This is a genomic window from Dactylosporangium sp. CA-233914 (genome assembly GCF_050942935.1).
Lineage (GTDB): Bacteria > Actinomycetota > Actinomycetes > Mycobacteriales > Micromonosporaceae > Dactylosporangium.
In genome coordinates this window covers 12,829,530-12,941,835 of record NZ_CP192030.1, presented here as the reverse complement: position 1 = coordinate 12,941,835, position 112,306 = coordinate 12,829,530, and the positions used below count along the sequence as shown (strand labels likewise).

Here is a 112,306-nt window from a genome sequence, read left to right as displayed (position 1 = left end):
CAGCGGCGGCATGCTCGCCGCCAACGTGCTCGTGCTGGTCGGCCTCAAGAGCGTCATCGACCACATGAGCAACTCGGACTTCTCGTTCCTGCTCGTGTCCACCCCCAACGCGAAGAGCGGGCCCGGATACCTCCTGGCCTACTCGGCCGTCCTGGTGCTCGCCGCGGCCCTGCTCCTGTCGCTGCGCAGCACCCCGTCAGGGACGGCGCTGCTCGGCTCCCGCCGCCGCGCCGACGAGCCGGACGGGGCTGAGCCGCTCGAGCTCACCGTGACCTCCGTACCGCCGGCGTTTCGGTAAACGTTCGGTCGAGTTTCACTCGCAGCCTGTCACCGGTGCGGATCCGGAGGTACGTTTGCTGCCCCGCTCACGGCGGAAGGAGCAGCCAGAATGCGCGGTCCAGCCCTCCCGAAACTGATCGCCACCGACCTCGACGGCACCCTCGTGCACAGCGACGAGAGCGTGAGCACGTACACGCATGAGGTCCTCGAGCGCGTCCGTGCGGCCGGCATCCACGTGGTCGGCGCGACCGGCCGCGGCCCGCGCCTCACCGAGCTCGTGCGCCGCGACATCCCCGCCGCCGACTTCCTGGTCATGGGCGGCGGCAGCCGCGTGGTCGACATGCGCGACCCCGAGCACCCGCTGGTCCTGCGCGACGAGCGTCTCGACGGCACCGTCCTCGCCGAGGTGCTGACCCGCCTGGAGCGGGAGCTCGGCACCCTGTCGGTGCTCATCGAGGCGGGCGACCACCACGACGCCCCGCTGTGGGGCGACGCCGATCCCAACTGGCGCTACGACGCCGTCGAGGCCCGCGTGCGCGCCGAGTGCCTGACCGGCCCGGTGATCAAGGGCTTCGCCCGCCACCCCCGGTGCGACGTCGACGACCTGCTCGCCACCGCCCAGCGCCTGATCCCGGCCGACATGGCCACGGTCACCCAGGCCGGCCTCGGATACATCGAGATCTGCCCGCCCGGCGTCGACAAGGCCACCGGCCTCATGGTCGTCGCCACGGCCCTGGGCATCGACCCCGGGGACATCCTCGTCTTCGGCGACATGCCCAACGACATCCCGATGTTCCGCTGGGCCGGATTCGCCCGCGTCGCCGTCGCCAACGCCCACCCCCAGCTGCGCGCGCTGGCGGACGAGACGACGCTCACCAACGACGAGGACGGCGTGGCGGCCTATCTGGACGCTATGTTGAGGCTGTGAAACTGGTCGCGACGGATCTGGACGGCACCCTGGTCCGCGGCGACCGCACCGTGAGCCCGCGCACGATCGACGTCTTCCAGCGCCTGCACTCGCGGGGCGTGGTCATCGTGCTCGTCACGGGTCGCCCGATTCGCTGGATCTCCCCCGTGTACGACCAGCTGAACGTCGCCGCCCTGGCGATCTGCGCCAACGGGGCCACGACGTACGACCCGGCCACCGACACCATCGTCCACAGCGCCCCGCTTTCGGCCGACGTCCTGGCCGAGGTGTGCGCCCGCCTGCGCGCCGAGGTCCCGGGCGTGGTCTTCGCGGTCGAGCGCGACGGCGGCCGCCAGATGCGCCACGAGCCCGACTTCCCCGTCGGCCCGTGGGAGGCCGACCATCATTCCGTGGCCCCGGCGCCCCTGACCGAGATCCTGACCCGCCCGGCCGCCAAGCTCCTGGTCCGCGCCGGCGTGCAGCCGCCCGACGAGTTCACCGCCCGCGTCGGCGCCTGCCTGTCCGGGCTGGCCGAGGCGACCAACTCGTCATCCAGCGGCATGGTGGAGGTCTCAGCCGCGGGCGTGACGAAGGCGTCAGCCCTGGCCCGCGTGGCCCGCACCCACGCGATCGACACCGCGGACGTGATCGCCTTCGGCGACATGCCGAACGATCTGCCAATGCTGACCTGGGCGGGCCGCGGCGTGGCGATGTCGAACGGCCACCCGGCGGTTCGCGCGGCCGCCCACGACGTGACAAAGGCCCCGAACGAGGAGGATGGCGTGGCCGAGTATCTGGAGCGCCTCTTCGGCTTCTGACCCTCGTGCCTGGCTCTGCGCGGGCGGCGGCCGGTGCTGGTCGAGTCTGCGCTGGAGGGCGGCTCGTCAGGCTGTGCGCAGCGGGCTCGGCCGGCGCGCCTTTGATCGGTGCCGGTCGAGCCCGCGTCAGGGTTACAGGTATTGGCCGGTGCCCGAAGGAGAGTGGGCCGGCTGGGTGCCGGGGCCGCCGGGGCCGCCGGGGCCGCCGGGGCCACCGGTCAGGGCCGGGCGGCCGCGCATCTGCTCCAGCTGCACCCGGGCCGCCATCTGCTGGGCGACCAGGGCGGCCTGGATGCCGTGGAAGAGGCCCTCCAGCCAACCGACCAGCTGAGCCTGGGCGATGCGCAGCTCGGCCTCGCTCGGCGTGGCGTCGTCCTCGAAGGGCAGGGACAGGCGCTCCAGCTCCTCGCGCAGCTCCGTGGCGAGGCCGTCCTCCAGCTCGGTGATCGAGCGGCGGTGGATCTCCTTGAGGCGGTGCCGGCCGGCCTCGTCGAGCGGGGCGGCACGGACCTCCTCGAGGAGCTGCTTGATCATGCTGCCGATGCGCATGACCTTGGCCGGCTGCTCGATCAGCTTGCTCGGGTCCTCCGTGTTCTCGTCGTCACCGGTGGACATCGTGCCCAGCGGCCGCCCGTCCGGGCCGACGACCAGCACGGTGCGAGACTCGTCCTGCGCCTCTTCTGCCATGCCCCCTAGTCTGGCGCACCCCTCTCGCGAGCGACCACCAAGGGGGGCCGGACCACCGGGCCGTGACCATCAAAGGGCGCGACCGGCCTCTGTTGCCACCCTTCGTGACGCGATAACGTCTGCCGGTGACGAGCGATCCCCGGGACGTGCTGAGCCGTCCGGCCCCGGCACCGGACTTCACGCTGCGCTACGGAGAGCATCCGGATCATGTCGCGGATGTCCGGCTCCCGGCCGTACCGAATGCTCCCCTCGTCCTGTTTCTGCACGGCGGTTTCTGGCGCCACGAGTGGGATCGGGCGCACGCCGGGCCGCTCGCCGCGGACCTCGCCGCCCGGGGCTACGCCGTCGCGACGATCGAGTTCCGGCGGACCGGGCAGCCCGGCGGGGGATGGCCGGGCACGTTCTCGGACGTGGCCGCCGCGGCGGTGGCCGTACCGGATCAGCTGGCCAAGGAGATCGCGCACCGCGGGCTGCTGCCGGTGTCGGTCGACCGGCCGATCCTGGCCGGTCACTCGGCCGGCGGGCACCTCGCACTCTGGTATGCCTCGGTCGCCCCGGACGCCGTCGGCGGCGTGGTGGCGCTGGCGCCGGTGGCCGACCTGACCAGGGCGTACGAGCTGGATCTCGACGACGGTGCCGTGGCCGACCTGCTCGGCGGCGACCCCGACAGCGCCCCGGACGCCTACCGGTCGGCGGACCCGCTGCGAAACCTGCCATCGACGGTACGGACCGTGATCGTGCACGGCGCCGACGACACCATCGTGCCCGTGGCGCTGTCCCGCGACTACTGCCGCGTCGCGCGCCGGGCCGGCGACGACGCCACCCTGGTCGAGCTGGCCGGTGTCGAGCACTTCGGAGTCATCGATCCGCTGTCGGCGGCCTGGCCGGCGGTCCTGGCGGCGTTCGGCACACTGACCAGGGGCGAGGCCGTGGAAGGCGGCTGACCGGCCGCCGATTGACTGTCCGGCGCGATGACGGTAGGAAGCAGCGTGGGTTGTAGGCTCGTGGCTCGCGAGGAGCGCGGGCAGTCGACGCCCGCGCAGCGCGGGGCCCCGGGGAGGAAACGCACGTGTCCCACCTGAACCGCCGTCAGGCGCTCCGGCTGTTCGCGGCCGCGGGTGCGGCGGGCCTGGCCGCGCCGATCCTGTCCGCGTGCAGCAGCTCCGGCGACGCCTCGACCGCCAGCGTCGACGTGCCGAGCGGGCCGCCCATCAAGCTCGGCATGATCGTGCCGCAAGCGGGCCTCTACAAGGACCTGGGCACCGAGCTCGACAACGGCTTCAGTCTCTACCTGCGGCTGCACGACAACAAGCTCGGCGGCCGCCAGGTCAACCTGGTCAAGGCCGACGAGGGCGAGTCCGGCGACAGCGGCAAGGCCGCCGCCGAGAAGCTCGTCAAGGAGGAGAAGGTCCTCGCGGTCACCGGCGTGGTCAACCCGCAGGCGATCCTCGCGATGAAGGACACCTTCGAGACCGCGCAGATCCCGCTCATCGGCTCGAACGCCTCGCCGCCGACGCTGCAGGGCGCGAAGTACATCTGGCGCACGTCCTTCGTGTCCGACGAGCCCGGCCGCGCGATCGCGCGCTGGGCGGCGGACAACGCCGACGGTCAGCTCGTCGTGGTCGGGCAGACCGGCCCGGGCGGCGAGACCGACGACATCACCAACTTCGTGGACGCGTACAAGAGCGCCGGCGGCAACGTGTCCGGCCAGCCGCGCACGGTCGCGTTCGGCACCAAGGACTTCGGCTCGCTGCTGAACCAGATCAAGGGCACCTCTGGCGTCACCGCCATGTATGCCATGTTCAGCGGGGTGTCGGCGATCGAGTTCGTCAAGCAGTACAAGAACGCGCGCTTTCCCGGGAATTTCAAGCTCTTCGCCCCCGGCAGCCTCACCGAGGGCTATGTGCTCAAGCAGGAGGGCGACGCGGCCCGGGACATCTACACGGCGCTGAACTACTCGCCCGACCTGGACAACGCGGCCAACCGGCGCTTCGTGGCCGACTACCAGAAGGTCTTCGGCACCGTCCCGTCGACCTACGCGATGGCCTCCTACGATGCCGCCGCCGTGCTCGACAAGGCGGTCACGGACGCGACGAAGAGCCTCGACTCGTTCAACCTCAACGCGGCGATCGGCCGCCTCGGCCAGATCGACAGCCCGCGCGGCGGGTGGCAGTTCGGGCAGAACCGTTCGCCGCTGCAGCGGTGGTATCTGCGGCAGGTCCGCAACGACGGCGCCGTGGTGTCCAACGTGCTGACCGCGGAGCTGCTAACCCGCGGCTAGCCCCCGCCGTTTCAGCGTCGCCACCGCCGAGCCCGCCAGTGTGAGCAGGCACTCCGGCAGCTTGCCATCGACCAGCGCCACGGTGAACAGGGCCGTGCCGCTGGGCGCGTCCTCGTTGACGTACGCGCTCACGAACCGCGCCACCCAGCGCTTGTCGTAGTTAGCATCGTCGATGTCCGGGAAGTCCAGCCGCCATGGCCCGCGGGCCAGGTTGTCGCCCACCATCTCGCCGGCCAGGCGCCACGCGACGTCGTACGCGGCGCTCATGCCGCGCCGGTCCACCACCGAGTCGAAGGTGTGCACCACGGCGTCCTCGTCGCCCGCGAGCGCCGATTCCAGGACCTGGGTGGCGTCCTGATACGTCTCGTCTCCCGGGTCATCCACGCCGCAACGGTATGTCGCGGGGTCAAGGCCCGCCGCATTCTTCCGGTCCTGCATCTTGTACCGCTTGTGCCGCGCCGGCCACGCCAGGTGACCGTAGTCGTGCTAGTTCCGGCGCAGGGCGCAGGTCAGCCGGGCGGTGCAGATCCGCTCGCCGTCCTCGCCGCTGATGACGATCTCGTACGTCGCGATCAGGCCCCCGAGCCGCAGCGGCGTCGCCACACCCGTGACGGTCCCGGTGCGCGCGGCCTTGTGGTGGGTCGCGTTGATGTCGATACCGACCGCGATGCCGTTGTAGAGCCGGGCGGCGTGCAGGGCCGACCCGATCGAGCCGAGCGTCTCGGCGAGAACGACCGAGGCGCCACCGTGCAGCAGACCGTACGGCTGGGTGTTGCCCTCCACCGGCATCGTCCCGACGACCCGCTCGGGGGAGGCCTCCAGGATTTCGATGCCCATGCGTTCGCCCAGCGTCCCCTGCATCGAGAGGCCACCCGGCAGCCCTTCACTGACAGTGATTTCGGGCCCGGTCTCCTGATCAGCCATGCCGGGAAGCGTACTCGCGCCCCCACTGTGTTGATGAGAACGTCCGCGCTAAGGTGCGCACGGCACCTTTGGGGAGGAGAAGGCCCATGCGCACACGGTCGGCCCGAGCCATCGTGGGAGCGATCACGGTGATTGGGGTGCTGCTCGCCGCGGCCGGCTGCGCCTCCACCGCGAAGAGTGACGAGCAGACCGCTCCGGCGGCCGACATCCGGCTGTACGGCACCGACGGCAACATGGCCAACTCGTTCGGCGACGCCCTCAAGGACTCGCCGGCCGTCCTCAACGGTATGAAAGGTACGACCCCGCTCACGCCCCTCAGCGAGGACTTCAAGCGGCGCGTCAAGAGCATCGATTCGACGCTGACCGACTTCAACTACGCCGGCGAGTCCTACGACGCCGTCGTCATCGCTGCCCTGGCCGCCGAGACCGCCAAGACCGTCGATCCGGCCGCGATCGCCAAGCAGATGATCGGGGTCACTACGGGTGACAACGTCTGCGACACCGTGGCCGCGTGCCTGACCGCCGCGAAGTCGGGCAAGGACTTCAAGTACCGTGGCGTCTCCCTGCGCAGCAGCGGCTTCACGTCCGTCGGCGAGCCGTCCGCGGCGATGTACGGCGTGCTCAACTTCGGCTCCGGCAACACGATCGACGACGCCAAGACCGAGTTCGTCGGCGCCGGCGACGACAAGGCCGAGGACAAGACCGCGCCGCCGGCCCCCGGCCAGCCCGCCAAGGGCCAGCAGCCGAAGCCCGCGCTGAAGTACGGCCTGCTGCTGCCGAAGACCGGCGCGCTCGCGTTCCAGGGCGCGCCGATGTTCGCCGCCGCCAAGCTCGCCATCAAGGAGATCAACGAGGCCGGTGGCGTGCTCGGCCAGCCGGTGCAGGCCGTCGAGGGCGACGACGGCACCAACCCGGACGTGGCCAAGGCCCAGGCCGCGCAGTTCATCTCCCAGGGCGTCGCCGTGATCATCGGAGCCGGCGCCTCGGGCGTGAGCAAGGCGGTCATCCCGCAGATCGCGCTGGCCGGCCGGGTGATGATCTCGCCGTCGGCGACCTCCGACGAGCTGAGCAAAGCCGACGACAAGGGCTTCTTCTTCCGTACCTCCCCGCCGGACAATCTGCAGGCCAAGGCGGTTGCCGACATCATCATGCGCGACGGGCACTCCAAGGTCGCGATCGTCGCCCGCGGCGACAGCTACGGCAACGGCCTCGCCGAGGGGGTCAAGGCGGACCTGATCGCGGCCGGCATCAAGCAGGACAACATTCTGGTCAAGACCTACGACGCCAAGGACAAGTACGACAAGTCCGAGGGCCCGGGCCTGTTCAACCCGATCGCGACGAGCATCAAGAACTTCGGCGCGACCGGCATCCTGGTCGTCGGCTTCGACGAGTCCGCGATGGCGATCAAGGCCCTGGTCAGCTCCGGAGTCAAAGCCTGAGTCAACTTTTGTGCCTCGCGGCGGGCTCGCGTGACGCGGGCCCAGGGCCTACGGTGAACCCGATTGCCCCCGAGTCAGGTGAGAGGACCACCGGATGAGCGACAACGAGACCGTCGAGACCCGCGGCGAAGAGCGCGTGGAGCTTCTCGTCGGCGACACGAACAACGACGGCAAGGCCGACCTCTGGGCGGTCGACACCGACGGGGACGGCAAGGCGGACCTGTTCCAGTTCGACACCAACGGCGACGGCCAGGTCGACATCACCATGAGCGACCTGGACCAGGATGGCACCCCCGAGACGGTCGTCGACGGCGACGGCGGCCTGCCCCCGGCCTGAGCCTCCTCCTTCTGTGAAGCAGCGCGGATGAGCGTTATCCGCGCTGCTTCGCCACGTAGTCGCGCCACTGCTGCTCGAGCTGGTCCCGCCCGACGCCGAGCACCTCCCGAGCGACCGACTCGACCTCCGAGAGCCGCTGAAAGGCCTCGTAGAAGGCGACAAGCTTGGCCTGCCCGTACGTCTCGGCGATCATCCGGCACGCGAGCCACCCGCTCACGTAGTTGCGCGGCTCGTCGTAGAACTCCTTGTCGGTCGGGAACTTGTCGATCTTGATGTCCCCGAGCGCCTGCCGAATCCCCGCCGCGTTGAACTTCCCGTCCTTGTAGGCGACGTACTCCGCGAAGCCCTCGACGACCCACCGCGGCGTGTACGGCCCGGTGACCGGCCCCATCGCCGCGTGCGTGAACTCGTGCGTGAGGTCATGCTGGAGCTCGGCCTTGGGCGCCGAGAGCTCGCTCGGGTTGAACACGACCCGCGTGGTCGCGTACGCCGGCCGAGCCGACCACTCCGCGACACCGCTGTAGTACGGCACCGCGATCGCCGCCACCTGCGCGACCCGATCCTGCGACTCCGCGAAGTACGTGTCGAAGATCTTCCGATCCGTCACCGCGGTCAGCAGCACCTTGCCGTCCCACCCGTTCGGCCGTACCGCCGCCACTTGCTGCAGCCCCGTCTCGGCCAGCTGCAGCAGCGTCCGGCCCGCGTCCCCACCGGCGTCGGCGGAGAGCACGGCCACGACCCGGTCATTGCGCACGACGGTGATCGCCCCCGCCGCGTCCCAAGGCTGCCCAGCCTCCCCGGTCGGCAGGTCCTTTCCGACCCCGTCCCCGGCGATGACCCACCTGCCCTGCGAGTAGCCGAACACCGCGAGCCACGGCGTCGCGACAGGCTTGCTGTCGACCCCGTCGATCCGATGCCGCACGGTGACCGCCACAACCTTCACGGCCGCGTGATACTGATCGAACAGCTGCGAGGGAAGAAACGCGGCCATCTTGGGCGCCGACTGCGCGGTCCGCTCGAAGCTGAGCTCGGCGAACGGCATCTTGGTAAGGTTCTCGAACTGCTGCCGCTGCCGCTGGACGAACCCCGAGTCCCGCTGATCGACGTCGGCCATCCACCCACCGAGGTCCTTGCGCTTGACGGCCTCGGCATGCCGGGCAAGCACGGCGTCGATCGCCTTCCCCCCGACCTCGGGCCGGACGTCGACCCAGGAGACAGCACTGGGCGCGTTGTCGTGCCCCCGCAGCACGTACGCCGCGGCCGCCCCGCCCCCGAGAGCCAGCAACATGCTGACCACGAGCAGCGTCGTGAGAACGGGCCAGAGATAACTGCGCCGCGGCTGAGGCGGCAGCTGCGGATACCCAACACCGCCAGGCGAAGGCGGCGCCCCGAGATAAGCCGACCCAAAATGCGCCCCCGCCGCAACCTGCGACGAGCCGTTCCCAGGCGCCGCCCCGAGGTGTGGTGGAACGAAGCGCGGCGGGATGCTCCCAGGCCCCGCCGCAAGGTGTGGATGGACGGTGTGTGGAGGAGCATTCCCGAACGGTGGCGCAGCGCGTAGCGGGGCAGCGTGCGGCGGCGCGCTTCCGGTCAGCGGCACAAGGTGTGGAGGGGCGCCCCCGGACGGAGGCGGGGGGACGTGTGGTGGCGTGATGTGCGGTGGGGCACTGTGCGCTAACGCGCTCCCGAGCGTCGGCGCAAGGTATGGCGGGGCAGCGTGCGGTGGGGCATTCCCGGGCGCCGGCGCAAGGTGTGGCAACGCGTTCCCGGTCGGCGGCGCGGTGTGCGGCGCCGTGTTCCCAGCCGGCGGTGCAAGGTGTGGTGGGGCGCCTTGTGGCGGCGGGGTGTGCGACAGCGGGTTCCCGGTCGGCGGCGTAGCGAGCAGCGGCGTGTTTGCAGCCAGTGGTGCAGGGTGTGGTGGGGTGCCTTGTGGTGGTGGGGTGTGTGGCAGCGGCGCGGTGCGCGGCGGCGTGTTTTCGGCCAGTGGTGCAGGGTGTGGTGGGGCGCCTTGTGGTGGTGGGGTGTGTGGCAGCGGGTTCCCGGTCGGCGGCACAGTGTGCGACGGTGCGCTCTGCGCGGGCGTGATTGGAGGAGAAGCGCTCGGGAACGGCGGAGCGTAAGTCGGCTCGCTCCGAACCGGTGCGGCCTGGGGTGGAGGAACCTGAGCCGATTCGATGCCAGGCGCGGCCGGCGTAGCCTGCGGCAGCGCTGTCCCGGGTGGCGCGGCCTGGAGCGGCTCGTTGTGTGCGGGCGCGGCCTGCGGCGGTGCGACCTGGAGCTGTTCGCCGTGCGCGGGCGCGACCCGGGGTGGCGCGGCCTGGAGCTGGTGGTTGTGCGGTGGTGCGGCCTCGATCGGCTCGTTGTGCGCGGGTGCGGCCTGCGGTGGCGCGGCCTGGAGCTGTTCGCCGTGCGCGGGCGCGACCCGGGGTGGCGCGGCCTGGAACTGCTGGTTGTGCGGTGGCGCGGCCTCGATCGGCTCGCTTTGCGCCGGCGTGACCCGTGGCCGATCGGCTTGGGCGGGCTCGTTTCGCGGCGGGGCGGCGCGAAGCTGTGCGGTGTCGGTTTGGGGGGTCCGCAGGGGTGCGGCGGTTTCCGTAGGGGCAGGTGTGGTGGGCGGCTCGGTGTCGTGGAGTTGCTCCCCCGCGGTGCGCTGCTGCGGGATGCGGGGGGCGCCCTGAACCGTAGGCGCTCCTGATTGTTCTGGTTGCTCCGGTCGTTCCAGGGCGTGCTCGGCCGCCTGTTGGTCTGGGAGCTGGACTGATGGGGGCGGAGCGGCGGTCGGTTCGGGGATCGTCACAGTGCCTGCCGACGTTGGGGGAGAGGGATCACATCCTCCGCCAGCCTGTGCGAGCTTGTCGACCCCGATGGCGGGGAGCCGATGGCCGACGGGCGGCTTGGCGTATGTCACTCGAACGGGTGATACGGGCCTGGAAAACGGCGATTAGGGCCACATGGGATTGCATTGTGCATGTGCATATTCGAGGATGCTCCGTGTTCGTTTCCGAGCGGCGCAGCGCCCGAACCCCCGATTGTGTGCTGACAGGGGTCCGCGCGGTCGGGTGAACGGGCGGGCGTCCAGGCCGTGCTGAGTGGACTCTGGGCGCCCGCCCCGGCTCTGCCGTGGGTGAGTGTCGCCCGCGGCGGCTGGATCGCAACGTGTTGCACTTGTCCTGGAGCGTGTGAAAGGTGGTTCGTCCGGTGGCTGGTACCTCGTATTTTCGGTCGATCAACACGGATGTCCGGTTGCCCCAGCGGGTGCCGGGGGTAGCCCTGAGTGAGACTCGGGGTCGGTTCGCCGGCCTATGGAATCGGGTGGCCGCTGCCGGGAACGCGGGGTGGCCCGGCGGCCGGCGCGACTGGATGGGACTGGATCGCGACCGGACGCGCAACGAAGGCCGCGGATGGTTCGACGCCGTCGTCAACCCGGCCGTCGGCGTTGCCAGGGTGCCGGGCTCGGAGTGCGGTTGGCGGCCGAGCTACGTTCTGGCCCAGCGCCGTCGGTCGTGACAACCTTCATGCCCGCACCCTACGACCACCCCCCGACACCTTTCCCGGGCGACTACCCGACGTCAAGATCAAGTGGCGCAGGGTAGCCGCGCCGCAGGGAGGTCGACTGCTTCCACGGCTCGTGCACCGCTTTGCCCGGAATGTTCGATAATTCCGGCACATAGCGGCGCACGTAGTCGCCCGTCGGGTCGAAGCGTTCCGCCTGGCGCAGGGGGTTGAAGCGGCGGTACGGCTTCGTGTCGTTGCCGGTGCCGGCGACCCACTGCCAGTTGCCGTAGTTGTTCGCCACGTCGCCGTCGAGCAGCAGGTCGAAGAAGTGGTCGCCGCCGGCGCGCCAGTCGACGTGGAGGTGCTTGGTGAGATACGACGCCGTGATGAGCCGGGCCCGGTTGTGCATCCAGCCCTCGGTCAGCAGTTGGCGCATCCCGGCGTCCACGATCGGCACCCCGGTGCGGCCCTCCTGCCAGGCCTGCAGCGCGTCCTGCTCGTCGCGCCACGAGTCCTCGGCGCCGGAACGATACGCCTCGCGCCGTAGCTTGGGAAACGCGAACAGGACCTGGTGGTAGAAGTCGCGCCAGCACAACTGGCGCAGGAACGGCTCGGCGCCGTCCCGGCCGTCGACGCGGGCCGCGACCTCGCGCGGTGACAGGCAGCCGAAGTGCAGGTGCGGGCTCAGCCGCGAGGTCCGGTCGGCGGCGAGATCGTCGTGGCTCTCGCCGTACGACCCCAATTGAGAGATCCACGCCGACAGCCGCCGGCGGCCCGCGGCCTCGCCGCCCCCACCGCTTGTGCCCGATTTAAGCCAAGATTTCGGCATATTTCCGGGCAACGAGATCGCGCGCGGAGCGCCCAGCACATCCCGCCACGACGCCGACCGCCACGCACGGTAGTAGGGAGTGAACACCTTGTAGTGCGAGCCGCCCCCACCGGGCCGCACCTCGGACGGCGGCACGATCGTCACGCCCGGGAACGTCTCGAACGCCAGGCGCTCGGCGGCACACGCCTCGGACAGGCGGCGCTCCCGCGAGCGCGCGTATCCGCTGACGTCGGCGGCCACCGCGATCCCGTCGGCGCCAACGGCCTTGGCCACCCGGACCGCCTCGCGCACCGGATCACCCCGCAGCTCGGCCATGTCGCCCCCGCGCCGGCGCAGCGAGTCGCGCAGGTCGTCCAGGCACTCGCCGAGGAAGCGGCGCCGGTTCTCCCCGGCCGGAAGCGAGGGGTCGTGCACGAAGAGCGGCACCACGTGCTCCGCGGCCCGGACGGAGAGGGCGAGGGCCGGGTTGTCGTGCACGCGCAGGTCACGCGTGAAGAGCACCACCGCCGTTCTCATGCGACGGTACCCCGCAGATCCAGCAGCCCCGCCCCCTCCCGTGGCTGCGGAATGTCCACGGCGGACAGGTTCGGGGCGGCGGGCTGCGCCAGGATGCACGACAGCGCCACCGCGAGCCGCCGCCACTTCGGCACCGTCGCGCGCCGCGAGAACACGTCGTGGTCCTGTGCCTCGACCTCGTCGAGGATTCCGCCGTAAAGCCGGAAGGCCGCGTTCATGCACGCCTGCGAGGCGGGCGCCAGCATCGGGATCCCCGGCGCGGCGAGGGCGTAGTGGCGCCGGGCCACGCTCGTGTAGTACCGAATGAGGCTCTTGATCTTCTCCGAACTTCGCCCTCTGGCGAGCGCCCGTTCGAGATCGGCGCGGGCCACCCCGAACCGGGCGAGGTCGCGCTGCGGCAGATAGATTCGCCCCCGCTGCAGGTCCTCGGCGACGTCGCGGATGAAGTTGGTGAGCTGGAAGGCCAGGCCCAGCTGGCGGGCCGGCTCGCGCGCGGCGGCGCGGTCGGTGGACTCGAGGATCGGCAGCATCATGGTGCCGATGACCGCGGCCGACCCCTCCATGTACTCCAGCAGGTCGTCATAGGTCTCGTACTGCGTGACGGTGAGGTCCATCGCCATGCTGCCGAGGAACTTGCGGAAGTCCTCGAGATCGATGTCGAACACCTGGATCGTGTGCAGCACGGCCGGCAGCAGCGGGTCGTCGGTGTGCCCGCCGCGCAGCCCCCGCAGGAACTCGGCCGACCAGGCGGCGAGCTCGGCGGCCCGCTCCTGCGGCGAGCGCCCCTCGGTGCGGTCGACGATCTCGTCGGCGTAGCGGGTGAACCCGTAGAGCGCGTGGACGTGGCGCCGTTTCCAGGCCGGCAGCAGCCGGGTGGCGAGGTAGTAGGTGCGCCCGTGGAGCCGGTGCAGCGCGCGGCACCGCTCATACGCGGCGGCAAGGGACGCACCCATCTGACCTCCAGGCCTGCGGCAGATCGACGCAGCAATCGACGCAACCGCGAGCCTACGCTACCCTTGCCCTCGCAGCCACTCATCAAACGGATCGGGGGTGTCGCGATGCGCGCCGTCACGGGCCGGACGGATCGGGTCGTGGTCGTGGGTGCCGGGCTGGGCGGGCTCGCCGCGGCGATCCGGCTCGCGGCCGCCGGGCGTGCCGTCACCCTCCTCGAGCGCGAGGACGAGCCGGGCGGGCGGGCCGGCCGGCTCGTCCTCGACGGCTACGAGTTCGACACCGGCCCGACCGTGCTCACCATGCCGGAGCTGCTCGCCGACCTGCTCGGCACGGTCGGCGAGGACCTGGCCGCGTGGCTGCCGATGACGCGGCTCGACCCGGCGTACCGCGCCCACTTCCCCGATGGGTCCACATTGGACGTCATCGCCGACACCGCCCGGATGGCCGGCGAGGTGGCGCGCGTGTGCGGTTCGCGGGAGGCGGACGGGTATCTGCGCTTCGTCGACCACGCCCGCGAGCTGTGGGCGCTGGAGCGCGACGACTTCATCGACCGTAACCTCGACCGCCCGCGCGACCTCGTCACGGCCAACCTGTGGCGGCTGGTCCGCCGCGGCGGCTTCGGCCGGCTGCAGTCCAAAGTGGACTCGTACTTCAAGGATCCGCGCACCCGCCGCATCTTCTCGTTCCAGGCGATGTATGCGGGCGTCGCGCCGCACCAGGCCCTCGCGCTCTACGCGGTCATCGCCTACCTCGACTCCGTCGCCGGTGTCTACTTCCCGCAGGGCGGCATCCACGCGGTGTCGCGGGCCCTGGCCGGCGTGGCCGAGAAGCACGGCGTCGAGATCGTCTACGGCGCCGAGGTCAGCCGGGTCGAGGTGACCGGCGGCCGCGCGACCGCGGTGTCCACTTCGGACGGACGCCGTTTCCCCGCCGATGTGGTCGTGCTCAACCCCGACCTTCCGATCGCGTACCGTGACCTGCTACCCCCCACCCGCTGGCGCAGCCCGCTGCTCGGCCCGCTGCGCTACTCGCCGTCATGCGTTGTGCTGCACGTGGGCTCGCGGCAGGCGTACGCCGCGATCGCGCACCACAACATCCACTTCGGACGGTCGTGGCGCGAGACCTTCGACGAGGTCATCAACCGGGGTCGACTGATGAGTGACCCGTCCCTGCTGGTCACCAACCCGACCCGGACCGACCCGTCGCTCGCCCCCGAGGGCCGCCAGACCTACTACGTGCTCGCCCCGACGCCCAACCTGACCACGAAGCTGCTCGACTGGCGGGGCGGCCTCGCCGGCACCTATCGCCACGAGCTCATCGAGACGCTGCAGCAGCGGGGGTACGTCGGGTTCGGCGACAGCATCGAGGTGTCGCAGTTCGTCACGCCGGCCGACTGGGCCGACCAGGGCCTGGCCGCCGGCACCCCGTTCGCCGCCGCGCACACCCTGCGCCAGACCGGCCCCTTCCGGCCCGGCAACCTCCATCCCACACTGTCCAATGTGGTCTTCGTCGGCTCGGGCACCCAGCCCGGCGTCGGCGTGCCGATGGTTCTCATCTCAGGTCGCCTGGCGGCGTCCCGCATCACCGGGGAGTAGAAAGTTGTCTCGGGAACAAGAACTGGTCGAGCTCGTCGGCAGGGACGGCCGCGCCGCCGGCACCGCCACCGTCGAGGCCGCGCACCGGGCGCCGGGCCGGCTGCACCGCGCCTTCTCGGTTCTGCTGGTCGGCCCGGACGGCCGGCTCCTGCTGCAGCAGCGGGCCGCGGTGAAGACGCGCTTCGCGCTGCGCTGGGCCAACTCCTGCTGCGGGCACCCCGCGCCCGGCGAGCCCGTCGTCGCCGCGGGCGAGCGGCGGTTGCGCGAGGAGCTGGGGGTCTCGGTGCCGCTCAAGGAGGTCGGCGTGTACCTCTACCAGGCCGGCGACCCCGACTCCGGCCGGGTCGAGCACGAGTACGACCACGTGCTGACCGGCGACTACGACGGCCCCGTCCACGCGGACCCGAGCGAGGTCGCCGAGACCGACTGGGTCACTCCCGAGCAGCTCGCCGACCGCCTCGCCCGCTTCCCCGGCCGCTACGCCCCCTGGCTCGGCGGCGTGCTCGACGCCTGGCGCTCCGGCAAGGGATGAGCCACCGGTCATGAGCGCCGCCGCCGCGTACTCCGCCGGGGCCGTCGCCCGGCGGCTCGGGGTCGCCGTGACGACCCTGCGTACGTGGCACCAGCGCTACGGGATCGGCCCGTCGCTGCACAAGCCGGGGCATCATCGGCGATACACCGACCACGACGTCGAGCGCCTCGAGCTCATGCAGCGCCTCATCGTCGAGGGCGTGACACCCGGCGAGGCGGCCCGCTGGGCACGGCGCGGCGGTTTTGCCGAAGGGGCCGCGCTCACCGTTCCGGATGTCGTGGCGGTGCGGGGACTCAATCGCGCCGCGCTGCGCCTGGACGCCCCCGCCGTGCGCCAGTGCGTCGCGGAGGTGGTCCACGAGCGGGGGGTGGTGGCGGCCTGGGACAGTGTGCTGCGGCCCGTCCTGGCCGGGATCGGGGAGCGGCACGCCGCGACGGGCGCCCTCGTCGAGGTCGAGCACCTGGTCTCGGGCTGCATCTCGGCCGTCCTCGGCGCGGTGCCGCGCCCGCCGGCCGGCGTACCGGTGCGGATTCTGCTCTGCTGTGCCGACGACGAGCAGCACAGCCTGCCGATCGAGGCCCTGTCGGCGGCGCTCGCCGCCGAGGGGGTGCCGGCCCGCTCGCTCGGCGCCCGGGTGCCCCCGGCGGCGCTGCTGGCCGCCGTGCGCCGCACCGGCCCGGCCGCCCTGCTCGTCTGGTCGCAGATGGCCGAGACCGGTGCGCCCGTGCAGCTCGAGGCGATTGTCGCCGAGCGCGGCCGCCCGGTCGTCGTCGCCGCGGGCGGCCCGGGCTGGCATCGTCCGTCCGTACCATCGGGGATCGTCTTTCCGGATACTCTCAGTGATGCGGTAGTCGCCCTGACGTCGGTACTTACCTAGTTATCTGCGTAAAAGTCCCTTGCCTATGTACTCCCGGGTTCGTGCCATGGGCTGAACCCGGGACTACGGTTCTGGGTCTCGAATCAGTAACGTGAGCCTCCGTTGAACCTTGATCCGCCCTCAAAGACCCCTCGGAGCCCCCCTCATGACACGCGTACGACTCGCCGCGGCAGGAGCAGTGATCGGCGTGGTTCTCCTGGCCCTCGCCGGCTGCGCCTCCAGCGCCGCGTCCGGTGCCTCCTGGCACGCGTCCGGCTCCGGGTCGGCCCCGGCCGTCGGGCAGAGCGCCGGCGATCCGCTCACCCACCCGATCGCGGGCCCCGGCTCGACCGACACCGCGAAGCCCCCGGCCTCCGCCTCAGCCTCCCCCTCGGCCCCGCCATCCCCGTCGGAGTCCGCCTCGGCCTCCCCGTCGACGCCGGCGTCCAGCGCTCCGCCGAGCGACAACATCATCCGCACCACGGGCTCGTCCGGGGTCGCCCTGACCTTCGACGACGGCCCGGGCCCGGACACGCCGACGATCCTGAAGATGCTGCGTGAACAGGGCATCAAGGCCACGTTCTGTGTCATCGGCGTCAATGTTCAGGAGTACCCGCAATACGTGCAGGCCATCGTCAACGACGGCCACACCCTGTGCAACCACACCTGGAAGCACGACGAGAGCCTGGGCAAGAAGTCGGCAGACACGATCCGCGCCGACCTGCAGAAGACCAACGACGAGATCCACAAGGCCGTGCCGGACGCGCAGATCAAGTACTTCCGCCACCCGGGCGGCAACTTCACACCGGCCGCCGTGCAGATCGCCTCCGAGCTGGGCATGAAGTCCCTGGGCTGGACCGTCGACCCGTCCGACTGGAACCTCAAGAAGTGGTCCGGCCAGCAGATGACCAACCACATCTGCTCGAACGTGAGGAACAACACGAAGCCGGGCTCGATCGTCCTGTCCCACGACGGCGGCGGCGACCGCAGCGCCACGATGGCCGCGTACAAGACCCTCCTGCCGGAGCTGAAGAGCAAGTTCACGCTGATCGCAATGCCGGTCTGAGCAGGCCTGACCCCTCCGCCACGCCACTGACGGATACTCATTTGGAGAACGCGCGAGGGGTCACGTATGCTCTGAAAGCCTCCGGCGGGGCCGGATGGGAGCAACAACGCGAGACTCGCAGAGTGTGCGATGATTGCGGGGCCGCCCTCATCGTCTAGCGGCCCAGGACGCCGCCCTTTCAAGGCGGTAGCACGGGTTCGAATCCCGTTGGGGGCACGAGGTAACTGAATAGCAAGGTCCTGTGGAGCAGTTGGAGTGCTCGCCGCCCTGTCAAGGCGGAGGTCGCGGGTTCAAGTCCCGTCAGGACCGCTTGATCCACCAGTTGGTGGGTTGCTCTGGGCAGGTAGCTCAGTCGGTACGAGCGTCCGCCTGAAAAGCGGAAGGTCGGCGGTTCGACCCCGCCCCTGCCCACAAAGCTCTTCGCCGGGCTTTACAGACCCCGACCAGCGGAAACGCCGGTCGGGGTCTTTGTACGTCCGGCTCAGATTCGGTCAGTCAAGATCGTTATGTGGCAACGCTGGTGGCAACGGCCCTACTTGAGGCGCTCATCCAGCTTGCGGAGTGCCTCCCGCTTCTCATCCAAGGAAGCGTGCGCGTAGATCGTCATCGTGACGCCGATGTCCGCGTGCCCGACGATGTCCCGCACGATGTGCGGCGGCACGCCGAGGTCGAGCAGCATCGTCACGCAACTGTGCCGGAGGTCGTGGAAGCGGGTCCCCTCGGCGCCGATGGCGGACCGCAGCGGGTACCAGCTCCGGCGGAGGTTGTCCGGCTCGATTGGCGTGCCGGCCGTTGTGGTGAACACGTGGTCCGTGTCCGTCCAGTCGGTCCCCGCGTTCTCCGCCTCCAGCTTCTGACGCTCCTTGTGGGCCGTGATCGCCTCGACGCAGAGGCCGATCAGCGGGACCGTGCGGCGGGACGTCCGGGTCTTCGGCGTCACAGCCCGCAGCTCGCCGCCGACGCGTTGGAGCGTGCGCCGGACGGTGACGGCCTGGGCGTCGAGGTCGACGTCGCTCCACTGGAGGCCGAGCAGCTCGCCGCGTCGCAGCCCGAGGTAGAGCGCCAGGACGTACAGCGCGTGTAGCCGGTCGTCGTGCGCGGCCTTGAGCAGCATCCGGCCCTGCTCCACGGTGAGCCCGCGGTTCACCTCGTAGTGGGGAGCGGCGATCTGAACCAGCTTGGCAACGTTGCGCTGGAGCAGCTCCTCACGGACGGCCGCTTGCAAGGCGTTGCGCAGGACCGCGTGTACCTGCTGGACCAGCCGCGCCGACGGAACGGACCGGCAGCACTCCCCCACGGCGCAGCACTTCCGGTCGCCCTCGGGCCGCCGGGTGTCGGTGCCGTGCAGGCAGCACAGGCACCCGTTCTCGAACCGCTTGATGAACGCGCGGACGTCGACCGCCGAGAGCCTGTTCAGGCGCTTCTTGCCGAGCGCCGGGATGAGGTGCACCCGGACGACCACCTCGTAGCCCTGGGCGGTCTTGGGCTTCCGGCTGGGGGTCACGACGTGCTCGATCCAGTAGCTCAGGAAGCGCTCGACGGTCCACCCGGTCGCCTCGGCGGGAACGCCCTGGTGCGAGCGCGCCTGGATGGCGACCAGCTTCTCGTTGACCTCCGCCTCGGACTTGCCGTACAGCCGCTGCCGCTTGAAGGTCCCATCCGCTTGCAGGACGTAGGCGGCGCCGACCCACCGGCCGTCTTTCTGCTGGTAGACGGAGCCCTGCCCGTTGGCGCGGCGGCTGCGCGGGCGGCGCTTGTTGGGTGTCGTCACTGAGTGCTCTCCTCGATCAGCAGGGCGATCACTTCATCGATGGCCTCACGGGGCACCCGGCGACTCGCACCGATCTTCACGGTGCGCAGGCGGCGGGAGCGGATGAGGTCGTACACAGCGGCGCGGCCGATGTTGAGCAGTCGGGCCGCGTCCTCGACGCGCAGAAGTCGGACTTGATCTGAGCCGACGGCGATGCTCAAGCGGCACCGCCACGGCGCCGACGCCCCGGGGTATCCGTACCATCCGTACCAAGCTCGTTTTTGCTGCTCAGGGCCGGTACGGATTGGTTGGCCGGTACGCTTTGATCCGTACCAGGGACGCGTTGCGGTACGGATCGATCCGTACCAGGGAGGGCATCCGTACCAGGGCTGACCTGGGAAAACGACGTTGGTACGTTTGGTACGGGTGCCTCCTGCGTGGGTGCCGGGCAGTACCGCTGCCACGCGTCAGTGAATGCGTCGCGGATGTACCCCTTGGCCTGCCCGACGGGGAAGCGGATGGTGCCGGAACTGATGCCGAACTCCCGCAGCATGTCGCCGAGGCGCTTGCCGGTCAGTCCGGCCGGGCCGAACCCCTGCCATGGCCCCTCGGGGTCGTCGTTGAGGGCGGCGAGCAGGTCGGCGGTCGTGGCGGCGGGCGGGTCGCCGAGGGTGGTGAACGCGGCGCGGATGTCGGTCAGGAGCCGGATGCGGTTGGACACCTGCCCGGTGTCCTCGGCCTCGGCGGTGAGGACGGTCGCGGCGGCCCGGCCGCGTGCCGGCCACTCGCCACCGGCGAGGTCGGCGACCGCGATGAGCGGCTCCCACGTGTCGGCGGCGCGGTCCTCCAGAGGCATCGCAGGCTCTGCGCGCTCCAGCTCGGCGAGGTGGCTGCGCAGCCAGTGCGTCAGCTCGATGGCGACCTTGCGCAGCACCGGCCCGTCCCGGCGGTGCCGGTACGGCGCGACCGTCTCGCCCGCCATGCGGCGGCGCATCCGCACGACCACGGCGCGGTCCTCGATGGTGTCGGGCATGGCGCCGATCCCGGCGAGCGCGGCCATGGCGAACGTGGGGATCTTCTCCAGCCGGTGGAGGTTGTTGTCCCAGCGGATCGCGGGCCGGTTGCGCTGGTGTCCGGCGTTGAGCAGCCCTCGGAGATCCTCGTTGGCCTCGGCGTTCTTCCCGCCGAAGATGGTGTCCGCCTCGTCGACGAGCAGTGTCGGCGGCTCGTCGGTGCCGATGGCCCGGTACACGGCAGCCGGTGACGCGTTCACGGTGATGAGCGGGTTGCAGCTCGTGCCCTCGACCACGTCGAGGAGCCGGGACTTGCCGCAGCGCTTCTCCGGCGCGCGTATGACCAGCCGGGGCGCGTGTGCCCATGCCTGCTGGACGTGGGTTGCGGCGATCCACAGGACCACGGCGTCAACAGCCTCGGGTGAGGGCAGCACGACGTAGCGGGTGATGGTGGCGTGCAGGCGGTCGAGGATCGCGGCGCCGTCGGGTGCTTCGGTTGTGGGGTTCATGCTGCGATCCCTTTCGTGGCAACGTGTTCGTCGCGGAACCCGCCCGCGATGGCGGCGCGTGTCTCGCGTTCGGTCTGCCCTGCGGCGTATCCGGCGTCGGTGAGGGCGGCCAGGGCGTCGGCCTCGGTGAGCGCTCCGGCGGCGACCATCCGGGCGACGCCCCGGGCGGCGCCGTAGAGGGTGGTGCGGCGTTTGCCCTTCGGCGCCTTGGCGACCGCGTCGAGGTGCGACCGGAGCAGCGCTTCGGGCGATGAGATGCCCCCGCCGCTGCGCATCTGCGCGGGGCTGGTCGGGGCGGCGGTCGGGGGCGCATCGTTCTGCCGGCACGCCTCGATCAGCGCGGGGGGCATCTCAACCAGGGACCGGCCACCGGTCCATCGGTACGGACGGCCGGTGCGCGGGTGGATCGATGGCGGCGCCACGACGTACCCACCGTCGCCGCGTACGTCCACGCCGTCGGCAACGCGTCCCTGACTGCACAGGACGGCCGTTCCGGGGTGGCGGTAGTACAGGTGCCATCCGTCGCTTCCTGTGGTGACACAGGCCGTTTCAGGCATGCGCGCGGGATCGACGTGGCCGCCGTGTGCGGGGTCGATGTCGATGACGACCGTGCCGGACGGCGCCCCGGTGCGGATGGCGAGCATGCCGCCCGGGTTGGCGGTGACCATTGCGGTGACGCGGTCGGTGTCGGTGGTCGCGGCGTAGAAGCCGTGGCAGGTGAGGCAGTCGCAGGCGGCCGGGTCGTGGTCGCTGCCCGCGTCCCGGCAGGGGTCGCAGTTGGCGAGAGGGCGCTTGGTGCGGCCGAGCAGGAAGACCGGCCAGCCGTGCTGCGCGTAGCGGATCGCGTTGCGCAGCAACGCTTGTGAGGCAGGGCGAAGCTCCACATCTGCTCCTTCAGGGATCGAAGGGGAAGTCGGTTCGGGGAGCCCGGCGAGCGCGGCCGGGGTGTGTTCCGGACAGCGCTCGCCGGGCAGGTACAGGCGGACGGCGTCGGCGACGCCGCAGCGCTGGTCGGCGGCGACCCAGAACCCGCACCGGCCGGTCGCGGTCGTCACGCGGCCCGCCGGACGGGGCGGACGCTGGCGCGGGTGGCGCGGGCGATGACGGTGTCTAGGTCGCGGGCGAGGCTGAGCAGCTGCGCGCGGGCGACCGGTTCGGCGGCGGCGAGAGCCACGGTGAGGGTGACCTCGGCGTGTTCCCGGCCGTCGGCGGCGCGTACGCGGGTGAGCAGCGCGCGGCCGAGGCCGGGAACGTCGACGGCGAGGGGGTCGGCGCGGTGTTCGCCGAGGTTGCAGCGGTGCCCTCGGGCGCACCAGTCGGGGTGCCTGCGTTTCATCGGTTGGTGTCCTTGCTGCGTACGGTGCGGAGGTAGTTGATGGCGCGGCGGCCGGGGCGCAGTTGGCGGCCGGTGCCGTCGCAGCGGCGGCAGATGCCGAACGCGCGGCCGATCAGGGCGCGGCGTTTGCCGGTGCCGGAGCAGCGGCGGCAGGCGACGAACGGCCAGAGCCAGCACGCGGCGAGGTAACCGAGCGTCACGACGGTCAGGGCGAGGAGCAGCAGGCCGGTTGCGGCGGCGTTGTCGGTAGCGGTAGCGGCGAGCGTGGGCATGAAGATGCCTCCAGGGCCGGTTTTGGGTGCAAGGGGTCGCTGGCGCTACCCGCTACCTCGGTGGGTAGCGGCTGGCCAGGTTGGTAGCGGGGTGGGTAGCGGCGGCGCTACCGGGTAGCAGCGCCGCCGCTACCGGTCAGGCCGACTTGCGGCGGTCGATCGCACCGTCTACATCGGACACGCGGGCACCCTTGAGGACTTCACCGCGGACCTTGACGTTCACGCTCGGTACACGGTCGCGGAGCTGTGCGGAGATCGCGTCGGGGGTGATGTCGGCGTAGTGCTCCGGCAGGGCGTCGGCGAGGCGGGCGGCGATGGTGGCCCAGTGCAGGCCCTTCTCTCCGGCGAGGAACACCGACCGGACGTCGGCGAGGGTGTCGCGCAGGTCGCGGGTGATGGTCTCGCCGATCGCCGCGCCAGACAGGGTGCCGGCGGCCTGCCGGTGCTTCCGCGCGGCGGTGAGGATCACCTCGGCGTCGGCGTGGTCGGCGAGGTACGTCCGCACCGTGGGGGTGTCGTCGCTGGCGCCGTACAGGTAGCCGACGCCGCGATAGTCCATGCCGTTGGGCAGGGCGGACGCGTCGTAGCCTTCGCTGTACGCCTCACCGCCGAGGATCGCCTCAGAGACGAGCCGGTTGCCGCACTTGAGCGCGAACCGCACGGCGTGGTTGTCGCGGTACCGGTTGAACAGGCGACCGACGTCACCGGCACCGATCCCCGACGGCTTCTGGCTGGAGGACAGCAGGATCACCCCGGCGGACGGGCCGACGGCCATGATGTAGGACAGGAGCGCGGCGATCTCCTTGTTCTGCTCCTGGCTGTCCAGCTCGTAGTAGACCTGGAACTCCTCCATCACCAGCAGCCACACCGCGAGCTGCGGGTACTTCCGCGACAACTCCCGCGTGATCTTCCCTTCCGGGCACTCCGCGGTGGACAGCGTGGACAGGAAGTCGTTGACCTCCAGGATGTGCGCCTTGACCTCCCGCAGCACTTCTAGGAGGTGCTCGACGGGGTCGGTGTCGCGGTTGTTCGGTACGGGTCCGAACACCATCCGGTGCGCGATCAGGCGGAACTTGTCCCAGTCCGGCGACATCTTGCCGTCCACGACGATGACCCGCACGTACGGGTCCAGCGCCGCGTAGAGCGCCAGGAGACGGGTGGCGAACGTCTTGCCCTTACGGGGCTGCGCACCCACCAGGAGGCTGTTCCACATCATCTGCACGGTGACCTTCCGGCCACGCTCGTCCAGGCCGAACGGTGCCGGGGTCCAGATGTCGCGGGGCTTGCCGTCCAGCAGCGGCGTTTTGCCGGCGGGGATGGCGAGGGGGTCGCGGTCGGCGACGAACAGCAGGTGCCGACGGTGCGAGGTGGCGTCCTTGGTGAGGAACACCTGGTTGACGGAGACGTCGAGGCCGGACGCGATGGCGCCTTTGGCGTTGAGGACGTCCTCCCACGTCTTGCCGTACGGCAGGTCGATGACCACCTGCGACCCGGTGCCGGTCGCGTCGCGGGACATCGTGGACCCGAACTTGACCTGCTGGTCTGTCTTCTCCGGGTGGCCGAGCCGCGCGGCGTAGTAGGCGCGCAGGATGATGTCCGGGTTGACCCTGCGGTAGCGGCCCTCGACCACGGCGGGGGTGAGGATCGGCCGGTCGGCGGGGCGGCCGAGGCGGGCGAGGCCGGGGACGATGACGGCCAGGGCGAGGCCGACGCCCCACCAGGGGGTGAGGGTGTAGGCGATCGGGCCGCCGATGGCGAGCGCGCCGAGCTCGGCGAGCAGGACGACGCCGCGCCACGCGCGGGTGGCTTTGACCTCGCGGTGCAGCTTGTACCAGGTGGCCGGGTCGTTGGCGTCGGCGGCGGCCTGCCGGAGTCCGTACTGCTCCGACAGCCACCACCAGCGCAACTGGCGGCCGACCAGCCGGAACACCCCGACGCTGGCCCAGAACACGGCCTGTGTGGCGTACCACGGGGAGCGGAGGGCGTGGTATCCGGCGCGGTGGCCGACGTCCTCGGCGATGTCGCGGAGGGTGGCCTTGATGTTCTGCCAGCCGTTCCAGCGGGCGGGGACGATCGGCCGGCGGCCCTTGCGGTCGGCCGGGGGCGGGTCGACCAGGGCGCCGCCGGGGGTCGGCTCGTCGTCAAGGGCGACGTCGAAGTGCCCGTCGGCGGCGGCCTTGGCGCGCTTGGTGCGGGCGGCGCCGAGGTCGACCACGTCGGCGACGTCGGCCACCTCGGACTCGTACTTGGACCAGTCGAACCCGTTCGGGTGGTCGCGGTCCGGGTCGTTGCTCGTCATGCTGGAGGTCTCCTGACTCCTTGTGGAGGGATGGGGACCGGTGCGCGGCCGGGGTTCCTAGGCCGCTGGGCCGCGCACCGGGCGGGTTAGCTGTTGAGGGCTGCGAGGAACGCCAGGACGCCCCGGGCAACGGTCGTGACCGCGTGGGCGGAACCGGCGGGGTTGGTGATGACGAAGTACGCGGCCAACAGGCCCAGGCCGAGGCTCAGCGCCTTGTTCTTCAGCGATCCGGGCATGGTGTCTCTCCTGTGGATGCGTCGGGATGGGTGGCTAGAACGGGGATCGGGGCAGCGGGTCGCCGTTGACCAGCGCCGCAAGGCTGTGGGTGAGGTGTTCGGCGATGTACTGCCGGTCGGCGCAGTCGTTGTCGAGGTGGTTGTCACCCCATGTGGCCAGCTCGGACAGCACGCGGAGCAGCGCTTGCAGCTCGGTTTCGGCGTCCATGTCGGCGCCTCAGGCGGCGATGAGCAGCGCGGACACGAACAGCCAGCCGATGTGCCAGGACTGGTCGAGGGCGTACAGCCCGCCGCCGCGCTCCAGCCACGCCGGGGACTTCTTGAGCGCGTCGGCCATGCGGCGCAGCGGCGCGCGCCGGTCGGCGATGTGGTGGCTGACGGCCGAGACGGTGAGCCCGGCGGCGGTCCACCCGAGGTGCAGCGCGGCGCCGGTGACGGCGAGCATCGCGACCAGGGCGACGACGGCGGTCGCGGTGTAGGTGGCGATGTGCGCGGCGCAGGCGAGATGCCCCCGCCACCCGGCGTCGGCCTTGTGGTCGGCCTGGTGTTGCGTCTGGATCCAGTGGTCGGCGACCTGGTGAGCGGCGTACAGGGCGACGAAGACAGCGGCGAGTGTGCCGGCATCGGTCGGGTTGGTCATGAGGCGGGTCTCCTGACTCCTTGTGGAGGGACGGGGACCGGTGCGCGGCCGGGGTTCCTAGGCCGCTGGGCCGCGCACCGGGCGGAGCTAGTCGCGGTTGGCGTGGATGAGGTGCGCGAGCGCGGCACCCATGCCGAGCACGGCGACCGGCAGACAGGCAACCGCCGTGGTGATCCACCACGGCGCCGAGGTGACCCCGGCCGCGGTGAGCAGGTGGTAGGCGACCTGTCCGGCGGCGCCGAAGATGAGCGACCCGATCGCGGACCAGCGGGCGAACCGGCGCACCGACGCGCCGTAGGCGCTGGACAGCCACACCGCCAGGGCGTACGCGGCGTACGTCTCGACGCCGATCGGGAGCGTGATCGCGGTGTTGATGCTGAAGCTGTCGGCGATGCCGGGCAGCGGGTGGATGACGCCGAACCCGGTCAGCTCGCCGAGGCCGACCCACCCGGACCAGATGGCCACGAACGCGGGCAGGGCCAGGACCCAGACGGGCCAGGAGCGCGGCTTGCGCCGGGCGGGCGCCTCGGTGGGCGGCGCGGCCGGTGCGGGCGGCGCGGTGATGTTGGTGCCCGGGTGTCCGTCACCCGTGGCCTGCGGCGGCGCCTCGATCACCTCGGCGACCGGCTCGACGTCGACCGGCGCGGCAGGCTCGGGGGCGTCGGTGTCCGGCTCCAGGTCCGGCACGACGTGCAGCGTGCGCGGCGGGGGCATCTCGGCGGGCTCGGTGCGCTCATCGGTGAGCGCATCGCGGACGGCGTTGGCCTTCGGCGCGCCGATGCGGAACTCCTTCATCAGCGCGTTCCGCGAGGGGATCTCGCCGAGCCGGTCGGCGAGCTTGCGGGCGTCGGGCATTAGCGCCTCGATCGGGGCGGGGTAGGCGCTGGAGGCGGTTGCGGTGGTCACGGGTTCTCCTCGGGGTAGGCGCAGGTGAGGCACTCGCCGAGCGAGCGCGGGATGTAGTACGGCCGCACTTCACGGCAGGTCGAACAGGTCCGGCGGGCCAGCAGCGCCCGGCCGATCGCGCGTCGCTGCGCGGCGGTCGCGGGCCGGTGCGGCTTGGCCAGGTCGAGGCGGTAGAGCAGGGCGACGCGCTCGCCGCCGACACCGCGCCACAGAATCTGCCCGGCCACCGGCTGACCGCCGGGCCGCAGGCCACGAGCGCGAAGCTGTCGACGGGTCGCGTAGCCGTCGGACGCGCCCTGCCACCACCAGGTCGGCAGGCCGTACCGCTCGCCCTCGGGATCGAGGTAGCGAGCGCGGATGCGGCTCACGGCCAGGCCCTCACGCCGCCCGCAGCCGCCGCGCGGCGGACCGCTCGGTGGGGCGCAAGGTGTGCAGCTTGACCAGCTCGCGCATGACGAGCCGCTCGGCGCGGCGCATGCGCTGCCAGTCCAGCGCGGTCGGTTCGGGGTCGGCCAACAGGATGCGGATCTCCGCGTCGAGCAACTTCATCTCTGCCTCGATCAGCGGCATCTCCGCCTCGATCGCGGCCAGGTCGGCGGGGGACGGGTCGTCACGGTCGTTGTTCACGGTCTCTCCTGTGAGATCGAGAAGGACTGCCCGGCCGGGGTGTCCGACCGGGCAGAAAGCGTTGTGTGGAGCCCGTTTCAGCACGGGCGGACGCGCATGCAAGGGCCGAATGCCTTGCGCGGCAACCTTTTCCGGTATCCCGAGGGAGGCGCAGCCCGATTCAGTTCTCAACAAACCCGCACATACGGCGATCCGCAGGCGCGCAGCGACAAGCCACCATTCCCACGAACTCCGTCTTGCTTGTCGTTCCTGGCTAGCCAGGTTCGATGCATTGACGGTAGGCCGACATGGCTAGTCAGGTCAAGAGATGTCGACGAACTTCCCTAACTTGGCTAGTCAGCGGTACTGTTCAGCGGTGACCGCGAACCTTGACTTCCTCGGTGACCTCGACCCCGATGACCCTCGACAGGCCTCGCAGCAGATCGCGAACGTGCTGCGGGCCGCGATCCTGACCAGGAAACTCGCACCAGGCGACAAGCTGCCGTCTCAACCGGAGCTGGCCAGCCGGTACGGCGTCGCACGCGAGACGGTGAAGCGTGCGCTGGAGACGCTCCGGGCGGAACGCCTCATCGTCAGCCGACAGGGCAGCGGCGCGTTCGTCCGCGCCCAGACCCAACGACCGGTCGAACTCCGCCCGCTGATCGAAGCGGCGTTCGAACACGCGCACGTTGCGATCGACTTCGCAGGTTTCTCCGGAGAGACCCTGCGGGACGCGCTCGCCGAGGCGCTCGACATGGTTCGCGCAGGTCGCAGCGCCCCCGAGTCAATCGCGATCCGGGCCATGCTGTCGGACATGTCGGTGCCGATGGCCCTGCCGGCACTCGCCGCAACCGGCGCCGACGACGCGGCGGTCCGGCGGCGCGCCGACCGCATCACCCGGCGATCCGCCGACGGCATCATCGACCAGGTCCACGAGCTGGCGGACCTCGGCCTCGTGAAGTCGGCGACCGTACAGGTCCGCGTGCACGGCCTCGCGCCGACGTTCAAGCTCTACATGTTGAACAACCGTGAGGCGTTCTTCGGCTACTACCCGGTGGTGCCCCGTGAGGTCACGATCGGCGGCGAGCAGGTCGAGATCTTCGACCTCATGGGCCGCGACGCGACACTCTTCCACTATGCGGTCGACGACGACGACGCGTCGCACGGCACGCAGTTCGTGGAGTCCTCGCGCCTGTGGTTCGACTCGGTGTGGAACAGCGTCGCCCGGGAGTACCAGCAGTGACCGCCGCCGACCTGATCGGACGCGGCCCGCTCCTGCTCGACTTCGACGGACCGATCTGCAGCATCTTCGCGGGCTACCCCGCACCGGACGTCGCTCGGCACCTCGTCGGCGTCCTCCACGCTGAAGGCGTCGACCCGCCCGCAGCGGTCGTCGTGGAAACCGATCCGCTGGAGGTACTTCGATGGACCGGCAAGGCATGTCCGCAAGCCCTTGTCGTCACTGTTGAAGATGCCCTGTGCGTGGCCGAGGTCCGCGCCGCCGCGACCGCCTCGCCGACGCCATACGGACACGAGGTAATCCAGACCGCATGGCGAGCAGGCGTCCCGATAGCAATCGTGAGCAACAACTCCCAAGGCGCAATTGAGGCATACTTGAGAGCGCACAACCTGTTTGGCTGCGTTCGCGCGGTGATCGGGCGACCATACGCAAAACCAGAATTGATGAAGCCCCATCCGTCACCAGTTTTACTGGCTGCGAGAAGCCTGATGGCCGACGTAGAGGATTGCGTGCTAATTGGAGATTCGCTATCCGACATTGAGGGCGCTCGTGCGGCCGGAGCACACGTGATCGGCTACGCTAACAGGGAATGGAAAGTCGATGCATTCCATTCGGCGGACTCCGTCATTACATCAATGGTCGAGCTGATCGCCCTTCGCGACTGAAGCGCACCAAAGAAGCGCTGCCTGATTGACAGCACCCAGCGCCTGGGCCTACAGGTCGAGTTAATCCTCATCTACATCGATGTCGACGGGAAGGCGTGGCGGCTGATACCCGCGACTCCTCATATCTTGCCTATGGACACGCAGCGCTTCCGCCGCTTTGGCCAGGTCTCTGGCCACCCGGTCGGTGATGCGGCGCGTTTCCCTCTCATCGGGCATGCGCTCCGAGGGCTCCGCAAGTCGGCGTAGCTCGTTCATCGTGTCGTCACGAGTGAAGCGGTACCGGTTCACAAGAGAATCATGGCGACGATACACCTGAACAACTAGGTGCGCCTTCTCCCACTCAATGAGCGGTTCCGTAACGCCACCCTCATCAACACTTCCACCGAGGAGTGGCCCGGTCGGACGCTTGGATGCCGCAAACCATCGAAATGCACTCCAAGTTGGAGCTTCATATCCTGGAACCACCTCCACCCGCTCTTGTCGGCCAAGTGGATATACGAGAAGGATCGGCGGAATGTTGAGCGCCATTGCCAAAATGAGCAGTTCATGCACCATGACGGCGCTCCGTCGCCCACTCTCGATATTTGCAATGATGTTGCGCGGTACGCGGTACCCCAACTCGGCAGAGCGGTCAGACAGCTGCTGAGCACTCAAACCACGATCGGTTCGCCAGAATTTGATCTGATCGGCGATGGTAGTCGTGACGTGGTGCCCCCAATCGGCAGCGTCCGCACCGTCGTCGCGGTGCCGTCCGCTCCTGGTAAGCAACGCGTAACTGTCTGTATCGGAACTTGCGACCCAGTCGCCGGGATGTGTCACAGCTACACAATACCCGAGGCTCAGCCTGTCGTCGTGTAGAAAAAGTGCCAGCAGGGGGGATCGAGTGCTGCTACGACACGACTCTTGGTCACGTTGGGTTGCGGCCGACGAGCCGGTGTGACAGCATCAAACCTGAGTCGCATTGACGTAACTACAGTGCTGTAAGTCGGATGGATAAACGTGATCCTGCGACCTACAGGGGGACCACCGTCTCGCGCGCCGAGGCCGACGCAAACCGCGTCCGGCTGCGGCACCCGCTGAAGCCTCGCCCGTGCGGTAGCAAGTATGTCGTTAGGTGGCCAGCAGCATTCGCAGTGCGGCTGACCACCGTCAACAACCAAGCTCCACCGGGTCATGTTGACGGCGTTACCGGGGGAGCCGATGATCGCCTAAGTACCCTCAGGCGACGCGTGCATAACCTCTTGGCCACGGCTGCAAGGACGCTGCCGAGGGGGGTGCGTGCGTGCGGCTACCGTACAGCAGCATCGCAACCCTGCCTAGCTGGTCGGAAGCAGGGGTCATGGTGCACGGTCGCTGCGCTGCCTGCGGCGCGGGGCAGCGAGGAGATGATGTGGCTGGATGCCACGAGCGGGGCAGCAGTCCCCTCACAAGTAAGTGCGGCGGTCGGCAAGGTGTGGAACGGCGCGCGACCCGCGAGGTTGCGACGCTGCAGACGATCTGTTGCGGCGGCCGGCAGTGACAATTGCGGTATCTCTCAAGGTCAACGATGGCGTCGTGCTTGCTGCCGACAGCGCCAGCACGCTGGCCGGCATTGACGCCAACGGCCAGGTCGTTGTCTTCAACGTGTACAAGAGCGCAAACAAGATCTTCAACCTGTACAAAGGGTTGCCGATCGGTGTTGTGACCTGGGGAACTGGCGCGTTCGGCAACGCGTCCATCGAACGTCTGGTGAAGGACTTCCGTCAAGAGCTCAAGGCGAAGCTTGACCCTGAGAAGTACGCCTTGGAGGACGTGGCGAGCGAGTTCCGGCGGTTCATGTACGAAGACAACTTCCTGCCTGCCTTCGGCGGCTCCACCTCGAAGGGTGACGAGCTCCGGACGGGGTTCATCCTTGCCGGATACTCCTCGGGAGGCCAGATGGCCGAGGAGTATCAGATCGACATGACCCCCAAAGAGTGCGACAAGCCGCAATTGGTGCGACCTGTCGACGACAGTGGGATCGCGTGGAACGGCCAGCCCGAGGCCATCACACGGCTGCTCAAGGGGTTCGGCTCGGGGCTCGGCCCAACCCTAGCGAAGCTCGGCATGGCGCCGGACGAAGTGCAGCCTGCCGTGGCGGCACTGCAGGAGCACCTTCAAGCCCCACTGGTGCAGCCTGGCATGCCCTTTCAGGACGCTATCGACCTCGCCACGTTCCTTGTGGACACAACAGTGAATTTTGTCCGTTTCAGCCCTGGAGCGGATACCGTAGGTGGACCGGTAGACGTCGCGGGCATCACGAAGCACGAAGGCTTCAAGTGGATCAAGCGGAAGCACTATTATCGGCGTGACCTCAATCCCGACTAGAGAGGCCAACCGCATGCAGCACTCCATCAACACCTCCAAGGCAGGGACCGGCGGACGTGCTGCGGGTCAAACTCGCGTGGGTTCAGGAACGATCTCAGCGAAGTCGGTCCGATCGAAGTCACCACAAGACGACGCTCAGCCCTTCAAGGGAGTCAAGCTTCGGCTGGACCAGAAGCCATCGCGCTGAGCGTGACAGTTCACCCGATGGGGCGGCCGGATCGGCCGCCCCATCGGTGTCTACGCCACTGCAACAGGTGTCGCCGGTGTGGCAACGCATGTGGCAACGGGCGCGGACGCAGAGGAGCAGGGCGGACCTCCCGGACACAGTTGGCCAGGTAGCGACGGACCCGTACCGCAGCGTCGCTCTACCTGAAAAGCGGAAGGTCGGCGGTTCGACCCCGCCCCTGCCCACAAAGCTCTTCGCCGGGCTTTACAGACCCCGACCAGCGGAAACGCGGTCGGGGTCTTTGTCTGTGCGCCCACCCGCCACCTCGCTCATCCGTGTAGCAACGAGGGCCTACCAGGCGGCGGACGGTCACAGCGGTATAGTGTTCGCTAGACTTACTCCGTGACCACACCGGAGTGGGACATCTACGTCGTGGACGAAGTCAGCGAGTGGATTGACGCACTGGACGATGCGACTCACGAGCGGGTCGTGCAGGCACTCGACGCCTTGGCCGAGGGAGGCCCGAGCCTCGGTCGGCCTCTCGTTGACCGCATCGCCCACTCGACAATCGCCAACCTCAAGGAACTTCGTCCCGGCACCGTGCGCATCCTGTTCGTCTTTGATCCATGGCGCTCCAGCATCTTGCTCGTTGCCGGTGACAAGGCCGGACAGTGGACCAGCTGGTATGAGGAAGCCATCCCGCTTGCCGAGCAACGCTACGAGACCTACTTGAAAGAACGGGCGCAGGAGGAAGGCGACCAGTGATGAGCAGCTACGTGCGCTGGAGTGACATTCGGGCCGAGCACGTCGAGCGTGCAGGCGGCGAGGAAGCGGTCGCAGCCGGCAAGCAGCAACTCCTCGCTGAAGTTCTCGGCCATCGGCTGGCTGAGGTTCGCAAGCAGCGTGGCCTAACCCAGCAGGAGGTCGCTGACCGCATGGGTGTCACCAAAGGCCGCGTGTCCCAGATCGAACAGGGCCAGGTATCGGGCCAGGACGTGGTCGCTCGGTTCGCAGCGGCGCTTGGTGGGCGCCTCCATCAGGCGATCTACTTCGACGATGGCGATATCGCCGCTATCGCCTGACGGCATCCGAATGTAGCAACGGCCCCATACAACCGGACTCACCGCCAACTCGCTCTGGACTCAAACCCAACGCACCAACCGCGCCATCTCCCGCCTGCGTTGATCTGAAAAGCGGAAGGTCGGCGGTTCGACCCCGCCCCTGCCCACAAAGCTCTTCGCCGGGCTTCACAGACCCCGACCAGCGGAAACGCGGTCGGGGTTTTCTGTTTTCTCGGGTACCGCGAAGATCATCATGTAGCAACGGCCAGATATCTGCACGGCGGACGGTCGACTTTGTTGGCGGCCGATGGCGTCGTGGCGCGTGTCTGTCGAACCGCGTCCGCGTCCTCTCTGTGGAGTTCGACGGCGTGCAAGAACTCCGGTCGCAGATTTATTAGCTGGCCGCGGTCATCGCGACATGGTCGCCTGGCTCAGCGTGGGTCACCGACGAGATGCCCACCGCTGGCGCCTGCTCACACGTCGGGCCGGTGATCGCATGTGGGCCGCGCCGCAGGCGTGCTTGACGGCTCGCGGGCATGCACGCGTTGGCCAGCAACGATCGGATCTCGATCTGGCAGTGTGGTTGATCCGGACTCGTACCGTGGCTCATGTGCTGCACCGTCCGCGTACTGCTGTCACCAAGTCTGCTGTGATCTTGGGGCTGTACGTTGTTGCGGCGCTGGGGGCCGCCGCGATGCCGTTTGCTCGACTGCCGGGCGAATGGCCGACGATTGCGGTGGCGGCGCTCCTGGTGGCCGCGTTCGTCGTGGGCCAGCAACTTGTCCGGTACAACTTCTGGCTCCAGTTAGGTGGCCTGCTCGCCGGCGCTGCGTTCGTGTTCTGTACCGGGTACCACTATGTCCTGAAGGACGATCAGGAGCGTCCGATACGGGGGCATCTATCGGATAGCGTTCCAGAGTTCGACATCGGCGAAAGGGTGACCGTTGTTGTGGAACGTCACAACTGGGTTGACCCGCAGACGCCCAGCGAGGTCGGGGATGCGCGTTCTCTGCGGATCGCGGCTCTGATCGGCCTGGCCCTCACCATGGTCCTGTCCGTACTTGGGCCGGCCTCGTCGACAGCGGACGGTCGTCGACGCGTCTGGTCAGGCCTGTCATCGTGAGACACTGGTGGCAGCCGCACAGCGTCCCGGGAGGTGGTCCAGATCATGAGCGTGGCAACGATGGAGCACGCGGGACCCTGGAACGAGGAGGACTACCTCGCGCTAGGCGAAACGCCGAACCGGATCGAGCTGATCGATGGGAGCCTGCTGGTGAGTCCCGCGCCGAGTTCGCGCCACCAGCGTCTCTCGCGCCGCATCGCTAACCAGTTGGACGCACCTGCGTCGGCCGCCGGCCTACTCGTCTACGAAGCGGTGAATGTTCGGCTGCATACCGACCGCCTCGTCATCCCCGACCTCGCGGTGGTGGACACGACCGACGACTTTTTGGTTGTCGACGCGGCGCAAGTCACCCTCGTCGGGGAGATCGTCTCACCCGGCAACGCGGCTGCGGATCGCGTGATGAAGATGCACTTCTACGCTGCCGCACGTATCGAGTGGTACCTCCTCGTCGAGCCGGAATCACCCGACTCGCTCACCCTCCGGCTCAACCGGCTCGATGGCACCCACTACGTCGAAGATTCGGTCGCCAAGTCCGGCGAGAGCCTGAGCGCCGATCACCCGTTCCCGTTCCAGCTCGACACTCGTACGTTGCTCGTGCCGTAGGCGGCCATCCCGGCCTTGGCCGTGTAGCAATGGCGCCGTACAACGCCGACCACCAGCAACTGGGTCCGTACCGTCCGCCGGGTCAGGGCTCCCTACGAGCGGGACTGCTCAGATCTGAAAAGCGGAAGGTCGGCGGTTCGACCCGCCCCTGCCCATCGGCTAGGAGACTGGTATTAAACGCGTCGATCACGAGACGTGATCGACAAAACACGGCTGCGGTCCTTGGGACGAAGCCGACTACCTTTGCCGCCTGATTCCATGGTTGTCCCCCTTGGTCAGGTGATGTCGCGGCGCATGGGAAGGACGACGGCGACGCTGGCGGCGGCGAGTGCATATGCCAGGAGCAGGAGAGCGCCAGCGGCCGGCGGTAGCAGTTGGACGGCGCTGCTGCCGAGTTCTTGCGTCATGGCGTCGGCGAGGTAGGTGAAGTCGGTGAGGGAGGCGGTGGCGCCCCCGGGCAGGACCGGGTAGAGCCGATTGACGCCCGGGATCATCATGAGCAGCGTTTCACCCATGTAGAGATAGCCGATCACCACGGCCAGTGCGGCGATCTGGTTGCGCACCAACGCGCCTACGCCCACCCCGATCAGCAGGTATACGACCATGGCGAGTCCGATGCGGGCAAGCAGCGCCACGATGGTGCCGGCCGGCAGGCCTAGCGGGACCCCGCGGGCGGCGGCGACCGTGAACAGGGCCGCGGCGCCTGTGCCGGCGAGGATGAGCCCGTACGCCAGTCCTGCGACGCCGTACGTGGCGAGCTTGGCGGCCAGTACCTGCCAACGGCGGGGCGTGAAGAGAAACGTGACCGCGGCGGTGCGGTGTCGGTACTCGGACGTGACGGCGACGGTGCCGACGGCAGCCGGCACGAACGCGGTGTAGCCGAGAACCCCCAGGATCGAGCGGATACCGGTTTCGGTATCCAGTCCCGGCACGGGCGGGTCGAAGTTCTCCGGCCCGACCAGCGCCATCGCGCCCATCAGGCCGCCACCGAGCAGCACGGCGGCGAACAGCAGCCCGCTCCACATGCGGGTGGCGAGCAGCCGGCGGAATTCCGCTTTGATCAGGCGATTCATCGGGCGGCCGCCTTGTCCGTGGTCAGGTGGAGGAAAAGTTGCTCGAGGCTGGGAGTCTCGGCGACCAGCTCGTATACCCGCAGCCGGTGCGCGGCGGCGAAGTCCGCGATGTCCGGCGCGTCGAGCCCGCGCACCCGCAGCCGGCCGGCTCCGGCGGCCTCGACGCGTGAGACGGCGCCGGCCGCCGGGTTGGCTGCGAGGGCGGCGGCCAGCCGGTCGGCGTCGGGCGAGCGGACCAGTACCGCTGGTGGTCCGGCGAGTTGGGACCAGGGTCCGGCGGCGACGAGTTGGCCGCGGCGGATCACCACCACGTCGTCGACGAGCTGCTGGATCTCGCTGAGCACGTGGCTGGAGATCAGAATCGTGCGCCCCTCGTCGGCCAGCCGGCGCAGGAAACCGCGTAGCCACAGCATGCCTTCCGGGTCCAGGCCGTTGCCCGGCTCGTCCAGCAGCAGCACGCGGGGGTCGCCGAGCAGCGCGGTGGCGAGATTGAGCCGCTGCCGCATGCCGGTGGAGAACCCGCGGGTGCGGCGGTCGGCGGCCTCGGCGAGGCCCAGCAGGTCCAGCAGGTCGGAGACCCGCCGGTCCGGATAGCCCCCCATCGCGGCATAGACGCGCAGATGGTCGCGGGCGGTGTGGCCAGGGTAGAACGCACTCGCGTCGAACACCGCGCCGACGGCGTCCGACGGGCGGGGCAGCCGATGGTACGGCCGGCCGCCGATCGTGGCGGTGCCGGCGGTGGGCGTGACCAGGCCGGTCAGCATGCGCATCGTGGTGGTCTTGCCGGCACCGTTCGGACCGAGGAACCCGGTGACCAGACCCGGTTCTACGGTGAAGGTCAACTCGTGGACGGCGGTGACCTCGCCGTACCGTTTGGTCAGGTTGGAGACCTCGATCGCGAGGCGGTCGCCGCTCATCGGCGGGCCGCCATCGCACGCCCGATCGTGTCCGCGATGCCGGACGCCGCCGGGCTGGAGAGCACGACCTCGTCGAATTCGCCGCCGGCGAGCGCACGGTCAAGGACCAGATGCAGCCCGGGCCCACCTCGGCGTGCCGCCACCAGCTGCCGAGGTCCGCCGAACAAGCCCCAGACACCGATCTTGACGACCCCGGACACCGCGATCCCACGCCTGGCGCCGCGTGCCAGGCGTAGCGGGTCGGCCACGAGCGACCCGTGCCGTACCGCAGCGACCGGCATCGTCAGCCGCTCCCGCCCGGTCCAGAACCGCTCCCATCCGGTGAATCGGATGTCGACCAGCTTGCCGACGACCGTGACAGTTGCCATCAGGCACTCCCTTTCCTCGTGGTGGAGCGTTCTTCCCGTTCAGGGTTCGGTTGCGTGGTGTCGGTGGCCGGCGGCTGGTCGGCGGGCATCAGGATGGTGGCCAGCAGGCGCGGGACCCGCCCGTCGCCCGGCTGGTTGTTCAGCAACGGACCGATGACCTGGTTGAGGTCGGCGGCGAGGGCGGCCAGCTCCGCGTCGGTCAGGTGGAGCACAAGCTGGTGGTAGCCGACTCCGTCGGCGGTGAAGTCGATCCGCTCCCGGCTCAGATAGCGGGAGAACTCCGACAGCAGACTCGACACGAACGCCGTGAAGTAGCGGGCATGGTCGTCGAGCGTCGCCGAGGCCAGGGCCGCGGCGTCCAGGGGCGCGCCATCGGCGGGCAGCGCGTACACCCGCTCGACCGCGCCCCGAACCTTGCGCTCCTCCACCACCTCGATCAGGCCGCTCTTGACCAGCGTGGCCAGGTGCCGGTACAGCGTGGCGTGCGGGATGTCCGGAAGCCGTGTCACGAGGTCGTGCGTGGTCAGGCGTGCCCCGGCGACGGCCCGCAGGATCCGGATGCGTACCGGATGCAGCGCCAACATGGCCCAACGCTCACTCGACATCTCCACGGCACAACGATATCACTATCAAGAGTGATACTGGTTGGGCCGGCGGTGGTCCGCCAAGACCACGGGACGCGTGTCGCAGATCGAGCAGGGCCAGGTGACGGGCCAGGACGTGGTCGCCCGTTTCGCGGCGGCGCTCGGTGGGCGCCTCCGTCAGGCGATCTACTTCGACGACGGCGACATCGCAGCTATCGCCTGACGACATCCGATGGAGCAACGCATGTAGCAACGGCCGCGCACGACGGCACTCATCTCCGACCCATTCCGGACCTCACCGCAGCCCGGAAACCCCGCTATCACGAACCTGCGTTGATCTGAAAAGCGGAAGGGCGGCGGTTCGACCCCGCCCCTGCCCACAAGTCCTTCGCCGGGCTTCGGAGACCCTGACCAGCGGAAACGTGGTCGGGGTCTTCTGCTTCCGGGCCCGCTCGTTGCCCGCCGCTAGTTGCACGCATGGACCTTGCAGCTCACGGCAACGCTGCGAAGCTTCCACTGTTCTCGGCAACGTGAGCTGGCCCCACTGCGGCAACGAAAAGTGGCTCCACCTGGCGCCGGCACTCGGTACCGATGGGATAGGCGACCGCCGGTGGGTTTGATCCTTTGGCAACTTGAGTTGGCCCCGCCCGCGGACTCCGACGACCCCTGCCACGAGATCGATGGCACTCGGCCCCGACGGCGACCGTCTGACCATGGATTGCGTCCGCGTTGACCAGGGCTGCTGCCGCGCCGCTTCGGCTCCTCGGCGCGCTGGGCGCGCCTGCGGTGCGGGTCGGCTTGCCATCGAAATCGACTGAGGCAGTCCATCGAAGTTAGCCAACAAAGCGGCGCCCGATCGCCCCTCGACGAGGTGGGGCCAAGACGAGTTACCAAGCGATGTACGCCGATCGAAATGGTGCCAATTGATCTTGCCAGGGTGGAGCCAGAAGATGTTGCCAGGAACATTCCACGTTCGATCGTGGCCAAGCATTGAGACAGTGTGGCGGGCGAAGGCCGAGGGTCGACAACGACGCAGTCGGGCGATGCAGGCACGTCAGCCAGCTTTGCGCTGTTCGATGCAGTTGCGCTGCGGCGCTGAAGCCTAGGTCGTGGGTTATGGCGAGTTATGAAGTGGTTGTGATGAGCGAGGTGGCGGATCACAAGGACTTCATAACCTGTCATACTGAGGCAGCCTTGGCTGCCCATGACATAGGACGTTATTCGGTCAAAGAAGTCGATGTGGACGGCAAGGCCGTGATCGCGATCGTGGTTAAGCGACGCGAGGAGGGCTTCGCTCAAACGAGCGATGGCCGAATTTTGGTCCGAAAGGGAGCACGTAACGTCGCCTTGTTCGGCGCCGACGCCTGGGAATTCATGAGTAGTCGAAAACTGCGGAGATTCGAACGCGCGAATTCTGAGGTGTCGCTCGAAGAGTGTGAACCCGAAGCCTTGCATGAGCTGTGTGAAGTGTACGGGTGGTCTCCTTCTGCCCCCGATCTACCGGACCGGCTCGGTGAGCGCGGGCTAGTAGTCGATGGATATCTGACTATCGCTGGCGCGTTGTTTCTCACCACTCCTTCGCGCTCATTGCAGCTAAACAAAGCGATTATCGAGGTTCGTAGGTACCCAGAAGGCGATGGATTTGACTATGATCGGCGAGAAGTCTTCGACGGAACTCTTCCCACTCAGGTTCGCGGCGCGACCACATTCATTTCGGAGGAACTTGGGAGTGACCTCGTAGTCACTGGCCTGTACCGATACGACATTCCAAAGCTCCCGGAGGTGGTTGTTAGGGAAGCGATCGCTAACGCGGTAGCTCACCGGAGCTATGAGATCAATCGCACGGCGATCCTCGTTGAGATACGTCCTAATGTGGTTGTGGTTCGGTCTCCAGGTGGCTTGCCTGAGTCGGTTACGGTCGAGACGATCCGGCAAGCGCAGGCTGCGCGGAATCCGGACATCATTGATGTGCTGCGGCGGTTCAGTCTCGCCGAAGATGCTGGCCGGGGCATCGACGTCATGGAGGACGAGATGGAGGAGGCACTACTCGATCCTCCGCAATTTATCGACGATGGTAAGTCGGTAACAGTTCGCCTTCCATTGCAGGGCCCGATTACACCTCGCGAACGTGCATGGGTATCCGACTTGGAGCGGCATGGACGAATTTCGGGATCAGACAAACTACTGCTGGTTCACGCCGCCCGGGGCAACGAGCTAACGAACGGGATTGCGCGAGGGATTCTCAAGACCGAAGATAGCGGTGTGGCGCGTCGGGCCCTCCAGAGGCTCCGCGATGCGGATCTACTTGAGCAGACGGGCGAGCGAGGGAGTTCGACCTACTATCTGGCGGAGTCAATCGCTCCGCCGGCGGCCTATCGGTTCTCCCTTAAGCAGCTGACCGAGATGGTGCTGGACGCTGCTGAGGTTGAGGAGCTCTCGAACGAGCGTGTGCGTGAGCTAACGGGGCTAAACAGGCAGCAATCTTTGAGTCTGCCTCAGCAACTCGTGCGTGATGGGCGCTTGGTACAGACTGGATCACGACGTGGAACGAGGTACGTCTTGCCATCAGATGAAGGCGAGGGGCTCTTCTAGGCACAGGCTGGCGGTGGCTGAACCAGCGTCGCCCTGGCTGGCCTGTTGCACACGAAGCGCACGGCCGGGCAAGTCAGGCACGCTGACCTGCGAATATAGGTCTGTTGGACTGGCTTTGGAGGTCGTGCCATGCACGGCCCGCCACGGGACTGGGTCCGTGGCGGGCCGTTGTTCCGGGCTCAGGCCTCGGTCACCTGTACGGTCGCCGAGTTGCCGTCCGACTTGCGGTTCGGGTATCCGGCACCGTTGGTGTCGACCGCGTTGGCGTACACGGTGCACTGGTGGCTCAACGGGCCGGCCGGTGCGGTGAGCGGGATGGTGACGACTCGGTCCGCGCCCGCGCCGATGCTGGGCAGTGTGCAGTTGACCGGGGTCTCGCCGGGTGTGAAGCGGCACTCCGTGCTCGGCTGCGCCTGCCAGCTCGCGTCGATGTTGAGCGAGAACTGCAGCTTGCCCGGCGTGGCGAACTGGGCCCCGTTGTGGATGGTCACCCGCAGGGTGCCCGCCCACGAGCCGTCACCCTGCCGGGTCATGGTCAGCCGGTCGGCGGTGATGGCCAGGTCGGCGACTTTCGGGTTGGGCCCGAACGCGGTCGGCCCGCCGGTCTGGGTGAACCGGTCGCCGTTCCAGCCGTACGTGCGCCACTGGTGCTGGGACGCCTGCATCGCCTCGCAGCAGGGCCGGTACTCGCCCACGTCGACCCGGACCTGGCCGTTGTCGCCGGCTTCGATCGCCCAGATCGTCATGATGTCCGACCCCTGCTTGCCGGTGTTGCCGGCGCTGCCGACGACCTTGCCGAGGGTGACGACCTTGCCGGTCGTGTCCCGGTCGAGGGCGATGACCTGGTAGTCGCTGCCTTGCGGGCTGCACGAGACGAGGGCGACCGTCTCCTGCGCCCCGTCGTGGTCGACGTCCACGTAGACCGGGTCGCCCTGCAGCGCCTCGATACCGTTGTGCCCCGCCTTGCCACCGGTGAACTTCACCGTGCCGGTCGGGCAGCTGTCGTCGAAGCCTTTGGGCCACGCCGGGATGTCCAGCGTCGCCTTGGCCAGGTCCGTCTTGCTGATCCGGCCGTCCGGCGCCGCAGAGACGGTACCCGTGGCCGACCCGCTCGACTCGGGCGACGCCGGGCCGGACGTGGCGCTGGGCGAGTCGCCGGTCACGGCCGGCGGGCCGTGCGAGTCGTCGCCTGCCGCCGCATACGCCACGACCGGCGCCGCCACCACCAACGCGGCGAGTGTGGTCGCGGCAATCATCCGCACCCGGTGCCGGCGGAGCACGGTTTCGTGTGCCGCCGCGGTACCGGCCGGCTTGACATGCGGTGCGACCTCGTCGCGGAAGTCCGCGAACGCGCCGGCCAGCAGTTGGTCATCGAAGTCAGCCACGGTTGTTCTCCTTCTCGGTCAGTTGAGCGGCCAAAACCACGCGCCCACGGTGCAGCCAGGACTTGACCGTCCCTTCGGCAACACCCTCCTGACGCGCGATGTCATTGATCGGTAGATCGGCCAGGTAGTGCAGAATCACCGCACGGCGCTGCTGTGCCGGCAGCGTGCGCAGGGCCTGTGCCAGCGCCACCCGGTCCGGGCTCGGCGCCGCCACATGCTCCTCGCGTTGCCGCCGGGCGTACTGCAGCGCGGTCCGCGTCCGCCGCCACCGGCTGGTGGCCAGGTTCCACGCGACCCGCCGCACCCAAGCAGCCGGATCGTCCATGGCCGCGACGCGCTTCCACCGGGCCAGCGCCCGGCAGAACGCCTCCTGCACCATGTCCTGCGCCGTCGCCATGTCGCGGGTTGATCCCAGCTTCGACGAATTCGTCAAAGGCAGTTCCACCGGTCTGATCCGCCTCGCGTACCTGCTCACCGGTGACCGGGGGCACGCCGAGGACCTGCTGCAGACAGCGTTGTTGCGAACCGCGCGGCACTGGTCCCGGGCGCGTGACGCACCTGACGCATACGTACGTCAGGTGCTGGTGAATTTGTCCCGCGATCGGATCCGGCTGCTGTTCCGGCGTCCACGGGAGACACCGTTCCCCCACGACCCGGAGACCCTGCGGATCACGGACGGCGGATACGACCATGCCGGGCGACTACCGGGGTGGTCGCGGCAGCGGCCGTCGCGGCGACGATCGGCGCGGTCCAGGTGAGCCGCGACACCGGCTCCGACCAGCTGAGCGAGGCATACATCCACACGCGGATGCTGCACGCCCTCGAGAGCGCGAAGAACTATGTCGTACACACATCCAGCCGCTCACAGGGAACTCGACACGAGGTATGGGTCGATCGAGTCACCGGAGACAGCCGGGATGACGGTTGGGACAAGAACGGTGTCCACTTCGTCTCCATCACGAGACGGCACACCCAGGACGGCTCGGTCACCATGCTCATCGTCTACTACGACGAACACGAGTGGATCGAACTGCACGAGCAGGACAAGGACCGAAACTCATCATCCGAGAGCGCCCCAGTACCGGTCGACCGGGGAGGCGGCCCGGTTCGGACGCCACCGAAGTGGGCGAACATCTTGAATCCGGGCTCGATTCGTGCGGCACTCGACAGCGGCACGCTGCGGCTCCTCAGCAAGGAGCGTATCGACGGATACGAAGGACGCGGAATCGTTCCTGGTCCGCCGGATGAATTCCGGTGTAGAAAACCAGGTGAACAACGAGGTCACGTACGATTGGCTGCCCCGCACTGCGGAGAATCTCGCACGGCTCGAACTCACACCACCCGCCGGTTTCAAGAATATCGGCTGAATCCGTGGCACATCTTGGGCGAACCGGCTTCCGCGGACGGTGACGCTGGCCTTCGACGGCCAGGCCGCACGCCCACCCGACGAGGGCGGACAAGGCGATCGTCGGCACTCGCTCGCTGCCGGAATCCGGCTGACGGCGGATACTGGCGGCATGATCGTGGTTACCGGGGCCTCGGGGCAGGTCGGTGGGCGGGTTGGCCGGTTGTTGAGTCAGCCGCACATTTTGTTGGTGCGGGACGCCTCGAAGGCGCCGCGGACCGGTCAGGAGGTTCGGTTCGCCGAATACGCCGACACGGGCGCGATGACGGACGCGTTTCGCGGGGCCGGCACCGTCTTTCTCGTGTCGGCGCGGGAGGACGCCGATCGGCTGGCGGCGCACCGGTCCGCCGTCGACGCGGCCGTGGCCGCCGGGGTTCAGCGGATTGTCTACCTGTCGTTCTTCGGGGCCGCGCCCGACTGCACGTTCACGTTCGGGCGGGACCACTGGTACACCGAACAGCATATTCGGCAGACCGGGCTCCGGTTCACCTTCCTGCGGGACAACCTCTATCTGGAAATGATTCCCCGGCTGGCGGGAGAGGACGGCGTCATTCGCGGGCCGGGCGGGGACGGGCGGGTCGCCGCGGTCAGCTACGACGATGTCGCCGCCTGTGTCGTCGCCGTTCTCAACGGGGAGCACGACGGGCGGACGTACAACCTGACCGGGCCCGAGGCGTTCTCGCTCGCCGAGGCGGCCGGCGTGCTGGGGCTGCGATACGTCGCGGAGACCGTCGAGGAGGCCTATGCCTCGCGGGCCCGTTACGGGGCGCCCCGGTTCGAGGTGGACGGGTGGGTCACGTCGTACCTGGCCATCGCCAATGGCGAGTTCGCACAGGTCAGCGGGGATGTGGAGCGGCTGACCGGGCGGCGGCCGCGAGGGCTCGGGGAATTGGGAGGTGGGTCCGGCGGCCCGGCCATAGCATGAGGTGTATGCCTGATACCGATCGCATACCGCAGCGTCCCAGCCTCGACGGCCTCGAGGAGAAGTGGGCGCGCGTATGGGACGTAGAGGGCATCTACCGGTTCGATCGCTCGGCGCCGCGGGAGCGGGTGTTCTCGATCGACGCGCCGCCGCCGACGGTGAGCGGAGCGCTGCACATCGGGCACGTGTTCTCGTACACGCAGACCGACATCGTCGCGCGATACCAGCGCATGCGCGGCAAGACCGTGTTCTATCCGATGGGGTGGGACGACAACGGGCTGCCGACCGAGCGCCGGGTGCAGCTGACATTCGGGGTGCAGTGCGACCCCACGCTGCCGTACGACCCCGATTTCACCCCGCCGGCGAAGCCCGGGAAAGAGCGCGTGCTCGTCGGCCGGCGCAACTTCGTGGAGCTCTGTCAGCGGCAGACCGAGATCGACGAGCAGAGCTACGAGCGACTCTGGCGGCACCTGGGGCTGTCGGTGGACTGGTCGCTGCTCTACACCACCATCGGCGAGCGGGCCCGGGCCACCGCGCAGCGCGGATTCCTCAACAGCCTGGCCCGCGGGGAGGCGTATCCGCTCGACGGGCCGACGCTGTGGGACGTGACGTTCGGCACCGCCGTGGCGCAGGCCGAGCTCGAGGACCGGGAGCGGCCGGGCGCGTTCCACCGGATCAGGTTCGGCGAGTTCTTCGTGGAGACCACCCGGCCCGAGCTGCTGCCGGCGTGTGTGGCGCTCGTGGCGCACCCCGAGGACTCGCGGTTCGCACCGCATTTCGGCAGTACCGTGCGGACTCCCCTGTTCGACGTGGAGGTGCCGCTGCTGGCGCACCCGCTCGCCGACCCGGCGAAGGGCAGCGGGCTGGTGATGGTGTGCACGTTCGGCGACCTCACCGACGTGATCTGGTGGCGCGAGCTGGACCTGCCCACGCGCACCGTGATGCAGCGCAACGGGCGGCTCGGGCTGCAGGCGCCGGACGGGGTGGACGAGAACCTCTACGCGCCGGTGGCGGGGCTCACCGTGAACCAGGCGCGGGAGAAGATCGTGGCGCTGCTGCGCTCGTCGGGGGAGCTGGACGGACAGCCGCGGCCGATCACCCACTCGGTGAAGTTCTACGAGAAGGGGGACCGGCCGGTCGAGATCGTGGCGACCCGGCAGTGGTACATCCGAAACGGCGCCCGGACGCCGGAGCTGCGCGAGGCGATGCTGCGGCGGGGGCGGGAGCTGTCCTGGGAGCCGGAGCACATGCGGACGCGCTACGAGCACTGGGTCGAGGGGCTCACCGGCGACTGGGTGATCAGCCGCCAGCGCTTCTTCGGGGTGCCGATTCCGCTGTGGTACCGCCTCGACGCCGACGCCAACCCGATCTACGACGACCCCATCGTTCCTGAGTCGCTCCCGATGGACCCGAGCAGCGACACGCCGCCGGGGTTCGAGGAGATCGACAGGGGCATGCCGGGCGGGTTCGTCGGCGACCCGGACGTCATGGACACCTGGGCGACGTCCTCGCTCACGCCGCAGATCGCCGGCGGCTGGCTCGATGACCCGGACCTGTTCGCGCGGGTGTTCCCGATGGACATGCGGCCGCAGGCGCACGAGATCATCCGGACCTGGCTGTTTACCACGGTGCTGCGCTCGCACCTCGAGCACGGCGTGCTGCCGTGGCGGCACGCGGCCATCGCCGGCTGGATTCTCGACCCGGACCGCAAGAAGCTGTCGAAGTCCAAGGACAACGCCAAGGACTCGCCGGAGGAGCTTCTCGCACAGTACGGCGCCGACGCCATCCGCTACTGGGCCGGCAGCGCCCGCCGGGGCGTGGACACCGCATTGGACGCCAACCAGCTCAAGGTGGGGCGGCGCCTCGCGGTGAAGCTGCTCAACGCGAGCCGGTTCGTGCTCGGCCTCGGCGAGGCCACCGGCCGGAACGTGACCGAGCCCGTCGACCTGGCCCTGCTCGGGGCGCTGTCCGCGGTGGTGCGGGAGGCGACCGCGGCGTTCGACGCGTTCGACTACGCGAAGGCGCTGGAGGTCACCGAGCAGTTCTTCTGGACCTTCTGCGACGACTACGTGGAGCTGGTGAAGGCGCGCGCCTACGGGGAGGCCGAGCCGGCCGAGGTGGCCTCCGCCCGGGCGGCGCTGGCGATCGCGCTGTCGACGGTGCAGCGGCTGCTGGCGCCGTTCCTGCCGTATGTGGCCGAGGAGGTCTGGTCCTGGTGGCAGGAGGGCTCCATCCACGTGGCGCTGTGGCCGGAGGCCCCCGAGGCGGCCGACACCGCGCCGCTGGAGCTCGCGGCCGAGGTACTCGGGGTGATCCGCAAGGCGAAGTCGGCGGCGCGGCAGTCGATGCGGGCCGAGGTGGCCCGGGTCGAGGTGGCCGGGCCGGTGGCGACGCTGGAGCGGGTGCGCGGGGACCTCACGGCGGCCGGGAACGTCCGCGACTGGGCCATCTCGGAGGCGGAGGAGCTCTCGGCTACCGTCACGCTGTGAGGGAACTCCAGGCGGTCGGTGTCCAGCATCCCGCAGTACGGCAGGTGCAGCACATCCAGAACAACACCGCACCGAACCGGTACAAGCTCTTCGTCGCCGAGGGGCTGTGGGCGCACAACATGCTGCTGGAGGCCGGTGCGCCGATCGACACGTTCTTCTGGTGCCCGGAGGCGATCTACGCCGACGAGGCGCACAAGCGGGCCGAGGAGATCGCGGAGCGGGCCGAGCGCTCGTTCCGCATCTCCCTGCGTACCCTCGAAAAGATCTCCGAGCGCGACAAGCCCGACGGCCTGCTGTCGCTCGCCGCGCTGCCCCACTGGGAGCCCGAGGACCTGCGGTTCGGCAAGAACGCGCTGGTGCTGGTGGCCGACGGGCTGGAGATCCCCGGCAACCTCGGCACGCTCATCCGCTCGCTCGACGCGTGCGGGGCGGACTGCCTGGTGCTGACCAACCGCAAGACCCGGCTCACGCATCCGAAGGTGATCCGGGCGAGCCAGGGGACCATTCTGACCGTACCGACGCTGGAGTTCCAGACCGTGGACGCCGCGATGGCGTGGCTCGACTCCCGGAACTTCACCGTGCTGCTGGCCGACACCGACGAGGCGGTCAACTATCGCCAGGCCGACTACACCGGGCGCACCGCGCTCGTCGTGGGCAGCGAGCGGTACGGCATCGGCAAGGGCTGGTACGGCCGCGGATACCAGCGAGTCGCCGTCCCCATGCTCGGGTCCGGCGACTCGCTCAACGTCTCCGTCTCCGCGTCGATCCTGCTCTACGAGGCACAAGCGACGAAGTCGCGGTGGTAGGTACGGCGCGGAAATCGAAGTGGTAGTGCAGTGCCGGCCTACTTCGGCGGCGCCGCGGCCTGGCCGCGCAGCGAGATCGCCTGCAGGAAGATGTCGCCGATCTTCGCCGGGTCGGGCGCGACGAACGTGCCGCCGCCGACCGCGTCGGTGATCTGGCGCATCGCCGCCTCGCCGACCTTGTCGCCGATGCCGATCAGAATCACCTGGATCGGCTTGGCCGGGTCCTTGACCTTGTTGAGCTCGGCGATGAGCTGCTCCAGCGACAGGCCGCCGGCGGGGTCGTCGTTCTCGCCGTCGGTCATGACGATGATCGAGTTGATCCGGCCGCTCTCGTAGCCGCTCTGCACCGTCTTGTACGCGGCGAGAATGGTGTCGTAGAGCGCGGTGTCACCGTTCTTCTTCGGCTGGATCGTGCCCAGCGCCTGCAGGCACTGGGCGCGCTGGCTGACCAGCGGCCCGATCGGCACGAGTTCCTTGTAGTCCTTGGCCCCGTCCAGCTGGGTGGAGAACGTCCACACGCCCAGCGCCCAGGAGTCGTCGAAGAGGCTCATGCCCTTGCGCGCGGCCTCCAGCGTGACCTGCATGCGGGTCGCGTTGCCGGCGGTCGGCACCGGCGTCAGCATCGAGCCGGAGACGTCGAGGACGGCGAGCATGCGGGCCGGCAGCGTGATCGCCTGCCACTTGCCCAGCAGGCCCTCGATCGCCGCGGCGTCGGGCAGTTGCGTGGCGGCGAGCGCCGCCGGGGCGTTGGCCGGGGTCTGGAAGCCCTTGCCCGGGGCGCCGTCGACGCCGCGCAGCCCGACCGCGCCGAGCTTGTCGCGGAAGCCCTGCGAGTCGAGCGACTTGAGCAGCTCGCCGGCGATGCTGGCCTTGCCGGAGTCCAGCACGACATACGGGTAGTCCAGCGCCGGCGCCGCCGGCTCGGCGTAGAGCGCGGCGAGGCGGACCGGAGGCTGCTGCCCGTTGTACTGGATGACCGCCTGCTCGGACAGCGGCGCCACGCTCAGCCCGCTGCCCAGCGCCGCCGCGTCGCTGCCGCGCGGGAACTTCTGCATCAGGTCGGAGCGGACCGAGGAGCGTCCGGCGGCGAGCGCCCGCAGCGCGGCGGTGGCGGTCTGCGTGGCCTGGGCCGTGTTGCCGCCGCCCGCGGCCTGGGCGACCGCGGCCAGCGTCAGCAGGCCGCTGAGGCCGGTCGAGTCGCGGCTCGGCTCGACGATGCCGACCTTGACCTTCTGGTCGGTGGCGACCTTGCCGATCAGGTCGGCGTAGGTGATGTTCTTCTGCGGCCAGCCGAAGGTCGTCGCGATCGGCTCGGGCATCGCCAGCACCACGGGGCTCATGGCGATCGACTTGGTGTCGGCCGGCACGGCCTGCGGGCTGACCGCGCGCACGCGCTGCAGCCACAGCGAGGAGTCGGCGACCCAGACGTCCGGGATGCGGGTCTTGCCGTTGGCCTGCCCGACGCCGGTGAGTGACTTCTCGGCCCGCCCGGCCAGGGCGGCGGCGACGTCGGCCGGGTCCTCCTCGAAGACCTCGATGTCGACGCAGTTGCCGTTGGCCTTGGCCTGCTCGGCCCACTCGGTGGCGTGGGCCTTCAGCGCCGGCGCGATGTCCGCGGGCGTGCCGATGCTGAGCTTGGCGGCGTTGCTGCCGCAGGATGGCTGCGAGTACTTACGGAACGCATACCAGCTGCCGGCGAGGACGACGAGCACGGCGACGGCGGCGGCGCCCAGCTTCAGCGCTCCGCCCGACGACCCCGCTGTGCGGTGACGACCTTTCACGGCTCTTTATCCTCCGGACCGGCAGCCTCTGGGGCCTTGCGCCTTCGGTTGAAAAATCACTGACGGTACGCATCCCAACAAACGAACGCCTAATCTACAAGGCGCCGAAGAATCGTAGTTATCCGAACACCGTTCGCAATCGCCACCGGACAAACCGTCGGATCCAGGCATTGCGCGTTGGCTTAAATCCGCATTAATCGATCTTCAGCGTGCCGGGGCGATCACGAAGGGTCACCAGCAGTGGGCGGTGGTCCGAGAACGGCACGGGCGGGCTGGCGACGCCGGTCACCCGAGGCAGCCGGTCGAAGCCGCGCCGATCGGCCAGGACGTGGTCGAACTGGACCTGCGGGGCCGAGGCGGGATACGTGGGCACGCCGGCCAGCCGGTGCCACCCCGAGAACAGCCACGGCAGCCCGCCGGGCAGGTTGAGGTCCGCGAGCAGCACCCGCGGGGCGGGCAGGGCCCGCAGCGCGCGACGCACGATGCGCAGCTGGCGGACGTTCCAGCCGGGCACGAAGGACAGGTGGGTGCTGGCGACCGTCATCCGGCCGATCGGCGTCGCGAGCACCGCGGCGACCATGACCCGCGGCTCGTCGTCGAGCAGCATCACCCCCATCCGGCGCGGCCCCGGGATCATGATCGGCGCGCGCAGCGGGGCGGCGGGCAGGCGGGTGACCCGCCACTCGAGCACTGGATAGCGGCTGACCAGGGCGACGCCGTAATGCGGGTCAGTGCCCTGACCGTCCTCGTCAGTCGCCGCTCGGAAGCTCTCCCCGGGAGTACCCACAACCGCCGGCACGAACAGGGCGTGCTCGGCGCCGAGCGCCTCCGCGGCGATCATGGCCAGGTCGGCGTTCCCGCTGCGCGGCTGCGCGCGGTCGACCTCCTGCAGGCCGAGCACGTCGGCGTCGAGCGCGCCGATCGCGGCGGCGATCCGGCCGGTGTCGACGAGCCCGTCGGCGAGCGATCGCCCGTGCATGAGGTTGAACGTGCCGAGCCGCATGCCCTCATTCTCGTCGCTTGATCTTGCCCACCGCCGCCTTCGCGATCGTCTCGGTCTCCGCCCGGTTCACGCCGGGCTGCCCGAAGTGCACGATCGTGCAGGTCAGGCCGTCGACGCGGACCGTGAGGAGATAACCGCTGAGCTCGAAGGTGTCCTCCGCGGTGCCGCCGCCCGCCGTCATCGCGAAGACGTGCTCGTCCTCGCCCAGCTTCGGGAAGTCCCCGACGGCGGTGACGCTGACGGTCGTCGTCTCGCCGTCGTTGGTGTCCGTGAAGCTGGCGCACCTCGCGGCCAGGTCCGCGAGTCCGGTGCCCAGGCCGGTGCCGATGCTCTCAGCGAGGAACGGGCCGGTGCCGCCGGCCTCGAAGCGGGCCGCCTGGCCGCCTCCGGTCGGGGTGCCTCCGCGGAAGTAGTCGAGGAGGGCGTCGCAGCCGGGGACGCTGGGGCTGCTCGCGGTGCTCACCTCGGGGGTGGCGTCGGGTGGGCTGGTCTCGTACCCGTCGGGAAGGTCGTCCGGCTCCAGCAGCGGCCCGGCGCTGCGGTGGGCGGCCGCGGCGCTGGGGGTTGCGGCCGGCTTGCCGTCGCCGCCGCAGGCGCCGAGCGCCAGCGCGGCGGAGCAGAGTGCGACCGGTACCAACCTCATACCGGCATCATCCGGGTTCTTCGCCGTGGGGATATTGAGAATCCGGATAACCGCTACGGCGCGACCGTGGGCTGCGAGCCCTGGTGGAGTGGGGTGCGCGCGCCGGTGGCGAGGTCGACCGCGGTGATCCAGGAGTGGCCGTTGTACGCCGCCGTGAGCACGCCCGTGCGGGTGCCGGCGTACACCATCTCGCGGTCGTCGGCCTTGCCGATCCGATGGCGGTTGCTGCCGGTGGAGTCCGCCTCGGTCACGGCCACGGCGGTGCCGTCGGTGGTGTACGTGGTCCAGGTGACCTTCTGGCCGTCGGCGCGCCAGGCCGGGACGACGCCGAAGCCGTCGGTGCCGTTGCCGCCGCCGCCGTACACGTCGATCGCCTGCTCGCGGCCCGTCGCCACGTCGCCGATGCTCAGGCAGTTGTCGGCGACGCTCTCGCACTCGCCGCCGCGGAAGGCGATCCGGGTGCCGTCGGGCGACCAGGCCACGGCGTCGTCGGTGCGCAGGCGGTCGACCAGGTTGCCGGCCCGCGCCCGGTTGCCCTCCATGATGAAGCCGACCTGCGGGGCCTCCTGGTCGCGGCAGGTGGCCGGGAACAGCGGCTCGGAGGCGGTGCCGCCCTCGACGCCGACGCGGAAGACGCCCGGGCCGCCGGTGCAGGACAGCGCGGAGTACGCGATCCACCGGCCGTCGGGCGACCAGGACGGCCCGCCGGCGATGCGGTCGCTGACCTGGTGCTTGTCCTCGCCGTTCGCGCCCATCACCCAGACGGTGCCGTTGTGCAGGTACGCGAGCTTCGTGCCGTCGGGCGAGAACCGCGGGCGGGCGTTGACCTCGTCCTCGGTGAGGCGCACCTCGCCGGTGCCGTTGCTGCGGTAGATCACACCGCCGCGGACGTACGCGATCGGCTTGTCGTTCACGGTGGCAGGGGCCGAGGCGTGGGCGGCGGTCGCGCCGAGCAGCGTGGTCAGCCCCGCAGTGGCGGTCAGGCCGGCGATCGTGAGCGCCTTCGTGATCGACTTGCCGTTCATCCTTGCCCCCCGTTGTGCCGTCTCGTCCCTGTGACGCCGAGACCCATCGGCGCAACCTTGTCGCACCTGAACGGTTCCCGAGCGGGAACTTGTGGCTTTTCCGTCATTCGGACATTTCTCGCAACCGGTCGCATCTCGATTCGCGCATCTGCCGAAAATCCGGCAAAACCACCGGTCGTCGGCACCGGAGAAGAAGATGCACTTTTAGCGCATACTTCCCGGGACCGTGTCTCACGAGCGAGGATCGGAGTCGTGACCAACACTGACTTCAACCGTGTCGCCATCGTGACCGGCGCGGCCCGGGGCATCGGAGCCGCGACCGCCGTCCGCCTCGCCGCCGACGGGCACGCCGTCGCCGTGCTCGACCTCGACGAGGCCGCCTGCAAGGACACCGTCGAGCAGATCACCGCCGCCGGTGGCCGGGCGCTCGCCGTGGGCGCCGACGTCGCCGACGCCGAGCAGGTCACCGCCGCCGTCGAGCGGGTCGCCGCCGAGCTCGGCCCGCCACTGGTGCTGGTGAACAACGCGGGGGTGATCCGGGACAACCTGCTGTTCAAGATGACCGACACCGACTGGGACACGGTCATGGGCGTGCACCTGCGCGGCGCCTTCCTCATGAGCCGGGCCGCCCAGGCGCACATGACGGCGGCGAAGTTCGGCCGGATCGTCAACCTGTCCTCGTCCTCGGCGCTGGGCAACCGCGGGCAGGCGAACTACTCGGCGGCCAAGGCCGGGCTGCAGGGCTTCACCAAGACGCTCGCGATCGAACTCGGGCCGTTCGGGGTGACCGCCAACGCCGTCGCGCCCGGGTTCATCGCCACGGACATGACCGCGGCGACCGCGGCGCGCATGAAGGTCGACTTCGAGACGTTCCAGAAGGGCGCCGCCGAGCAGATCCCGGTCCGCCGCGTGGGCCGGCCCGACGACGTCGCGCACACCATCTCGTTCCTGGTCAGCGACGGCGCCGGGTTCGTCTCCGGCCAGGTGATCTACGTGGCCGGCGGGCCACTCGACTAAGCACCGGCCGAAGGAGAGACGGTTGAGCACAGCGTACGACCTCGCCCGAGACTTCCTTCGGGAGAACGACCCCGCCCGGCTGGACCCGCTGGACTTCCTGCGGGCGCGCTTCGACGCGGGGCTGGCCTGGGTGCAATACCCGCCCGGCCTCGGCGGCCTCGGCCTGCCCCGGGCCGAGCAGCCCGCCGTCGACCAGGTCTTCGAGGCGGCCGGCGCACCCGGCAACAACCCGCGCCGCATCGGCATCGGGCTGGGCATGGCCGCCCCGACGATCCTGCGCCACGGCACCGACGAGCAGCGCCGCCGCTGGCTGCGGCCGCTGTGGACCGGCGAGGAGGTGTGGTGCCAGCTCTTCAGCGAGCCCGGCGCCGGCTCCGACCTCGCCGGCCTCGCCACCCGGGCCGTGCGCGACGGCGACGGGTGGGTGGTCGACGGGCAGAAGGTCTGGACGTCGATGGCGCACGAGGCCCGCTGGGCGATCCTCATCGCCCGCACCGATCCGGCCGTGCCGAAGCATCGCGGCCTGACGTACTTCGTGCTGGACATGACCGCCCCCGGCATCGACGTGCGGCCGCTGCGCCAGATCACCGGCGAGGCCGAGTTCAACGAGGTGTTCATCACCGGCGTGCGGATCCCCGACTCGCACCGGCTCGGCGAGGTCGGCGACGGCTGGGCGGTCGCCCAGACCACGCTCATGAACGAGCGCGTGTCGATCGGCGGCCAGGCCGTGCCCCGCGAGGGCAGCACCATCGGCATCGTCGCCGGCCTCTGGCGCGAGCGGCCCGAGCTGCGCTCGCCCGGCCTGCACGACGCGTTGCTGCGGCTGTGGGTGGAGGCGGAGGCGGCCCGGCTCACCGGGGTGCGGCTGCGCCAGCAACTCGCCGCGGGCCAGCCCGGTCCGGAGGGTTCGGCCTCGAAGCTCGTCTTCGCCCGGCTCAACCAGGAGATCTCCGCCCTGGAGCTGGACCTGCTGGGCGAGGAGGGCCTCCGCCACGACGAGTGGGTCATGCGCCGCCCGGCGATGGTCGACTTCGCCGGCCGTGCCGCGGGCTACCGCTACCTGCGCGCCAAGGGCAACTCGATCGAGGGCGGCACCTCGGAGATCCTGCGCAACATCGTGGCCGAGCGAGTGCTGGGCCTGCCCCCGGAGCAGCGGGCCGACAAGGACGTCGCGTGGAAGGACCTGCCCAAGTGAGCGATCTGCTGTACGGCGAGGTCGAGGAGGAGCTCCGCGCGTCCGTCCGCGCCCTCCTGCGGGACCGCACCGACCTGACCCGCGTCGAGGGCCCCGACCCGATCGACGTCAAGCTCTGGCGCGCGCTCGCCGCCGACCTGGGCTGCGCCGGCCTGCCGGTGCCCGAGTCCGCCGGCGGCGCCGGCGCGAGCTGGCGGGAGACCGCCGTGGTCATGGAGGAACTGGGCCGCGCGGTGGCACCCGTGCCGTTCCTGGGCAGCGCGGTACTCGCGACGGCCGCGCTGCCCGCGGGCGATCCGTTGCTGGCCGACCTGGCGGCGGGCACGCGCACCGCGACGCTGGCCGTGCCCCTCTCGGCGGATCGGGTCCGCTTCTCGGTCTCGGCCCACGCCGAGGCCCTCGACGGCACGGTCACGACGGTCGCCGACGCCCTGACCGCCGACGTCCTGCTGGTCCCGACGGCGGATGGGCTCTTCGCGGTGGACGCGGCCGACGCCGTCCGCACGCCGGTCGTCTCGCTCGACCTGACCCGCCCCGTCGCGGACCTGGAGTTCCGCGGCGCCCCGGGCCGTCGGGTCGCGCCGGACGCGGCGCCGCCGGTGACCCGCGCGCTGCTCGCGGGCGCCGCGCTGCTGGCCTCCGAGCAGCTCGGGATCGCGGAGTGGTGCCTGGCGACCACGGTCGAGTACGCCAGGACGCGCCGCCAGTTCGCCCGCCAGATCGGCTCCTACCAGGCGGTCAAGCACCGCCTGGCCGACCTGTGGGTCTCGGTGACCCAGGCGCGCGCGGTGGCCCGCTACGCCGCCGACTGCCTGGCGAACGACGACCCGGACCTGCCGGTGGCGGCGTCGCTGGCCCAGGCCTTCTGCTCGCCGGTGGCGGTCAAGGCCGCCGAGGAGTGCGTGCAGCTGCACGGCGGGATCGGGTTCACCTGGGAGCACCCGGCGCACTGGCGGCTCAAGCGCGCCCGCGCCAACGCGACCGCCCTGGGCTCGGCCACCCGCCACCGCGCCCACCTCGCCGAACTGGTGAACCTTCCCGCGTAGGTGCCCTCGGGCGCGGGGGTCGTCAGAGGAGCAGGCGCGTCAGCGACTCCGCGACGCAGACCGGCTTCTCCTGGCCCTCGCGCTCGATGGTGACCCGCGCCTTGAGCTGCAGCCAGCCCTCGCCCAGGTCGTCGGCCACGAGCAGCTCGACGCCGGCGCGGACCTTCGAGCCGGTCGGCAGCGGGGCCGGGAAACGGACCTTGTCCAGGCCGTAGTTGATGCCCATGCGGACCCCCTCCACGCGATATACCTGCCCGGCCAGCGTCGGCAGCAGGGAGAGCGTCAGGAACCCGTGCGCGATCGTCGCGCCGAACGGGCCGGCCTTCGCGCGCTCGGTGTCCACGTGGATCCACTGGTGGTCGCCGGTCGCCTCGGCGAAGAGGTTCACCCGCTCCTGCGAGACCTCCTGCCAGTCGCTGTGGCCGAGGTGTTCACCGACCGCGGCCAGCAGTTCTTCCGCGCTGGAGAAGATTCGCATGCCCCCGATCCTCAGACGGCCGGCCCCCAGGTGCAAGGGGCCGGCCGCTTTCTCGCAGCGATAGTGAGGATTTACCCTTCGATCACGTGCCGATGCGGTTGAGCTTGGCGCTCACCGTGATGTTGCTCTTCACGACCGTCGTGCCCGGCACCGCCGGTGTGACGACCGAGGTGGTGACCTCGCCCTGGCCCGGGAGCAGGCCGAAGACCGTCACCGTGTAGGACGTCGACGCGCCGGGCACCGGGTCGGTGCTGACGACGCGCAGGTCCTCGGTCGGCAGCGTGTTCACCGGGAGGCCCTGGCCGCCCGTGCCGTTGATGTTCTCGGCGCCGACCACCAGGTCCTGCCCGGCGGGCAGGGTGGTGATCGTGGCCGGGTCGTAGGCGAACACGACGTCCTGGACGCCGTTCACGCCGATCCAGACCTGGAAGCGGCGCTGCGTCGTGGTGCCGAAGTCGACGACCCGCCACTCGACGACGAGCCATGTGTCGACGCCGTCGGTCAGGGTCGCCACGTAGAGACCGGGCTGACCCGTGCCGTTCAGGTCGGTCCAGAACGGGGCGAGGACGTTGTTCGGCTTCGCCGGGTCCGGGATCGGGGTGATGCTGCAGCAGTTGTTGTTCTCGTTGCTGTCGTCACTGCCCGGGTACAGGTACCCGTTGGAGTCGATCGTCACCGAGTTGTACGTGATGCCGTTGTAGATGTAATCCGGCACGTTGAACGTCGTCAGGTCCTCGTCGCCGATCCCCACCGGGGTGATCCCGAAGAGGTCGAGCGGGAGATACCCGGCGATCGTGCCCGGCGTGAGCGACGGCGTGCCGGGGACCGCCCCGGCCAGGGTCGCGCCCTTCTTCTCCACCTTGAACGGGTTGACCACCTTGGCGCCGTTGGCCCCCGCGACCGGGAGGTTCAGCGACGTCGTGGTGGTGAAGTCCGCCGTGGTGTCGTTGAAGGTGCCGTTGGTCGCGGTAACCGTGCACTTGCTGGTCTGCAGCAGACCGATCGAGGCCGGCGTGCAGGTCTGGGTGACCTTCACGTCGCCCTGCTTGGGCACGAACGCGACCGGCAGGTGCAGCGTCGGGACGCCGCTGGTGACCGGGACGAGGCGGACCTCGCCGAAGTACTGGCCCTGCGCGGCGCTGGACTTGATGGTGATGCTGACCTGCTGGCTCTTGCCCGGCGCGACGGTGAACAGCGCCGGCGTCGCCGTGATCGACGAGCCGCTGGGCGACGTCGTCTCAACGCGGTACACCAGCGTCTTGTTCGTGACGTTCTTCGCCGTGCGGACCGCGGTGAGCTTGCCGGGCATGACCGGCGCGTTCACCGACGGCAGGTTGATCTGCACCGCGTTTACCGGGTCGTTGCCCAGGGCGTACATGCGGTCGGCCGTCTCGTCGAACGTCAGACCGGGGTTCGCGGCCAGGTTGACCTGGACACGGCCGGCACCGAGGTCGAACGGGTCGGCGGGCGTGACCCCGTCGTCCTTGAGCACCTTGGTCGTCGCCGTGGTCATCAGCGCCGACTTGATCTGACCCGGGGTGAAGTTCGGGTGCAGCGCCTTCTCCAGGATCGCGGAGCCGGCGATGTGCGGCGAGGACATCGACGTTCCGGCGATGGCCTGGAAGTACTGGCCGGCCGGGCCGGTGCTCGGGTCGTCCGGGGTCGGCGTGTTGCCGGCCAGGATCTGTGCGCCCGGAGCGGTGATGTCGGGCTTGATGAAGTTGCCGCCCGGCCCGCGCGACGAGAAGTTCGTCATCACGTCACTCGTACCGTTGACCTTCTCGCCCTGCGTGAAGGTGGCCTTCACGCCCGGGTGCGCGCCCACGTACGACAGGAACGGCGCCCCGTCGGCCAGGTGCACTGCGGGCAACCAGTGGTTGTCGCTCAGCGCGTCGGCCTTCGGGTTGTTGTACAGGATCATGCCGGCCGCGCCGCCTTGCGTGACGTTGAAGCCCTTCATGATCCGGCCCGGGCTGCGCTGGCACGCCACGATCTTGCCCGCGAATATCCCCGGCGCGGCCGGGATTTCGCACGTGGCGTTGTTGTACGGCGGCGCCGAGGCCATGACGACCGGCAACGCCGTGGAGATGCCGGGGGTGATCGAGACGCCCTTCAGCGTCGCCGCCGTGCCGTCCGAGGAGGTCAGCGTGAGCGTCGATTCGAAGGAGCGCTTCTGGGTGGATGCCGCGACGGTGGTGACCCACGGCGAGAGGTGGTCGGAGGTGCTCGCCGCCGGGCCGCTGTTGCCGGCCGAGGCGGCGACGAAGACGCCGGCCTTGTACGCGTCGAAGAACGCCAGCTCCACGACGTCGGTGTACGGGCTCGCGCCGCCCGAGATCGAGAAGTTGATGACGTTCACGCCGTCCTTGATCGCCTGGGCGACCGCGGCGGCCGAGTCGGTGCCGTAGCAGCCGGTGGCGCCACAGACCTTGTACACCGAGACCCACGCGCCGGGCGCGATGCCGTTGATCGGCCCGCGCTCGATGTTGAAGATCTTCGCCGAGGCGACCGGGTCACCGGCGGCCGTCGACGCGGTGTGCGTGCCGTGGCCGTCGGAGTCACGGGCGGTGTACCCGTAGAGCTCCATCTCCTGCAGCGCGTTGTACGTGTCCAGGAAGCCCTTGCCGCCGATGACCTTGTTGTTGCACACGAACGGGTCGGCGGCCGGGGTCAGCGGGTTGTCACCGAAGTCGCACGCGCGGGGCGTGCCGTCGGCCTTGGCGGGTGGTGCGCCGAGGTTGCCGTTGTCGGCGAACGACGGGTGCTCCGGCCAGACGCCGCTGTCCAGCGTGCCGAAGATGACGCCCTTGCCGGCGTTGGGCGCCCCGCCGAGCGACGGGTAGACCTTGTCCGCGCCGATGAAGGCCGGCGAGGAGTCCGTCTGCGGCTGCCGGGCCGTGTCGGACTGAACCGCCACCACATTGTCGATGGCCAGAATCGCGTCGATCTTGTTCGCCGGCACCGTCAGCGCGATGCCGCCGTAGACCGTCCGCAGCCGCTGGCCGACCTTGGCGTCGGGAACCTGCTTCTTGAGGTCGGCGAGGAACTTGTCCTCGATTCCGGCGATGCGATTTTCGTAGCGTTTCTCGTCGGCGCCGCCGGATAGCGCCTTCCCCGTTACGGACGGACTCGTCGCGGCATATCCGGCGATATCGCCGGAGTAGGTCGCGGTGGAGTCGTAGTCGAGCTTGACCGCGACCGGCACCCGGGCGGTGTCGGAGCGGTTGAGCAGGGACGGGTCGGTCTTGGCCATGCGGCTCGTCGGCGATTTCGCCGCCGAGGTCTGCTTGGCCGCCGTGTAGCCCTGTACTGCCTTCAGGCTGCTGGCTTCCGGTACCGGTGCGGCCTGGGCCGGGCCGGTCGAGACGATCAAGAGCATTGGCGGAACGAGTGCGGTAGCCACTGCGGCGTGCACCCATCTCCGTCGGCTCATCGTGCCCCCCTCTCGCTGGACGAGCTGGACGCGCGCCAATTTTTTGACGGATTTCAATGCGCGCCGCCTCAACATGCCAGCTTTCATCTGCGCTGGAAAGGGGCACTACGTCGTGACATCACTTCGTGAAAACCGGCGAGGGCCAGGACGAGGGTGGGTCCTTTCTTGCCGCCTTTCTGCCGTTTTTTGGGCCAGATGGTACTTTATCGGCATTTATTGGCGTCGGTCGTTGCCGGCCGTCGGGTTGATCACCACTGGGTCGCCCGCGTCGAGGCGCGCCGTCGGTATCCCGGCCCGCACCGCCGAGCGGTGGAACCGCAGCCGCTCCCGTGCGGATCAGGGTCGCGGCGAGCCGGCCGACCAGCAGGATCAGGAGCGACGCAATGAATCGGACAACATCACCGAGGGCGTCGCGAACAGCGTCCACTCCCTCGGGATTGGCCCGTATCTATTCATCCATGCCCGCGAGGCCGTGGGGGCTCTCCGGCTCGCGCGCGTGCTCGGGGCCGCCGGCCATTTCGTCGGCGAGGGTCACGCTGCAGTGTTCGGAGGCGAAGTCGCCGAGGTCGTCCGCGTCGAACCCGGGAAACGACCCGGCGGTGGGGACCGCCTGCTCGGGCTGCTGGGTCATGTATTCAGTGATACCCCGGCCCGGGTGGGTATCACCCGCACATGACCAAACCGGTGACCGGTGTGCTGTTCGATGTGGACGGCACCCTCGTCGACAGCGTGTACCTCCACGTCGTCGCCTGGTGGCAGGCCCTGCGCCAGCACGACCTCGACGTGCCGGCGGCCGGCATCCACCGCGCGATCGGGATGGGCTCCGACAAGATTCTCGACGAGCTGCTGGGACCCGGGCACGATTCGTCCGGCGACGACGCGATCCGGGCCGCGCACTCGAGCATCTACGCCACGTACTGGCCCGCGCTGCGCCCGCTGCCCGGCGCGCGCCGGCTGCTGGACACATGCGCGGACCGGGGGCTGCGCACGGTGCTGGCGACCTCCGCGTCCCGCCCGGAGCTGGACGCGCTGCTGCGGTGCCTGGACGCCGACGCCTCGCTCACGGCGGTGACGAGCGCGGATGACGCCGACCGGAGCAAGCCGGACCCGGACATCGTGACGGTGGCGCTGTCGCGCTCCGCCCTGTCGGCCGACGAGGTCGTCTTCGTGGGCGACTCGGTCTGGGACGTGCGCGCGGCGGCGCGGCTGTCGATCCCGTGCATCGGCCTGACGTGCGGCGGGCTGTGCGCGGCGGAGCTGCTGGATCATGGGGCGGCGGGGGTCTACCGAGATCCGCAGGATCTGCTGGAGAACCTCGACGAGGCGCTGACCACGGCCTTTCGGATGGCCTTGTCGTAAGACCAGCCTCCGCATCGCGACGTGGAACCCGACGATTCCGGGCTTGCCGGACCTATGCCCTGTCAGGCGAAAAATCCGATATGTCGTGGCGCGGAGCGCCCGACATATCGCTCGGAACCAATGGGCACCCCGTCTGCGCCAGCTCGCCATCAGCGCTGACCGATCGTGGGCAACATCGCTGTGCGATCGACGACGAGGCGATCATGGTGTCCTGTGCTGGGCGCGGAAAACAGCCAGGTTTGCGCGACCACTCAGGTGGGCACACCGGAAGCCACTGTTGCCGCAGCCCGGGGGGCCCGATGATGCTCGTTTACCCTGAGTCCCGAACCCAGGACATCCGCACAGCACTGCTCGGCCGGCGGGAGGAGCTGAAGGCGGAGTACGCCGTCGCCGTCGCCGACATGACCCTCGCGGGCTCGGCGGACGCGGGTGACGACGTGGCCGATCTGGGCACCAAGGCGTTCAACCGCGAGCAGGAGTTCGCGCTGTCGATGTCGATCCGCAACCGGATGGACCAGGTCGAGCGGGCGCTGGAGCGGCTCGAGGCCGGGCGCTACGGCACGTGCGAGACCTGCGCCGGCGAGATCCCGGTGGCCCGGCTGGCCGCCTTCCCGTCAGTCACGCTCTGCGTCTCCTGCAAGAGCCGCAGCGAGTCCCGCTACTAGGTCCAGAGCCCGCTGGGCCGCGTTCTGCAGATGCGGCAGATACTCCGGTGCGATCCCGGCGCCGGCCAGGTCCTCGGCCAGGAACGTGGTGTAGTTCACCACCGCGCCGAGGGTGTTCGACAGGTCGTGGGTGGCCGTGGCGACGGCGGTGCGCAGCGCGTCCTCGCTCATCTGGCCTCCCGCGGGCTTTTCGCTGACTAAAGTGAGTCCCGTTCACGAACATTACGGGGCGTAGTCAGATGGTAACTCTATTCACAGCCGTGCTGGTGGCAGCGGTGTTTCTCCGCGCGCTCGCCGCCTATGCCCGCGGCCGGGACCCGCTGCAGCTCGACATCGCCGTGATCTTCCTGCCGACCCTGGCCTTCTGCGTCAACGGCTCGGTCCGGGAACTGATCCACCGGCCCGTGCCCGTCGCCGTCACCGCGGCGGTCACCGCGCTGCTGATGCTTCAGCCGTACCTCACGCTGCGGCTCACCGCCCGCCTCGGCCGGGTCCCCCGGTGGCTCGACCTCAGCCTGCTGGTGCTGGTGCTCGGCAGCATGGCGGTGGTGGCCGCCGCGCCCCGCCCGCTGAGCACCGGGTACCTCGTCATCGTCACCGTCACGTTCACCACCACCGAGGTGATCGCCGGCTCGCTGCTGCTGCGCGCTGCATCCCGCCGCCGCGGCTCGGCCCGGGCCCGGCTGCGTCTGGCCGCCGTGGCCACCTACCTCTTCCCGGTGATGATGCTGATGCTGTTCACGGCGGCCACCCGCCACCCCGGCCAGCAGGTGTGGCAGCAGCCGGCCGGTCGAGTGGTGGCCCTGATCGGCGCGGCGATCTACCTGCTCGCCTTCGTTCCGCCCGGGTGGTTGCGCCGCACGATGTCGGCGGCGGTGTGGTTCGAGGCGACCGAGGACCTGCAGCGGCTGCCGGCCGACGTGGGCGCCGGCCAGGTGTGGCGGCGCTTCGTGCAGGTTGTGCACGACACCACGGGTACCGACGTCGTCCTGCTCGTCGACGAGCGGGGCGAGCGCATCGCGGCGGTCTGCCGCTCCGGCACCCGCCTGCCGACCGGGGCGCTCGGCGCCGACACGGGTCGGCTCGCCACCGGGCGGCCGGTGCGGCTGCGCCGGGACCATCCGCTCGCGCTGGCCACCGGCACGCGCCTGGTGACCGGGCTGGCGATCGAGGGGGTCGGCACGGTGCTGCTGCTGGACCGGTACCGCGCCCTGTTCAGCGTCGACGACCTGCGCCTGACCACCGTGCTCGGCGCCCAGGCCCGGGTGCTGGCCGGGCGCAGCGCGATGCTGGCCGGGCAGCGCGAGCTCGCCGAGCGCCTGGCCGAGTCGGTCGCCGCGCTCACCGAGGCCAGCCAGGCCAAGAGCGACTTCCTGGCCGGCATGAGCCACGAGCTGCGCACGCCGCTCAACGCGATCATCGGCTTCAGCGACCTCATGCGCGCCGAGCAGCCCGACGGCGACCGGCGCATCGTCCCGGCCGAGTGGGTCGAGCACGTGCACAACAGTGGCCGGCACCTGCTGGGCCTGATCAACGACATCCTCGACCTGGCCAAGGTCGAGGCGGGCCGCCTGGAGCTCAACCCCGAGCCGATCTCCCTGGACGCCGCCGTGGGCGAGGTGATCACCACGCTGCGGCCGCTCACGGACCGCAAGGGCCTGCAGGTGTACCTCGATGTGCCCCCGACCGCGGCGGTCCGCGCCGATCCCCTGCGGCTGCGGCAGATCCTCGACAACCTGCTCTCCAACGCCATCAAGTTCACCCCCGACGGCGGCCTGATCGCGGTCACCGTCTCCCCGGCGGCCGACTCCGTCGCGATCACGGTCGCCGACTCCGGCATCGGCATCGCCGCGGAGGACCAGGAGCGGATCTTCGAGGAGTTCCAGCAGGTCGGGCCGGCCGCACAGCGCAAGGCCGGCACCGGGCTCGGGCTCGCGCTGACCCGCCGGCTCGTCGAGGCCCACGGCGGCGCGATCGGGCTGGAGTCCGCTCCGGGGGAGGGCAGCCGGTTCACGATCCGGCTTCCGGCCGCCGAAATTCCGCGGGAGGAGGCCGCAGACGGCCCGGCACCGCGCCCCGGCCGCGGGCGGGTGCTCGTCATCGACGACGACGCACGCGCGGCGCAGCTGCTGGAGGCGTACCTCACCGGCGCGGGCTACGAGGTCCGTACCGCCGCCGGCGGCGCGGCCGGGCTGGCCGAGGCCGGCACGTGGCGCCCCGACGCCATCCTGCTCGACGTGATCATGCCCGGCCTCGACGGCTGGGACGTGATCCGCCGCCTCAAGCGCGACGAGGAGCTCCGCGTGATCCCGGTATTCTTCGCCACCATCGTCGACGACCGGCGGGCCGGCCTGGCCCTGGGCGCCACCGACTTCTTCGTCAAGCCCGTCGACCACGACGCGCTGCTGGCCCAGCTGGCCCGGCACGTGGCGCCGGCCCGATCGCCGGATCCGGCGTCGGTACTCATGGTGGACCGCGACGACCAGATGCGAGCGGTCGTCGAGCGGCAGCTCACCAACGCCGGCATCGACGTGGTGACCTGTGACGACGGGGCGGAGGGGCTGCGGCTGTCCCGCGAGCGCCGCTTCGACCTCATCATCTGCGACCTGCAGATGCCTGGCGTCGACGGCTTCGCGTTGCTGGCGGGGCTGGAGCGGGAGCCCACGACCCGGGGCGTGCCGGTCCTGGCGCTGACCACCTCGGACCTCTCCGACGCCGACCGGTCGCGGGTCATCGGCGCGGTCCCGCGCGGGAATGCGGCCGACGGTGTCCGCGAGTGGCTCGACCTGGCCGCGATACCGCCGGAGAGCGCCGCCGTATCGCGGGAAGGCACCGCCGTGGCGCAGGAAAGCGCCGCGGTTTCGTCCGACGGGACAGCCCGGTGAGCCGCGTCCTGCTCGTCGAGGACGAGGAGCTCAACCGGGTCCTGGTCCGGGCGATCCTGGCCCGGTCCGAGCAGCCCGCCGTGCGCGCGGTGCAGCTGGTGGAGGCGGGTTCGATCGGCGAGGCCCGCGCGGCGCTGGCCGCGGAGCCGGTCGACCTGGTGCTGCTCGACGTCAACCTGCCGGACGGCAACGGGCTCGCGCTCGCCGCCGAGCTCAACACCGAGCCGGCCCGCCCGACGGTGATCGCGCTGACCGCGAGCGTCCTGCCGCACGAACGGGCGGCGGCGATGGAGGCCGGCTGCGACGCGTTTCTGGACAAACCATACGCAGCCGCCGATCTGGTGACGATATTGGCGAATAACCTGAGTTGACCACTCGCGATTGGATCACGATGGTTTGATCTTGACCCTCGCCTGGGTAGGTGCGTGTCGCCCCACTCGCACCGGCCAAGGGGAGGGAACGGGTGCAGACGCTCGCCGAAGGGCTGCGCCTGCAGATGGACGCATTGGACTACGTCCTGCTGGCGCTCTACTTCATCACCGTCCTCGGGGTCGGTCTCGCCGCCCGCCGCTCGATCCGCAACAGCGTGGACTTCTTCCTGTCCGGCCGCTCGCTGCCGGCCTGGGTCACCGGCCTCGCGTTCATCTCGGCCAACCTGGGGGCCCTGGAGATCCTGGGCATGGCGGCCAACGGTGCCAAGTACGGCATCATGACGGTCCACTACTACTGGATCGGCGCTGGGGCTGCTGTTCCTGCTGTGGCAGTGGCTGCGCCCGGCCGAGCCGCCGGAGCCGGTGGACGAGGCCGGCGAGTAGCTGTTCTTCTGACCCGCAGCGCCGCAGACTGCCACGCATGGAAATCGTGTTGGCAGATGTGGCGCCCCAGCCGTCGGTGGCCTCGTCCTCGGCGGCCCTGGTCATCGGCGTGGCCTGCGTTGTCTTTCTGGCCGCCCTGATCGTGCTGCTCGTCTGGTTCCTCCGGCGCCGGTCTAGATGAGCGCGCCGATGAGCAGTGAGGCGGCGTTGGCGGCGACCGCTGTGGTGACCGTCCGGACCTTGTCCGCTTTTATCCCCAATATCAGGATCAGTGCCTCTATCGTGGTCGCGGCGACCTCGGCCGGCCACAGCCAGCCCGGGCGGTGCGTCAGCAGGAGCCACAGCGGCGGGTGGGTCACCAGGTTGACCAGCACACCCAAGGTCAGGGCCCGGCGCCAGGGCGCCGGCAGTAGCGCCGTGTACAACGGCACCTCGACCGCCAGGGTCAGCAGCAGGGCGTGGAGCACGCGATGAAGATAAGCCTGCTCTTCGTGCTGGCGGCGGTGGCCGCGCTCGGGATCGCGCTGCGGGCGCCGCTGGCGGTGACCGTGCTCGGGCTGGTCGCGTTCGGGGTGCTGCACAACGTGCTCGAGCTGCGGTACGTCGCCGGGCGGTTCGTCCTCCGGCGCCGCCTGCTGTTCGTGCTGCTCGGGCTCATCACGGCGATCGTGCTGTGCCGGTTGGCGTACCTCTACGTCGGCGAGCCGGCCCGCTATGCGGAGATCCTGGTCGGATACGGGGTGCTCGCGGCCGCCTGCGTCCAGGCGCTGCGCGGCTGGCGGCTCGCGGCGGCGGTCCTGGTCCTGGTCGTGGCGGCGGTGGCGTCGCTGGGCTTCCCCGGGTACCACTTCGTGATCCTGGCTCATCTTCACAACGTGGTGCCGCTGTTCTTCCTGTGGGAGTGGGCGGGGCGGCTCGCGCGGCCGGGGGTGTTCCGGTGGACGCAGGTGGCGTGGGTGCTCGGCGTGCCGGCGCTCGTGCTCGCCGGGGCGTTCGACCGCGTGCTCGGCGGCGTCTCGGGCTCGACGGTCGCCGCGTTCGCCGGCAACCCGGCGCCGATCATCGCCGCCAGCGCGCCGCCGGACTCGTCGACCCTGGTCGGTGCCCGGTTCCTGGTAGTTTTCGCCTTCCTGCAGACAATGCACTATTTCGTCTGGGTGTACTTCATGCCGCGCCACGCCCCCGAGGCGCCCCGGTTCCTGCTCGGCTGGCGCGCCTGGGCGCTCGGCGGCGGGCTGGGGGCCGCGCTCGCGGTGCTCTTCGTGATCGACTACGCCTCCGGCCGGGCACTGTACGGCGCCTTCGCCTCCTACCACGCGTACCTCGAGTTCCCCGTGCTCCTCGCCCTGCTGCTCGGGCCCGCGGGCGCAGGCGGTTCACAGCTGGTTTTCAGGGAAACCGCATCAGAGCGTCAGGTACCGGCGGCAGTCTCGTAGGGACAAGGGAACTCTGAGGTTATTTGGAGCGAATCATGACGCGGCTGCTTGTGGTCGACGACGAGCCGGACATCGTCGAACTGCTCTCCGCGAGCCTGAAGTATCACGGCTACGACGTCGCGAGCGCCACCAGCGGGCGCCAGGCGATGGAGGAGGCGCGGCGCTTCCGGCCGGACATGATCCTGCTCGACGTCATGATGCCCGAGCTCGACGGCTTCGAGGTCCTGCGCAAGTTGCGCGGCGAGGGCACCCGCGTGCCGGTGCTGTTCCTGACCGCCCGCGACGCCACCGAGGACAAGATCAAGGGCCTGACCCTGGGCGGCGACGACTACGTCACCAAGCCCTTCAGCCTGTCCGAGATCCTGGCCCGCATCCAGGCCGTCCTGCGCCGCGTCGCCGACCCCGCCGGCGGCGCCGCCGCGCAGACCTCGCGGCTCAACTTCGCCGACATCGAGCTGGACGAGGACACGCACGAGGTGTTCAAGGCCGGCCAGGATGTCCAGCTGTCGCCGACGGAGTTCAAGCTGCTGCGGTACTTCATGACGAACCCCGGCCGCGTGCTGTCCAAGGCCCAGATCCTCGACCACGTGTGGCAGTACGACTTCGGCGGCGACGCCGGCGTCGTGGAGTCCTACGTCTCCTACCTGCGCAAGAAGATCGACACCACCGAGCCCCGGCTCCTGCAGACCCTGCGCGGCGTGGGCTACGCACTACGGCTGCCCCGGACATGAAATCCTGGCCGCTCAGCGTCAGATCCTGGCCGCTCAGCGTCAAGCTGGTCGCATTGATGCTGGTGCTCCTCGCGGCCGCCCTGTTCATCACCGGCGCGGGCAACGTCTACAGCACCCGCGACTACCTCACCAAGCGGGTCGACCAGCAGCTGCACGACAGCTTTCAGCAGGCAAAGCACCAATGCGGCCCGACCGGCGACCAATTCCCCAGCCGCGGCCCCGGCCGGGACGCCCCAGCTCAGCGCAACGGCTACTACGTGGCATGCATCGCCGGCAACGGCGCCATCACCCAGGAGCTCTTCAACGCCAACACCGAGGGCCAAGGCGCCCCCGCCCTGCCGAGCACGCTGCCCGACCTGGAGGGCACCTTCATCCAGGGCGACCCCGCCGCCTGGGGCGCCTACGACACCGTCCACCCGGTCGGCGGCTCGGGCCACGACTGGCGGGTCCTGTACGCCTTCGACCGGGTGCACGGCGGCTCCGCGGTCGTCGCCATCAGCCTCAACGAGGTCGACGACACCGTCAGCCAGCTCGTCTGGCGCAGCTTCGCCATCGGCGCCGGAGTGCTGTTCATCCTCGCCGTGGTCGCCTACCTCCTGGTCCGCTCCAGCCTCCGCCCCCTGGTCGAGGTCGAGGAGACCGCCGAGGCCATCGCCGCCGGCGACCTGAGCCGCCGGGTCCCCGAGGCCGACCCCCGCACCGAGGTCGGCGGCCTCTCCCAGGCCCTGAACACCATGCTCGGCCAGATCGAGACCGCCTTCGAGGAGCGCCGCGCCTCGGAGCAGGCCGCCCTCGCGTCCGAGAACCGCATGCGCCGCTTCATCGCCGACGCCTCCCACGAGCTGCGCACCCCGCTGACCTCCATCCGCGGCTTCGCCGAACTCCACCGCCAGGCCGGCCACAGCGACGAGACGATCGGCCGGATCGAACACCACGCGACCCGCATGGGCCTCCTGGTGGACGACCTCCTGCTCCTGGCCCGGATGGACCAGCAGCGCCCCCTGGACAAGAAGCCGGTCGATCTGCTGTCCCTGGCCACCGACGCCCTGATCGACGCCCGGGTGACGGCCAAGGACCACCGCCTGCGCCTGCGCACCGCCAGCAGCGGCGACGACGACGCCGACATCGAGCCCCCCATCGTCCTGGGCGACGAGGCCCGCCTCCGCCAGGTCCTGCAGAACCTGCTCTCCAACGCCCTGCACCACACGCCGGCCGGCACCGAGGTGACGGTCTTCGTCGGCACCGACGCGAACAACGCCATCCTGGAGGTCGCCGACAACGGCCCCGGCATGACGGAGCAGGACGCCGCAAGAGTCTTCGAACGCTTCTACCGAACCGACCCCAGCCGCACCAGGGCCCTGGGCGGCTCCGGCCTGGGCCTGTCGATCGTCGCCGCCCTGGTAGCCGCCCACAACGGCCAGGTAACCCTGAAGACCCACCCCGGCGAGGGCGCCACCTTCCGCGTAACGATCCCGTTGCTCCGCCCCAGCACCCCCTGATCCCGAGCCGCTGCTCGCCGGGGCGCTGCGGTGGCAGCCGAGCGCCCGCCGTCTGTCCTGTTCGGACGTCGGGCGGTCGCTCGACCCGGTCGGAGTCAGGCCTTGGAGATGGCGTCGCCGGTCACCTTGATGGTGATCGCGGCGAGGGCCTTCTTGGCCGGGCCGCCGGCGACCGTGCCGTCCGCGATCTTGAATCGGCTGCCGTGGCAGGCGCAGTTGATGGTGCCCTCGGAGACGTCGCCCACCACGCAGCCGGCGTGGGTGCAGACCGCGGTGAAGCAGCGGAATGTGCCGGCCGCGGGCTGGGTGACGACGATCTTCTGGTCGGCGAAGATCTTGCCGCCGCCGACCGGGATGTCGGCGGTTCGGGCGAAGCCGGCCGGGGCGGTGCCGTCGCCGGCCGTGGTGCTGCCGGTGCCGTCGTTGGGGGCGGGGTTGCCGGTGGCGTCCGCGGCCTGGGGTGGGGTCGCGCTGTCGAGGCCGTACGCCGCGCATCCGGAGAGGGCCGCGGTCAGGACCGTCGCGCCGGTGCCGGCGAGGAGGGTTCGTCGGGTGGGAGTGCACATGGGTCTTCGAGCCCTTTCAGAGTTTGACGCCGAAGGTGGTGAAGAACCACAGGGCGGAGGTGACGAACAGGCCGGACAGGGCGGTGAAGACGAGGCCGCCGAAGAGTGGGAGGGCCCAGCCGGGGACGCCCTTCCTGCTGAGGATCAGCATCTTGGCGGCGAAGGTGCCGTAGAAGAAGCAGCCGAGCAGGGAGTGCAGCAGGACGCGGGTGTTGTAGTCGTCGAAGCCGAGCGCGTAGAGGCAGTGCAGGGCCACGGGAATGGAGGCGATGAAGGCCAGGCGGCCGGACCAGCGGTGCACCGGGCCGAGCCAGTTGGCGGTTTGCGGGATGGGGAGCTTGCCGTACATGACGAGGGCGGTGAACAGCTGGACGACAGCCAGGGTGAAGGCGAGCGTGGCCAGCCAGACCTTGACCGTTGCCGGGCTGGAGAAGCCCGCGATGTTCACGGCGACGCCCGTCGGCTCGTGGAGCTTGCCGTAGACGCCCAGGCCGGCGGCGACGAGGCAGGCAACCAGGAACGGGACGATGAGCGCCGTCGCGGTCCTCGGGCTCGTCGGGGTCGGCGCGCCGGCCGCGGCGGCAACAGCGACAGTCGCCGTGGCCCCGCCAGCAGTCGCGGCCGGGTTGGTGGCCGGGCCCGGCGGTGTGAACGTGGTGGCCGGGGGCGGTGGTGGTGCGGATAGGGGGATTACCACGTACTCGATCGGCGGGGTGCCGGGCGTGGGCGGGGCTTCGTCGGTGAACGCGGGAGGCGGTGGCGCGAAGGGGGAGGGTGGCAAGGGGAACGGGTCTCCTCCCGACGGTGGGAGCGGGCCCGGCTCCGGGATCGGCGGGAAGTGGACTCGGCGAAGGGGTTCGGCCGGGGAAGAGGTGGCGTCCGCGGGGAGGTCGGGTGGCGTGGTCATCGTCGGGCTCCCTGGCTCAGTATCCGGTCGCGGGGGTCGTGGCCTCGATCGTCACCGCGGTGCCGTCGACCGTGGCGGTCTTCGAGTTCACGTCGAACGGGGGAGCGGGCCGCTGGACGCCGTCGCGGGTTTCGACGCCCACCTGGATGCCGTCCTGCAGGACGATCCAGCTGGCGTCGAGCTTCTCGCGCAGGGCGGCCTGGGAGCGGTACAGGCCCGAGGGCGGGGTGGCGACCTTGATGGTGAACGTCCACGACTTGGTGCCGGCGGTCACGGTGCCCTTGACCTGGCCGGCGGAGTACGTGCCGGTCAGGGAGCCCTTCGCGCTGTTGAGCCGGGCCTCGCCGTTGGTCATGTCGCCGTCCAGCCAGGCCTCGGCGGACTTGCCGTCGCAGACGTAGGCGATGGCCTTGCCGTTGTTGACGACGATGCCGAGCGAGGCCGCGCCGCCGTCGACCGCGCCGGCGTACGTGATCGCGCCCTGCTGGGCGGCCTTGCCGGTGCCGTCGCCGGCCTTCGCGGGCGACGGGGGCGGGGCGGGAACGGCCGAGGTCTGTGCAGCGGCGGACGCCGCCAGGGTCTGGGCAGTGGCGGACGTCCCCGGGGTCTGGGGTGGCGGCGGCGTTGTCGCGGGCCACGTCGTTGCTGAGGTTGACGTTCATGCCGTACAGCACGCCGGCCACGGCCAGGCCCGCGCCGAGGGTGACGAGCGGTGCCTTGAGTTTCATCGGAGAACTCCCACAGGTTGGTTTCGAGGTCTATGAGACCGAGCGTGGGAGGCCGTGTCTGCGCCAAAAGACGCAGAGGACAGAGGCGGCCGATGTCCGTAATGAGACGTATGGCGAGAGGGGGTGCAGGTGCGACGCTGAGGCCGGCAGATATGGCGCATCGAAGCGATAGGGGAGCCGAGCGATGGCGCGCGTTGTGGTCTGGGCGGCGCATCTCGCGCTGCCGCCGGCGGGGCTCTGGCTGCTGCTCGTACGGCCCGGGGCGGATGTCGTCTGGCAGCACCACCAGACGCACTTCTGGCTGGTGCTGGTGGTCGCCGCGCTCAACGTCGCCGTCGGCGGGGCGATGAGCGTGGCGGCGCGGCGGCGCGGGGACGGGCGGCTGTTCCTGGTGTCGCTGGTGTTCCTGGCGGCGGCCGGGTTCCTGTTCGCGCACGCGCTCGCCACGCCGGGGGTGCTGATCGGGCACCCGAACGCCGGGTTCGACCAGTCGATGGCGGTGGGGCTGATCGTGGGGTCGGTGCTCGCCGTGCTCTCGTCGTGGAGGCTGCCGGCGACGATCACGCGGTGGCAGCTCGGGCTGCGGGTGGGGCTCGGGCTGGTGCTGTTCGCGTGGATCGTGTGGTCGCTGCTGGATCTGCCGCCGCTGTCGCGGCAGGACCAGATCCGCGACGTCGAGGGGCCGATGGTGTGGGCGTCGTGGGTGGCGGTCGCGCTCTACATCCTGGCCGCGGTTCGCTTCTTCCTGCTGTACCGCCGGGCGCCGGGCGCGGTGCTGATCTCCGTCGTCACCGCGTTCGCGCTGCTGGCGGAGGCGATGGTCGCCGTCACGCTCGCGGACAAGTGGCGGCTGTCGTGGTGGGAGTGGCACCTGATCCTCACCGCCGCGTTCCTGTTCGTGGGGTACAGCGCCTACGTGCAGTACCGCCGCGAGGGCAGCGCCGCCGGGCTGTTCGACGGGATCGCGATGGCCGAGACGAACCGGCGCATCCGGCGGCAGTACGAGGAGGCGCTCGAGGAGCTGGTTGCGGCACTGCAGGGCTCCGAGGAGGGTGCGCCGCCGCAGCGACTGGCGGCCCGGATGGCGGAGCGGTTCGGGCTGACCGAGAAGCAGGCGGAGGTGCTCGACCGCGCGGCGGCGGCGCTGGTAGCCGAGCGCGAGCTGTCGCAGCGGCTCGGGGCGCTGGTGGCCGTGGGCGAGAAGGCGAGGGTCGGGGCCGGCGAGGAGGAGTTCCTCCGTGCGGCCCGGGCGGCCGTGGAAGGCTCATTCGGTACCGTCGAAATCGCTCTTGTCTCCGACGGCAGGCTCGAAAACGTCGCGGACGCGCTTCCCCTGACGGTGAAGGGCCGGCTCGCGGGCGCGGTCAAAATCCCGGCGGGCGGGCGCGACGAGCTGCGCCAGACGCTCGCGCATCAGCTGTCGATCGGGCTGGAGAACGCGCGGCTCTACGGGGAGCTCGCGACGCTGTTCCGGCAGTACATGTCGCCGGACGTCGCGGCCGCGCTGCTGGCGGACCCCGACCAGGCGGCGCTCGGCGGGCGGCTGGTGGACGTGACGGCGTTGTTCGCGGATCTGCGCGGGTTCACGACGTTCTCCGAGGCGGTGGAGCCGGGGGACATCGTGGAGATGCTGAACCGGTACCACGGGGTCGCGGTGCCGTGCATCCTCGACAACGGCGGCACAATCGTGCAGTTCGTCGGGGACGCGCTGCTGGCGCTGTTCAACGCGCCGGCGCGGCAGGAGGACCACGAGGCGCGGGCGGTGCGGGCGGCGCTGCAGATGCAGGACGCGGTGCGGGAGATCGCCGAGGGGCGGCCGGACTGGCCGCGGTTCCGGGTCGGGGCCAACACCGGGCCGGCGCTCGTGGGCAACATCGGCAGCGAGCTGCTGCGCGGGTTCAACGCGATGGGGGACGCGGTGAACGTGGCCGCGCGGCTGCAGACGGTGGCGGAGCCGGGTCAGGTGGTGATCGGCGGGGCCACGTACGACGCGGTCGCCGGCCGGGTGAGCGCGACCCCGCTCGGGGACCTGGAAGTGAAAGGTCGCCGACAGACAGTCCGCGCCTACGTGGTGGAGACTTTGGCGTGACCGAGTTCTTCGATCTTCTGCACGCCGACGAGCAGGCCGCGCTGGAAGCCGTCGGGCATCGGCGGCAGTGGCGCCGGGCCGCGGTCATCCTGCGGGAGGCGAGCCGCTCCGAGGCGGTGATCATCCTGCGGGCGGGGCGGGTCAAGGTCTCCTCCGACACGGCGTCCGGGACCGAGGTGCTGCTCGCGGTGCGGGGGCCGGGCGCGCTGCTCGGCGAGCTCTCGGCGATCGACGGCGGGCCGATGTCGGCGACCGTGACGGCGCTGGAGCCGGTGACGGCGCTGTCGGTGCCTTCGCCGGACTTCGAGCGGTACCTGCTGGGCCACGCCCGCGTCTCGTTCCTGCTCATGCGCGAGCTGACCCGGCGCCTGCGCGACGCCGACCGCAAGCGCATCGAGTTCGGCGCCTACGACACCACCGGCCGGGTGGCGGCGCGCCTGGTGGAGCTGGCCGAGCGCTTCGGCGAGCCGACCCCGCAGGGGCTGCGGATCAGCCTGCCGCTGTCGCAGGACGAACTCGCCGGCTGGACCGGCGCCTCGCGCGAGGCGGTCACCAAGTCCCTGCGCACGCTGCGTGAGGAGGGCTGCATCCAGACCGGGCGGCTGCACGTGATCGTCCATGATCTCGATGCCCTCAGAGATCGGGCTCAATGAAAGGGTCACCCTCGATCTGACCCTTGCAAGTATGCGCATACCTCGCTGTCGATCTCTGGCGGACGCGATCTGCCCCTAATCTCTCGCGACAGGTGCATCGAGGCATCGAACGGTGCCTCCATGCGGACATGCCCCACCAGGGAGGTACCTGTGCGTAAGTTGACCGTGGGACTGCTGAGTCTCACGCTCGCGTCGGGGATGGGGGTGTTTGCCGGCGGCGGCGCGGCCCACGCCGTGCCGGCGCGGCAATCGCCATCCGTCGACGCCGCGTCACCCTCCGACGAGCTGCCCAACCCGCTGGAGGACAAGCGGCGCGATTCTCGTGAGGTCGCCCTCTCCCAGGTCCTGGCGGGCCAGGCCACGCCGGAGAAGCGCGGAGCGAGCACGGTCGTCAAGATCGGAAACGGGAACAAGAGCAAGGGTCACGTCGACAAGTACGTCGAGCTGAGCCGCGAGAAGACCGACAAGATCTTCGTGGTGCTGGCCGAGTTCGGCGATCAGCGTCACCCGAGCTACCCGGACCAGGACACGGCCCCGTCCGTCCCCGGCCCGGCGAGGTTCGACGGCCCGCTGCACAACCAGATCCCGGCGCCCGACCGCACCAGGGACAACTCGACGATCTGGAAGCAGGACTTCAGCAAGCAGTACTTCGAGAACATGTACTTCGCCACCGGCAGCGGGGCGGAGTCGCTCAAGACGTACTACGAGAAGCAGTCCTCCGGCCGGTACAGCGTCGAGGGCACGGTCACCGACTGGGTGAAGGTGCCGTACAACGAGGCCCGCTACGGCCGCAGCAACGGCTACCCCTGCGCGAGCAACGTGTGCAGCAACACCTGGAACCTCGTCCAGGACGCGATCAACGCGTGGGTGGACGGGCAGCACGCCCAGGGCAAGACCGATGCGCAGATCAAGGCGACGCTGGCCTCGTACGACCAGTGGGACCGGTTCGACTACGACGGCGACGGCAACTTCAACGAGCCGGACGGGTACATCGACCACTTCCAGATCGTCCACGCCGGTGGCGACCAGGCCGACGGTGACCTGATCCAGGGCGAGGACGCGATCTGGAGCCACCGCTGGGCGGCGTTCCAGAACTTCACCAGCGGGCCGGACTTCAACAAGCTCGGCGGTACCCAGATCGGGACCACGGGCCTGTGGGTGCGCGACTACACGATCCAGCCGGAGAACGGCGGCCTGAGCGTGTTCGCGCACGAGTACGGCCACGACCTCGGCCTGCCGGACCACTACGACACCTCGGGCGCCGGCGGCAATGCCGAGAACCCGGTGAACTGGTGGACCATCATGGCGCAGAGCCGGGTCAGCCTGCCTGGCGACAACGGCATCGCGGCCCGCGCCGCCGACCTCGGCGCGTGGGACAAGCTGCAGCTGGGCTGGCTGGACTACACGACCGTCAAGGCCGGGCAGACCAAGCTCGTCGACCTCGGTCCGCACGAGTACAACAGCCGCAAGCCTCAGGCGGTCGTCGTCACCCTGCCGAAGAAGAAGGTCAGCACGCCGCTGCCGGCACCGCCGCAGGGCAGCAAGTCGTGGTGGAGCGGCCAGGGCAACAACCTCGACAACTCGCTGACCCGCAGCGTCTCGATCCCGGCCGGCACGACGACGCTGTCGTTCACGGCGAACTGGGACATCGAGGACTGCGGCCCGGACGCGTGTGACTACGCGTACGTCGAGGTCGACGACGGCACCGGCTTCAAGGCGATCCCGGGCTCGATCACCACCGCGAGCGAGGGCAACGGCATCGACGGCACCAGCGGCGGGTGGGTCCCGGCCACGTTCGACCTCTCGGCCTACGCGGGCAAGACGGTCGGGCTGCGGTTGCGGTACTTCACCGACCCGGCCACCGGCGGCCAGGGCTTCTTCGTCGACGACATCGCCATCACCAACGGCGGCACCACGGTGTTCGCCGACGGGGCGGAGTCGGGCGCCAACGGGTGGACCGCGGTCGGCTTCACCGCCGTGGGCGACGCGCTGGTGACGGAGTACGACAACTACTACATCGCCTCCCACCGCACCTACGAGTCCTTCGACAAGTACATGAAGACCGGCCCGTACAACTTCGGGTTCGCGGACCGGCCGCAGTACGTCGAGCACTTCCCGTACGAGACCGGCCTGCTGATCACGTACTGGGACACCTCGTACCGGGACAACAACACCAGCCAGCACCACGGCGCGGGCCTGATCCTGCCGATCGACTCGCACCCCGACCTCAACCTCAAGGCGGACGGGACCCCGTGGCGGCCGCGCGTGCAGGGCTTCGACGCCCCGTTCTCGTTCGCGAAGACGGACTCGTTCACCCTGCACTCCGGCGCGAACAACGCGCCGAGCCACCTCGGCGGCCAGTGGGGCAACCCGCTGTTCGACGACAGCCGCAGTTACTACCGTGAGGACCCGGCGACCAGCACCTACTACGGCGTCAAGGTGCCGGACAACGGCGTGAAGATCCTCGCGCTGCTGCAGAACGGCACGTCGATGGTCGTGCTCGTCACCGGCTGAACGGGAACCGAGTGAGGCCGGAGGAGGTCCAAGTGGGCATGAAAGCGCCCCTGGGCCTCCTCCTGGCCGTTCTGGTCCTGGCCGGTTGTGCGGACCGGTCCCCGCAACCGGTGCAGGCGCCATCGAGCGCCAGGAAATCCGCGCCGACCGCCGGCCGCAGCGCCGAACCGAGCATCAGCATCCCGCCCGACGTGCCCAAGACGACCAAGGCCGAGCCGCCCGTCGACGACTTCCAGCAGGTCGTCGCCGAGGGTCGGGTCCGGGTCAGCGGAAGCTGCGTGGAGCTCGTCACCGACAGGACCACCTGGGTCCTGCTCGGCCCGGCCGCGGCGCAGTTGCGCGACGGCCGGCAGGCGAGGGTGACCGGCGTGCCCGACCCCAACCGCGAGACCGGCTGCACAGGTAGCCCGCTGCTGGTCTCCGGCGTCGCACCCGCCTGAGGCGGGTGAGGCGGGGCCGCCCGCAGCGGCGAATCGTTGAGGGATGACCACGCCCTTCCAGGTCACGGTCCCCCGGCTGACGGTGCCGGTCGGCCCCGACGACCACACGATCGGCCCGGCCGGCGCGCCGGTGTCGCTGGTGGAGTACGGCGACTTCCAGTGCCCCTACTGCGCGATGGCCTACGCGATCCGCCGTGACCTGCTGCGGCTGCGGCGGGAGACGATCCGGTACACCTTCCGGCACTTCCCGCTGACCAACGTGCACCCGTACGCCGACCTCGCCGCGGAGGTCGCCGAGGCGGCCGGGGAGCGCGGCGCGTTCTGGCCGATGCACGACTGGCTCTTCGAGAACCAGCGCAGCATCAACCCCCGTCAGCTCATGGTCGGCGTCGAGCGGCTCGGCCTGCCGTCGGCCGAGATCGGCGATGAGGTCGGCGCGCACCTCTACCTCGACCGGGTCCGCCGCGACCTGGTCGGCGGCGTGCGCAGCGGCGTCGGTGGCACCCCGACCTTCTTTGTGAACGGCGTGCGTCACGACGGCGGCTACTCCCTCGACGATCTGCTGGAGGCCGTCGACGAGGCCGCCGAGACGGTTGAGCCCGGCTACGGACCGTAGCTCACCGCAAGAGATCATCACAACAGCGCAGCGTAACGGCGCAACGGCGTTCCCCGGCGGGCGATGAAATCATCGCCCGCCGATTCTTGCGCGGTATACCCACAGCTGGCCAAGGCCGCGCCGGAAATCGCTCTCCAATCCGCCGACGTCAAATCGAGGGCCCGTCCGCCCGAGGGCCATTGCGGGCCGTGACCGGCCCCGACACGACTCGGGAATTCCGGGCATCACACTCGGTGACACACCTTGCCGAGGGGGCATCGGTCAATTCGACCTTGGTGACCTGCGTTAACACGAATTTGAACGGGAGTGGTTGCGAACCGGCCAATACGCAGTGCATGCTTTCGCGTTGGGTCGCACGGTCTTTCGGGCCCTAACTGATACCAACCTCGGGTTCTTGGGGAATCCGGAGGCCGGTCGTGGGGGGCCGGCCGACGAGACGAAAGATTGGTGACGGTGCGCGGTCGATCGATGGCCGGTCGATTAGGGGTGCGACCCGATGCTGCTGGCCGATGACTTCTTCCTGATCGCGCACAATGACCGGGACGGGCGGTCCCGGCTGTCCGCTCGCGCGACGGAGCTCGGGCTGGCCGGCGCGATGCTCGGCGAGCTGGTGCTGGAGCAGCGCATCCTGGTCGAGGGCGCCCGCCTGCGGGTGCTGTCCAACGAGCCTCCCTCCGACCCGCTGGCCCACAAGAACCTGGCCACGATGGTCGCCGAGATCCAGCACCGCGAGGTGCGCACCTGGCTGCAGTTCCTCGGGCGGACGGCCGTCGAGGAGGTCGGGCAGCGGCTCGCCCGCGTCGGCCTGGTGGAGCAGACCCAGGTGCGGCGGCTCCTGCGCAGCGAGACGCGGTACCTCGCCGCCGACGTGAACCTTCCGGCCGGACGGGTGGTGCGGCTGCGCCGCCTGCTCACCGGCTTCGAGCCCATGCGTGTCGCGGACACCACCCTGGCCGGCCTGGCCGAGGCGACCGGGCTGACCGGTCACATCCTGTGGGACCGCGACCCAGCGGGCGCCAGACGACTTCAACAGGCGATCACCACCCTGCCGCCGCCGCTGCGCGACCTGATCCTGCAGGTCGAGTCGGCGGTCGGCGACGCGGTGTTGTCGCAGCGCGGGTGACGGCGCGGCTCGGCTTCCCTCTCCCCCTTCCCCCTCAAAGTCCCTGGAGGACCGATGTCCACACCGTCGCCCGTGCGACCGAGCGTGGTATCCCAGGCACTGGCCCGCGACCGGCTGGGCGTGCCGTCCGTCATCATGTTCGCCCTGACCGCGGCCGCGCCGCTGATGGTCGTCGGGGCGCTGGTCTCGACCGGCTGGGGCGTGGTCGGCACGACCGGCTTCCCCCTGGCCTTCCTGATCATCGCCGTCATCCTGGCCGTGTTCAGCTTCGGCTATGTCGCGATGTCGCGGCACATCACCAACGCGGGCGCCTTCTACTCGTACATCGCGCAGGGCCTCGGCCGCCCGCTGGGCGTCGGCGGTGCGATGGTCGCCCTGGTCGCGTACAACCTGCTGCAGGTCGGGCTGTACGGCGCGTTCGGTTTCTTCGCCTCGCAGCTGCTCGCCGACAAGGCGAAGATCAACGTCGACTGGTGGGTCGTGGCCCTGGTGCTGTGGCTCTTCGTCGCGATCCTCGGCCTGCTGCGCGTCGACGTGAACAGCAAGGTCCTCATGGTCCTGCTCGGCGCCGAGCTGATCGTGGTGACCCTCTTCGACGTCATCTTCTTCAGCCACCCGGCCGGCGGCTCGGTCAGCGTCGAGCCCTGGACCTGGAGCGCGCTCAAGGACTCGGCCGGCCCGGCGTTCGCCGTCGCCACGACCGCGTTCGTCGGCTTCGAGGCCGCCCCGGTCTTCGCCGAGGAGGCGAAGAGCAAGAACCGCACCGTGGCCATGGCCACGTTCCTCGGCCTGGCCGTCATGCTGCTGTCGTACTCGCTCACGAGCTGGGCCGCGTCGGCCAGCATGGGCGTCGACCAGACCGTCGACCTGGCCCGGCAGAGCATCGACCAGGGCGGCCCGTTCTTCCCGACCCTGATCGAGAAGGGGGGTGCCTGGGCCGGTGACCTCGGCACCGTCCTGCTCGTCACCAGCATCGGGGCGGCCGCGCTGAGCTACCACAACACGACGGCGCGGTACGCCTTCGCGCTGGGCCGCGAACGGGTGCTCCCGTCGTTCTTCGGCCGGACCCTGGCCCGCTCGGGCGCGCCGATGGCCGGCTCGCTGTTCCAGACGATCATCGCGGCCGTGGTCATCGTGCTGTTCGCGGCGGCCGGCTGGGACCCGATGGTGAACCTGTTCTTCTGGCTGGGCACCTCGGGCGGCGTCGGCGTGCTGCTGCTGGTCTTCGCGACGTCCCTGTCAGTGATCTTCTACTTCGTGCGGGACGCCCGCGGCGAGGGCGCCTGGTCGCGGCTCGTCGCGCCGATCCTGGCCACCGTCGCGCTCGGCTACGTCATGTGGCAGGTCTTCGACAACTTCGGCCTGCTGCTGGGCTTCGCCCCCGGCGCCGAGAACGCGGCGGTGTGGGCGTTCCCGGCCGCGTACGGCATCGCCGCCGTCGTCGGCATTCTCTGGGCGCTCATCCTGCGCGGCCTCAACCGCCAGGACTACGAGGCGATCGGCCTCGGGGCCCGGGCCAACACCGTGCGGATCGAGTCCGCCGAGGCGGCGGAGGTCCGCTGAGGCGGCTCCGCGAGGACGACCACGGCGAGGGAGGCAGGCGGTGGCCTGCCTCCCTCGCTTTGTTGTGCCCCGCTTACCGCAGGGTGTTACCCGTAGGTGAGCGCCGGCGTGGGCTCGACTCGGTCGGCGGCCCAGCGAAGCGTGCGCGCCGCGAAGCCGCGCACCTTGTTCATGGCGGCCGATTCGCCGCGGCGGTCGTCGACGACCGGGGCGTTGGGCATGGCCGAGTGCATCTCGGCGCGGATCGCCTCGAGTGAGATCAGCAGAGCGATGGGGGTCATGACTTCTCCCTGGTTCGGTCGGGGCCCGTGGTCGCGCGGACCACGAGCGATACGGGCAGCGTCAGGCGACGCCGCGCCGGGTCCTCGGGCGGGTCGAGCAGGATCTCGCCCGCGAGCCGCCCGCGCTCGACGCTGGGCTGGCGGATGGTGGTGAGGCCGGCCGGCTCGGCCTCGCCGATGTCGTCGAAGCCGGTGACCGAGACGTCCCGGCCGGGGCGCAGGCCCCGCACGCGCAGCGCGTCGAGCACGCCGAGCGCGAGAACGTCGGAGGTCGTCAGGATCGCCGTGGCCCGGCCGAGCAGGTCCAGTGCGTGCCCCGCCGCGGCCGCCCCCTGCTCGCGGCTGTTGTCCGCCGCGTTGATGAGCAGCACCCGCTCCCACGGCAGGCCGGCGGCGACGATCGCGTCGCGGAAGCCACGCACGCGCTGGCCGGTCACGTAGTAGCGCAGCGCGTCCGGGTCCGCGTCGACCGGGCCGGTGACGCCGCCGTCGACGATCCAGTGCGCGACGATCGCGATGTCGCGGTGGCCGAGCTGGACGATGTGCTCGCCGAGCCGGCGCGCGGCCGCGCGCTCGTCGATGCCGACGTAGCCGGCGTCGGGGCCGAACGCGGCCGGGTCCTCGCCGATCACGATCGGCACTCCGCGGGCCCGGATCAGCTCCAGCGCGCCGTGCCAGTCGGGCACGCAGTAGAGGCAGAACGCGTCGACCGAGGCGTTGCTGATGACGCGCCGCCCGGCCTCGTCGTCCTTGGGCAGGTTGATCAGCAGCAGCGAGGTCTCCCGGGCCGAGGCCGCCTCGGCGAGCCCGCGCAGGTAGGCCACCGCGTAGGGGTCGGTGAACGCCATCGACAGGTTGTCGGTGAGCAGGACCCCGATCGCGTTGACCTTGCCGCGGCGCAGGGATCGGGCCGTCGGGTTGGGGCCCGAGTAGCCCAGCCGCTCGGCCGCCGCCAGGATCCGGGCGCGCAGCTCGGGGGAGAGCTGATCCGGCCGGCTGTACGCGTTGGAGACGGTGCTCCGCGACACGCCGAGCTCGTCGGCGATGGTCTGCAGTGTTGCCGGCATGGTGCCGGATCCCTCCCTTCGGCTGTATCGATCCAGAACCTTCTGTATCGATACAGTACGCTGGCGCGCGCACACCTGCCAGGGTTTTGCCGGGTCCTGGCATGTGTGCCGCAACACGTGGTCTGAGCTGGGCTTTTAAACCTCACGCAATAGAGCGCCACCACGGTTCAAGTGCCGGTAACGCGTCGATGTTCACCCGGTCACCCGGGCGCGGCACGACCAACTCGATGTCCCGCGCCCGCGCCTCCTCGAGCAGCCGCTCGACCGGCTCGGACCACGCGTGCAGGGCCAGGCTGAACGTGCACCAGTGCAGCGGGATCAGCACCCGCGCCCGCACGTCCAGGTGCGCGCTCGCGCCGTCCTCGGGCTTCATGTGGATGTCGGGCCAGGCGTAGTTGTAGGCGCCGACCTGGATCAGGGACACGTCGAACGGGCCGTGCTGCTCGCCGATCCGCTTGAACTCCTCGAAATAACCGGAGTCGCCGGTGTAGAACAGGCTCCGCCGCGCGCCCTTGACCGCCCACGACGCCCACAACGTGCCGTCGCGGGTGAACCGGCGCCCGGAGAAGTGCCGCGCCGCGGTCGCGGTCAGCGTGATGCCGCGAATCTCCGCCCGCTCGTCCCAGTCCAGCTCGATGATCCGGTCCTCCGGCACGCCCCAGCGCTCCAGGTGGGCGCCGACGCCCAGTGGTACGAGGAACGGCGCCTGCTGGGTGCGCAGCAGCGCGCGGATCGAGGCGAGGTCAAGGTGGTCGTAGTGGTCGTGCGAGATGACCACGGCGTCGATGCGGGGCAGTTCCTCCAGCGGCAGCGGCATCGGGTGCAGCCGCTTCGGGCCCGCGAACGACGTCGGCGAGCAGCGCTCGCTCCACACCGGGTCGAACAGCACCCGGACGCCCTCGATCTCGGCCAGCGCGGTCGAGTGGCCCAGCCAGGTCACGTGCAGCCCGTCCGGCTCCAGCCACCCGCCCAGCTCCGGGCGGCTCACCGGGATCTCGCCGAGCGGCCGGCGGCGCTGCTTGCCCATCAGCAGCTCGACGAATGTGTCGCGCATCGCGTGCGGGGGCAGGATGTCGGCGGGCACGCTGTTGACGAACCGCTCTTCGTCGTACTGCGGCGATCGGCGCATGCGATCGGCGCGCCTCCCCGATGGCACGCCCCCCAGCTGCGCCGGAAGGTCACGCAGCGCCCACGCGACGCCACCGGCGGCGGCCGCCACCGCGGCCCAGGCGAGCACCCGAGTCGTCTTCCCCATTGCTCAGTCGCCTCCAGTTGTGGTGAGGTTCAGCACCCGTCTGTTTCGATTTTCTCTCGGCCCTCCGGGCGGCCCGACACCGGCAGAGCCCCTTCGAAGGCCCGCGATCTGCGCAAACGTCCTCCGGCCCCGGTCCGGGGGCCGGCGACACCCTGGTGGAGAGAGACGGGCGGCCCCTGTTGCCCGGCATCGAGGTGTGCAAGGGTGACCCGCGAACTCCCTCCTTCACGCGCTCGCATCGCGTAGGTCACTTCCCCCCGGAGGCCTGTCGTGGTCTGGTATACCGGCCAGTCACTCCTGTTGATCCTGCTCGCGTTTCTCCTCGGTCTGCTGGTCGGGTACCTCTTGTGGGGCCTGCGCCTGCGCCGGGTCCGCTCGTCCGGGTCCGCCACCGAGTCCACCCCCGCCCCTGAGGCCACGCCGGCCTCGGCGCCCGAGCCGATCGCGGCCGCGGTCGCGGCCCCCGAGCCGGTCGCGGAGCCCGCTCCGGCTCCCGTTCCCCTCGTTGCCGCCACCGAACCGGAACCGGAACCGGTCGCCACCGTCGAGCCCGAGCCTGTTGCCATTGTCGAGCCTGAGCCGGTCGCTGTCGTCGAATCTGAGCCGGTCGCTGTTGTCGAATCTGAGCCGATTGACGCGGCGCTCGTGGCCGATGTCGAGTCGGCGTTCGAGGCCGAGCCGGTTGCCGAGCCCGGGCAGGACGAGCTTGAGCGGATCGAGGGGATCGGGCCGAAGATCGCGGCGGCGCTGCGGGCGGCGGGCATCAGCACGTACGCGCAGCTGGCCGACGCGGATCGGTCCACTGTGGAGACTGCGCTGGAGCGGGCCAACCTGCGGTTCGCGCCCAGCATCGGGACATGGTCGCAGCAGGCGCGGCTGCTCGCCGACGGGGACGAGGCCGGCTTCAAGGAGCTGACCGACCGACTGATCGCGGGCCGCGAGGTCACCCCCAAGCCCGCCCCACCGGCCACGGCGGAACCGAAGCCGGTGGCGGTCGAACCCGAGCCGTTGGTAGAGGAGCCGGCCGCGGCCGAGCCGGAGCCATTGGTGGAGGAGCCGGTCGCGGTCGAGCCCGAGCCGGTCGCGGTCGAGCCCGAGCCGGAGGCCAAGCCGGTGGTGGAGGAGTCGGTCGCGGTCGAGCCGGAGCCGGTTTTGGAAGAGCGGGTCGTGGTTGAACCCGAGCCGAAGTCGGAGCCCGAGCCGGTTGTTGGAGAGCCGGTCGCGGTCGAGCCCGAGCCGGTCGTGGTCGAGGCCAAGCCGGTGGTGGAGGAGCCGGTCGCGGTCGTGCTCGAGCCGTTGGTGGAGGAGTCGGTCGCGGTCGAGCCGGAGCCGGTTTTGGAAGAGCGGGTCGCGGTCGAACCCGAGCCGAAGTCGGAGCCCGAGCCGGTTGTTGGAGAACCAGTCGTGGTCGAGCCCGAGCCCGAGCCGGTCGTGGTCGAGTCCAAGCCGGTGGTTGGCGAGCCGGTGGCGGTTCAATCCGAACCCGAACCCGAAGCAGAGCCGGTCGCGGTCGAGCCCGAACCGGAGCCTCAGCCGGTGGCGGTTCAACCCGAGCCGGTCGCGGCCGAACCCGAGCCGGAACCGGAGGCTGAGCCGGAGCCTGTTGCCGCTGTTGTGGAGGGGGCCGTTGCGGCTCGGGCGGGGGCGGGTGAGGACGGGCCGGCGGATGATCTCAGGCGGATCGAGGGTATTGGGCCGAAGATGTCGGCGGCGCTGGTGGCGGCGGGCATCCGGACGTACGCGCGGCTGGCGGACTCCGACGTCGACACGTTGCGGGCCGCGATCGAGGCCGCCGGTCTGCGGTTCGCGCCCAGCATCCTCACCTGGGCCCGTCAGGCGCGGCACCTTGCCGACGGGGACGAGGAAGGCTTTGCCGACCTGACCCGGCGGCTGGTTGCCGGCCGTGACACCGGGCGGGCGTGATGGCTAGGACCACCAATACGAGCGGGGTGCACTGGGAGGTACGCAAGCGGAATCCTCTCATCCCGATCGGCGTCGCCGTTGTCGGGCTGGCCGCGCTGGTCTTCGCGTTCGAGATTCCGCACCGGCACTCCGTCGAGGACAATCTGACCGACCGGACGAAGGTCGCGCTGACCAATGCCGGCATCGACGCCGACGTGTCCTTCGTGGGGCGTGACGGCACGGTGAAGGTCGGCTCGGCCGACGAGAAGGACAAGGCGCGCGACCTCACGCTCGGGGTCGAGGGCGTTCGAGTGGTGGACGTACAGGCGCCGCCGAAGGTGGAGACACCGGAGGTACAACCGCGGCAGCCACTGTCCGTGAAACTCCTCGTCGACGGCGGCAAGGTCACGCTCACCGGCACCGTGCCGGCCGAGGGCGACCGGGCGAAGATCGCCGACGCGGTCAAGGCGGCCTTCGGCGCGGAGAACGTGCAGGACGAGCTGACCGTCGACGCGCAGCGCACGTCCGACGACACCGACCTGGCCGGGCTCGGCGGGGTCGCGGCGGCGCTGGGCAAGGACACGAAGGCCGGCGTCGTCGACCTCACCGACCGCGTGATCACGCTGACCGGCAGCGTGGCCTCGCAGGACGTCAAGGACAAGGCCGAGGCGGCGGCGAAGACGGCGGCGAAGAGCGGGACCGTGCGCAACGAGCTCGTCGTGGGCCAGGCCGCCGCGCCCGAGCAGGTGCAGACCCAGCTGGTCGCGCTGCCGACGGTCGAGTTCGAGAACGACAGCGCCACACTGACGGCGCAGGGCCGGGCCGTGGTCGAGAACGCGGCGTCGATCCTCAGGGCGAACCCGGCGATCCGGGTCAGCATCGAGGGCCACACCGACCTCACCGGCACCGCCGCGCACAACCAGACGCTGAGCGAGAACCGGGCCCGCACGGTGCTGGACACCCTGGTCTCGCTGGGCATCGCGCCGGACCGGCTGAGCTCCCGGGGCTTCGGCGAGAGCCGCCCCAAGGTGCAGGGCAGCGACGCGGCGGCCAACGCGGTGAACCGCCGGGTGGAGTTCATCGTGCAGCAGTAAGCACACGAAAGGGGCGCGGCCGCTGTCGGCCGCGCCCCTTTTTTGCTTGTACCGCTAATGGTGAACCGGGTACAGCGGCTCACGCACCTCGCTGTCCGCGCGCAGCGTCTTCGCCGACAGCGACACCGCCGTCGGGTCCGGCTGCGGCAGGGCGTCGCAGTTCTTGTCGGGGCGGTCGCCCGACCTGCGCTGCGGGAGCTTGCCCGTCGCCAGGTACTCCGCGATCGTGTCGTCGACGCACGCGTTGCCGTTGAGCGAGTTCGCGTGCGTGGTCTGACCGACCTCGGCCAGCAGGGCGCTGTTCGGGAAGAGCCGCCGGGCCTGCAGGCTGCCCTCGAACGGGGTGGCCGCGTCAAGGGTGGTGCCGACGAACAGGACACTCTTGACCTTCGAGCCGTCGACCTTGACCGGCTTCTGGGCCTTCCCGGGCCAGTAGAGGCACGATGCGTTGTACCAGGCGTTGTCCCAGGTCATGAACGGCGCCTTGAGGAACGTCAGCCAGTTGTCGCGCTCCCACTTGCTCCAACTCTGCGGCCACTGGACGTCGGTGCACTGCACCGCGTTGTACACCGCGAAGCCGTTGTCGTCGCCGGGCCCGACGTAGTTGTTGTAGGCGTCGACGATGATGTCGGTGTTGCCGTCGTTGGCCCAGCCCGCGAAGGCGTCGGCCAGCTCCAGCCACGTCGACTGGTAGTAGCCCGAGTAGAGGAAGATGTCCGTCCACTCGTCGGCGCCGACGACGCCGCCGGCCGGCTTGCTGCGCAGCTTGTTCTGCTCGGCGTACCAGCGCAGCTCGACCTGTTGCGCGGTCTTGCCCAGGTGGTAGACGCTGTCGTACTTGGCCAGCCAGCCGAACCAGATCTTGACGTTGCGCTCGAAGTTCACGTCCTGGTCGAGGTTGGCCTCGTACCACACCCTGCGCACGTCGACATTGCCGTCGAGGACCATGCGGCGGACCTTGTCCGGGTGCAGCGTGCCGTAGACCTGGCCGAGGTACGTGCCGTAGGAGAAGCCGTAGTAGTTGATCTGCTTCGCGCCGAGCGACTTGCGGATCGACTCCATGTCGTTGACCGAGTCGACCGTCGTCATGTGGTTGAGCAGCTCACCGCCGGCCTTGCCGCACGCCTTCGCGTAGTTCTTCGACCGGTTCAGCCACGTGGTCTCGATGCTCTTGTTCCACGGGATGTACTCCGGCCGCGGCCCGTTGAAGTAGTCGTCGTCGCAGTGCAGGGCGGGGACGCTGGAGCCCACACCGCGCGGGTCGAAGCCGATCCAGTCGTAGGCCTCGCCGGCGCCGTTGGGCACGTACTCGCCCAGGACCGACTGGGTCAGGCCGGAGCCGCCCGGGCCGCCCGGGTTGACCAGCATGACGCCCTGGTAGTCCTTGTCGGCGACCTTGTGCTTGATGCGCGAGACCGCGATCTGGATCTTCTTGCCGTTCGGCTTGCTGTAGTCGAGGGGTACGTCGAGCAGGCCGCACTCGGCGCCGCGGCGCTGCAGACCCGGGCTCGCGCACTGCCCCCACGGGATCGAGGCGGCCGGATAGCTGTCGGCGCTCGGCGAGCCGGGTGCGGCCAGGGCGCTCGAAGCCGGCGCGACGGCCGCGAGCGTGGCCGCAGCGGTGAAGAGGACGAGCCCCTTCACGGTTTTGTTCGTCAAGACATCCTCCCAAATTTGCCCAAACGGGTACATCTGGGCAAAGTCTTCGGATCAAACAATGTCACGCCGATGCTTTCGACCAGGTGAGCCGCGCGGAAGCCGTAAGACCCTTTCCCTCACCCGAGAAAAACCCGTGTCGCCGGCCGATTCGGCTCCGGTACAACGGTGGGATGCTGCGGAAGTACCCCCGAACGCCCCACGTGCAGGGATCCCGCCTGCAGCCCGGAGACCACGACCTCGCCCAGGTCCCGTTCGCCGAGCTGGCCGGCCGTCCGCTGGTCGTGGAGGAGAAGCTCGACGGGGCCAACGCCGCGATCAGCTTCGATGCCGGCGGCACGCTGCTACTGCAATCGCGCGGCCACTACTTGAGCGGCGGGCCGCGGGAGAAGCAGTTCGCCCCGTTCAAGGCCTGGGCAGCCGGCCTTCAATATGTGCTGCGGCCCGTGCTGAAGGACCGATTCATCGTGTACGGCGAGTGGCTCTACGCCAAGCACACCGTCTTCTACGACGCCCTGCCGCACCACTTCTGCGAGTTCGACGTGTACGACCGTCAATCCGGGCAATTCCTGTCGACGCCCCGGCGCCGCGAGCTGCTCGACGGCCTCGGCATCGCCTCCGCCCCGGTTCTGCACGAGGGCGAGTTCGCCGACCTCGCCGCGCTCACGAAGCTCGTCGGCCCGTCGACCTGCCGCACCCCCGCCTGGCGCGACGCCCTGCGCGAGGCGGCCGTGGCCGGGGGCGCCGACCCGGAGCGCGTCGTGCGCGAGACCGACATGTCCGAGGAGATGGAGGGCCTGTACCTCAAGCTCGAGGACGCCGGCACGGTCCTCGGCCGCTACAAGTGGGTCCGGCCCAGCTTCCACACCGCGATCCTGGACTCCGGCAGCCACTGGCAGGACCGGCCGATCGTCGCCAACCGGGTCAGGGCGTGAATCCGTTCGAGCGCCTCTGCCCCGCACCGCCCACCTGGTCGGTCCGCTGGCCGGAGATCGCCGCCGCCTGCCCCTGGTTGCCCGGCCCCGCCGCCGAGCGGGCTCGTCCGGTCGTCTCGGCGCTGACCGGGCTGGACGAGTTCCGCGGGCGCCCGCCCGAGGAGCGGGTCCGGATCTTCACCGCCGCGCTGTTCCTGGACGCGGGCCGGGGTGCCGACCCTCCCGACGATCTTCCGGCGTCCGCTGCTCTCCCTGTGCGCGCGGACGCGGCTTTCCCTGTGGGCGTGGACGCGGGTTTCTCTGTGGGCGTGGACGCGGGTTTCCCTGTGCGCGCGGACGCGGGCGATGGGAACGTCGCGCGGCGGGGCGAGTTGGTGGCGCGCAGGGTGCTCTGGGAGATGGGGGTGCCGATCGCGTGGCGGGAGCACGTGGCCGCGCTCGTCCGCCATCAGCGGCTGCCGTTCGAGGCGCTGGAGCGAACCGACCTCGACCGGGTCGCCTTCCGGGTCAGTCTGCTCGCGCGCAACGACGACCTGGCACTGCTGGCGCTCGCGCGGGGTGGCGCCGACGAGGAGGTTGCACTCTTCAGGCAGTACACCCTCGAAATCGGCTGTTGGGACGGGCCCCGCGCCTTCGCCTCGGACCATGCGCGGTTCGAGTATTTCCGGACCCCCGGCCGGGACCCCGGCTATGCGGCCTTCGACGACACGCGCTGCACGGTGACCGTGATGTCGGGGTTGCCCGGCTCCGGCAAGGACCACTGGATCGCGCGCAACCGCCCCGGCGTGCCGGTCGTGAGCCTCGACGACCTGCGCGAGAAACTGGGTGTGCGGCCGACCGGGGACCAGGGTCCGGTGATCGCCGCGGCGAACGCGCGGGCCCGTGAGCTGCTGCGGGCCGGGACCGCATACGTCTGGAACGCCACCAACGTGACCCGCGCGCTGCGCTCGCGGTGCATCGGGCTGGCCGCGGGGTACGGCGCGCGGGTCGAGGTGGTGAGCGTGGAGGCCCCGCCGGACGTGGTCCACCGGCGCAACCGGGCGCGGGCGCGGACGGTCCCGGCCGCGGTGATCGACCGGATGGCCGGGCGCTGGGAACTGCCCGACCCGACGGAGGCTCACGCGGTGTCGTGGGTCGATAATGCTTAGTGCCGGCACCTGAGATCGATTAGGTGGCGGGCTGTAGCGTAGGTGATTGAGAGCGCGCCGCACCGGGCTGACTCGGCGCCGCGGGCTCGTGCCTACCGATGGCTGGTGGTTCGTGTGGCTGGTGGTTCGTGCCTACCGATGGCTGGTGGTTCGCTGGCGCTGCATGGCCAGGGCCTGCAAGGCTGACGAGCGGATCAGCAGCAGCGGGTTGAGCGGCTCGTTGGCGGCGATGGCCGTGGCGTAGGGCCGGTTCGCGGTGGCCCAGCCGTCCGTGATGTCATACTCGATCGACAGCGCCCCGTTGCGGGCCATCTGGTAGTCCAGCAGCACGCCGGGCCCGAGCGACCGGGTCGCGATCTCGCCCGCCATGTGCGGGATCGGCGAGAAGAAGAACGCGACCTTGGGGATCGGCTGGAAGAGGTCGACGTCGATCAGGTCGAAGATCCCGATCGGCTGGTACATTCCGTGCGAGTCGTGGACGCACAGCCCGGCGCCCAGCTCCACGCGGCCGGTGTTGTCGATCTCCATGTGCCCGGCCGGCCCGCCCGGGGTCACGATCCCGGCTCCGTCGTTGCCCGAGACCGTCAGCACACTGCCGAGCGGCGCCGGGTAGTTGTGCGTGGCGACGACCTTCGTGCTCGGGGCGTGCGGGACGCGCCGGGTGGTGAACATCGAGTATGTCTCGTTCCACGTGATCTCGAGGTGGCGCTCGAGGTAGTGCGCGGAGAGCCAGATCGTCGGGGCCCCGCTCGCCGAGGTGGCGATCGCGTGGAGCCCGAAGAGCGCGAAGTGGTGGTCGCGCAGCCGGTCGATCGTGGCCTCGCTCATGTCGATCGTGAGTTTGTGCTGCTCCACGCTGTCCTCCTGGGTTGTCGTCTGGCACCCAGTGTGGAGCGGACGAGTTGCACGATCGGGGCAATCGGTGAAAATCCCTCATCATCGCCCCTCGCCGCAGTGACCTGCCGCTCCTCGGTGCTTTCACAGCGCCCCGACGGCGTGGGCGTGGTCCCGCACGACGGCCTCGGCGGCCCGGCCCGGCTCGTCGGCGTCGGGGAGCCGGGCGGCGGCGATGTCGGGGTGCAGGCTCGCGCGGGCGATCCCCAGCAGTCGGCTGCTCACCTCGTCCACGGACTCGCCGTGGTAGTCGCGGGCGACCTCGTGTCGGCGGCGCGCTGCAGCGCCGAGGTCAGCTGGGCCTCCAGCGGCTCCTGCAGCCGCTGGACGGCGAGGTCGGCGCCGTCCGGATCGATGGTGACGTGCAGCTCCTGCATGGCCGTGGTACTTCCCGGCCGTGGCGACTTCTATGCCGCGACCTTCCGCCAGGCGACGCGGCCCGGTAGCTCCCGTTAGGCGGCGCGGCCTTTGCCGAGCAGCGCGCGGCCTTTGCCAGGCAGCGCGCGGCCTCTGTCAGGCGGCGATCGATCGGAGTGCGCGCAGCCGCTTGGCGTCGCCAGCCCGGTATGTCGCGCGGACCTGGGTCAGGGCCCACACCATGCGGGCGACCGCGGTCTCCGGGTGGTCGCCGAACTCGCTCGCGACCCGCGCCGCGCAGCCCTGGACGCCGATCCGCCGCAGCGTCGCGGCGACGGCCCCGCGGATCTCGCCGCGGGCAGGGCACTGCGAGGACTGCAGGTCCGAAGCGAACAGCGCCTCGGCCCGAACGGCCTCGAATGATGTAGCCATCTCGCACCTCCTGTGCGCTCGGATCGTGACTTCCGTCTCTACTGACATAAACGTTAGGAGGGGCCGTCGAGTTCAGGCTCCCGGTTTCATGCCACCGTCGTCTCTTCGTCACTTTGGGTTGATGACCGCGCTCGTCGCGGCGATTGATCACCCCGGGGTCGAGCTGGGTGCGGTGTTGGCGGGCTTATGGCAGATTGGGGCGGTGTCCCTGACCCCGCCCTCGCCCAGCAGCGCGCCGCTGCCGCTGCACCGGGCGGCGCGCATCGAGGACGCGTGGCACGCGATGCTCGAGCGGCGGCTGCGGCGGCGGGGCTGGAAGGTCGCGGTCACGGCGTACACCGGCTACGGCTCCTGCGCCACGCCCGAGCGCCCCGGCTGGGTCCGCGTGCTGGGCCGGGTCCTGCTGGCCCGCATCGACCCGAAGCCCGTGAAGCGGCTCAAGAAGCTGCGCGGCTGGCGCTCGTTCACCGCCGCGTCGGTCAGCAACGCCCTCGTGCGCATCGAGGCCGGCGGGCGGACCTGCGAGGTGCGCTGCGACCGCGGCGGCTTCGTCGACGTGGTCGTCGAGGCCGACCTGGCCCCGGGCTGGGCCACGGTCACGCTGCAGTGTGAGGACAGCGCGCCCGTCGAGGCGCCTATCCGGGTGATCGACCCGGCCGCCACCCGCCTCGGCATCATCTCCGATGTCGACGACACGGTCATGGTCACCACGCTGCCCCGGCCGCTGCTGGCCGCGTGGAACACGTTCGTCCTCGACGAGCACGCGCGGGCCTCGGTGCCGGGGATGGCGGTGCTGTACGAGCGGCTGGTCAACGCCAACCCGGGCGCCCCGGTCTTCTACCTGTCCACCGGCGCCTGGAACGTCGCCGCGACCCTGACCCGGTTCCTGTCCCGCCACCTGTACCCGGCCGGCCCGCTCCTGCTCACCGACTGGGGCCCGCAGCCGGACCGGTTCTTCCGCAGCGGCCTGGCCCACAAGCGTGCATCGCTGACCCGGCTCGCCGAGGAGTTCCCGGACATCCGCTGGCTGCTGGTCGGAGACGACGGGCAGCACGACCCCGAGATCTACGCCGAGTTCGCCGCCGAGCACCCCGACAGCATCGCCGCGGTGGCGATCCGGCACCTCTCCCCGACCCAGGCGGTGCTGGCCGGCGCCGTCCCGGGCGTGGCCGGCAGCCCCCGCCGCTTCCCGCCGAACGACCGCCGCTGGCTCTCCGCCCCCGACGGCGCCGGCCTGTGGCGCCTGCTGCGGGACACGGAAATCCTCTGAGTTATGCTCTGCATACGCTCGGACACTTTGATAGATCCAACTTTTCCGGGTGTGTTACCGTGTTGGAACAGCGGAGCGCCCACGGATCTCGCGGCATTTCTCGCAAAGGCGTCGGCTTCAATGGCGCCCGCCGGCCGTTGAGCTCATCGGCGCGCCCACCTTGTCGATCAGCTCGCGCAGGACGCGTTCGGACTGGTCGTGCGGAATCTGGCAGGTGCCGGCGGCGAGGTGCCCACCCCCGCCGTACTGCAGCATCACCGACCCGATGTCGGTCGGCGAGCTGCGGTCCAGAATCGACTTGCCGACCGCGAACACGGTGTTGAGCTTCTGCTTTCCCCAGATGACGTGGATCGATACGCGGGCCTCGGGGAACAGGGCGTACACCATGAAGCGGTTCCCCGCGTAGATCGTCTCCTCGTTGCGCAGGTCGACCACGACCACGTCGCCGTGCGTCGAGCAGACGCGGCGCAGCTGGTCGACGAAGAGGTCCTGCTGCTCGCGGAACAGCTCGGCCCGCTCGGCGACGTCGGGCAGGGCCAGGATCGCATCGACGTCCTGGTGGTCGATGCACGCGTCGATCAGCTGCATCATGAGCTGGTAGTTGGAGATCCGGAACTGCCGGAAGCGCCCCAGCCCGGTGCGGCTGTCCATGAGGAAGTTCAGCAGCGACCAGCCCGTCGGCTGCAGGATCTCCGTGATGTCGTACTGCGCCGAGTCCGCCCGGTCCACCGCCTCCATGAGCTCGTCGGAGACGTCCGGGAAGCGCTCGGCCCCGCCGAAGTGCTCGTAGATGACGCGGGCCGCGGACGGGGCCTTGGCGTCGATCACGTGGTTCGTGGCCTGGCCGTGTTGGAGGTTGGCCGCGCGGATGGTCTCGGAGTGGTGGTGGTCGAAGACCAGGTGGGCGCCGGGGGTGTACGGCAGGTTGGTGAGGATGTCCGTCGGGCCGACCTCGACCAGGCCGTCCTGGACGTCCTTGGGGTGCACGAACGTGATGTCGCCGATGAGGTCGAGGTGACGCAGGAGCACCGCGCAGACCAGTCCGTCGAAGTCGCTGCGGGTCACGAGACGGTACTTCACTGCAGATCCCCTCGCAGAAACGGCCGGTCGACGGTTCCCCTATCGACCGGCCGCCCGCAGACGTGAGGATTACAGGATCGAGAGGTGCACGTGGTTCGTGTGGTCGCTGGAGGGATCGCCGGCGACGCCGCTGTAGTGGTGCCAGCCGACGGCGGGCGTCCAGATCTGCTTGAACCAGATCACGTACATCACGCCGAGCTGGTTGGCGTTCTTCACGAAGTACGCCGCCAGGGTGCTGCCGTAGACGAAGTCGTCACCGGACGCGACCCCGCCGAATCCGGATTTCGTCTGTACCGAGAAGTCGCACGCGCGCCCCTTCGGGTGCTCGTACGGCCCGCTCGGGCGGAAGCATGACACGAACCGCTTGAAGCCGCTCTTCTGCGCCTCCTGCATGGCGTGCAGCATGCGCGGGGTGATGCAGCCGGTTGTGGTGGGGTCGTTGACGTTGCACGATTCCTTGGGCAGCCCCCCGCTGGCGGTGCGGGGCACTGCGGTGGCCGTTGGCAGGTTGGCGGTGACGAAGCCCTTGCTCGGCCCGCCGGCCAGCGCGAGCGCCTTCTCCGCGTCCTTCTTCTTCTGCTCCATGGTCTGAACCTGCTGCTGCTGCGAGGCGATCTCGTCGTCGAGCGCCTTCTTCTGCGCGGCCTGGTCCTCCTTGAGCTTCTTGAGCTCGTGGAGCAGGTTGTCGTTGTGGTGGGCGATCTGGTTGATGGAGCCGGCCCGCTCGGCGAAGCTGTCCGGGCTGCCCGAGTCCATCAGCGCGGCGAACGTGGTGAGGGGCCCGGTGCGATACGCCGCGACGGCGATCGCCGCCACCTGCTCCTGCACCGTGGCCAGGCGCGCCTCGGTGGCCTGCAGCTGCGCGGTGAGCTCGCCCTGATGCTTGACCGAGGCGTCGAACTTCTCCTTCGCCTCGGACCAGGCCCGCGTGCTGTCCTCCAGCACCGAGCCCAGGGTCGGATTCGCGCTGGAGCCCTCGTCGCCGGTGTCGCCACCGGGCTCGGCCGCGGCGGGCGCGGCGGCGAGCCCCCCGAGCACGATTGCCGCCAGCAGCACGACGAGTGCGCGCCGGTAGGGATGTCGTGATGACATCTGGTTCGTTGTTCCTTCCGTCGGCCGCCGACCGAGTTAGCTGACGGGTTCGGGACGGAACGACCCCTACCACCCCTCCGATTGGGAGGAAGGGCGGATTCACCCCAACGTAACGGTGGGTCCCCGGCTCGCCACGGTGCGGCGATTGGGCGGCAGCCACGCCCGGCACCGGGGGCGGTGCCCTCGTGGACGTGACCGTGGGTCACTGTACCCAGGGCGCAGAAATCGCGCACCGCGCCGTTTGTCCGAAGATCCTGGTATCGGCCGAAAGTGACCCATATCATATCGGAGGTTTGGGATCGATGAAGCCTCAACGGTACCGTAAATATTCTTCATAAAATGATGATGTTCGCTCCCCAGGGCGTCTCCGACTGGTCCTATGAGCTGGTCAGATGATGGACCGAAGGAGTGATCAAGGGTGTCGAGAGTGCGCCTGCTGGCGATGCTCGCCGCGGTGACCGTCGTGGGCGGGGTGGTCGCGGTCTTCAACATGCTGCCCGCGTCCGCCGCCTCGTGCGCCGCCGCGTGGCAGGCCTCAGCGGTCTACACCGGCGGTATGACGGCCTCGCACAATGGCCGTAACTACCAGGCCAAGTGGTGGACACAGAACGAGGCCCCGCCCGGAACCAGCGGCGTGTGGCAGGATCAGGGCTCGTGCGGTGGCGGCAGCACCCCGCAGCCGCCGACCCAGACCGGCACCACGGGCGCGTGCAGCTTCCCGGCGTGGGTGCAGGGCCGCAACTACGTGACTGGCGACATCGTCAAGTTCACCGACGGAAAGTTCTACATCGCCGAGCACGAGAATCCTGGGTACAGCCCGGTGATCAGCACCTGGTACTGGGACCCGTACACCTGCTCCGGCTCCGGTGGCGGTGGCGGTGGCGGCACGACCACCCCGCCTCCCTCGAACGGCAGCTTCGTCGTCAGCGAGGCTCAGTTCAACCAGATGTTCCCGAGCCGGAATTCCTTCTACTCGTACTCGGGCCTGGTCGCCGCGCTCTCGGCGTACCCGGGCTTCGCGAAGACCGGCTCGGACGCGGCCCGCAAGCAGGAGGCGGCCGCCTTCCTGGCCAACGTCAACCACGAGACCGGCGGCTTGATCTACATCGTGGAGCAGAACACCGCGAACTACCCCCACTACTGTGACACCAGCCAGTCCTACGGCTGCCCGGCCGGCCAGGCGGCGTACTACGGCCGCGGCCCGATCCAGCTGAGCTGGAACTTCAACTACAAGGCGGCCGGTGACGCCCTGGGCATCGACCTGCTGCGCAACCCGAACCTGGTCCAGACCGACTCGGCCGTGGCCTGGAAGACCGCCCTGTGGTACTGGAACACCCAGAGCGGCCCCGGCACCATGACCCCGCACAACGCCATGGTCAACGGCGCCGGCTTCGGCGAGACGATCCGCAGCATCAACGGCAGCCTGGAGTGCGGCGGCCGCAACCCGGCCCAGGTCCAGAGCCGTGTGGCCGCGTACCAGCGCTTCGTCGGCATCCTCGGCGTGGGCGTCGGCGCCGGCTCCCTGTCCTGCTGACTTTCTCCCTCCTTGGCGGCGGCCCTCCCGGGGTGTGGGGGCCGCCGCCAGGCGTTTCCGACGCCGAACGGAAACACGCGCGCCATGCCCGGGTAGGCCGGCCCGAGCGCAAGCCACGCTGCCCGGCCACCCGCTTGCGACCGAGGTACGCCGGCGCGTCTTCGGCGCGGACCGCCAGGGCGTCGCCGCCCTGGCGGTTGCCGTGACACTTCAGTTGGTGTAGCCCCAGAGTTGGTAAGCGTAGAGATGAGACCCGAAGGGTCCATTGATGGTGACCGGCTCGCAGTAGTAGCTCCGCCACCAGCCCGAGTTCACGTTCTTGATCCCCTCAATCTGGCAGGTCAGGATGCCGCCGTAGACACCGCCTTTGATGGTCGCCGCCGCGGCCGGCGTGGCGGTCACGGCCAGCAGGGCACCCGTGAGCGCGGTCGCCGCCACCGCCGCGCGGATGACGCTTCGCTTGCGTGCCGTCCCGGGCGCGGACTTCGCTGCCGCGCGACCGTCCGGCCCAGCGGCGGACGTGGTCACGGCGGTACGTCGGAGCTTTCTGCGCATCAGGCCTCTCCCCGTGCCGAAATGGTTGCGGAAACCTCGCCACGACACACTCGGTTGGCGAAATCCCCCGTCGGAACGCCACCCATGTATGCCGATGTTTCCTGGTCGCGAGGACGTTAGCCGGGGTCGATGAGGCAGTCCTGAAGAAAGCCTGAAGGATCTAGGGGATCCACCGGCAGCGGACGCGGCTATACCCTACGAGTCGGATCAGGCATGGGGGGAGACAGCATGGCAAACGACGACGATCGAAGAAGGCTGCGGCGGTGGGGCCGCATCATCGCCATTGGGGTCGCCACAGCGGCGGCCGCGGTGCTGCCGGCGTTGCTCGCCCCGGCGGCGACGGCCAGCCGGTTCGACCCGGCGACGTTCGGCCCCGCCAGCCACGGCTCCGCGCAAACCACATCGCAAAGCCCCTCGCTCGAGGTGCCCAACTCCGTGGATCCCAATCAGTGGTGGGGCCACGACAACTGACACGACAACGGACAGGGCCGGCTCAGGCGATCGCGCGGGCGAACTCGGCGGCGGAGCGCAGGTCGAGCCACCGCCCCTCGGCGTCGGCCGCGCGCAGGCCGGCCGGGCCGAGTCGTTCGCGGCAGGCGCGGTCGAGCTTGTCGCGCACGGCGACGTCACGCTCGACCGCGACCAGGCCCGCCTCGGCGCGTACCGTCGCGGCGGCCGCCAGCAGTGCGGCTGTGCGGCCGTGGGCCCCGCGCAGGGCCTGCACGCCGGCCGCGATGTCCAGGTCGTGGGCCGCGCTCCAGGGGTGGCCGACGGCGAGATGCCGGTCGAACGACTCGCGCATCAGGGCGGACGCGTCGGCCGGACGGCCTGCCCGTTGCCGGGCCCACGCCAGCAGGCTCGCCGCCCGCGCGCCGGAGAGTTCGGCGCCGGGTCCGGAGAGTACCGGCAACGCCTTGCTCAACAAGACGTCCGCGGTCTGCGCGTCGCCGTCGAGCAGCGTCGCCTCGGCCACCACCAGCTGAGCCTCGGCCCGCGCGACCGCGTCGTCGGCGTCGACGAACAGCGTGATCGCCTGCGACGCGTGCCCGATCGTCTCCGGCAGCCGCAGCATGGCGAGGGTGTTGTAGGCCATGGTGAGCCGACACCGGCCCTGTGCGTACGGGTCCGTCGTGGTGAGGGCGATGCGCCACGCCTCGGTGCCGGTCACCACCGCCTCGTCGAGATCACCCTGCTCGTAGGCGATGTCGGAGATGTGCTGCAGCGCGCGCATCATGGCGGGCGTGTCGCCGAGTTCCTCGGCGGTCAGCAGGGCTCGGCGGGCGTACCGCATCGCCTCGGGGTTTGAGACATAAGACGCCACGACCGCGGCCGACAACAGCGCCGGCAGCACCGCCTCGGGCCGGGCCGACCCGGTGATCGCGGGATCGGCGAAGATCCTGCGGAAGTAGCGTAAACCGACCCGCGGCGTGTCCGCCCACCGCCACCAGACGCTGGCGGTCAGCCGGAACAGCAGATCGGTTTGCTGCGTGCGCACAGCCCAGTCGAGCGCGGCGTCGATGTCGGGCTGTACCGCGTCGAGCCGGGCCTGCCACCGCTGGCGCAGCGGCCCGCGTCGCTGCGCCGCCGCCGCGCCCGCCAGCGACAGCAGGTAGGCCCCGTGCCGCTGCCGCGTCTCCTCGGCCGCGCCGGGATCGGATTCGAGGAGTTGCGCGGCGTACTGCCGAATCGGCTCCAGCATCCGAAACGTCGTCTCCTCCTCGCCGATCGCGACGGTGAGCAGCGACTTGTCGGTCAGGCCGTGCATCAGGTCGAGGGCACCGGCCCGGTGTCCCGGCTCGAGCATGGCCTCGGCGGCGGCGAGCGTGAACGGCGCCACGAAGCACGACAACGCGGCGAACAGCGCCCGCTCCTGGGCGTCGAGCAGGGACACGCTGAGCGACACCGCCCGCCGCAGAGAGCCGTGCCGGTCGCCGTCGGCCCGCCGGTCGGCGAGGACGGTCATCTGGTCGGCCAGCCGCCCGAGCAGCTCCTGCGCGTTGAGGACCGAGCTGCGGGTACCGGCAAGCTCGATCGCCAGCGGCAGCCCTTCCACGCTGCGGCAGATCCGCGCGATCACCCGCGCCGCGTCGGGCCGCAGCGTGCCGTCGTGCCAGGCGCCGTCGACCCGGGACCAGAACAGCTGCACGGCTGCGTTGCCGGCCAGCTCCTCCGGCGTCGCCCGGTCCGGATCGACCAGCGGCAGCGGCGCCAGCCGCAGCACCGCCTCGCCCGCCAGGTGCAGCGGCTGGGTGCTGGTCACCACGACCCGCAGGTCCGGCCGCCCGGTCCGCAGGGCCTCGATCAGCGCCGTGCAGGCCTCCCGCAGATGCTCGCAGTTGTCGAGCACGAGCGTCTCGGACCGCCCGAGCAGACGGGCCCGGAGCTGTTCGACGGTACCGAGCCGGCCCAGTCGGCCGACGCCCAGCGCGGTCGCCACCGCCTCCTCGACCTGGGCGCCGTCCACGAGCCCGTCCAGCCGGACCACCGTCCACCGCCGCGGCTGGGCGCGGCCGTACTCGGCGACCAGCCGAGACTTGCCGACACCCGGCGGTCCGCAGACGGTCACCATCGGTTGGGCCTGCACGAGCTCCGCCAGCGACCGCAGCTCGCTCTCGCGCCCGACAAACAGGCCGCCCCACGCCGCCGGGGCGGGTGAGGCGGCCTCCGGCGAGGACGCCGCGACCACCGGCGGCTCATCCACGAGCAGGGCCCGGTGCAGTTCGCTCAGGCGGGTGCCGGGCTCCAGGCCGTACTCCTCGACGAACCGGCCCCGGAACTCCGCGTACACCCCCAACGCCTCCACCCGGCGGCCGGCCTGGTGCAGCGCGGTCATCAGCTGCCCCGCGAACCGCTCGTCGAGCGGATGCAGCTGTACCGCTTCCAGCAGCTCCGATACGAGGCTCCCGGCGTAACCGCGGGCCAGCCCGGCATCGATCCGGTCGGCCAGTGCGCTGACCTGCGCCGACTCCATCGCCGACGCGAACCGGTGGCGCAGCGGAACATCACCGATGTTGGCCAGCGCCGTCCCGTGCCAGAGGCCCAGCGCCCGGCTCAGCAGCTCGTGCGCGGCCTCGTGATCCCCACCTCGCACCCAGGCGTTACTCTGCGTCACCAGGGCCTGGAACAAGTACCAGTCGACCTGCTCACGACTGCCGACCAGCCGGTAGCCGCCGGTGAGCCGCTCCAGCCCGAGCCCATCCGCCCGCTCGACGCCCCGCCGTACTGCCGAGACATGCACCTGCAACGTGTTGCGGACCGTCGGCGGCGGACTGTCGGCCCACAGGTCGTCGATGAGCTGGTCATAGCTGACCACGTGCCCGATCCGCAGCGCCAGGCCGGCGAGGACCGCGCGGGCCTTCGCCCCGCCGATCCGGTCATGACCGCCCTCGATGCCGACCCCTCCGAGCAGCCTGATCGTCGACCCTGAATGCGTGCTCACGATCGTAGTCTGCCTGACGGCCGCCACCGCCCGCCCCAACAGTCCTCGTGACGCACCCGGTGCAGCGGGGAGCGGCGGCGCCACCCGTGCCGCTCCAGATCGCGTACCCCCTGCAGCCGGCTTTCCTGGCCGAGGCAGAGCCCCGCCACTGGCCGGCCAGCGAGTGCAGGCCGGCGTCGGTTCGTTCAGTCGGGCGGGTCGTATAGATGTTTCCCGTAGCGTCACCCGCAACGTCGGAGCTCGCCACCACCCGCTATAGGCAACCCGAAGCGCGCCAAGATCAGCTGAGCCGGTAGCCCGCCGAGCGGGTCGGCCCGTCGATACTGCCCGCGACGCGCGGCAGGCTAGACATGGCATCTGAGCTGCGCAAACGCAGATGGGCGGAAAGCTGTTGCGGATAGGGGGCGGCGCGTCAGTCCGGTACACCGCCAGCGCGGCCCCGGACGTCTGCCACAGCAAGCCGGTGAAACCCGCGTAGAGGGTGCGGACACTACGGAATGTGGCGGTGATCGAGCAGGACGAGGCGCTGCTGTGGCGACGTGCATGCGGCGGTGACGCGCAGGCGTTCGCCGCCGTGTTCGACCTGCACCGCGACCGCGTCTACGGGCAGGCCGTCCGACTGCTCGACACCCGCAGCGACGCCGAGGACGTCACCGCCTCGACATTCCTCGAACTGTGGCGTCGCCGGGCCGTGGTGCGGTTGGTCAACGGCTCGGTGCTGCCCTGGCTGCTGGTGACCACGGCGAACCTGGCCCGCAACGCGGCCCGAGCCCGCCGCCGCTACCGCGACTTCCTGGCCCGGCTACCCCACGAGCCGGCCGCGTCGGACGCCGCCGACGTGGCCCTGGCCGGCCGGGACGTGGGCGTGGACCCCCGGCTCCGGCAGGCCCTGCGCAGCCTGCCCGAGCGAGACATGGCCTTGCTGCTCCTGGTGGCCTACGAGGACTGCGCAGTGGCCGACGCCGCCGCGCTGCTCGGGATGACGCCGGCGGCGGCCAAGACACGGCTGCACCGCACTCGACACCGCATCCGCGAGCAGCTTCCGGACTTCCCTGCGGCCCTCGACCGGACCGGAGCCCTGTGATGACCGTGCAGATGAACGACTCCTACGCCAGCGCGCTGCGCGCTGCGTTGATCGAGCACGTCGAGGCCACCTCCGCGCGTCGCCGGCGGACCGGCCTGCGCGTGGTCGCCGGCGCTGGCGCCGGCGTGCTGGTGCTCGGCGGAGGCGTCGCCGTCGCCGCGGACGCCGGGTGGCTCTCCCTGCCCGGCGGCGACGTCGTCACCACCGAAGCCCCCACCGTGACAGCCACCCACACCGGATCGGCCACCGTGGAACTCGGCGCGGCGCCGAAGGGCACCACCGACGTCATGCTGAAGCTGACCTGCCTCACCGCCGGCACCTTCACGTTCGAAGACGGGGCATCCCTGGTCTGCTCGGCGGCCGACGCCACAGCCGGCAATGTGACAACCTACAAGCTCGCCCTCGCTCCCGGACAGCACTCCACGTCGATCACCACCGCCAGCGGCGCACGGTGGACCCTCAGCGCCACCTACGCCCACGTCGCCGTCAGCGAATGGGGCAAGAACGCTGACGGCCTGACCTACGGCGTGGTCAACGAGCGCGGCACCCCCGACCTGATCGCCGTCACCGCGACAAACGGCCGCAGCGGCTACGCCTACAACCGCGACCTCAACCCGACCGGCCCCACGACCCTGCAAACCGGCACCGAACCGTCGCGGACCGTCCCGGTCTACACCTCCGACGGCCACACCCGTATCGGCGTGTTCGTCATCGGGGGCCTGGCCACCGGACCGAGCAGCCCCGGCGGGTGACGCCAGACGCCACGCCTCGCCTGTGTGCCACGGAGCGCCGGACGCGCCAGCCCCTGCCGACGGATCAGGCCGAAGGCGCGGTAAGCGGCGTCCGCACGGCCTTGAACGCGCTGTGCCGATGCGCTCGACCTCGGGCTTGGCGCTACTGAAGCTCGGCTCTCGAGCAGCCAGGTCGGCGGGCGTGGCCGCGATGGATGGAGAACCTTCGAGATACGTCGGCCGACTACGTCAAGCTCCGTGCCTTGCTGGTGTCGCAGGACACGATGCTTGGGTGATGCTACGCGGATGGAGTTCGAGGTGCAGTCGGCGGAGCGGTTGGTGTGGGCGCGTAGCGTGCGACGGTTGGCGTTCGAGCCGCACGGCTGGCAGGTCGAGTTCCGGGAGGCGTTGCGGACAGCCTTGGAGGCGTTGCCACGCACGGCGAGCGGCGCGTTGCTCGCCACCTACGACGCGCCGGACTCCTCGACGGTGGATGTGGAGAACGTGCTGCTCTACAACGTGGGGACCGGAGTGTTCCGGCGACTGGTCGCCGGCGGGGTGACATGCCGGCGGGGGCGCAGCGGCGACGGGTGGCATCACGTGCGCTACGAAGTTGTCGACGAGGCGCCGGCATCAGGCGGCGCCGCCACCGTGGCCTGCGCAGCGGTTGAGATGGGCGACCGGCTACCGCAGACCGCGGGAGGCTTCTGGGCCGCGCTCAGGCCCGGCCTGCAGCGCCTGGGTCCACCCCTGCCGGCCGATACTCGCTTCACCGTTGATCTGACCGTGTCCGGACCGGCTGCCGCAGATCGGCTGGCCGCCATGACGAAGCCGCTGCTCGATGGTTGGATCAGCGCCGTGCATTGTCACGACGGCAGCGCACGGGAGGAACTTGTACCGCGCTTGGCAGAATTGGGTGATCCGAGCAAGGTGTGGGCTCAGTTGTGTGATGCCGCTGCAGCAATGCTCGACACCCGTACCCTGGTGCGCCCCTTCCGCGACGGCGTCGCCTGGAACCCAGCTGATGACCGATGCGACGCCTTCCGCATCCTGCCCCGCCCCCAACGCTCTTGGAGCGTTACAGGGGCGCTGCGCGCCGCTGCCTGACCAGCGAGTCAGGCCTGGAGACACGCGGTCGCCTCGCACGTGGCCGGGCTATGTGTCGGAGCTGGAGTCGCCGTTGTTGAAGTGGTACACCGCATGCTCGATGTCGGCGCGGACGAGTTCTTGGGTCGCTGCGATCGGTCGGCCAGCGATGGCGTGGAACATGGCGTCGAGGTGCCGTAGCTTGACCGAACCGAACGGATCAGACTGAGCGACCGTCATGTTGATCAATTCGCGGGTTACAGGCTCGATGTCGCCATAGGTCGTCGGCCCTGTCATCGGTGTCCCTTCCGCTCGTGCGCGGTTTGCTCCGAGGTCGTCTTGCGTACGGTGGCGCCGCGAGCGGAAGTCGAAACCAGGGGCAGGCACGGCACCTGTAACAGTGGTAGCGGTGTATCGGGTGTCGGCCACTAAAGACCTGTGCGCGACCACGGCCGACTGACGATCAACGGATGCGGCGCCAAGGGGTCCAGTCCTTTACGTCGGCGCCGTAGCGGTAGGTGCGCTGCCAAAGGGCGCCTTGTTCGTCGATTGCGATGAGTTCGTGCCACATCTGGCTCGGGGTGCCGGCGGCGATGTCGACCAGGGGCGCACCGGACGGGACGGGCATCGTGTGCCACCGCTCCCAGGGGCCGTTCTCCCACTGCCAGCGGTGGCTGACTTGGCCGTCGGCGTCCAACACGAAGACTTCGTGGTGGTTCGGGTCGGCACTCAGGGCGGTCAGGGCGCACATCGGGGCGGTGCCGGGTGGGGGCGCCCAAGTCCTGCCAATCGGTCCACCGGAGGCGCTCGAGGATCCAGGAGCGGTACTCGACGCCGCCGTCGTCGCGCAGGAGGGCCACCTCGAGGCGTGAGCTCCAGCGGGACGTCAGGGCCACGTCGACCCAGCGGCCCTCACGGGTGTCGACCCACCAGTGATGCCAGCCTTCGTGGTCGGAGCGGTGGCGGTGGCCGCAGCGTCCGTCACCTCCGACCGCGTATACATCGCGGTAGCCCTGACCGCCGCTCGCCGCCGCCAGCCGGCCGATCGGTTCTAGCTCGGTGTCGATGTCGACCTTCTCCCATGGGTGCCAGCGGCCCATGGCGTTGCTGCGGTACCAAAGGATGCCGTGACGGTCGGCGACGAAAAGATCGAGGCCGTCGTCGCCGTTGCAGGTCGCGGCCACGTCGTGAGCTTCGGCGGGCAGGCTCAGGTCGGACCAGGTGCCCCAGCCCCTGGACTCCTGGAGGGTGCGCTGAAGCAAGCTGCCGTCGGCGGTGATGTGGAACAGGTGGAGCCGGCCGCCGTCCCCGCGCGCGGTGGCGAGGCGCATGTGGGGCGCATTTGCCTCCTCCTCGTTGTCGGCTGACTCATCCGCTTCGTCGCCGTCGTGGCCTTTGTTGACCTCGAGCACGCCGATCGGTTCGCTGTGCTTGACTGGTTCGTTCAACCCGGCCGGTTCTAGCGGGGGCGGCGCGAGTTGGGTGCTCGTACCGGGCGCGGCGACGGCGGCCAGACTACCGAGCGCGACGACGAGTTCTGGCTGTTCGATTGCGGTCGGAGCGATCTTCAGCGCCCGGTGCAGCAAGTTGGCCGCAAGCGGGATGCGGCTCGAGCCGCCGACGAGCAGGACGCCAGCGATGCGTTCGCGGGGTACCTTCGCCTCGCGTAGGACGTTGGTGGTGCAGGCAACGGTACGGGCCAGTAACGGTTCGGCGGCGCGGTCGAATTCGTCTCGGGTGATGTGCAGGGTGACGTCGGCAAGGGGGACGTACAGATCCGCGGCGCTGTGCCGGGACAGCTGCTCCTTTGCCCCGCGGGCGGCCGTCCACAGGGCGCGGCGGTTGAGTTCGTCGTCCTTGGTACGCGGCCAGTCCAGGCGACCCCAGGCATCGGCGGCCGTCTCGGTCAAGCGTCGGGCGTGGGCGACGACCGCAGCGTCGAGATCCAGGCCGCCGACGTCCGGCAGGCCGTCGGCTGCGACCACATCGAAGCTGGTGCTCGCGGCGGCGCCCTGCGCGGTGCGGCGGACCAGGCTGACGTCGAACGTGCCGGCGCCGAGGTCGTAGACCACAAGGTGGTCGTCAGCCGGTATCTCGCGGCCGAGGATGGTGGTGAAGTAGGCTGCGGCGGCGACAGGCTCCGGCACGAACCGTGGCTCGCCCAGCCTGGCCGTCCGCGCTGCCGCGGCCAGCAGTTCCAGCCGCCGGCCACTCCATGACGCGGGGTGGGTGAGAACGACCGCACCGGCCGCCTCGCCAGCGACCCGATGGGCCTCGGCCGCCACTCGGCCGAGCACGGCGGCGACTGCATCGACGACCGGCACTTCTCGGCTGCCGAGCCAAAGCCGCCCGTCGTCGATGCAGCGTTTGGGGGTGGGCTCGAACCCGGCCGGATCCGCAAGAGTGGCCCGCTCGGCGTCGGCCCCGGTGAGCAACCCGCCGTCCACGGCCGCGGCCACCCCGGAGGAGAGCAGCGGTGACGAGTCGAACAGCAGCGGGTCCACCCGGCCGTCGGCTCGCCGCAGCACCGCGACGGTGTTTGAGGTGCCGAAGTCGACGCCGAGCTGGTGTCCGCCCATGCCAGTCAGGCTAGGCCGATGAACCAAACCAGCCCATCAGCCGGAACGCCGCTTTCTGACCACCGCCACGGTGGCCTCGCCCGGGTTCCGCAGTTAGTCGACGCACGGACGCATTGATCATGCGCTTGGCAGGTCAGAGGCTTGATCACTCAATGCCGGTTGTGTTACTACACCATTTCGGGCATAGCGGACGGAAGTTCCGGAGAAACCGGTTGACCTGGACAAACAAGCACATGACCGAGGTTCGAACCGACTGTCACAGCGCGGCCTGCGCGATAGATTGTCCTCCACCCCTGATCGACCACAGTGGACACTCCTAGGCAACCCGAGGCGCGCCAAGATCAGCTGCTGGGTGTCCGTTGGCCATGTTGGTTGCTCGTCGGTTGCTCGAGAGTCGGCCGGCTGAGCCGGTAGACCGCCAAGCGGGTCGGCCCGTCGATCCTGCCCGCGACGCGCGGCAGGCTAGATATGGCATCTGAGCTGCGCAAACGCAGATGGGCGGAAAGCTGTTGCGGACATCTGCGGCTGACCCGGTACCCTGTAAACTTGGGGCTGCTAGCTCAATGGCAGAGCTGCGGACTTTTAATCCGTAGGTTCAGGGTTCGAGTCCCTGGCGGCCCACCACTTGACCTGCACTTTTACGCGCCTGATCCGTCCGCTGTGGACAGTGGTTGCTCGCTGCGCGCTTCTTTCCGCTCTTGTCCTTCCTCGGACTGCTCGGGGTCGGTGCGGTGGCCTGACCTGCGGTTTCGCGGTTTCCAGGTCGGTTGGGAGCGCCGAGCGTCGCGGATCGGGCGCCGTGGTCGCCGTACTCGTTGCGCCGTTTCTTCATCTGTTTCCGGACCGCGCGGGCGGCGGTGAGGACGAGCTCGGCGGTCGCTGCGGGAGCTCGCCGCTGGCGTTCGGGCAGCACGCTGGTGTAGGTGTCGGCGGTCAGGATGATGCTGGCGTGGCCGAGCTGGTCCTGGACGGTCTTGAGGTCGGCGCCGGCCTGGTGGGCGAGGGACGCGGCGCCGTGGCGTAGATCGTGGAGCCGGACCGGTGGGAGTTCGGCAAGGCCACACAGTCGGCGGAAGCGGTGGGTGAGGTAGTTCGGGTGCAGCGGCTGGCCGTCGGTGCGGGTGAAGACGCAGCCGGTGTCGTGCCATCTATGGCCGGCGGCGATGCGTTCGAGGCGCTGCCGGTTGGCGTGCTCGCGCAGGGCTTGGACGGTGTGCCGGTCCAGAGCAATGACGCGGCGGCTGGCGGCGCTCTTTGGCGGTCCGATGAAGATCCGCCGTTCCGCGCAGGTGATCTGCTGCGTGATGGTGGCGGTGCTGTGCTGCAGGTCGACGTCGCACCAGCGCAGCCCGACCACCTCGCCACGCCGCAGGCCGCGTAGCGCGATCAGCCACCACAGGGCCGGGAGTCGGTCGGCGGTGACCCGGTCCAGGAAAGTCGCGAGGTGTTCGGCGGTCCAGACCGTAACCTTGTCGCGAATGCCGTGCTGTTGCCACTGTGCGACCCGTTCGTCGGTCCAGATGACGGCGTGCGGGCGGGGCCGGCTCGGCAGCTCTATGCGGCGGGCGGGGTTGTCGGTGATCAGGTCGTTGCGGATGGCGGCGTTCAGCGCTCCGCGGAGCGTGGCGCAGATGCGGTGCAGTGTTGCTGGGACGAGAGGTTCGCCGGTACGAGTCGTCTGTTTTGCGAGGTCGGCGAACATGGCGGTGAGGTGCCGGACGGTGGGGGATGAGGTACTGCTCGATGTGCTGGGAGTACACCCGCACGGTGGTTGGCCGGATGGACGTTCGGGTGGTCAGCCAGTAGTGCAGCCACCGTTCCACGGTCCACCGTTGTCCGGTGAACCGTTCCAGCGACTGGTCGAAGATCGCGTCCCTGGCGCGGGTGGCGGCGGCCTGTGAGGGGAAGCCGCCGCGGCGGACCTGGGTGGAGCGGCCACGGGAGGTCGCGGACTCGGCAGTCGAACTGCCAGCTGCCGTGACCGCGTTCGGTCAGGCGTGGGCAGGTGCGGTTGCGGTGCCGGCGGCCGGGCCGGTTGTTGGTGCTGCAGAAGCAGGACTTGAAGATCACACCCTGGCTGGCCACGGGATGCCTCCACACTGGGCTGGGCGAGCTGAACGCCTTCAGGCTGCGGCTGGCAGCCGCTTGCGCGGCTCGGTTCGCCTGACTCGTGACCGTCTCGGTACCGGCTCGCGGCCGTTGCGAGGCATAAGGAAGGGCTTCGGGTGTTGACCGGTGTGGTCGAGGTGTACGCCAACCATGCTGTGCTGATCAGGGTTCAGATATCCGAGGATGCCATGCGATAGTCGCCGCCATGACCTTTCCGCTCGAGGTGTTGTCGCCGGCCGTCGAGGACCGGGCCGAGACCTGGACCGGGCTGGACATGTGCTGGCGGGTGCTGCCGACACATCCGGACTACGGCAAGGCCGTCGTGAGCGTTCAGTTCGAGTCTGTGGTCTGGACGGTTGAGATTATGGTCTGGAGCAGCGGGGAGACGGAACTGGCTACGATTCGGCTGACCGACGATCGGATCGTCAACAAGTACTACGACCTGACTGGCCGCGACAATGTCGCAGGGCTCCTGGACGAGCTTGTCGCCCTTCTTGTGCGTGATGAGGTTCCTGCAGCGGCAGTGGTCTTTCACCTGCGCGGATAGTCCGACTCGCCGCAGGCCGACCGACTCGGCCGCCGCGCTGATTGCGGCATGTCCGCGCACTTGATCAAGCCGGCCGGTCTATGCCGCGTGGGTGGATGAGTTCCCGCTCGGACCCGAAAGCGTGTGCGGACCGCCGATGGTCGCGGTCTGGTTGTGTGCGTGATCGGCGTGCTGGTGGGGCGCGTGCCTGTCGGGTGGCGCGATGGCGGATCATAGTTGCATGGAATTCGGTCTGATTGTCCGTTCGCGTGCCGGGCAACGACGATGAACGCTCGTGGGCGAGGGGTTGACTCGCCGGTCAGTTGGGTGCCGATTGCCGGGCTCACCGAGCTTGCCCGCGCGCTGCTGGGCGACCGGATCGGTGATCGGGATGTGATTCCGGAGCATGTCCGCGACCGGGTCACCGCGCTGGCCGGGCAATGGGCCGCGCATGGGTTCACCGCCGAGACGGTGCGCGCCTGGAAGGATCTGGATCCGGCGGCCGCTGCCCGGCTGCATGCCCACGGCATCAGCCCGGCCGCGTTGCAGCAGCACACCGTCGTCACACCGGCGGGCAGCACCAGCCTGTGGCAAGCCGTCACCTCCGGCGCGCTGTCGGCAGCCGAAGCCGTCAACCATCTCCAGGCAGCAGGATCGCCCGAGCCGACGGCGCGGCCGTCCGCGCCCTCACCGGCCGTGTCGACGCCGCGGCCAGCGCCGGCTGTGTTCTCCCACCCTGTCGCCGCCCTCGACCCGGACAACGCCGACCGGCGCGCAAAATCGACGCCACCTCAGACGCTGTTTCGGGCCTGATGCCGGGGGCGCTGCCAGTGGCACCAACCCCAAGCCTGACACCGCCACAACCGCTCGATTTGTATCGACGCTCACCCGCGATCTCCACCGACGCGGCGACGGCGTAGGGCAGCTGCAGGAGCCGTACGCGGTCGGGTCGCAACTGACTACGCAGTCCGAGTAGCGGCACCGGTGCACTGCGCCGCATATGAGCGCAGCACGCTGGGAGCGGCATGAGCGAGCACCTGATCAAGCGCGCGTTCACACGGTCCCTCGGTGCGAGCCTGGCGTGCTTGAGAAGTTGTTCGAGATCCGCTACTCGGGTCAGGTCTCAGGCGACCCTCTCGATCTCGGCACGTAGTTCGAGCGCGAGGACACCGGTCTCCTCGCAGTAGTCGGCGGAGTTGTTGGTGACGAGGAAATCATCATGCGGAGCATGCCTCGACCACCCAGGCCTGCCGGTGCCCGGGAAGGCAACCACGGCGTGAGCCGGGATCTGCTCAACGGCGCCACCGGCCGGCCGGCGGAACTGCTGACCGCCGGCTCGGCGCCCTACCGCCGTACGCGAATCCGGTCGACTGACCGCCGGCCACCGGCGCCCGTCCGTGACCGTGCGGACAGCCGGAAATGCGTTTCTCCGATTGCCGGCACTTCATAGGATCTCCGGTGATCAAGGAGGATGACGCAGTGGGCGATTTCCAGCAGTTCGTGACGGATGTGACTATACGTCTGTCCGCGATGTCCAAGGGCGAGTTGTACGTCGTCGGCGACGGTCTCGACCGGGACTCACTCTGGCTCACCTTTCTCGATTCCTTCCCTGCCGGCACCAATCTCCGGTTCCGTGAGCGGTCCGAGTACGACTGCTCGACCTGCCGCGGGTTCATCAAGAACTTCGGTAACATCGTCGAGATCCACAACGGACAGGTCCGCTCCGTCTGGTCCGGGGTGTCTGCATCCGACCCGGTCTTCTCCGTCGTCGCCGCCGCAATGGACGAATTCGTCGGCACACTGCCGTTGTCCACTATTTTCCGGTCCACCGAGGCGCAGTACGGGACGAGGACGACTCGGACGCTGCGCGACGGCCAGGTCGAGGTGTGGCACCACCTGCACGGCCGGGTGGAGAAGCGGCATCGCATCAAAGACGTCGGCGCGGCACGGGGCACCTTCGACGCCGCGGTGCAGGTGTTCCAGCGTGGCCTGGCCGAGCTGACCCGGCACGCTCTGGACACCGTCGTCGACCTCATCGACGACAATGCCCTCTACCGCGGCACGGAGCATCGGCGGGCGGTGACCGAGTTCCGGTCACTGCAGAACCGGTGGACGAAGGCGACCGACGGACAGGCCTTCATTTTCGCCAACGCCATGAACCCGGCGGCCCGGTTCCGTAACACGGTGATCGGCACCCTCGTCCAGGATCTCTCCGCGGGCGTCGACCTGGAGCAGGCGGTCCGGTCGTTCGAGACGAAGGTGGCACCGCAGAATTACCAGCGCCCCACGGCGTTGATCACCCCGGCCATGGTCAAGGCTGCCATGAAGACCATCGACGAGTTGGGCATCGAGGAGTCGTTGCAGCGACGGTTCGCCCGGCTGTCCGACGTGTCGGTCACCAACGTGCTATGGGTCGACAACGACACACAGTCGCGGATGAAGGACGGCATCGAAGGGCTGCTCATGCAGGCTGCCACCGTGAGGTCGGCAGGTGCGCGCCTTCGTGACGCGAAGCCGGAGGAGATTCCCGTGGTCACCTTCATGAAAGACATCCTGCCCGGCGCCGCGACCATCGACCTGTGGGTCGCCAACAGCCACGAACCGCACTTCGTCAGTCTCACCACCGGCCGGCACCCGGCCGCCCCGCGGCTGTTCACCTGGGACAACGATTTCGGCTGGTCCTACAACGGCAACGTCACCGACTCGATCAAGGAGAAGGTCAAGCGGGCCGGCGGCAACGTCACCGGCAAGCTGCGGGTGAGCCTGTCCTGGTTCAACCACGATGACCTCGACCTGCACGTGTTCGAACCCAACGGCGACCACATCTGGTACAAGGACAAACGCAACAAGCTGGACGTCGACATGAACGCGGGCGGGACGTTCTCGCGCGAGCCGGTGGAGAACGTCACCTGGGCCGACAACGTCCCCGACGGCGAGTACCGGATCGAGGTGAACCAGTTCAACAAGCGGGAAAGCACCGAGGTCGGCTTCGTGATCGAGACCGAGAGCAACGGGAGAATCGAGCATTACAGCCACGAGCGGGCGGTCGGCCACAAGGAGACCGTCGAGGTGGGCCGGATGACGGTCGCTGACGAGGTGATCACCGCTTTCCGGCCGGGTAAGGACATGCAGCCGGGCAGCGCAGGCAAGGACCTGTGGGGAATCACCACCGAACAGTTCGTGCCGGTGTCCACCATCATGTACTCGCCGAACTACTTCGACGACGGCGAGGTCGGCAACCGTCACTACTTCTTCATCCTGAAAGGGTGCGTGAACGACCAGCCGACCCGGGGAATCTACAACGAGTTCCTCCGCGGCGACCTGCAACCGCACCGCAAGGTGTTCGAGGTTCTCGGCGATCGCACCAAGTGCGAGCCGTCCCCGGAACAGCTGTCCGGCCTCGGCTTCAGCTCCACGGTCCGCAGCTCTGTGGTCGCCAAGGTGACCATGACCGGCGGCCGGCGCCACCTCATCAGTATCCAGTTCTGATTTCCTACCCAGAAAATCGGAGAGAGGCCATCGTGACCATTTTTGAAAAGGCCACGCGGGAGAAATTCCGCTACCCGTCGGCCAAGGGACTGCTGACCACGGAACAGCTGTGGGAGCTTCCGCTGACCGCCAAGTCCGGCTTCAGCCTCGATGACGTGGCCAAGGCGGTCAACGCCGAACTCAAGGCCATCGACACCGAGTCGTTCGTCGCCACCGAGACCAATCCGGCCAAGGCGACCTTGGAGACCAAGTTGGAGGTCGTCAAGCACGTCATCGCCATCCGCCTCGCGGAGGACCAGGCGGCGAAGGCAGCGGCAGCCAAGAAACTGGAGAAGGAAAAGCTGCTGGTAGTCCTGGGCCGCAAGCAGGACGCGGTCCTGGAAAACCTGACCGAGGCAGAGCTGCTGGCCCGAATCAACAACCTGTAGCCCGCCGTCCACGGTCACCTCATGGCCGACGAGCTCCCGCCGGACCTGGTGCGCCGTCTGCTCAGCCGCCTCACCGACCACGGCCGTTGCCTGACGGCGCCTCGGCCGGCGAGATGAATGCCTTGCTGGCCGATCTGTGCCAACGCATGCATTGGGCGATGTCGGAAGAGTGCGGCGACTACCCGGAGCCGGCGCCACGGCGAACCACCTACTACCTTGACCTCCCAAACGAGCCCGAAACCGTGGCCGCATGCATCGCGAGCTTGACCGACCTCGGCGGCCAGGCCAGCGAGCAATCGCTCGGCAACTGATCAGCCACCGCCACAGTCTGCCGGACCGAGCGCTGCCGTCCTACGCCTTGCATCTTTCCGGGAACCGCGGCGAATTCCGGAGGGGTCGAGGGCCGCGCCGACCCACCGGGCTGCTTTCAGCGCATCCTGACGGCGATGCTGGGCGGGAGCTGACAAACGAGTCAGCAGACCCGCATCCCGCTCGTCTCAAGCTCGGTCTGGGACGCGCCGCTGGGGGTCGCTCGTGATGCGCTCGACGCCGTCGTCGGTGAAGGCGGTCGGGTACGCACACTTGTCGATCTGAACTGCAAGCAGAGTGGTGGAAGGCGTGATGCGGACGCATACCGGCTGTGACCTTGTCGGGGGTTCGGTCGTGTGTGGTAACTCGATCCGAACCCACGACAAGGTCTCGGGTCGGCTTCATGGGGCCGGCGAGAAGGAACGCGGCCGCCGGGACCGCCTGAATGATCCATAGAAACGGGGGAGGCGGGCCTGGCGGTCAGGCGACGGTGATCGAGATCTTGCCCAGCGTGCCGGCGGCGAAGTCGTCGAACGCGGCGGACACCTCGTCGAGGCGGTAGGTGCGCTCCACCGGCACGCTCAGACGGCCGGCGGCGAGGTCGTCGGCCAGCTTGCCTAGGGTGTCCGCGGTCGGAGTGGCCATCACCGCGGTCGACGCGGGGTGGTCGACAGGGCCGCGGGTGCTGGCGACGCGGCCCTGCTCGGTCAGCAGCAGGACCAGAGCGGCGCTGTCCCCGGCCAGGTGCAGCACGACGTCGACGCCGGCCGGGTAGGTCGCGCGGACCTGAGCCGACAGGTCGCCGGTGTGGTCGACCACCTCGTGGGCGCCCAGGCCGCGCACGAACTCGGACTCCTCGCCGGGCTTTGCGGTGGCGATCACCCTGGCGCCGGCCGCGACGGCGTACTGGACGGCGATCGCGCCGACCCCGCCGGTT

General features: G+C 69.8%; 108 protein-coding genes, 4 tRNA genes, 3 pseudogenes and 1 riboswitch (2 of these 116 only partly in view). Of the genes and pseudogenes, 61 read left to right on the top strand and 54 right to left on the bottom strand.

All coding sequences use genetic code 11. From position 1 onward, the window contains the following. The 3 genes from ACQPY0_RS58040 to ACQPY0_RS58030 form a co-directional block, all read left to right on the top strand. Positions 1-298 carry the 3' portion of a hypothetical protein gene (locus ACQPY0_RS58040; protein WP_432982224.1) on the top strand. Its footprint begins 380 nt before the window's first position, so the window shows 298 of its 678 coding nt (coding positions 381-678); the start codon falls outside the window, past its left edge; the stop codon is at positions 296-298. 90 nt (positions 299-388) lie between these two features. Further along, on the top strand, positions 389-1,207 hold the full coding sequence (locus ACQPY0_RS58035; RefSeq protein WP_432982221.1) for an HAD family hydrolase: 819 nt from the start codon (positions 389-391) through the stop codon (positions 1,205-1,207). Next, a complete protein-coding gene (locus tag ACQPY0_RS58030; protein WP_432982218.1) occupies positions 1,204-2,004 on the top strand; it encodes an HAD family hydrolase in 801 nt (266 codons plus the stop codon). The genes ACQPY0_RS58035 and ACQPY0_RS58030 overlap by 4 nt, the downstream gene beginning before the upstream one ends. A gap of 132 nt (positions 2,005-2,136) precedes the next feature. On the opposite strand, the gene ACQPY0_RS58025 is transcribed toward ACQPY0_RS58030, so the two are convergent. Continuing rightward, positions 2,137-2,691: a bacterial proteasome activator family protein gene (locus tag ACQPY0_RS58025; protein WP_432982215.1), complete on the bottom strand. Its 555-nt coding sequence runs from the start codon at positions 2,689-2,691 to the stop codon at positions 2,137-2,139. 125 nt (positions 2,692-2,816) lie between these two features. Between ACQPY0_RS58025 and ACQPY0_RS58020 the strand changes: the two genes are divergently transcribed. Continuing rightward, on the top strand, positions 2,817-3,635 hold the full coding sequence (locus ACQPY0_RS58020) for an alpha/beta hydrolase family protein (protein WP_432982212.1): 819 nt from the start codon (positions 2,817-2,819) through the stop codon (positions 3,633-3,635). Between the two features lie 125 nt (positions 3,636-3,760). Further along, entirely contained in the window at positions 3,761-4,972 is a 1,212-nt protein-coding gene (locus ACQPY0_RS58015) for an ABC transporter substrate-binding protein (protein WP_432982209.1), read from the top strand. On the opposite strand, the gene ACQPY0_RS58010 is transcribed toward ACQPY0_RS58015, so the two are convergent. Both ACQPY0_RS58010 and ACQPY0_RS58005 read right to left on the bottom strand, forming a co-directional pair. Next, positions 4,958-5,356 (bottom strand): hypothetical protein, encoded by a 399-nt coding sequence (locus ACQPY0_RS58010; RefSeq protein WP_432982206.1) that lies wholly within the window; start codon positions 5,354-5,356, stop codon positions 4,958-4,960. The two genes, ACQPY0_RS58015 and ACQPY0_RS58010, sit on opposite strands and share 15 nt — an antisense overlap. Positions 5,357-5,458: 102 nt before the next feature. Then, positions 5,459-5,896 carry a PaaI family thioesterase gene (locus ACQPY0_RS58005; protein ID WP_432982203.1) on the bottom strand — a complete coding sequence of 146 codons (438 nt, stop codon included), beginning with the start codon at positions 5,894-5,896 and terminating at the stop codon, positions 5,459-5,461. A gap of 86 nt (positions 5,897-5,982) precedes the next feature. On the opposite strand from ACQPY0_RS58005, the gene ACQPY0_RS58000 reads away from it, so the two are divergent. Both ACQPY0_RS58000 and ACQPY0_RS57995 read left to right on the top strand, forming a co-directional pair. Next, a complete protein-coding gene (locus tag ACQPY0_RS58000; protein ID WP_432982200.1) occupies positions 5,983-7,335 on the top strand; it encodes an ABC transporter substrate-binding protein in 1,353 nt (450 codons plus the stop codon). Positions 7,336-7,429: 94 nt separating this feature from the next. Then, the gene (locus ACQPY0_RS57995; protein ID WP_432982197.1) at positions 7,430-7,672 is read left to right on the top strand and encodes a hypothetical protein; all 243 of its coding nucleotides are present in this window, start codon (positions 7,430-7,432) and stop codon (positions 7,670-7,672) included. Between the two features lie 34 nt (positions 7,673-7,706). Here the strand turns inward: ACQPY0_RS57995 and ACQPY0_RS57990 are convergent, their stop codons facing one another. The 3 genes from ACQPY0_RS57990 to ACQPY0_RS57980 form a co-directional block, all read right to left on the bottom strand. Beyond that, positions 7,707-8,969: a hypothetical protein gene (locus ACQPY0_RS57990; RefSeq protein ID WP_432982194.1), complete on the bottom strand. Its 1,263-nt coding sequence runs from the start codon at positions 8,967-8,969 to the stop codon at positions 7,707-7,709. Positions 8,970-11,231: 2,262 nt separating this feature from the next. Further along, positions 11,232-12,512 carry a cryptochrome/photolyase family protein gene (locus ACQPY0_RS57985; RefSeq protein WP_432982191.1) on the bottom strand — a complete coding sequence of 427 codons (1,281 nt, stop codon included), beginning with the start codon at positions 12,510-12,512 and terminating at the stop codon, positions 11,232-11,234. Beyond that, a complete protein-coding gene (locus ACQPY0_RS57980; RefSeq protein ID WP_432982188.1) occupies positions 12,509-13,465 on the bottom strand; it encodes a phytoene/squalene synthase family protein in 957 nt (318 codons plus the stop codon). Before ACQPY0_RS57980 ends, ACQPY0_RS57985 begins: the two co-directional genes overlap by 4 nt. Before the next feature lie 105 nt (positions 13,466-13,570). Here ACQPY0_RS57980 and crtI point away from each other — a divergent pair, with 105 nt between their 5' ends. From crtI to ACQPY0_RS57945, 7 genes are all read left to right on the top strand, one after another. Next, complete coding sequence (gene crtI / locus ACQPY0_RS57975) at positions 13,571-15,061, top strand: phytoene desaturase family protein (protein ID WP_432982185.1); 1,491 nt, start codon at positions 13,571-13,573, stop codon at positions 15,059-15,061. A 4-nt stretch (positions 15,062-15,065) separates the two neighbouring features. Beyond that, the gene (gene idi / locus ACQPY0_RS57970) at positions 15,066-15,593 is read left to right on the top strand and encodes an isopentenyl-diphosphate Delta-isomerase (protein ID WP_432982182.1); all 528 of its coding nucleotides are present in this window, start codon (positions 15,066-15,068) and stop codon (positions 15,591-15,593) included. Positions 15,594-15,603: 10 nt separating this feature from the next. Continuing rightward, positions 15,604-16,470 carry a MerR family transcriptional regulator gene (locus ACQPY0_RS57965; protein WP_432982179.1) on the top strand — a complete coding sequence of 289 codons (867 nt, stop codon included), beginning with the start codon at positions 15,604-15,606 and terminating at the stop codon, positions 16,468-16,470. Between the two features lie 145 nt (positions 16,471-16,615). After that, a complete protein-coding gene (locus ACQPY0_RS57960; protein WP_432982176.1) occupies positions 16,616-17,515 on the top strand; it encodes a polysaccharide deacetylase family protein in 900 nt (299 codons plus the stop codon). A 143-nt stretch (positions 17,516-17,658) separates the two neighbouring features. Further along, a tRNA-Glu gene (locus ACQPY0_RS57955) sits at positions 17,659-17,731 on the top strand. 19 nt (positions 17,732-17,750) lie between these two features. After that, positions 17,751-17,824, top strand: a tRNA-Asp gene (locus ACQPY0_RS57950). 28 nt (positions 17,825-17,852) lie between these two features. Next, positions 17,853-17,926 (top strand) — tRNA-Phe (locus ACQPY0_RS57945). A 121-nt stretch (positions 17,927-18,047) separates the two neighbouring features. Here ACQPY0_RS57945 and ACQPY0_RS57940 read toward each other — a convergent pair. The 13 genes from ACQPY0_RS57940 to ACQPY0_RS57880 form a co-directional block, all read right to left on the bottom strand. Continuing rightward, positions 18,048-19,286: a site-specific integrase gene (locus ACQPY0_RS57940; RefSeq protein ID WP_432982173.1), complete on the bottom strand. Its 1,239-nt coding sequence runs from the start codon at positions 19,284-19,286 to the stop codon at positions 18,048-18,050. Beyond that, positions 19,283-19,486: a helix-turn-helix domain-containing protein gene (locus ACQPY0_RS57935; RefSeq protein WP_432982170.1), complete on the bottom strand. Its 204-nt coding sequence runs from the start codon at positions 19,484-19,486 to the stop codon at positions 19,283-19,285. The genes ACQPY0_RS57940 and ACQPY0_RS57935 overlap by 4 nt, the downstream gene beginning before the upstream one ends. Then, a complete protein-coding gene (locus tag ACQPY0_RS57930; RefSeq protein WP_432982167.1) occupies positions 19,483-20,787 on the bottom strand; it encodes a DUF3631 domain-containing protein in 1,305 nt (434 codons plus the stop codon). The genes ACQPY0_RS57935 and ACQPY0_RS57930 overlap by 4 nt, the downstream gene beginning before the upstream one ends. Then, complete coding sequence (locus ACQPY0_RS57925; RefSeq protein ID WP_432995866.1) at positions 20,784-21,671, bottom strand: bifunctional DNA primase/polymerase; 888 nt, start codon at positions 21,669-21,671, stop codon at positions 20,784-20,786. The genes ACQPY0_RS57930 and ACQPY0_RS57925 overlap by 4 nt, the downstream gene beginning before the upstream one ends. A gap of 167 nt (positions 21,672-21,838) precedes the next feature. Next, entirely contained in the window at positions 21,839-22,123 is a 285-nt protein-coding gene (locus ACQPY0_RS57920; protein WP_432982164.1) for a hypothetical protein, read from the bottom strand. Further along, the gene (locus ACQPY0_RS57915) at positions 22,120-22,395 is read right to left on the bottom strand and encodes a hypothetical protein (protein WP_432982161.1); all 276 of its coding nucleotides are present in this window, start codon (positions 22,393-22,395) and stop codon (positions 22,120-22,122) included. The genes ACQPY0_RS57920 and ACQPY0_RS57915 overlap by 4 nt, the downstream gene beginning before the upstream one ends. Positions 22,396-22,531: 136 nt before the next feature. Beyond that, positions 22,532-24,694 carry a cell division protein FtsK gene (locus ACQPY0_RS57910; protein ID WP_432982159.1) on the bottom strand — a complete coding sequence of 721 codons (2,163 nt, stop codon included), beginning with the start codon at positions 24,692-24,694 and terminating at the stop codon, positions 22,532-22,534. Between the two features lie 86 nt (positions 24,695-24,780). Beyond that, positions 24,781-24,930, bottom strand: a complete 150-nt coding sequence (locus ACQPY0_RS57905; RefSeq protein WP_432982156.1) for a hypothetical protein — start codon at positions 24,928-24,930, stop codon at positions 24,781-24,783. 34 nt (positions 24,931-24,964) lie between these two features. Further along, entirely contained in the window at positions 24,965-25,138 is a 174-nt protein-coding gene (locus ACQPY0_RS57900; RefSeq protein ID WP_432982153.1) for a hypothetical protein, read from the bottom strand. 9 nt (positions 25,139-25,147) lie between these two features. Then, positions 25,148-25,570, bottom strand: coding sequence for a transcriptional regulator (locus ACQPY0_RS57895; RefSeq protein WP_432982150.1), 423 nt, complete (start codon positions 25,568-25,570; stop codon positions 25,148-25,150). Positions 25,571-25,657: 87 nt separating this feature from the next. Further along, positions 25,658-26,425: an ABC transporter permease gene (locus tag ACQPY0_RS57890; RefSeq protein WP_432995864.1), complete on the bottom strand. Its 768-nt coding sequence runs from the start codon at positions 26,423-26,425 to the stop codon at positions 25,658-25,660. 47 nt (positions 26,426-26,472) lie between these two features. After that, the gene (locus ACQPY0_RS57885) at positions 26,473-26,844 is read right to left on the bottom strand and encodes an RRQRL motif-containing zinc-binding protein (protein WP_432982147.1); all 372 of its coding nucleotides are present in this window, start codon (positions 26,842-26,844) and stop codon (positions 26,473-26,475) included. Between the two features lie 10 nt (positions 26,845-26,854). Then, positions 26,855-27,103 (bottom strand): DUF6284 family protein, encoded by a 249-nt coding sequence (locus tag ACQPY0_RS57880; RefSeq protein WP_432982144.1) that lies wholly within the window; start codon positions 27,101-27,103, stop codon positions 26,855-26,857. A gap of 355 nt (positions 27,104-27,458) precedes the next feature. Here ACQPY0_RS57880 and ACQPY0_RS57875 point away from each other — a divergent pair, with 355 nt between their 5' ends. Then, a complete protein-coding gene (locus ACQPY0_RS57875; RefSeq protein WP_432995862.1) occupies positions 27,459-28,325 on the top strand; it encodes a GntR family transcriptional regulator in 867 nt (288 codons plus the stop codon). After that, positions 28,322-28,987: an HAD family hydrolase gene (locus ACQPY0_RS57870; protein ID WP_432982141.1), complete on the top strand. Its 666-nt coding sequence runs from the start codon at positions 28,322-28,324 to the stop codon at positions 28,985-28,987. Before ACQPY0_RS57875 ends, ACQPY0_RS57870 begins: the two co-directional genes overlap by 4 nt. Positions 28,988-29,047: 60 nt before the next feature. Here the strand turns inward: ACQPY0_RS57870 and ACQPY0_RS57865 are convergent, their stop codons facing one another. Then, positions 29,048-29,806 (bottom strand): helix-turn-helix domain-containing protein, encoded by a 759-nt coding sequence (locus ACQPY0_RS57865; protein WP_432982138.1) that lies wholly within the window; start codon positions 29,804-29,806, stop codon positions 29,048-29,050. Positions 29,807-30,502: 696 nt separating this feature from the next. Here ACQPY0_RS57865 and ACQPY0_RS57860 point away from each other — a divergent pair. The 5 genes from ACQPY0_RS57860 (at position 30,503) to ACQPY0_RS57840 (ending at position 34,286) form a co-directional block, all read left to right on the top strand. Beyond that, positions 30,503-31,333: a hypothetical protein gene (locus ACQPY0_RS57860; RefSeq protein ID WP_432982135.1), complete on the top strand. Its 831-nt coding sequence runs from the start codon at positions 30,503-30,505 to the stop codon at positions 31,331-31,333. Between the two features lie 568 nt (positions 31,334-31,901). Further along, positions 31,902-32,264 (top strand): type II toxin-antitoxin system RelE/ParE family toxin, encoded by a 363-nt coding sequence (locus ACQPY0_RS57855; protein WP_432982132.1) that lies wholly within the window; start codon positions 31,902-31,904, stop codon positions 32,262-32,264. Next, positions 32,264-32,581: a helix-turn-helix domain-containing protein gene (locus ACQPY0_RS57850; RefSeq protein ID WP_432982129.1), complete on the top strand. Its 318-nt coding sequence runs from the start codon at positions 32,264-32,266 to the stop codon at positions 32,579-32,581. Before ACQPY0_RS57855 ends, ACQPY0_RS57850 begins: the two co-directional genes overlap by 1 nt. A gap of 589 nt (positions 32,582-33,170) precedes the next feature. Next, positions 33,171-33,683: a hypothetical protein gene (locus tag ACQPY0_RS57845; protein ID WP_432982126.1), complete on the top strand. Its 513-nt coding sequence runs from the start codon at positions 33,171-33,173 to the stop codon at positions 33,681-33,683. Positions 33,684-33,728: 45 nt separating this feature from the next. Next, the gene (locus tag ACQPY0_RS57840) at positions 33,729-34,286 is read left to right on the top strand and encodes a Uma2 family endonuclease (RefSeq protein ID WP_432982123.1); all 558 of its coding nucleotides are present in this window, start codon (positions 33,729-33,731) and stop codon (positions 34,284-34,286) included. A 275-nt stretch (positions 34,287-34,561) separates the two neighbouring features. Here ACQPY0_RS57840 and ACQPY0_RS57835 read toward each other — a convergent pair whose 3' ends face one another. Genes ACQPY0_RS57835 through ACQPY0_RS57820 form a run of 4 tightly spaced genes read right to left on the bottom strand, consistent with a single transcriptional unit; the run spans position 34,562 to position 37,249 of the window. Continuing rightward, positions 34,562-35,359 (bottom strand): ABC transporter permease, encoded by a 798-nt coding sequence (locus ACQPY0_RS57835; protein WP_432982120.1) that lies wholly within the window; start codon positions 35,357-35,359, stop codon positions 34,562-34,564. Then, on the bottom strand, positions 35,356-36,276 hold the full coding sequence (locus ACQPY0_RS57830; RefSeq protein WP_432982117.1) for an ABC transporter ATP-binding protein: 921 nt from the start codon (positions 36,274-36,276) through the stop codon (positions 35,356-35,358). The genes ACQPY0_RS57835 and ACQPY0_RS57830 overlap by 4 nt, the downstream gene beginning before the upstream one ends. Continuing rightward, on the bottom strand, positions 36,273-36,644 hold the full coding sequence (locus ACQPY0_RS57825) for a hypothetical protein (protein ID WP_432982114.1): 372 nt from the start codon (positions 36,642-36,644) through the stop codon (positions 36,273-36,275). The genes ACQPY0_RS57830 and ACQPY0_RS57825 overlap by 4 nt, the downstream gene beginning before the upstream one ends. Next, the gene (locus tag ACQPY0_RS57820; protein ID WP_432995860.1) at positions 36,644-37,249 is read right to left on the bottom strand and encodes a helix-turn-helix domain-containing protein; all 606 of its coding nucleotides are present in this window, start codon (positions 37,247-37,249) and stop codon (positions 36,644-36,646) included. Before ACQPY0_RS57820 ends, ACQPY0_RS57825 begins: the two co-directional genes overlap by 1 nt. A gap of 64 nt (positions 37,250-37,313) precedes the next feature. On the opposite strand from ACQPY0_RS57820, the pseudogene ACQPY0_RS57815 reads away from it, so the two are divergent. Further along, positions 37,314-37,451, top strand: a pseudogene (locus ACQPY0_RS57815) (helix-turn-helix domain-containing protein); the annotation flags it as partial. A gap of 917 nt (positions 37,452-38,368) precedes the next feature. Next, a complete protein-coding gene (locus tag ACQPY0_RS57810) occupies positions 38,369-39,820 on the top strand; it encodes an ATP-binding protein (protein ID WP_432982111.1) in 1,452 nt (483 codons plus the stop codon). A 179-nt stretch (positions 39,821-39,999) separates the two neighbouring features. Here ACQPY0_RS57810 and ACQPY0_RS57805 read toward each other — a convergent pair whose 3' ends face one another. Together ACQPY0_RS57805 and ACQPY0_RS57800 are read right to left on the bottom strand one after the other, a co-directional pair. After that, positions 40,000-41,205: a hypothetical protein gene (locus ACQPY0_RS57805; protein ID WP_432982108.1), complete on the bottom strand. Its 1,206-nt coding sequence runs from the start codon at positions 41,203-41,205 to the stop codon at positions 40,000-40,002. Next, a complete protein-coding gene (locus ACQPY0_RS57800) occupies positions 41,198-41,602 on the bottom strand; it encodes a sigma-70 family RNA polymerase sigma factor (RefSeq protein ID WP_432982105.1) in 405 nt (134 codons plus the stop codon). The genes ACQPY0_RS57805 and ACQPY0_RS57800 overlap by 8 nt, the downstream gene beginning before the upstream one ends. On the opposite strand from ACQPY0_RS57800, the gene ACQPY0_RS57795 reads away from it, so the two are divergent. The 4 genes from ACQPY0_RS57795 (at position 41,529) to ACQPY0_RS57780 (ending at position 46,827) form a co-directional block, all read left to right on the top strand. Beyond that, positions 41,529-41,963: a sigma factor gene (locus ACQPY0_RS57795; RefSeq protein WP_432982102.1), complete on the top strand. Its 435-nt coding sequence runs from the start codon at positions 41,529-41,531 to the stop codon at positions 41,961-41,963. The two genes, ACQPY0_RS57800 and ACQPY0_RS57795, sit on opposite strands and share 74 nt — an antisense overlap. 759 nt (positions 41,964-42,722) lie before the next feature. Then, a complete protein-coding gene (locus ACQPY0_RS57790) occupies positions 42,723-43,535 on the top strand; it encodes an NAD(P)H-binding protein (RefSeq protein ID WP_432982099.1) in 813 nt (270 codons plus the stop codon). Between the two features lie 5 nt (positions 43,536-43,540). Further along, entirely contained in the window at positions 43,541-46,021 is a 2,481-nt protein-coding gene (valS, locus tag ACQPY0_RS57785; protein ID WP_432982096.1) for a valine--tRNA ligase, read from the top strand. Next, positions 46,018-46,827, top strand: a complete 810-nt coding sequence (locus tag ACQPY0_RS57780; RefSeq protein ID WP_432982093.1) for a TrmH family RNA methyltransferase — start codon at positions 46,018-46,020, stop codon at positions 46,825-46,827. Before valS ends, ACQPY0_RS57780 begins: the two co-directional genes overlap by 4 nt. A 38-nt stretch (positions 46,828-46,865) precedes the next feature. Here ACQPY0_RS57780 and ACQPY0_RS57775 read toward each other — a convergent pair whose 3' ends face one another. From ACQPY0_RS57775 to ACQPY0_RS57760, 4 genes are all read right to left on the bottom strand, one after another. Next, positions 46,866-48,608, bottom strand: a complete 1,743-nt coding sequence (locus tag ACQPY0_RS57775; protein WP_432982090.1) for a VWA domain-containing protein — start codon at positions 48,606-48,608, stop codon at positions 46,866-46,868. A gap of 193 nt (positions 48,609-48,801) precedes the next feature. After that, a complete protein-coding gene (locus ACQPY0_RS57770) occupies positions 48,802-49,611 on the bottom strand; it encodes an endonuclease/exonuclease/phosphatase family protein (RefSeq protein ID WP_432982087.1) in 810 nt (269 codons plus the stop codon). Positions 49,612-49,615: 4 nt separating this feature from the next. Then, complete coding sequence (locus ACQPY0_RS57765) at positions 49,616-50,254, bottom strand: hypothetical protein (protein ID WP_432982084.1); 639 nt, start codon at positions 50,252-50,254, stop codon at positions 49,616-49,618. A 53-nt stretch (positions 50,255-50,307) separates the two neighbouring features. Then, positions 50,308-51,279 carry a hypothetical protein gene (locus tag ACQPY0_RS57760; protein ID WP_432982081.1) on the bottom strand — a complete coding sequence of 324 codons (972 nt, stop codon included), beginning with the start codon at positions 51,277-51,279 and terminating at the stop codon, positions 50,308-50,310. 252 nt (positions 51,280-51,531) lie between these two features. Between ACQPY0_RS57760 and fabG the strand changes: the two genes are divergently transcribed. Genes fabG through ACQPY0_RS57745 form a run of 3 tightly spaced genes read left to right on the top strand, consistent with a single transcriptional unit; the run spans position 51,532 to position 54,537 of the window. Continuing rightward, complete coding sequence (gene fabG / locus ACQPY0_RS57755) at positions 51,532-52,296, top strand: 3-oxoacyl-ACP reductase FabG (protein WP_432982078.1); 765 nt, start codon at positions 51,532-51,534, stop codon at positions 52,294-52,296. A 22-nt stretch (positions 52,297-52,318) separates the two neighbouring features. Continuing rightward, positions 52,319-53,491 carry an acyl-CoA dehydrogenase family protein gene (locus ACQPY0_RS57750; protein ID WP_432982075.1) on the top strand — a complete coding sequence of 391 codons (1,173 nt, stop codon included), beginning with the start codon at positions 52,319-52,321 and terminating at the stop codon, positions 53,489-53,491. Next, on the top strand, positions 53,488-54,537 hold the full coding sequence (locus ACQPY0_RS57745; protein WP_432982072.1) for an acyl-CoA dehydrogenase family protein: 1,050 nt from the start codon (positions 53,488-53,490) through the stop codon (positions 54,535-54,537). The genes ACQPY0_RS57750 and ACQPY0_RS57745 overlap by 4 nt, the downstream gene beginning before the upstream one ends. Before the next feature lie 22 nt (positions 54,538-54,559). Here the strand turns inward: ACQPY0_RS57745 and ACQPY0_RS57740 are convergent, their stop codons facing one another. From ACQPY0_RS57740 to ACQPY0_RS57730, 3 genes are all read right to left on the bottom strand, one after another. Continuing rightward, positions 54,560-55,015 carry a MaoC family dehydratase gene (locus ACQPY0_RS57740; protein ID WP_432982069.1) on the bottom strand — a complete coding sequence of 152 codons (456 nt, stop codon included), beginning with the start codon at positions 55,013-55,015 and terminating at the stop codon, positions 54,560-54,562. Between the two features lie 82 nt (positions 55,016-55,097). Continuing rightward, entirely contained in the window at positions 55,098-58,394 is a 3,297-nt protein-coding gene (locus ACQPY0_RS57735) for a S8 family serine peptidase (protein WP_432982066.1), read from the bottom strand. 502 nt (positions 58,395-58,896) lie between these two features. Continuing rightward, positions 58,897-59,079: a hypothetical protein gene (locus ACQPY0_RS57730; protein WP_432982063.1), complete on the bottom strand. Its 183-nt coding sequence runs from the start codon at positions 59,077-59,079 to the stop codon at positions 58,897-58,899. Positions 59,080-59,120: 41 nt separating this feature from the next. On the opposite strand from ACQPY0_RS57730, the gene ACQPY0_RS57725 reads away from it, so the two are divergent. After that, entirely contained in the window at positions 59,121-59,807 is a 687-nt protein-coding gene (locus tag ACQPY0_RS57725; RefSeq protein ID WP_432982060.1) for an HAD family hydrolase, read from the top strand. 299 nt (positions 59,808-60,106) lie between these two features. After that, positions 60,107-60,472, top strand: a complete 366-nt coding sequence (locus ACQPY0_RS57720; protein ID WP_432982057.1) for a TraR/DksA family transcriptional regulator — start codon at positions 60,107-60,109, stop codon at positions 60,470-60,472. On the opposite strand, the gene ACQPY0_RS57715 is transcribed toward ACQPY0_RS57720, so the two are convergent. After that, entirely contained in the window at positions 60,422-60,643 is a 222-nt protein-coding gene (locus ACQPY0_RS57715; RefSeq protein WP_432982054.1) for a hypothetical protein, read from the bottom strand. The two genes, ACQPY0_RS57720 and ACQPY0_RS57715, sit on opposite strands and share 51 nt — an antisense overlap. A gap of 89 nt (positions 60,644-60,732) precedes the next feature. Between ACQPY0_RS57715 and ACQPY0_RS57710 the strand changes: the two genes are divergently transcribed. The 3 genes from ACQPY0_RS57710 (at position 60,733) to ACQPY0_RS57700 (ending at position 64,312) form a co-directional block, all read left to right on the top strand. Then, positions 60,733-63,357, top strand: a complete 2,625-nt coding sequence (locus ACQPY0_RS57710; RefSeq protein ID WP_432982051.1) for a response regulator — start codon at positions 60,733-60,735, stop codon at positions 63,355-63,357. Beyond that, positions 63,354-63,728 carry a response regulator gene (locus tag ACQPY0_RS57705; protein WP_432982048.1) on the top strand — a complete coding sequence of 125 codons (375 nt, stop codon included), beginning with the start codon at positions 63,354-63,356 and terminating at the stop codon, positions 63,726-63,728. Before ACQPY0_RS57710 ends, ACQPY0_RS57705 begins: the two co-directional genes overlap by 4 nt. A 92-nt stretch (positions 63,729-63,820) precedes the next feature. Next, positions 63,821-64,312 (top strand): sodium:solute symporter family transporter, encoded by a 492-nt coding sequence (locus tag ACQPY0_RS57700; protein WP_432982045.1) that lies wholly within the window; start codon positions 63,821-63,823, stop codon positions 64,310-64,312. 33 nt (positions 64,313-64,345) lie between these two features. Here the strand turns inward: ACQPY0_RS57700 and ACQPY0_RS57695 are convergent, their stop codons facing one another. Continuing rightward, entirely contained in the window at positions 64,346-64,639 is a 294-nt protein-coding gene (locus ACQPY0_RS57695) for a hypothetical protein (protein ID WP_432982042.1), read from the bottom strand. A 3-nt stretch (positions 64,640-64,642) separates the two neighbouring features. Between ACQPY0_RS57695 and ACQPY0_RS57690 the strand changes: the two genes are divergently transcribed. Genes ACQPY0_RS57690 through ACQPY0_RS57680 form a run of 3 tightly spaced genes read left to right on the top strand, consistent with a single transcriptional unit; the run spans position 64,643 to position 67,838 of the window. Continuing rightward, positions 64,643-65,608 (top strand): hypothetical protein, encoded by a 966-nt coding sequence (locus ACQPY0_RS57690; protein ID WP_432982039.1) that lies wholly within the window; start codon positions 64,643-64,645, stop codon positions 65,606-65,608. A 35-nt stretch (positions 65,609-65,643) separates the two neighbouring features. Then, complete coding sequence (locus ACQPY0_RS57685; protein ID WP_432982036.1) at positions 65,644-66,339, top strand: response regulator transcription factor; 696 nt, start codon at positions 65,644-65,646, stop codon at positions 66,337-66,339. Next, positions 66,336-67,838: a sensor histidine kinase gene (locus ACQPY0_RS57680; protein WP_432982033.1), complete on the top strand. Its 1,503-nt coding sequence runs from the start codon at positions 66,336-66,338 to the stop codon at positions 67,836-67,838. The genes ACQPY0_RS57685 and ACQPY0_RS57680 overlap by 4 nt, the downstream gene beginning before the upstream one ends. Positions 67,839-67,933: 95 nt before the next feature. Here ACQPY0_RS57680 and ACQPY0_RS57675 read toward each other — a convergent pair whose 3' ends face one another. From ACQPY0_RS57675 to ACQPY0_RS57665, 3 genes and pseudogenes are all read right to left on the bottom strand, one after another. Further along, a complete protein-coding gene (locus ACQPY0_RS57675; protein ID WP_432982030.1) occupies positions 67,934-68,404 on the bottom strand; it encodes a Rieske (2Fe-2S) protein in 471 nt (156 codons plus the stop codon). A gap of 16 nt (positions 68,405-68,420) precedes the next feature. Continuing rightward, a pseudogene (locus tag ACQPY0_RS57670) lies at positions 68,421-68,975 on the bottom strand (DUF6529 family protein); the annotation flags it as partial. A gap of 352 nt (positions 68,976-69,327) precedes the next feature. Further along, positions 69,328-69,666 carry a hypothetical protein gene (locus ACQPY0_RS57665; RefSeq protein ID WP_432982027.1) on the bottom strand — a complete coding sequence of 113 codons (339 nt, stop codon included), beginning with the start codon at positions 69,664-69,666 and terminating at the stop codon, positions 69,328-69,330. Positions 69,667-71,344: 1,678 nt separating this feature from the next. On the opposite strand from ACQPY0_RS57665, the pseudogene ACQPY0_RS57660 reads away from it, so the two are divergent. The 7 genes and pseudogenes from ACQPY0_RS57660 to ACQPY0_RS57630 form a co-directional block, all read left to right on the top strand. Then, positions 71,345-72,128 (top strand): annotated as a pseudogene (locus ACQPY0_RS57660) (adenylate/guanylate cyclase domain-containing protein); the annotation flags it as partial. Next, positions 72,125-72,781 carry a Crp/Fnr family transcriptional regulator gene (locus tag ACQPY0_RS57655; RefSeq protein ID WP_432982024.1) on the top strand — a complete coding sequence of 219 codons (657 nt, stop codon included), beginning with the start codon at positions 72,125-72,127 and terminating at the stop codon, positions 72,779-72,781. The pseudogene ACQPY0_RS57660 and the gene ACQPY0_RS57655, both read left to right, overlap by 4 nt. 150 nt (positions 72,782-72,931) lie before the next feature. Further along, the gene (locus tag ACQPY0_RS57650) at positions 72,932-75,295 is read left to right on the top strand and encodes an immune inhibitor A domain-containing protein (RefSeq protein ID WP_432982021.1); all 2,364 of its coding nucleotides are present in this window, start codon (positions 72,932-72,934) and stop codon (positions 75,293-75,295) included. 38 nt (positions 75,296-75,333) lie between these two features. Next, positions 75,334-75,735 (top strand): hypothetical protein, encoded by a 402-nt coding sequence (locus tag ACQPY0_RS57645; RefSeq protein WP_432982018.1) that lies wholly within the window; start codon positions 75,334-75,336, stop codon positions 75,733-75,735. A 43-nt stretch (positions 75,736-75,778) separates the two neighbouring features. Then, positions 75,779-76,351: a DsbA family protein gene (locus ACQPY0_RS57640; protein WP_432982015.1), complete on the top strand. Its 573-nt coding sequence runs from the start codon at positions 75,779-75,781 to the stop codon at positions 76,349-76,351. A 496-nt stretch (positions 76,352-76,847) separates the two neighbouring features. Continuing rightward, positions 76,848-77,474, top strand: coding sequence for a GOLPH3/VPS74 family protein (locus ACQPY0_RS57635; RefSeq protein WP_432982012.1), 627 nt, complete (start codon positions 76,848-76,850; stop codon positions 77,472-77,474). 54 nt (positions 77,475-77,528) lie between these two features. Continuing rightward, positions 77,529-79,037 (top strand): APC family permease, encoded by a 1,509-nt coding sequence (locus ACQPY0_RS57630; protein WP_432982009.1) that lies wholly within the window; start codon positions 77,529-77,531, stop codon positions 79,035-79,037. 86 nt (positions 79,038-79,123) lie between these two features. Here ACQPY0_RS57630 and ACQPY0_RS57625 read toward each other — a convergent pair whose 3' ends face one another. From ACQPY0_RS57625 to ACQPY0_RS57615, 3 genes are all read right to left on the bottom strand, one after another. Next, the gene (locus ACQPY0_RS57625) at positions 79,124-79,318 is read right to left on the bottom strand and encodes a hypothetical protein (protein WP_432982006.1); all 195 of its coding nucleotides are present in this window, start codon (positions 79,316-79,318) and stop codon (positions 79,124-79,126) included. After that, positions 79,315-80,385 (bottom strand): LacI family DNA-binding transcriptional regulator, encoded by a 1,071-nt coding sequence (locus ACQPY0_RS57620; protein WP_432982003.1) that lies wholly within the window; start codon positions 80,383-80,385, stop codon positions 79,315-79,317. Before ACQPY0_RS57620 ends, ACQPY0_RS57625 begins: the two co-directional genes overlap by 4 nt. Positions 80,386-80,527: 142 nt before the next feature. Further along, on the bottom strand, positions 80,528-81,640 hold the full coding sequence (locus ACQPY0_RS57615) for an MBL fold metallo-hydrolase (protein WP_432982000.1): 1,113 nt from the start codon (positions 81,638-81,640) through the stop codon (positions 80,528-80,530). 270 nt (positions 81,641-81,910) lie between these two features. On the opposite strand from ACQPY0_RS57615, the gene ACQPY0_RS57610 reads away from it, so the two are divergent. Both ACQPY0_RS57610 and ACQPY0_RS57605 read left to right on the top strand, forming a co-directional pair. Further along, a complete protein-coding gene (locus tag ACQPY0_RS57610; RefSeq protein WP_432981997.1) occupies positions 81,911-83,563 on the top strand; it encodes a helix-hairpin-helix domain-containing protein in 1,653 nt (550 codons plus the stop codon). Continuing rightward, on the top strand, positions 83,563-84,636 hold the full coding sequence (locus ACQPY0_RS57605) for an OmpA family protein (protein ID WP_432981994.1): 1,074 nt from the start codon (positions 83,563-83,565) through the stop codon (positions 84,634-84,636). The genes ACQPY0_RS57610 and ACQPY0_RS57605 overlap by 1 nt, the downstream gene beginning before the upstream one ends. 54 nt (positions 84,637-84,690) lie before the next feature. Here the strand turns inward: ACQPY0_RS57605 and ACQPY0_RS57600 are convergent, their stop codons facing one another. Then, positions 84,691-86,295: an alpha/beta hydrolase gene (locus tag ACQPY0_RS57600; RefSeq protein ID WP_432981991.1), complete on the bottom strand. Its 1,605-nt coding sequence runs from the start codon at positions 86,293-86,295 to the stop codon at positions 84,691-84,693. 170 nt (positions 86,296-86,465) lie between these two features. Here ACQPY0_RS57600 and ACQPY0_RS57595 point away from each other — a divergent pair, with 170 nt between their 5' ends. Together ACQPY0_RS57595 and ACQPY0_RS57590 are read left to right on the top strand one after the other, a co-directional pair. Then, positions 86,466-87,227 (top strand): RNA ligase family protein, encoded by a 762-nt coding sequence (locus tag ACQPY0_RS57595; protein WP_432981988.1) that lies wholly within the window; start codon positions 86,466-86,468, stop codon positions 87,225-87,227. Beyond that, complete coding sequence (locus ACQPY0_RS57590) at positions 87,224-88,375, top strand: AAA family ATPase (protein ID WP_432981985.1); 1,152 nt, start codon at positions 87,224-87,226, stop codon at positions 88,373-88,375. The genes ACQPY0_RS57595 and ACQPY0_RS57590 overlap by 4 nt, the downstream gene beginning before the upstream one ends. Before the next feature lie 132 nt (positions 88,376-88,507). Here ACQPY0_RS57590 and ACQPY0_RS57585 read toward each other — a convergent pair whose 3' ends face one another. The 4 genes from ACQPY0_RS57585 to ACQPY0_RS57570 form a co-directional block, all read right to left on the bottom strand. Beyond that, entirely contained in the window at positions 88,508-89,230 is a 723-nt protein-coding gene (locus tag ACQPY0_RS57585) for a hypothetical protein (protein WP_432981982.1), read from the bottom strand. A gap of 123 nt (positions 89,231-89,353) precedes the next feature. Next, complete coding sequence (locus ACQPY0_RS57580) at positions 89,354-89,494, bottom strand: hypothetical protein (RefSeq protein WP_432981979.1); 141 nt, start codon at positions 89,492-89,494, stop codon at positions 89,354-89,356. After that, the gene (locus ACQPY0_RS57575; RefSeq protein WP_432981976.1) at positions 89,491-89,646 is read right to left on the bottom strand and encodes a hypothetical protein; all 156 of its coding nucleotides are present in this window, start codon (positions 89,644-89,646) and stop codon (positions 89,491-89,493) included. Before ACQPY0_RS57575 ends, ACQPY0_RS57580 begins: the two co-directional genes overlap by 4 nt. A 136-nt stretch (positions 89,647-89,782) precedes the next feature. Then, positions 89,783-90,058, bottom strand: a complete 276-nt coding sequence (locus tag ACQPY0_RS57570; protein WP_432981973.1) for a hypothetical protein — start codon at positions 90,056-90,058, stop codon at positions 89,783-89,785. 121 nt (positions 90,059-90,179) lie between these two features. Between ACQPY0_RS57570 and ACQPY0_RS57565 the strand changes: the two genes are divergently transcribed. Beyond that, entirely contained in the window at positions 90,180-91,328 is a 1,149-nt protein-coding gene (locus ACQPY0_RS57565) for an App1 family protein (RefSeq protein WP_432981970.1), read from the top strand. Positions 91,329-91,445: 117 nt separating this feature from the next. Here ACQPY0_RS57565 and ACQPY0_RS57560 read toward each other — a convergent pair whose 3' ends face one another. Together ACQPY0_RS57560 and ACQPY0_RS57555 are read right to left on the bottom strand one after the other, a co-directional pair. After that, positions 91,446-92,408: an exopolyphosphatase gene (locus ACQPY0_RS57560; RefSeq protein ID WP_432981967.1), complete on the bottom strand. Its 963-nt coding sequence runs from the start codon at positions 92,406-92,408 to the stop codon at positions 91,446-91,448. A gap of 69 nt (positions 92,409-92,477) precedes the next feature. Continuing rightward, a complete protein-coding gene (locus ACQPY0_RS57555) occupies positions 92,478-93,500 on the bottom strand; it encodes a coiled-coil domain-containing protein (RefSeq protein ID WP_432981964.1) in 1,023 nt (340 codons plus the stop codon). Positions 93,501-93,509: 9 nt separating this feature from the next. After that, positions 93,510-93,662: riboswitch (cyclic di-AMP (ydaO/yuaA leader) on the bottom strand. Between the two features lie 256 nt (positions 93,663-93,918). Here ACQPY0_RS57555 and ACQPY0_RS57550 point away from each other — a divergent pair. After that, a complete protein-coding gene (locus tag ACQPY0_RS57550; protein ID WP_432981961.1) occupies positions 93,919-95,034 on the top strand; it encodes a glycoside hydrolase family 19 protein in 1,116 nt (371 codons plus the stop codon). Between the two features lie 210 nt (positions 95,035-95,244). On the opposite strand, the gene ACQPY0_RS57545 is transcribed toward ACQPY0_RS57550, so the two are convergent. Then, the gene (locus ACQPY0_RS57545) at positions 95,245-95,589 is read right to left on the bottom strand and encodes a hypothetical protein (RefSeq protein ID WP_432981958.1); all 345 of its coding nucleotides are present in this window, start codon (positions 95,587-95,589) and stop codon (positions 95,245-95,247) included. Positions 95,590-95,817: 228 nt separating this feature from the next. Between ACQPY0_RS57545 and ACQPY0_RS57540 the strand changes: the two genes are divergently transcribed. Beyond that, the gene (locus tag ACQPY0_RS57540; protein WP_432981955.1) at positions 95,818-96,060 is read left to right on the top strand and encodes a hypothetical protein; all 243 of its coding nucleotides are present in this window, start codon (positions 95,818-95,820) and stop codon (positions 96,058-96,060) included. Positions 96,061-96,082: 22 nt separating this feature from the next. Here the strand turns inward: ACQPY0_RS57540 and ACQPY0_RS57535 are convergent, their stop codons facing one another. Further along, the gene (locus tag ACQPY0_RS57535) at positions 96,083-99,028 is read right to left on the bottom strand and encodes a BTAD domain-containing putative transcriptional regulator (RefSeq protein WP_432981952.1); all 2,946 of its coding nucleotides are present in this window, start codon (positions 99,026-99,028) and stop codon (positions 96,083-96,085) included. 499 nt (positions 99,029-99,527) lie between these two features. Between ACQPY0_RS57535 and ACQPY0_RS57530 the strand changes: the two genes are divergently transcribed. The 3 genes from ACQPY0_RS57530 to ACQPY0_RS57520 all read left to right on the top strand — a co-directional run bounded on the left by ACQPY0_RS57530 (position 99,528) and on the right by ACQPY0_RS57520 (position 101,950). Then, positions 99,528-100,112 (top strand): RNA polymerase sigma factor, encoded by a 585-nt coding sequence (locus ACQPY0_RS57530; RefSeq protein WP_432981949.1) that lies wholly within the window; start codon positions 99,528-99,530, stop codon positions 100,110-100,112. Then, entirely contained in the window at positions 100,112-100,864 is a 753-nt protein-coding gene (locus ACQPY0_RS57525; RefSeq protein ID WP_432981946.1) for a hypothetical protein, read from the top strand. Before ACQPY0_RS57530 ends, ACQPY0_RS57525 begins: the two co-directional genes overlap by 1 nt. A gap of 285 nt (positions 100,865-101,149) precedes the next feature. Then, entirely contained in the window at positions 101,150-101,950 is an 801-nt protein-coding gene (locus ACQPY0_RS57520; protein WP_432981943.1) for a hypothetical protein, read from the top strand. Between the two features lie 48 nt (positions 101,951-101,998). On the opposite strand, the gene ACQPY0_RS57515 is transcribed toward ACQPY0_RS57520, so the two are convergent. Then, complete coding sequence (locus ACQPY0_RS57515) at positions 101,999-102,226, bottom strand: hypothetical protein (protein WP_432981940.1); 228 nt, start codon at positions 102,224-102,226, stop codon at positions 101,999-102,001. Positions 102,227-102,357: 131 nt separating this feature from the next. Then, a complete protein-coding gene (locus tag ACQPY0_RS57510; RefSeq protein WP_432981937.1) occupies positions 102,358-104,508 on the bottom strand; it encodes an Hsp70 family protein in 2,151 nt (716 codons plus the stop codon). Positions 104,509-105,057: 549 nt separating this feature from the next. Between ACQPY0_RS57510 and ACQPY0_RS57505 the strand changes: the two genes are divergently transcribed. After that, positions 105,058-105,132, top strand: a tRNA-Lys gene (locus ACQPY0_RS57505). On the opposite strand, the gene ACQPY0_RS57500 is transcribed toward ACQPY0_RS57505, so the two are convergent. Beyond that, positions 105,104-106,210 carry a tyrosine-type recombinase/integrase gene (locus ACQPY0_RS57500; RefSeq protein WP_432981934.1) on the bottom strand — a complete coding sequence of 369 codons (1,107 nt, stop codon included), beginning with the start codon at positions 106,208-106,210 and terminating at the stop codon, positions 105,104-105,106. The genes ACQPY0_RS57505 and ACQPY0_RS57500 overlap by 29 nt on opposite strands. Before the next feature lie 612 nt (positions 106,211-106,822). Between ACQPY0_RS57500 and ACQPY0_RS57495 the strand changes: the two genes are divergently transcribed. From ACQPY0_RS57495 to ACQPY0_RS57475, 5 genes are all read left to right on the top strand, one after another. Continuing rightward, positions 106,823-107,164 carry a hypothetical protein gene (locus tag ACQPY0_RS57495; protein ID WP_432981931.1) on the top strand — a complete coding sequence of 114 codons (342 nt, stop codon included), beginning with the start codon at positions 106,823-106,825 and terminating at the stop codon, positions 107,162-107,164. Between the two features lie 306 nt (positions 107,165-107,470). Next, positions 107,471-107,956 carry a hypothetical protein gene (locus ACQPY0_RS57490; protein WP_432981928.1) on the top strand — a complete coding sequence of 162 codons (486 nt, stop codon included), beginning with the start codon at positions 107,471-107,473 and terminating at the stop codon, positions 107,954-107,956. Between the two features lie 666 nt (positions 107,957-108,622). Next, positions 108,623-110,632, top strand: a complete 2,010-nt coding sequence (locus tag ACQPY0_RS57485) for a hypothetical protein (RefSeq protein WP_432995858.1) — start codon at positions 108,623-108,625, stop codon at positions 110,630-110,632. A 32-nt stretch (positions 110,633-110,664) separates the two neighbouring features. Then, positions 110,665-111,060: a hypothetical protein gene (locus ACQPY0_RS57480; protein WP_432981925.1), complete on the top strand. Its 396-nt coding sequence runs from the start codon at positions 110,665-110,667 to the stop codon at positions 111,058-111,060. Positions 111,061-111,173: 113 nt separating this feature from the next. After that, positions 111,174-111,371 carry a hypothetical protein gene (locus ACQPY0_RS57475; protein WP_432981922.1) on the top strand — a complete coding sequence of 66 codons (198 nt, stop codon included), beginning with the start codon at positions 111,174-111,176 and terminating at the stop codon, positions 111,369-111,371. 478 nt (positions 111,372-111,849) lie between these two features. Here ACQPY0_RS57475 and ACQPY0_RS57470 read toward each other — a convergent pair whose 3' ends face one another. Next, on the bottom strand, positions 111,850-112,306 hold the end of the coding sequence (locus tag ACQPY0_RS57470; protein WP_432981919.1) for an NADP-dependent oxidoreductase. 458 nt of this gene lie beyond the right edge of the window; only the last 457 of its 915 coding nucleotides appear in the window; its start codon lies beyond the right edge, outside the window; its stop codon occupies positions 111,850-111,852.

Coding starts and splice junctions, on each gene's coding strand:
- ACQPY0_RS57685 (WP_432982036.1), top strand. CDS start 65,644: ATGACGCGGCTGCTTGTGGTCGACGACGAGCCGGACATCGTCGAACTG.
- ACQPY0_RS57965 (WP_432982179.1), top strand. CDS start 15,604: ATGAGCGCCGCCGCCGCGTACTCCGCCGGGGCCGTCGCCCGGCGGCTC.
- ACQPY0_RS57835 (WP_432982120.1), bottom strand. CDS start 35,359: ATGAATCGCCTGATCAAAGCGGAATTCCGCCGGCTGCTCGCCACCCGC.
- ACQPY0_RS57840 (WP_432982123.1), top strand. CDS start 33,729: ATGAGCGTGGCAACGATGGAGCACGCGGGACCCTGGAACGAGGAGGAC.
- ACQPY0_RS57475 (WP_432981922.1), top strand. CDS start 111,174: ATGAATGCCTTGCTGGCCGATCTGTGCCAACGCATGCATTGGGCGATG.
- ACQPY0_RS57615 (WP_432982000.1), bottom strand. CDS start 81,640: ATGGGGAAGACGACTCGGGTGCTCGCCTGGGCCGCGGTGGCGGCCGCC.
- ACQPY0_RS57645 (WP_432982018.1), top strand. CDS start 75,334: ATGAAAGCGCCCCTGGGCCTCCTCCTGGCCGTTCTGGTCCTGGCCGGT.
- ACQPY0_RS57675 (WP_432982030.1), bottom strand. CDS start 68,404: ATGTGCACTCCCACCCGACGAACCCTCCTCGCCGGCACCGGCGCGACG.
- ACQPY0_RS57525 (WP_432981946.1), top strand. CDS start 100,112: ATGACCGTGCAGATGAACGACTCCTACGCCAGCGCGCTGCGCGCTGCG.
- ACQPY0_RS57720 (WP_432982057.1), top strand. CDS start 60,107: ATGATGCTCGTTTACCCTGAGTCCCGAACCCAGGACATCCGCACAGCA.
- ACQPY0_RS57735 (WP_432982066.1), bottom strand. CDS start 58,394: ATGCTCTTGATCGTCTCGACCGGCCCGGCCCAGGCCGCACCGGTACCG.
- ACQPY0_RS57510 (WP_432981937.1), bottom strand. CDS start 104,508: ATGGGCGGACACCAGCTCGGCGTCGACTTCGGCACCTCAAACACCGTC.
- ACQPY0_RS57495 (WP_432981931.1), top strand. CDS start 106,823: ATGACCTTTCCGCTCGAGGTGTTGTCGCCGGCCGTCGAGGACCGGGCC.
- ACQPY0_RS58025 (WP_432982215.1), bottom strand. CDS start 2,691: ATGGCAGAAGAGGCGCAGGACGAGTCTCGCACCGTGCTGGTCGTCGGC.
- ACQPY0_RS57830 (WP_432982117.1), bottom strand. CDS start 36,276: ATGAGCGGCGACCGCCTCGCGATCGAGGTCTCCAACCTGACCAAACGG.
- ACQPY0_RS57520 (WP_432981943.1), top strand. CDS start 101,150: ATGGAGTTCGAGGTGCAGTCGGCGGAGCGGTTGGTGTGGGCGCGTAGC.
- ACQPY0_RS57850 (WP_432982129.1), top strand. CDS start 32,264: ATGAGCAGCTACGTGCGCTGGAGTGACATTCGGGCCGAGCACGTCGAG.
- valS (WP_432982096.1), top strand. CDS start 43,541: ATGCCTGATACCGATCGCATACCGCAGCGTCCCAGCCTCGACGGCCTC.
- ACQPY0_RS57820 (WP_432995860.1), bottom strand. CDS start 37,249: ATGTCGAGTGAGCGTTGGGCCATGTTGGCGCTGCATCCGGTACGCATC.
- ACQPY0_RS57515 (WP_432981940.1), bottom strand. CDS start 102,226: ATGACAGGGCCGACGACCTATGGCGACATCGAGCCTGTAACCCGCGAA.
- ACQPY0_RS57680 (WP_432982033.1), top strand. CDS start 66,336: ATGAAATCCTGGCCGCTCAGCGTCAGATCCTGGCCGCTCAGCGTCAAG.
- ACQPY0_RS57635 (WP_432982012.1), top strand. CDS start 76,848: ATGCTGCTGGCCGATGACTTCTTCCTGATCGCGCACAATGACCGGGAC.
- ACQPY0_RS57540 (WP_432981955.1), top strand. CDS start 95,818: ATGGCAAACGACGACGATCGAAGAAGGCTGCGGCGGTGGGGCCGCATC.
- ACQPY0_RS57715 (WP_432982054.1), bottom strand. CDS start 60,643: ATGAGCGAGGACGCGCTGCGCACCGCCGTCGCCACGGCCACCCACGAC.
- crtI (WP_432982185.1), top strand. CDS start 13,571: ATGCGCGCCGTCACGGGCCGGACGGATCGGGTCGTGGTCGTGGGTGCC.
- ACQPY0_RS57595 (WP_432981988.1), top strand. CDS start 86,466: ATGCTGCGGAAGTACCCCCGAACGCCCCACGTGCAGGGATCCCGCCTG.
- ACQPY0_RS57575 (WP_432981976.1), bottom strand. CDS start 89,646: ATGCAGGAGCTGCACGTCACCATCGATCCGGACGGCGCCGACCTCGCC.
- ACQPY0_RS57800 (WP_432982105.1), bottom strand. CDS start 41,602: ATGGCGACGGCGCAGGACATGGTGCAGGAGGCGTTCTGCCGGGCGCTG.
- ACQPY0_RS57725 (WP_432982060.1), top strand. CDS start 59,121: ATGACCAAACCGGTGACCGGTGTGCTGTTCGATGTGGACGGCACCCTC.
- ACQPY0_RS58000 (WP_432982200.1), top strand. CDS start 5,983: ATGCGCACACGGTCGGCCCGAGCCATCGTGGGAGCGATCACGGTGATT.
- ACQPY0_RS57500 (WP_432981934.1), bottom strand. CDS start 106,210: ATGTTCGCCGACCTCGCAAAACAGACGACTCGTACCGGCGAACCTCTC.
- ACQPY0_RS57570 (WP_432981973.1), bottom strand. CDS start 90,058: ATGGCTACATCATTCGAGGCCGTTCGGGCCGAGGCGCTGTTCGCTTCG.
- ACQPY0_RS57900 (WP_432982153.1), bottom strand. CDS start 25,138: ATGGACGCCGAAACCGAGCTGCAAGCGCTGCTCCGCGTGCTGTCCGAG.
- ACQPY0_RS57920 (WP_432982164.1), bottom strand. CDS start 22,123: ATGAAACGCAGGCACCCCGACTGGTGCGCCCGAGGGCACCGCTGCAAC.
- ACQPY0_RS57770 (WP_432982087.1), bottom strand. CDS start 49,611: ATGCGGCTCGGCACGTTCAACCTCATGCACGGGCGATCGCTCGCCGAC.
- ACQPY0_RS57605 (WP_432981994.1), top strand. CDS start 83,563: ATGGCTAGGACCACCAATACGAGCGGGGTGCACTGGGAGGTACGCAAG.
- ACQPY0_RS57665 (WP_432982027.1), bottom strand. CDS start 69,666: ATGACCAACGGCGAGGCCCGGCTCAACAGCGCGAAGGGCTCCCTGACC.
- ACQPY0_RS57555 (WP_432981964.1), bottom strand. CDS start 93,500: ATGTCATCACGACATCCCTACCGGCGCGCACTCGTCGTGCTGCTGGCG.
- ACQPY0_RS57790 (WP_432982099.1), top strand. CDS start 42,723: ATGATCGTGGTTACCGGGGCCTCGGGGCAGGTCGGTGGGCGGGTTGGC.
- ACQPY0_RS57760 (WP_432982081.1), bottom strand. CDS start 51,279: ATGAACGGCAAGTCGATCACGAAGGCGCTCACGATCGCCGGCCTGACC.
- ACQPY0_RS57565 (WP_432981970.1), top strand. CDS start 90,180: ATGACCGCGCTCGTCGCGGCGATTGATCACCCCGGGGTCGAGCTGGGT.
- ACQPY0_RS57795 (WP_432982102.1), top strand. CDS start 41,529: ATGGCCGCGACGCGCTTCCACCGGGCCAGCGCCCGGCAGAACGCCTCC.
- ACQPY0_RS57930 (WP_432982167.1), bottom strand. CDS start 20,787: ATGAACCCCACAACCGAAGCACCCGACGGCGCCGCGATCCTCGACCGC.
- ACQPY0_RS57625 (WP_432982006.1), bottom strand. CDS start 79,318: ATGACCCCCATCGCTCTGCTGATCTCACTCGAGGCGATCCGCGCCGAG.
- ACQPY0_RS57905 (WP_432982156.1), bottom strand. CDS start 24,930: ATGCCCGGATCGCTGAAGAACAAGGCGCTGAGCCTCGGCCTGGGCCTG.
- ACQPY0_RS57810 (WP_432982111.1), top strand. CDS start 38,369: ATGAGCGAGGTGGCGGATCACAAGGACTTCATAACCTGTCATACTGAG.
- ACQPY0_RS57995 (WP_432982197.1), top strand. CDS start 7,430: ATGAGCGACAACGAGACCGTCGAGACCCGCGGCGAAGAGCGCGTGGAG.
- ACQPY0_RS57690 (WP_432982039.1), top strand. CDS start 64,643: ATGAAGATAAGCCTGCTCTTCGTGCTGGCGGCGGTGGCCGCGCTCGGG.
- ACQPY0_RS57640 (WP_432982015.1), top strand. CDS start 75,779: ATGACCACGCCCTTCCAGGTCACGGTCCCCCGGCTGACGGTGCCGGTC.
- ACQPY0_RS57890 (WP_432995864.1), bottom strand. CDS start 26,425: ATGCCCGACGCCCGCAAGCTCGCCGACCGGCTCGGCGAGATCCCCTCG.
- ACQPY0_RS57910 (WP_432982159.1), bottom strand. CDS start 24,694: ATGACGAGCAACGACCCGGACCGCGACCACCCGAACGGGTTCGACTGG.
- ACQPY0_RS57545 (WP_432981958.1), bottom strand. CDS start 95,589: ATGCGCAGAAAGCTCCGACGTACCGCCGTGACCACGTCCGCCGCTGGG.
- ACQPY0_RS57915 (WP_432982161.1), bottom strand. CDS start 22,395: ATGCCCACGCTCGCCGCTACCGCTACCGACAACGCCGCCGCAACCGGC.
- ACQPY0_RS58005 (WP_432982203.1), bottom strand. CDS start 5,896: ATGGCTGATCAGGAGACCGGGCCCGAAATCACTGTCAGTGAAGGGCTG.
- ACQPY0_RS57825 (WP_432982114.1), bottom strand. CDS start 36,644: ATGGCAACTGTCACGGTCGTCGGCAAGCTGGTCGACATCCGATTCACC.
- ACQPY0_RS57960 (WP_432982176.1), top strand. CDS start 16,616: ATGACACGCGTACGACTCGCCGCGGCAGGAGCAGTGATCGGCGTGGTT.
- ACQPY0_RS57980 (WP_432982188.1), bottom strand. CDS start 13,465: ATGGGTGCGTCCCTTGCCGCCGCGTATGAGCGGTGCCGCGCGCTGCAC.
- ACQPY0_RS57630 (WP_432982009.1), top strand. CDS start 77,529: ATGTCCACACCGTCGCCCGTGCGACCGAGCGTGGTATCCCAGGCACTG.
- ACQPY0_RS57895 (WP_432982150.1), bottom strand. CDS start 25,570: ATGACCAACCCGACCGATGCCGGCACACTCGCCGCTGTCTTCGTCGCC.
- ACQPY0_RS57730 (WP_432982063.1), bottom strand. CDS start 59,079: ATGACCCAGCAGCCCGAGCAGGCGGTCCCCACCGCCGGGTCGTTTCCC.
- ACQPY0_RS57620 (WP_432982003.1), bottom strand. CDS start 80,385: ATGCCGGCAACACTGCAGACCATCGCCGACGAGCTCGGCGTGTCGCGG.
- ACQPY0_RS57985 (WP_432982191.1), bottom strand. CDS start 12,512: ATGAGAACGGCGGTGGTGCTCTTCACGCGTGACCTGCGCGTGCACGAC.
- ACQPY0_RS57765 (WP_432982084.1), bottom strand. CDS start 50,254: ATGAGGTTGGTACCGGTCGCACTCTGCTCCGCCGCGCTGGCGCTCGGC.
- ACQPY0_RS57740 (WP_432982069.1), bottom strand. CDS start 55,015: ATGCGAATCTTCTCCAGCGCGGAAGAACTGCTGGCCGCGGTCGGTGAA.
- ACQPY0_RS58035 (WP_432982221.1), top strand. CDS start 389: ATGCGCGGTCCAGCCCTCCCGAAACTGATCGCCACCGACCTCGACGGC.